General features: G+C 39.8%; 77 protein-coding genes, 3 tRNA genes, 5 pseudogenes and 1 riboswitch. Of the genes and pseudogenes, 36 read left to right on the top strand and 49 right to left on the bottom strand.

Annotated elements, in window-relative coordinates:
* Together B3R63_RS05055 and B3R63_RS05060 are read left to right on the top strand one after the other, a co-directional pair.
* Positions 1 to 3521: beta strand repeat-containing protein (locus B3R63_RS05055; protein ID WP_286728928.1), on the top strand; the 3521-nt coding region annotated here is incomplete at its 5' end.
* 89 nt (positions 3522 to 3610) lie between these two features.
* On the top strand, positions 3611 to 3976 hold the full coding sequence (locus B3R63_RS05060; protein WP_286729004.1) for an MGMT family protein: 366 nt from the start codon (positions 3611 to 3613) through the stop codon (positions 3974 to 3976).
* Between the two features lie 87 nt (positions 3977 to 4063).
* Here B3R63_RS05060 and B3R63_RS05065 read toward each other — a convergent pair whose 3' ends face one another.
* The 4 genes from B3R63_RS05065 to carA all read right to left on the bottom strand — a co-directional run bounded on the left by B3R63_RS05065 (position 4064) and on the right by carA (position 9763).
* Positions 4064 to 4684, bottom strand: coding sequence for a CatB-related O-acetyltransferase (locus tag B3R63_RS05065; RefSeq protein ID WP_111280622.1), 621 nt, complete (start codon positions 4682 to 4684; stop codon positions 4064 to 4066).
* Between the two features lie 125 nt (positions 4685 to 4809).
* On the bottom strand, positions 4810 to 5286 hold the full coding sequence (gene greA, locus B3R63_RS05070; protein WP_005015697.1) for a transcription elongation factor GreA: 477 nt from the start codon (positions 5284 to 5286) through the stop codon (positions 4810 to 4812).
* A 91-nt stretch (positions 5287 to 5377) separates the two neighbouring features.
* Entirely contained in the window at positions 5378 to 8608 is a 3231-nt protein-coding gene (gene carB / locus B3R63_RS05075) for a carbamoyl-phosphate synthase large subunit (RefSeq protein ID WP_005015696.1), read from the bottom strand.
* Positions 8609 to 8623: 15 nt separating this feature from the next.
* Positions 8624 to 9763 carry a glutamine-hydrolyzing carbamoyl-phosphate synthase small subunit gene (carA, locus tag B3R63_RS05080; RefSeq protein ID WP_005015695.1) on the bottom strand — a complete coding sequence of 380 codons (1140 nt, stop codon included), beginning with the start codon at positions 9761 to 9763 and terminating at the stop codon, positions 8624 to 8626.
* Between the two features lie 330 nt (positions 9764 to 10093).
* Here carA and B3R63_RS05085 point away from each other — a divergent pair, with 330 nt between their 5' ends.
* Positions 10094 to 10486 carry a hypothetical protein gene (locus B3R63_RS05085; RefSeq protein WP_106438640.1) on the top strand — a complete coding sequence of 131 codons (393 nt, stop codon included), beginning with the start codon at positions 10094 to 10096 and terminating at the stop codon, positions 10484 to 10486.
* 60 nt (positions 10487 to 10546) lie between these two features.
* Here B3R63_RS05085 and B3R63_RS05090 read toward each other — a convergent pair whose 3' ends face one another.
* Entirely contained in the window at positions 10547 to 11083 is a 537-nt protein-coding gene (locus B3R63_RS05090; protein WP_005025044.1) for a DOMON-like domain-containing protein, read from the bottom strand.
* Positions 11084 to 11095: 12 nt separating this feature from the next.
* Entirely contained in the window at positions 11096 to 11419 is a 324-nt protein-coding gene (gene yhbY, locus B3R63_RS05095; protein ID WP_005015688.1) for a ribosome assembly RNA-binding protein YhbY, read from the bottom strand.
* A gap of 194 nt (positions 11420 to 11613) precedes the next feature.
* On the opposite strand from yhbY, the gene rlmE reads away from it, so the two are divergent.
* The 4 genes from rlmE (at position 11614) to B3R63_RS05115 (ending at position 15660) form a co-directional block, all read left to right on the top strand.
* Positions 11614 to 12264 carry a 23S rRNA (uridine(2552)-2'-O)-methyltransferase RlmE gene (gene rlmE, locus B3R63_RS05100; RefSeq protein ID WP_005015686.1) on the top strand — a complete coding sequence of 217 codons (651 nt, stop codon included), beginning with the start codon at positions 11614 to 11616 and terminating at the stop codon, positions 12262 to 12264.
* A 135-nt stretch (positions 12265 to 12399) separates the two neighbouring features.
* Entirely contained in the window at positions 12400 to 14295 is a 1896-nt protein-coding gene (ftsH, locus tag B3R63_RS05105) for an ATP-dependent zinc metalloprotease FtsH (protein ID WP_005015684.1), read from the top strand.
* 134 nt (positions 14296 to 14429) lie between these two features.
* A complete protein-coding gene (gene folP, locus B3R63_RS05110; protein ID WP_286728936.1) occupies positions 14430 to 15281 on the top strand; it encodes a dihydropteroate synthase in 852 nt (283 codons plus the stop codon).
* A gap of 64 nt (positions 15282 to 15345) precedes the next feature.
* Positions 15346 to 15660, top strand: a complete 315-nt coding sequence (locus tag B3R63_RS05115; protein ID WP_286728938.1) for a DUF5713 family protein — start codon at positions 15346 to 15348, stop codon at positions 15658 to 15660.
* 466 nt (positions 15661 to 16126) lie between these two features.
* Here B3R63_RS05115 and B3R63_RS05120 read toward each other — a convergent pair.
* Together B3R63_RS05120 and B3R63_RS05125 are read right to left on the bottom strand one after the other, a co-directional pair.
* Positions 16127 to 16212 (bottom strand) — tRNA-Leu (locus tag B3R63_RS05120).
* Between the two features lie 12 nt (positions 16213 to 16224).
* Positions 16225 to 16298 (bottom strand) — tRNA-Cys (locus B3R63_RS05125).
* Between the two features lie 152 nt (positions 16299 to 16450).
* On the opposite strand from B3R63_RS05125, the gene folD reads away from it, so the two are divergent.
* Positions 16451 to 17299 (top strand): bifunctional methylenetetrahydrofolate dehydrogenase/methenyltetrahydrofolate cyclohydrolase FolD, encoded by an 849-nt coding sequence (folD, locus tag B3R63_RS05130; RefSeq protein ID WP_286728940.1) that lies wholly within the window; start codon positions 16451 to 16453, stop codon positions 17297 to 17299.
* 315 nt (positions 17300 to 17614) lie between these two features.
* The gene (locus B3R63_RS05135) at positions 17615 to 18283 is read left to right on the top strand and encodes a class I SAM-dependent methyltransferase (RefSeq protein ID WP_005015675.1); all 669 of its coding nucleotides are present in this window, start codon (positions 17615 to 17617) and stop codon (positions 18281 to 18283) included.
* A 36-nt stretch (positions 18284 to 18319) separates the two neighbouring features.
* Here B3R63_RS05135 and B3R63_RS05140 read toward each other — a convergent pair whose 3' ends face one another.
* Together B3R63_RS05140 and B3R63_RS05145 are read right to left on the bottom strand one after the other, a co-directional pair.
* A complete protein-coding gene (locus B3R63_RS05140) occupies positions 18320 to 18748 on the bottom strand; it encodes a hypothetical protein (protein ID WP_005015673.1) in 429 nt (142 codons plus the stop codon).
* A 234-nt stretch (positions 18749 to 18982) separates the two neighbouring features.
* On the bottom strand, positions 18983 to 20812 hold the full coding sequence (locus B3R63_RS05145; RefSeq protein WP_286728942.1) for a phosphoenolpyruvate carboxykinase (GTP): 1830 nt from the start codon (positions 20810 to 20812) through the stop codon (positions 18983 to 18985).
* 397 nt (positions 20813 to 21209) lie between these two features.
* Between B3R63_RS05145 and B3R63_RS05150 the strand changes: the two genes are divergently transcribed.
* The 8 genes from B3R63_RS05150 to B3R63_RS05185 all read left to right on the top strand — a co-directional run bounded on the left by B3R63_RS05150 (position 21210) and on the right by B3R63_RS05185 (position 32741).
* Positions 21210 to 22148, top strand: coding sequence for a diacylglycerol/lipid kinase family protein (locus B3R63_RS05150; RefSeq protein ID WP_286728943.1), 939 nt, complete (start codon positions 21210 to 21212; stop codon positions 22146 to 22148).
* Positions 22129 to 22902: a metallophosphoesterase family protein gene (locus tag B3R63_RS05155; protein WP_286728945.1), complete on the top strand. Its 774-nt coding sequence runs from the start codon at positions 22129 to 22131 to the stop codon at positions 22900 to 22902. The genes B3R63_RS05150 and B3R63_RS05155 overlap by 20 nt, the downstream gene beginning before the upstream one ends.
* A 184-nt stretch (positions 22903 to 23086) precedes the next feature.
* A complete protein-coding gene (locus tag B3R63_RS05160) occupies positions 23087 to 23377 on the top strand; it encodes a co-chaperone GroES (RefSeq protein WP_005015665.1) in 291 nt (96 codons plus the stop codon).
* A 58-nt stretch (positions 23378 to 23435) separates the two neighbouring features.
* Positions 23436 to 25070, top strand: a complete 1635-nt coding sequence (gene groL, locus B3R63_RS05165) for a chaperonin GroEL (RefSeq protein WP_005015664.1) — start codon at positions 23436 to 23438, stop codon at positions 25068 to 25070.
* Between the two features lie 1026 nt (positions 25071 to 26096).
* Positions 26097 to 27074 carry an MBL fold metallo-hydrolase gene (locus B3R63_RS05170; protein ID WP_248131243.1) on the top strand — a complete coding sequence of 326 codons (978 nt, stop codon included), beginning with the start codon at positions 26097 to 26099 and terminating at the stop codon, positions 27072 to 27074.
* A gap of 375 nt (positions 27075 to 27449) precedes the next feature.
* A complete protein-coding gene (locus B3R63_RS05175) occupies positions 27450 to 30548 on the top strand; it encodes a multidrug efflux RND transporter permease subunit (RefSeq protein WP_286728947.1) in 3099 nt (1032 codons plus the stop codon).
* 206 nt (positions 30549 to 30754) lie between these two features.
* The gene (mgtE, locus tag B3R63_RS05180) at positions 30755 to 32095 is read left to right on the top strand and encodes a magnesium transporter (RefSeq protein WP_286728949.1); all 1341 of its coding nucleotides are present in this window, start codon (positions 30755 to 30757) and stop codon (positions 32093 to 32095) included.
* 70 nt (positions 32096 to 32165) lie between these two features.
* Complete coding sequence (locus B3R63_RS05185) at positions 32166 to 32741, top strand: DUF4112 domain-containing protein (protein ID WP_286728951.1); 576 nt, start codon at positions 32166 to 32168, stop codon at positions 32739 to 32741.
* Positions 32742 to 32830: 89 nt separating this feature from the next.
* Here B3R63_RS05185 and htpX read toward each other — a convergent pair whose 3' ends face one another.
* Together htpX and B3R63_RS05195 are read right to left on the bottom strand one after the other, a co-directional pair.
* Positions 32831 to 33736 carry a protease HtpX gene (gene htpX / locus B3R63_RS05190; RefSeq protein ID WP_286728953.1) on the bottom strand — a complete coding sequence of 302 codons (906 nt, stop codon included), beginning with the start codon at positions 33734 to 33736 and terminating at the stop codon, positions 32831 to 32833.
* Between the two features lie 337 nt (positions 33737 to 34073).
* Positions 34074 to 34719 (bottom strand): annotated as a pseudogene (locus B3R63_RS05195) (lytic transglycosylase domain-containing protein); the annotation flags it as partial.
* 496 nt (positions 34720 to 35215) lie between these two features.
* Here B3R63_RS05195 and ttcA point away from each other — a divergent pair.
* Both ttcA and B3R63_RS05205 read left to right on the top strand, forming a co-directional pair.
* The gene (ttcA, locus tag B3R63_RS05200; protein ID WP_005015602.1) at positions 35216 to 36118 is read left to right on the top strand and encodes a tRNA 2-thiocytidine(32) synthetase TtcA; all 903 of its coding nucleotides are present in this window, start codon (positions 35216 to 35218) and stop codon (positions 36116 to 36118) included.
* Between the two features lie 204 nt (positions 36119 to 36322).
* Positions 36323 to 36709 carry an SCP2 sterol-binding domain-containing protein gene (locus B3R63_RS05205; protein WP_005015601.1) on the top strand — a complete coding sequence of 129 codons (387 nt, stop codon included), beginning with the start codon at positions 36323 to 36325 and terminating at the stop codon, positions 36707 to 36709.
* Between the two features lie 102 nt (positions 36710 to 36811).
* Here B3R63_RS05205 and B3R63_RS05210 read toward each other — a convergent pair whose 3' ends face one another.
* The gene (locus B3R63_RS05210) at positions 36812 to 37921 is read right to left on the bottom strand and encodes a transglycosylase SLT domain-containing protein (protein WP_286728957.1); all 1110 of its coding nucleotides are present in this window, start codon (positions 37919 to 37921) and stop codon (positions 36812 to 36814) included.
* 359 nt (positions 37922 to 38280) lie between these two features.
* Here B3R63_RS05210 and greB point away from each other — a divergent pair, with 359 nt between their 5' ends.
* Together greB and B3R63_RS05220 are read left to right on the top strand one after the other, a co-directional pair.
* Entirely contained in the window at positions 38281 to 38760 is a 480-nt protein-coding gene (gene greB / locus B3R63_RS05215; RefSeq protein ID WP_005015597.1) for a transcription elongation factor GreB, read from the top strand.
* Between the two features lie 96 nt (positions 38761 to 38856).
* Positions 38857 to 38946 (top strand) — tRNA-Ser (locus B3R63_RS05220).
* 235 nt (positions 38947 to 39181) lie between these two features.
* Here the strand turns inward: B3R63_RS05220 and B3R63_RS05225 are convergent.
* From B3R63_RS05225 to B3R63_RS05235, 3 genes are all read right to left on the bottom strand, one after another.
* The gene (locus tag B3R63_RS05225) at positions 39182 to 40171 is read right to left on the bottom strand and encodes a hypothetical protein (RefSeq protein WP_005015592.1); all 990 of its coding nucleotides are present in this window, start codon (positions 40169 to 40171) and stop codon (positions 39182 to 39184) included.
* The gene (locus B3R63_RS05230) at positions 40171 to 41361 is read right to left on the bottom strand and encodes a YagK/YfjJ domain-containing protein (RefSeq protein ID WP_286728959.1); all 1191 of its coding nucleotides are present in this window, start codon (positions 41359 to 41361) and stop codon (positions 40171 to 40173) included. The genes B3R63_RS05225 and B3R63_RS05230 overlap by 1 nt, the downstream gene beginning before the upstream one ends.
* A 446-nt stretch (positions 41362 to 41807) precedes the next feature.
* Entirely contained in the window at positions 41808 to 41993 is a 186-nt protein-coding gene (locus B3R63_RS05235; protein ID WP_005404905.1) for an AlpA family phage regulatory protein, read from the bottom strand.
* Positions 41994 to 42107: 114 nt separating this feature from the next.
* Here B3R63_RS05235 and B3R63_RS05240 point away from each other — a divergent pair, with 114 nt between their 5' ends.
* On the top strand, positions 42108 to 43415 hold the full coding sequence (locus tag B3R63_RS05240) for a hypothetical protein (RefSeq protein ID WP_005015587.1): 1308 nt from the start codon (positions 42108 to 42110) through the stop codon (positions 43413 to 43415).
* Positions 43416 to 43557: 142 nt separating this feature from the next.
* On the opposite strand, the gene B3R63_RS05245 is transcribed toward B3R63_RS05240, so the two are convergent.
* From B3R63_RS05245 to B3R63_RS05270, 6 genes are all read right to left on the bottom strand, one after another.
* Positions 43558 to 43959, bottom strand: coding sequence for a hypothetical protein (locus tag B3R63_RS05245; RefSeq protein WP_005015586.1), 402 nt, complete (start codon positions 43957 to 43959; stop codon positions 43558 to 43560).
* A gap of 451 nt (positions 43960 to 44410) precedes the next feature.
* Entirely contained in the window at positions 44411 to 44983 is a 573-nt protein-coding gene (locus tag B3R63_RS05250) for a hypothetical protein (RefSeq protein ID WP_286728962.1), read from the bottom strand.
* Between the two features lie 49 nt (positions 44984 to 45032).
* Positions 45033 to 45449 (bottom strand): hypothetical protein, encoded by a 417-nt coding sequence (locus B3R63_RS05255; RefSeq protein WP_005015581.1) that lies wholly within the window; start codon positions 45447 to 45449, stop codon positions 45033 to 45035.
* 49 nt (positions 45450 to 45498) lie between these two features.
* Positions 45499 to 45648: a hypothetical protein gene (locus B3R63_RS05260; protein ID WP_005404281.1), complete on the bottom strand. Its 150-nt coding sequence runs from the start codon at positions 45646 to 45648 to the stop codon at positions 45499 to 45501.
* A 10-nt stretch (positions 45649 to 45658) separates the two neighbouring features.
* Complete coding sequence (locus B3R63_RS05265; protein ID WP_005015578.1) at positions 45659 to 45937, bottom strand: hypothetical protein; 279 nt, start codon at positions 45935 to 45937, stop codon at positions 45659 to 45661.
* A 68-nt stretch (positions 45938 to 46005) separates the two neighbouring features.
* Positions 46006 to 46146 (bottom strand): hypothetical protein, encoded by a 141-nt coding sequence (locus tag B3R63_RS05270; protein WP_286728964.1) that lies wholly within the window; start codon positions 46144 to 46146, stop codon positions 46006 to 46008.
* A 511-nt stretch (positions 46147 to 46657) separates the two neighbouring features.
* Here B3R63_RS05270 and B3R63_RS05275 point away from each other — a divergent pair.
* The 8 genes and pseudogenes from B3R63_RS05275 (at position 46658) to B3R63_RS05310 (ending at position 52862) form a co-directional block, all read left to right on the top strand.
* Positions 46658 to 46906 carry a hypothetical protein gene (locus B3R63_RS05275; protein ID WP_005015576.1) on the top strand — a complete coding sequence of 83 codons (249 nt, stop codon included), beginning with the start codon at positions 46658 to 46660 and terminating at the stop codon, positions 46904 to 46906.
* Positions 46907 to 46972: 66 nt separating this feature from the next.
* Positions 46973 to 48016: a DUF932 domain-containing protein gene (locus tag B3R63_RS05280; protein WP_005015575.1), complete on the top strand. Its 1044-nt coding sequence runs from the start codon at positions 46973 to 46975 to the stop codon at positions 48014 to 48016.
* A gap of 152 nt (positions 48017 to 48168) precedes the next feature.
* Positions 48169 to 49212 carry a YqaJ viral recombinase family protein gene (locus B3R63_RS05285; RefSeq protein WP_005015572.1) on the top strand — a complete coding sequence of 348 codons (1044 nt, stop codon included), beginning with the start codon at positions 48169 to 48171 and terminating at the stop codon, positions 49210 to 49212.
* A 122-nt stretch (positions 49213 to 49334) separates the two neighbouring features.
* Complete coding sequence (locus B3R63_RS05290) at positions 49335 to 50267, top strand: hydrolase or metal-binding protein (protein ID WP_286729006.1); 933 nt, start codon at positions 49335 to 49337, stop codon at positions 50265 to 50267.
* Between the two features lie 67 nt (positions 50268 to 50334).
* A complete protein-coding gene (locus tag B3R63_RS05295) occupies positions 50335 to 50565 on the top strand; it encodes a helix-turn-helix transcriptional regulator (protein WP_005015568.1) in 231 nt (76 codons plus the stop codon).
* 218 nt (positions 50566 to 50783) lie between these two features.
* Positions 50784 to 50999 (top strand): annotated as a pseudogene (locus B3R63_RS13880) (SAM-dependent methyltransferase); the annotation flags it as partial.
* Positions 51000 to 51123: 124 nt separating this feature from the next.
* Positions 51124 to 52491, top strand: coding sequence for a DUF4062 domain-containing protein (locus B3R63_RS05305; RefSeq protein ID WP_286728968.1), 1368 nt, complete (start codon positions 51124 to 51126; stop codon positions 52489 to 52491).
* 8 nt (positions 52492 to 52499) lie between these two features.
* A complete protein-coding gene (locus B3R63_RS05310) occupies positions 52500 to 52862 on the top strand; it encodes a hypothetical protein (protein WP_005015564.1) in 363 nt (120 codons plus the stop codon).
* Here B3R63_RS05310 and B3R63_RS05315 read toward each other — a convergent pair.
* The 13 genes and pseudogenes from B3R63_RS05315 to B3R63_RS05380 all read right to left on the bottom strand — a co-directional run bounded on the left by B3R63_RS05315 (position 52788) and on the right by B3R63_RS05380 (position 65971).
* Positions 52788 to 53882: a hypothetical protein gene (locus B3R63_RS05315; protein ID WP_286728970.1), complete on the bottom strand. Its 1095-nt coding sequence runs from the start codon at positions 53880 to 53882 to the stop codon at positions 52788 to 52790. The genes B3R63_RS05310 and B3R63_RS05315 overlap by 75 nt on opposite strands.
* 299 nt (positions 53883 to 54181) lie before the next feature.
* Entirely contained in the window at positions 54182 to 54493 is a 312-nt protein-coding gene (locus B3R63_RS05320) for a hypothetical protein (RefSeq protein WP_005015560.1), read from the bottom strand.
* A gap of 201 nt (positions 54494 to 54694) precedes the next feature.
* A complete protein-coding gene (locus B3R63_RS05325) occupies positions 54695 to 54874 on the bottom strand; it encodes a hypothetical protein (protein WP_005404902.1) in 180 nt (59 codons plus the stop codon).
* A gap of 1183 nt (positions 54875 to 56057) precedes the next feature.
* A pseudogene (locus tag B3R63_RS05330) lies at positions 56058 to 57250 on the bottom strand (OprD family outer membrane porin).
* A gap of 16 nt (positions 57251 to 57266) precedes the next feature.
* Positions 57267 to 58250 carry an SUMF1/EgtB/PvdO family nonheme iron enzyme gene (locus tag B3R63_RS05340; protein ID WP_005015359.1) on the bottom strand — a complete coding sequence of 328 codons (984 nt, stop codon included), beginning with the start codon at positions 58248 to 58250 and terminating at the stop codon, positions 57267 to 57269.
* Between the two features lie 126 nt (positions 58251 to 58376).
* On the bottom strand, positions 58377 to 60095 hold the full coding sequence (locus B3R63_RS05345) for an arylsulfatase (RefSeq protein ID WP_005015353.1): 1719 nt from the start codon (positions 60093 to 60095) through the stop codon (positions 58377 to 58379).
* Positions 60096 to 60164: 69 nt separating this feature from the next.
* The gene (gene catA, locus B3R63_RS05350) at positions 60165 to 61085 is read right to left on the bottom strand and encodes a catechol 1,2-dioxygenase (RefSeq protein WP_005404257.1); all 921 of its coding nucleotides are present in this window, start codon (positions 61083 to 61085) and stop codon (positions 60165 to 60167) included.
* A gap of 178 nt (positions 61086 to 61263) precedes the next feature.
* Positions 61264 to 62325, bottom strand: coding sequence for an NADH:ubiquinone reductase (Na(+)-transporting) subunit F (locus B3R63_RS05355; RefSeq protein WP_286728975.1), 1062 nt, complete (start codon positions 62323 to 62325; stop codon positions 61264 to 61266).
* Between the two features lie 12 nt (positions 62326 to 62337).
* A complete protein-coding gene (locus B3R63_RS05360) occupies positions 62338 to 62703 on the bottom strand; it encodes a phenol hydroxylase subunit P4 (RefSeq protein ID WP_286728976.1) in 366 nt (121 codons plus the stop codon).
* Between the two features lie 75 nt (positions 62704 to 62778).
* A complete protein-coding gene (locus B3R63_RS05365) occupies positions 62779 to 64317 on the bottom strand; it encodes an aromatic/alkene/methane monooxygenase hydroxylase/oxygenase subunit alpha (RefSeq protein ID WP_005015344.1) in 1539 nt (512 codons plus the stop codon).
* 58 nt (positions 64318 to 64375) lie between these two features.
* Positions 64376 to 64645 carry an MmoB/DmpM family protein gene (locus B3R63_RS05370; RefSeq protein WP_005015343.1) on the bottom strand — a complete coding sequence of 90 codons (270 nt, stop codon included), beginning with the start codon at positions 64643 to 64645 and terminating at the stop codon, positions 64376 to 64378.
* Between the two features lie 12 nt (positions 64646 to 64657).
* Positions 64658 to 65662 (bottom strand): aromatic/alkene monooxygenase hydroxylase subunit beta, encoded by a 1005-nt coding sequence (locus B3R63_RS05375; protein WP_005015341.1) that lies wholly within the window; start codon positions 65660 to 65662, stop codon positions 64658 to 64660.
* 18 nt (positions 65663 to 65680) lie between these two features.
* Entirely contained in the window at positions 65681 to 65971 is a 291-nt protein-coding gene (locus B3R63_RS05380; protein ID WP_005015339.1) for a phenol hydroxylase subunit, read from the bottom strand.
* Between the two features lie 412 nt (positions 65972 to 66383).
* Between B3R63_RS05380 and mobR the strand changes: the two genes are divergently transcribed.
* Positions 66384 to 68069, top strand: coding sequence for a phenol degradation transcriptional regulator MobR (mobR, locus tag B3R63_RS05385; protein ID WP_286728979.1), 1686 nt, complete (start codon positions 66384 to 66386; stop codon positions 68067 to 68069).
* A gap of 320 nt (positions 68070 to 68389) precedes the next feature.
* On the opposite strand, the gene B3R63_RS05390 is transcribed toward mobR, so the two are convergent.
* From B3R63_RS05390 to B3R63_RS05430, 9 genes and pseudogenes are all read right to left on the bottom strand, one after another.
* On the bottom strand, positions 68390 to 69064 hold the full coding sequence (locus B3R63_RS05390) for a nitroreductase family protein (RefSeq protein ID WP_005015336.1): 675 nt from the start codon (positions 69062 to 69064) through the stop codon (positions 68390 to 68392).
* The gene (locus B3R63_RS05395) at positions 69042 to 69647 is read right to left on the bottom strand and encodes a 7-cyano-7-deazaguanine synthase (protein WP_005015330.1); all 606 of its coding nucleotides are present in this window, start codon (positions 69645 to 69647) and stop codon (positions 69042 to 69044) included. Before B3R63_RS05395 ends, B3R63_RS05390 begins: the two co-directional genes overlap by 23 nt.
* Positions 69647 to 70852 carry a PfkB family carbohydrate kinase gene (locus tag B3R63_RS05400; RefSeq protein WP_005015328.1) on the bottom strand — a complete coding sequence of 402 codons (1206 nt, stop codon included), beginning with the start codon at positions 70850 to 70852 and terminating at the stop codon, positions 69647 to 69649. The genes B3R63_RS05395 and B3R63_RS05400 overlap by 1 nt, the downstream gene beginning before the upstream one ends.
* Positions 70853 to 70866: 14 nt before the next feature.
* On the bottom strand, positions 70867 to 71190 hold the full coding sequence (locus B3R63_RS05405; RefSeq protein ID WP_270958273.1) for a hypothetical protein: 324 nt from the start codon (positions 71188 to 71190) through the stop codon (positions 70867 to 70869).
* Positions 71191 to 71376: 186 nt separating this feature from the next.
* Positions 71377 to 71949, bottom strand: coding sequence for a hypothetical protein (locus B3R63_RS05410; protein WP_005015325.1), 573 nt, complete (start codon positions 71947 to 71949; stop codon positions 71377 to 71379).
* Positions 71946 to 73382, bottom strand: coding sequence for a dGTP triphosphohydrolase (gene dgt, locus B3R63_RS05415; protein ID WP_005015322.1), 1437 nt, complete (start codon positions 73380 to 73382; stop codon positions 71946 to 71948). Before dgt ends, B3R63_RS05410 begins: the two co-directional genes overlap by 4 nt.
* Before the next feature lie 192 nt (positions 73383 to 73574).
* Positions 73575 to 73778 (bottom strand): annotated as a pseudogene (locus tag B3R63_RS05420) (tyrosine-type recombinase/integrase); the annotation flags it as partial.
* A 35-nt stretch (positions 73779 to 73813) separates the two neighbouring features.
* A pseudogene (locus tag B3R63_RS05425) lies at positions 73814 to 73948 on the bottom strand (IS3 family transposase); the annotation flags it as partial.
* A gap of 189 nt (positions 73949 to 74137) precedes the next feature.
* Positions 74138 to 75418 (bottom strand): tyrosine-type recombinase/integrase, encoded by a 1281-nt coding sequence (locus tag B3R63_RS05430; protein WP_005015309.1) that lies wholly within the window; start codon positions 75416 to 75418, stop codon positions 74138 to 74140.
* A gap of 486 nt (positions 75419 to 75904) precedes the next feature.
* On the opposite strand from B3R63_RS05430, the gene B3R63_RS05435 reads away from it, so the two are divergent.
* Entirely contained in the window at positions 75905 to 77083 is a 1179-nt protein-coding gene (locus tag B3R63_RS05435) for a hypothetical protein (RefSeq protein WP_349677290.1), read from the top strand.
* Positions 77084 to 77085: 2 nt separating this feature from the next.
* Positions 77086 to 78234 (top strand): non-hydrolyzing UDP-N-acetylglucosamine 2-epimerase, encoded by a 1149-nt coding sequence (gene wecB / locus B3R63_RS05440; protein ID WP_286728987.1) that lies wholly within the window; start codon positions 77086 to 77088, stop codon positions 78232 to 78234.
* On the opposite strand, the gene B3R63_RS05445 is transcribed toward wecB, so the two are convergent.
* Genes B3R63_RS05445 through B3R63_RS05465 form a run of 5 tightly spaced genes read right to left on the bottom strand, consistent with a single transcriptional unit; the run spans position 78231 to position 83827 of the window.
* A complete protein-coding gene (locus B3R63_RS05445; protein WP_286728989.1) occupies positions 78231 to 79106 on the bottom strand; it encodes a hypothetical protein in 876 nt (291 codons plus the stop codon). The genes wecB and B3R63_RS05445 overlap by 4 nt on opposite strands.
* On the bottom strand, positions 79103 to 80929 hold the full coding sequence (locus B3R63_RS05450; RefSeq protein ID WP_286728990.1) for a hypothetical protein: 1827 nt from the start codon (positions 80927 to 80929) through the stop codon (positions 79103 to 79105). Before B3R63_RS05450 ends, B3R63_RS05445 begins: the two co-directional genes overlap by 4 nt.
* The gene (locus B3R63_RS05455) at positions 80926 to 82179 is read right to left on the bottom strand and encodes a glycosyltransferase family 2 protein (RefSeq protein WP_286728992.1); all 1254 of its coding nucleotides are present in this window, start codon (positions 82177 to 82179) and stop codon (positions 80926 to 80928) included. The genes B3R63_RS05450 and B3R63_RS05455 overlap by 4 nt, the downstream gene beginning before the upstream one ends.
* A complete protein-coding gene (locus tag B3R63_RS05460) occupies positions 82176 to 83072 on the bottom strand; it encodes a hypothetical protein (RefSeq protein WP_286728995.1) in 897 nt (298 codons plus the stop codon). The genes B3R63_RS05455 and B3R63_RS05460 overlap by 4 nt, the downstream gene beginning before the upstream one ends.
* On the bottom strand, positions 83069 to 83827 hold the full coding sequence (locus B3R63_RS05465) for a hypothetical protein (RefSeq protein WP_286728997.1): 759 nt from the start codon (positions 83825 to 83827) through the stop codon (positions 83069 to 83071). The genes B3R63_RS05460 and B3R63_RS05465 overlap by 4 nt, the downstream gene beginning before the upstream one ends.
* 1029 nt (positions 83828 to 84856) lie before the next feature.
* A riboswitch (guanidine-I (ykkC/yxkD leader) is annotated at positions 84857 to 84970 on the top strand.
* A 30-nt stretch (positions 84971 to 85000) separates the two neighbouring features.
* Between B3R63_RS05465 and B3R63_RS05470 the strand changes: the two genes are divergently transcribed.
* From B3R63_RS05470 to uca, 3 genes are all read left to right on the top strand, one after another.
* The gene (locus B3R63_RS05470; RefSeq protein WP_286728999.1) at positions 85001 to 85738 is read left to right on the top strand and encodes an urea amidolyase associated protein UAAP1; all 738 of its coding nucleotides are present in this window, start codon (positions 85001 to 85003) and stop codon (positions 85736 to 85738) included.
* Between the two features lie 15 nt (positions 85739 to 85753).
* Positions 85754 to 86404, top strand: a complete 651-nt coding sequence (locus tag B3R63_RS05475; protein ID WP_286729001.1) for an urea amidolyase associated protein UAAP2 — start codon at positions 85754 to 85756, stop codon at positions 86402 to 86404.
* 3 nt (positions 86405 to 86407) lie between these two features.
* Positions 86408 to 89181 (top strand): urea carboxylase (gene uca / locus B3R63_RS05480; RefSeq protein WP_286729003.1); only part of this gene is annotated, 2774 nt, incomplete at its 3' end.

Here is an 89181-nt window from a genome sequence, read left to right on the forward strand (position 1 = left end):
TCAGCGGTACCACCGAACCGGGCGCCAGTGTAACCGTACAGGGCCCGAACGGAGCAGCAGTGCCGGTCACAGTGGCGCCAGATGGCAGCATCAGTGGCAGCATTGCCGCGCCAGCTCTCGCCGGTAACTACACCGCCACCGCAACCGATATTAATGGCAACACTGCCACCGATACCGCGACTGCAACAGATAATATTGCACCAATCCCTGGAAGCCTGAGTCTGGCAGATTTCTCCGATACGGGCATCAGCCTCTCTGATGGAATCAGTAATGACAATTCATTTAATTTGACATTAACGGGTCAGGAAACAGGTTCTACCGTGGTCTACCAGATTTCTGCGGATGGCGGAAATACCTGGGTGGCAACAACAGCCGCACAGACTGGAGTCGCAGATAACACCTATCAATATAGAGCTGTCGTGACTGATGTTAATGGCAACAGCAGTATAACCAATGCGGTAGGCGTTACTATAGATACTATCACTACGGTTACTGCGCGCTTTGCTTTAGATTCAGATAATGGCAATCCAGATCCGACGACTGTCATTGTGAGTGGCACAGCAGAGGTAGGATCTACTGTTACTTTAACCACAACTACAGGTGTAGCAATTTTAGATAATCTGGGCAATCCTGTTAGTACGATAGTAGGTTCAACAGGCACCTATACATTTAATGTTCCGACAGCTTCCGTAGCGGATAACCAGCTGCTTAGCGTGAATTCTACAGATATTGCCGGAAACGTTGCTACAGACCCAGTAAGAATAGATTTGACACCACCAAATGCCGTAGATGATGTCGTAAACCTGGACATTGTAAGTCAGATCACTACAGTCTATCCCGAAGTGACCGATACAGATGTTCAGGTATTGGGTTTATTAGAGTCGGATAATGGCACTGACAATGGTGTGACTGTAATTGTAGGACCTGATCAATTTGGTGTACTCAATATTGAAATAAGCCAAACTGCACTCGCCGCAGTTGCAGATGCCTTCCGGTTAGATGTTGTTGATGCAAATGGTAATGTTGTCTATTCTGCAGTAACACAAAACTCGCTATTAGGTGATGTTCTTGGTTTAAATATCTTAGGTGTAACAGGAGATAATACTTTAACTGCTACAGTCAGAGGCTTGCAACCAGGTACATATCGTGTTGTGGTTCGTAATGACGAGAGTACATTAACTGACTTGCTAGATTCAGATAATAGTGGTGGAGTATCTTTACAAGAGCTTGGAAATTCAGGCGTCATTTTAGGGCCTGAAAATCAGACGCTGGTACTCAATACAGTTTCTAATGCATTAGGTCCAGTTTTAGGGCCAACAGTTACTACGCTGTTATCTCCTGTTTTAACTACATTGAATGGTTTGCCAGTTGATGAGATTATTAATCCATTAGTCACTATTTTGAATAATGTTGGTGCTACCGGATTACTCAATACAGTCTTGAGTTCACTAGCAGATGCTCTTTTAAGTAATACACTTACACTATTGCAAGCTACTGATATTACGACCCAGCTTACCGAAACCGATTTTGCTAATGAAGCCTTAACAGGTGGTAATGTGATTACAGGTGCGGGTAGCAGTAACGGCGGTACAGATGATGCACAGGGAGGTGTAATTACTCAGGTACAAATTGCTGATGGACCTATCGTAGTCATTCCATCAAATGGAAGCAATATTACAGTCGAAGGACTATATGGTGTACTTACCATTAATTCGTCAGGAGCCTATACTTATACAGCTTATGGAGATCCAGCGTCTATAGGCGGTTCTGAAGTATTTACTTATACATTATCTGATGGAAATACAGTAGATACAGCAAAACTTACTATTAACATTGCAGATACTTCTACAACAGCCCCTAGAGTTACTTTAGTTAATGATACGGGTAACAGTAATACTGACCTGATCACCCAAGATGGTCGCATCGCGGTGATCGCAGATCCTGATGTGAACACAGTAGTGGTAAGGTATACATCTGCTTCCGGTACTGGAGTGAACGTCAATGCCGTGTATGACACCGCAACTGGCAGGTGGATTGCTACGCCTCCAGCTGGTTTTGCAGATGGTGCCTACAACGTGACGGCTACCGTAACAGACACTACCAATCATACGAATACCTCTTCTTTAGGTAATATTACTCTAGATACTACACCGCCAGTAGTTACAATCGTAGGTGCAGGCGATAATGCAGGTAATATTCAAGGCAATATTTATTCTGGTGCGATTACTGATGATAATACGCCAACAATCTTTGGCAGGGCAGCGCCGAACAGTACCATTACGCTTATTCAGGACGGTGTAACAATAACTACGCCAATTACTGTAGATGCTAGTGGTAACTGGAGTTATACGCCTGCCACAGCACTGTCTTCATCTGCGACCGGTGTAAATCATACTTGGCAGGCTAGAGTAACAGATACGGCAGGTAATATTACAACTGCTAACTTTAACTTGAATATTATTGGCCAGGTTGCACCTGTTGCAGCTGTTAACAGTAATGCTCTACTGGGCGTTGTAGGCGCAGATGTAGCAGGTCTGATTGATTTAAATCAGCAACTATTTGCAGCGGCAGATGCAAATGGCGATTTAAGAAGAGTAGAAATTACATTAAATTCTGCAGTATCACTGGGTGGAGAGAATTTTAGCTTCTCAACAGGGTTAGCTAATTTATTTGGTTATAATGTTACTACGCAAAGCAGTCAATTAGCTTTACCATTAATTCCTGGCCGTCCGGCGCGTATTACGATTGAAGCTGCACAAGGGCAGGTACTTGATAATCAGGAAATTAATGAATTCTTGGCATCAGTCAAATTATCGGGTGGTTTGCTGGGAGGCATCTTAAATCTGAATTTACTGAATAATTTGAATGTGGTTGCTACAGATAGCCAAGGCTCATCTACCTCATATAGCCGAGGTGAGATTGCAAGTGTAGATCTGTTAGGTGGTCTACTTTCAGGAAGCGCTTCACCGATTGTTGAGGGTAATGCTAATGCTAATATCTTGGGTAATAGCAATAGTACTGTATCTCAGCGCCTCTATGGTTATGATGGAAATGATACGTTAAATGGCGGTTCAGGAAATGATATCCTGCGAGGTGGTAATGGTGATGATACTTTAAATGCAGGGGCAGGTAATGATTATATTAATGGTGGTGCAGGCAATGACACTATTACTGGTGGCCCAGGCGCTGATACTGTAGTGTTTGATTTACTGGTTGCGGCTAATGCAAGAGGCGGTAATGGTACTGATACCTGGACAGACTTCCATGTAGGTAATATTCGTACCGATAACCAGGCTGACCGGATTGATGTGTCAGATCTGCTAGGAGGCGAGGTTAATGCTAATAATCTGGGACAATATATCCAGCTAAACTATAATTCAACGTCATCAACTGTAACCTTGTCCATCGACCGGGATGGAACCGGAACTACTTTTATTGCCACTCCATTATTACAGCTGACCAATCAGCCAAGTGCCATTACATTGGATGAACTGTTACAGAATGGCCAAATTATTTTCTAAATATATAAGGTAACAAAAAAGGACCTTCGGGTCCTTTTTTGTCTTTAGTTAAAATTTTTTTAAACTTAAGTGATAATCTATTTAGAATTTTGAGTTTTCTTATACTTTATAAAGCTATAGATTTTAAGGAGGATGTTATTTCTTCTGCACATGAATTATATGGACAGATTTTAGAAGTTATTAGTCTGATTCCTTGTGGTAAAGTTGCAACTTATGGACAGGTTGCGCGTCTTGCCGGGTTGCCAAAACATGCACGATTAGTCGGCTATATACTCAAAAATCTGCCTATAGAAACTGATATTCCATGGCATCGCGTAATTAATAGTCAAGGTAGAATTAGCCTAAGTAAATTAAATACACAAGGTCAAAATATACAGTCTGTTTTATTAATTGAAGAGGGCCTAACAGTCATAAATGGAAAGATAAACTTAAAAAAATTTCAGTGGCTACCCTGAATTTCTAAATCAACTTAAGATCATCAATTCTCTCTGTCTGGAAATTAGCAAGATAAAAATTAATATACAGTCTCTATCAGATGCGGATTAAAATTCATTTAAAAATGCTACTAGAGATGAAACGTTATCTGTCTGTAGTTGCCCGCGTATTTTTAATAACTGCTTTTCGTCCATATCATAAAGCTTAAGGGAAAGCAGCTTCTGGATGTCTTCTTGAGAAAAACGATATTTAATAATTCGTGCAGGTACACCACCGACAACTGCATAAGGTGGAACATCTTTAGTTACTACAGCACCTGTTGCTATTACTGCGCCTTCTCCCAGTTTTACACCTTGCATAATCATGGCACGGCTACCAATCCAGCAACCGTCACTAATAATTGTATCTCCTGCTGGCACAAAACTACGGGTATCAAAGGGAAATACTGAAATCCATTCTGTACGGTGTAGCTGATTACCCCCCATCATAATGACACTTTCAGCACCAAAGCAGACAAAATTACCAATATAAAGCTGATCAATCGGTTTATCTGGGGTAGCAGGTTTATCATGAAGATAACGCACTACACAACGTTCAAACCCTTGATCCCAATAGGCTGAGTAATAACTATAATTGCCTTTAATATGAATATTCGGATTCTTTACTGTCTTCGAGATGAATTCGAACTCACACCAGTGTTTAACCGGAGAGTTGATCAGCTGATCCATAAGAAAAATTAAATACTGAAGAGCAGTAGATTATATCTGAAAAATTTTAAAATTTGAGATGAGCGAAAATAATATTGTCAATCAAAAGCCCCTGATGAAAGGGGCTTTATGTGTATCGTGTTTGACTAAATATATTCAACACTCACAATTTCATATTCTACTTCACCTTGAGGCGTAACGATTTTTGCCTCATCACCTTCGCTTTTGCCTAAAAGTCCGCGTGCAATAGGTGAGTTCACAGAAATTTTATTAATTTTAAAGTCAGCTTCATCATCACCAACGATTTTATAAGTTTTCTGTTCTTCAGTATCAAGATTTTCAATAGTTACTGTTACACCGAAAACTACACGGCCATTCTGCTCAAGATCTTTAATATCGATAACCTGAGCTGCACCCAGTTTACCTTCGATGTCCTGAATACGACCTTCACAGAAACCTTGCTGTTCACGTGCAGCGTGGTATTCTGCATTTTCTTTCAAGTCGCCATGTTCACGTGCTTCTGCAATCGCTGCTGTAATACGTGGACGTTCTACAGTTTTAAGCTGGTGTAATTCTTTCTCTAAGGCAGTTTTGCCTTCAGGGGTCATAGGATAACGTTGCATGTTGTCCCTCAAAAGTCAGTGGAAGGATGTAAAATATATAAATAAAAAAAAGCCCGCCACCAAGAAGGTAGCGGGACTTCTTGGAAGCGAATTAACCTTTAGTTAGGTCTTGCAAACGATATACATCCATTGGCAATTTAATTGCTAGAGCTTGGCATACAGCGTCCGCACCATTCAATGTAGTTGTATTATACACTTTACCTTGAAGTGCTGAACGACGGATCGAGAATGAGTCTTCTTGTGCCTTTTTGCCTTCAGTCGTATTAATGACAAGGTGGATTTCACCGTTTTTGATACGGTCCACAATGTTAGGACGACCTTCAGTCACTTTATTCACGCGTTCACATTCAAGACCAGCTTCGCTAATCACTTTAAATGTACCATCAGTCGCAAGAATCTTGAAGCCTAGGTCAATTAATTGTTTCGCAATACCGACAGCACGCGGTTTATCTGAGTCTCGTACAGAGATGAATGCATGTTTCACTTCGCCTTCAGTTGGAAGACCAGGTAAACGTTCATTTGCACCTAGCACTGCTTTATAGAATGCTTCACCAAATGTTTTACCCACACCCATCACTTCACCTGTAGACTTCATCTCAGGGCCAAGGATCGGGTCAACACCAGGGAATTTGTTGAATGGAAACACTGCTTCTTTTACAGAGAAGTGCTCAGGGATAATCTCAGCCGTGAAGCCTTGTGACTCAAGAGATTGACCTGCCATACAACGTGCAGCGACTTTCGCTAAAGATTCGCCGATACACTTAGAAACGAAAGGCACTGTACGTGATGCACGTGGGTTCACTTCCAGGATGTAAACATCGTCGCCTTTCACCGCAAACTGTACGTTCATTAAACCGATTACGCCAAGCTCTTTCGCCATCGCGATGGTTTGACGGCGCATTTCGTCCTGAACTTCTTTAGATAAAGAGTACGGAGGAATAGAACATGCTGAGTCACCTGAGTGAATTCCCGCTTGTTCAATATGCTGCATGATCCCGCCGATCACAACGTCTTTACCGTCAGACACGCAGTCAACGTCAACTTCAATTGCGTCATCCAGGAAGCGGTCAAGCAGAACTGGCGCTTCGTTAGATGCCTGAACCGCATCACGTAAGTAGCGTTTGAGTTCTTCGTCGTTGTATACGATTTCCATCGCACGGCCACCAAGAACGTAAGAAGGACGTACCACAAGCGGGTAGCCGACTTTCGCTGCTTCAGCCATACCTTCTTCAGCAGATTTTACGATACTGTTGTTTGGTTGACGTAGTTGCAGACGTTGAATCATTTGCTGGAAACGTTCACGGTCTTCTGCACGGTCAATCGCGTCAGGTGATGTGCCGATAATTGGCGCACCCGCTTCTTCTAAAGCACGAGCCAATTTAAGCGGCGTTTGACCACCGTATTGTACGATGATGCCTTTAGGCTTCTCTGTACGAACGATTTCAAGTACATCTTCCAAGGTAATCGGTTCGAAGTACAAACGGTCTGATGTGTCATAATCCGTAGAAACAGTCTCAGGGTTACAGTTCACCATGATGGTTTCATAGCCATCTTCACGCATTGCAAGCGCCGCGTGTACACAGCAGTAATCGAACTCGATCCCTTGACCAATACGGTTAGGTCCACCGCCGATCACCATAATCTTGTCACGGTTCGATGGGTTAGACTCACACTCTTCATCGTAAGTTGAGTACATGTATGCTGTATCTGATTCGAATTCTGCAGCACATGTATCGACACGTTTATACACTGGAGTTACGCCCAGGTTCCAACGGTGTTTACGGAATTGTTTTTGTGAAATACCCATCAAGTTCGCAATGCGCAGGTCCGATAAACCTTTACGTTTGAATGAACGGATGTTGTCCGCGTTCAAGTCACCGAAACCTAAAGTTTTGATCTGGTTTTCAGTGTTGATGATATCTTCGATCTGGACCAGGAACCAGCGGTCGATATTGGTAGCTGCAAATACTTCGTCTAAAGTGAAACCATGACGGAATGCATCCGCTACATACCAGATACGCTCTGGACCTGGAACTTTAAGTTCCTGAAGAATCTTCTCGCGTGCACCTTCAGTACCCACTTCGATTTTTTCATCAAAACCGGAAGCGCCCACTTCTAATCCACGAAGTGCTTTATTCACAGATTCCTGGAAGTTACGGCCAATGGCCATGACTTCACCGACAGATTTCATCTGAGTTGTTAAAGTCGCGTCAGCTTGCGGGAATTTTTCGAAGTTGAAACGTGGAACTTTGGTGACGACATAGTCAATCGCAGGTTCGAAAGATGCCGGAGTTGTACCACCAGTAATATCATTTTTCAGTTCATCAAGGGTATAGCCAACAGCCAGTTTCGCTGCAATTTTTGCAATCGGGAAACCTGTTGCTTTTGATGCAAGCGCAGATGACCGTGATACACGCGGGTTCATCTCGATGATCACCATACGACCATCTTTTGGATTGATACCAAACTGAACGTTAGAACCACCTGTTTCAACACCAATTTCACGAAGAACTGCTAAAGATGCATTACGCATCAATTGGTATTCTTTATCAGTCAATGTTTGTGCAGGTGCAACAGTGATTGAGTCACCGGTGTGTACACCCATTGGATCAAAGTTTTCGATCGCACATACGATGATACAGTTGTCATTTTTGTCACGAACAACTTCCATCTCGTACTCTTTCCAGCCAATTAAAGACTCATCGATCAATAACTGTTTAGTCGGAGAAAGATCAAAACCGCGTTCACAGATTTCAAGGAATTCTTCGCGGTTATAAGCGATACCGCCACCAGAACCACCCATGGTGAATGATGGGCGGATAATCACTGGGAAGCCGAAACGAGCTTGAATTTCAAGTGCTTCTTCCATTGACTCTGCAATCGCAGCTTTTGGACACTCAAGACCAATCTTACGCATTGCTTGGTCGAACAGTTTACGGTCTTCTGCTTTTTCGATCGCTTCTTTGGTCGCCCCAATCAATTCAACATTATATTTCTCTAATACACCATTTGCGTCAAGTGCAAGCGCACAGTTCAACGCAGTTTGACCACCCATGGTTGGAAGGACCGCATCCGGACGCTCTTTCTCAATGATCGCGGCAACAGTCTGCCAAGTGATTGGCTCGATGTAAGTAGCATCTGCCATTGCAGGGTCGGTCATAATGGTTGCCGGGTTAGAGTTCACCAAAATAACACGGTAGCCTTCTTCACGCAGCGCTTTACATGCTTGTGCACCTGAATAGTCAAACTCGCATGCCTGACCAATTACAATAGGGCCAGCACCAATAATTAAGATGCTTTTAATATCCGTACGTTTAGGCATTATTTCGCTCCTTAATTACTTCTTAGATGCTTCGATAAGTTCAATGAAATGATCAAACAGCGGTGCGCAATCATGCGGACCAGGACTCGCTTCAGGATGTCCTTGGAAACTGAAAGCCGGTTTATCAGTACGATGAATACCTTGGTTTGTACCATCAAACAGCGAACGGTGAGTTACACGTAACACTTCAGGTAAGGTACTTTCATCTACCGCAAAACCGTGGTTCTGCGAAGTGATCATCACTGTACCATCTTCAATATTCTGTACAGGATGGTTGGCGCCATGGTGACCATGACCCATCTTGAGGGTAGCTGCTCCACTTGCAAGAGCCAGAATTTGATGCCCTAAACAGATACCGAAGACCGGTAGTGTAGTTGTTTCGACAATAGTTTTTACAGCTTCAATTGCATAACCGCATGCAGCCGGGTCACCTGGTCCATTGGACAGGAAAACGCCATCAGGATTAAGTGCCAGTACTTTTTCAACAGGGGTCTGGGCAGGTACAACGGTCAATTTACAGCCGCGATCTGCAAGCATACGCAAGATGTTGGTTTTGACACCATAGTCATATGCTACTACATGATATTTTAATTCAGGCTGGGTAAAGCCTTGACCTAATGCCCATGAGCCTTCGGTCCATTCAAAACCTTCTGGATCACAGCACTCTTTTGCCAGGTCTAGACCTTCAAGACCGCCAAAAGCCCGCGCTTTTTCTAATGCTTCTTCAGCAGTAATATTTTCACCTGCAAGAATACAGCCATTCTGCGCGCCCTTATCCCGCAAGATACGGGTCAGTTTGCGGGTATCAATATCTGCAATCGCAACAACATTATTCTGCTCAAGATATTCACCAAGAGACATATCTGCACGGAAGTTGCTATGCAATAAAGGCAGGTCGCGAATAATCAGGCCATTGGCCCAGACTTTCTGAATACGGCCGGACTCGGCATCTTCAGTATTACAGCCAGTATTGCCAATATGGGGATAAGTTAATGTCACAAGCTGTTGTGCATAACTTGGGTCAGTCAAAATTTCTTGATAGCCAGTCATGGCGGTGTTAAAAACGACTTCACCAGTCGTACAACCCGATGCACCGATAGACTTACCTTTAAAGATAGTTCCGTCTGCAAGGGCTAAAATGGCGGGGATGCTCAAACCAAAGCTCCTGAATTTTAGGCTGTAAAAAAGCGAGTAGACATAAAAAAAGGGTGGCTGTCTAAAAAAAACACGCCCTCCTTTTGGTCTGCTCGCTTGTAACTTAACAGCGTATTGTACGCATGAAGAGTCTAAAAGTCCACGCTAATTATGATGTTTATATCAGATAGGGAGCTTGTAACTTCAAATAAACACAAGCGCAAGCCTTCCATGAGAAAAGAATGAGAGAGCAAGCAAGATTTTTAATAATTGTCAGACAATAAATAGATCATTTTTTATTCAATAAATTAAGATGATTTTATAATTTTCATCACAGCAGGAAATATTATTATGACTAATTCTTCTCAAAAAGCTAAGAAAGCAGCTCAGCCATTGGCTAAAGAACAAAAGAATGAAGTAATTGAGACTACACCAGTTGTCAACACAGCATCAGAAACGTTAACACAGCAGGAGCCTGCGCGTGAATCCAACCAGGCGTTATGGGCGCGTTTAGAGTCGTTGAAAAGTCAACTAACCTTTTCGGGTCAAGAAATTTCTGAATTAAAAAATCTGGTTAAAAGTGAGTTTACTCATCTGGTGGATGAGCTTGCCAAATTAAGCCAAGATTTGAAAGCAGACATCAGCCAGATTTCATTAAAACATAAAGAAAACCTGACAGAGACATTTAAACGCTCTAAAGCAAATGCTGTTGAAGTGTGGAATAAGGTTCAGCGTCATAATTAAGTCGAATAAATAATAAAAAAGTGAGTATAAACTCACTTTTTTAAATTATTACTGGAAGTTTCAAAACTGATGTAGCCAGTCACGCTTATTATGAAAATCTGGTTGCGGGCTACTATGCTGCATAGCGAAATAATGTACTTCTTGTGAAGTTTTAAGTACTGCCGACAAGCCAAGATATAAATCTGACCACTTCAATTCATGGTCTGCCATAAACCGTCCCAGATCCAGACTCACATTTAAACCATAATGTGTCCGCTTGAGCTGATTTAACTCAATATCATAAGCTGGTTTTGGAGGAATATCTTCCGGATAGCGATACTCTTCGAACTGGTAAGCTTGCCAAGCTTCAGAAGGGGAAAGGTTAATCTCTCGATAAAAATCTTGATCTTTTACACCAATGAAAATTTCATAACAGGTATTTTCCCATAGATAGTCACGGCGTGGATTTGATGCGACTTTATCTGGCCAAAGGATTAGCTGGTTTGGGTCACTAATCCAGAAACCGATATTTAAAGAAGCCTGATCTTGCTGTTCAACTGCCCCTACCAAGGAAATAGCAGAAAACCTTTTAAAAGGATTAAGTTCGTAACTAGCCATAAGAGAAAATGATCAGCTTGAAAGATGCGCGTGACGAACCAGATTCGACAAATGCTGATTCTGTTTGGCTGCCTTTTTATAAAGCAGAACAATTTTACCAATTTTCTGTACTGCCTGAGCACCAGTAGCTTCTATTAACGCATCAATAACCTGTCCACGTGCTTCACGATCTTCGCCAGCAATCTTCACTTTAATTAGTTCATGATCGTTTAGTGCGCGGTTGGTTTCTTCAATCACGCCTTCGGTCAGGCCTTGCCCCCCGATCATTACTACTGGATTAAGAGCATGTCCAATTTGACGTAAACGCTTGCGTTCTTGAATAGAGAGAGCCGCCATGAAATATAACCTAAATTTAAAAACGCCCCAGTATAGCAAAAACCGGATTCAAACACTCTAAAACTCTTAAATTATCGATGAAGCTTATTAAAAATATCCGTTGGGGAAGGCGCTTTAGATACAGATGTATACTGCAAGCTGCACATTTTTCACGTACAATAAAAAAATAGAAGTTATTTCAATATTTAGTAGTTATGGCAACACGCATTACCAACCAGAAGTTATCTAAAAGTAGTCGTGCGTGGATGAGAGAGCATCTGGACGACCCTTTTGTAAAAAAGGCGCAAAAGGAAGGCTATCGTGCACGCGCTGCCTATAAACTTCTTGAGATCCAGGAAAAATATAAGCTCATCAAACCGGGCATGACTGTAGTTGATCTGGGAGCGGCTCCAGGGAGCTGGTCGCAGATAGCAGGTAAACTGGTAGGGGATAAAGGACTAGTAATTGCGTCCGATATTCTTCCGATGGATGCTTTGGCAGATGTCACCTTCTTGCAGGGTGACTTCCGTGAAGAAGAAGTATTCGAAAAATTGTTAAATATTTTAAATGGGCGTCAGGTAGACGTTGTAATTTCGGATATGGCCCCCAATACATCTGGTAATAGGGCGGTTGATCAGCCCCGCCAGATATATTTGTGTGAACTTGCTTTAGATTTTGCACAAAAGGTACTCGGACCCAACGGACAGTTTGTGGTAAAAGTATTCCAAGGGGCTGGCTTTGATGAGTTTCGCAAGCAGGTGGTTGATAGTTTTGATGTGTTAAAAACTGTTAAACCCGCCGCATCACGAGCCCGTTCGAAAGAAGTGTTTTTAATTGGACAAGGCCGTAAAAAAGCGTTGCAATAAACTTTACTTGCCAACCCGTCAAAAATTGTGCATTTTGTACTTTTTTAGACATTGCATGCTGTTTTACAGTTTTTTGTTAGGGTCACCCCAGAAATTTTGGGCATGATCAAATTAGATTGATATGGGAATAAAGCTTTGAGCGATCTCTTCAAGAATGCCGTATTGTGGCTAATAATACTGGGTGTTCTGATCTTGATTTTCAGTAACATCAGTGACCGCAACAAGCCGACTGCGATGAATTATTCCGAATTCGTGGCAGCGGTTAATGCCGGTCAAATTAAGCAAGTCACAATTGATGGCGAGCGTATTAATGGCGAAAAAGTCAACGGTTCAGAGTTTGAAAGCATTCGTCCTGCGGTTCAAGACCCTGAGCTTATGCCTAGCCTTATCAAAAATAATGTTGTCGTTGAGGGTACAGCACCGCAACGTCAAGGTTTATTGATGCAATTACTCATTGCAAGCTTTCCTGTACTTCTAATCATCTTGTTATTCATGTTCTTTATGCGAAATATGGGTGGCGGTGCAGGTGGCAAGAACGGGCCAATGAGCTTTGGTAAATCCAAAGCAAAAATGTTGTCTGAAGACCAGATTAAAGTAACCTTTGCCGATGTGGCGGGTTGTGATGAGGCCAAACAGGAAGTGGTTGAAATTGTCGATTTCTTGAAAGATCCGGCAAAATTTAAGCGTCTAGGCGCGACCATTCCTAAAGGTGTTTTAATGGTAGGCCCGCCGGGTACAGGTAAAACCTTGCTCGCCAAAGCTATTGCCGGCGAAGCAAAAGTACCGTTTTTTAGCATCTCCGGTTCTGATTTTGTTGAAATGTTTGTTGGTGTTGGTGCCTCGCGTGTACGTGACATGTTTGAGCAGGCTAAACGTCATGCACCTTGTATCATTTTCATTGACGAGATTGATGCAGTGGGTCGTCATCGTGGTTCAGGTACAGGTGGCGGACATGATGAACGTGAGCAGACTCTTAACCAAATGCTGGTTGAAATGGATGGTTTTGAAGGAAATGAAGGTATTATCGTAATTGCAGCCACTAACCGTGCTGATGTACTCGATAAAGCCTTGCTTCGTCCAGGTCGTTTTGACCGTCAAGTAATGGTAGGTTTGCCAGACATCAAAGGTCGTGAACAGATTCTGAATGTTCATTTAAGAAAACTGCCTTCAACTACCGGTGTAGATGTTAAAGTGTTGGCGCGTGGTACACCTGGCTTTTCGGGTGCCCAACTGGCAAACCTGGTCAATGAGGCAGCTCTTTTTGCGGCACGTCGCAACAAGAACACAGTCGACATGCATGACTTCGAGGATGCAAAAGATAAACTGTATATGGGGCCAGAGCGTAAATCGATGGTTCTTCGTGAAGAAGAGCGCCGTGCTACTGCTTATCATGAAGCAGGACATGCAATCGTTGCTGAGATGCTGCCCGGTACTGATCCGGTCCATAAGGTAACAATTATGCCGCGTGGTTGGGCTTTAGGCGTAACCTGGCAGTTACCAGAGTTTGATCAGACCAGCCATTACAAGGACAAAATGCTGAACGAGATATCTATTTTGTTCGGTGGCCGGATTGCAGAAGAGATCTTTATTCATCAGCAGTCAACGGGTGCATCTAACGACTTTGAACGTGCAACAAAAATGGCACGCGCGATGGTCACCAAATACGGTATGTCTGACAAATTGGGTGTAATGGTCTATGAAGATGATTCACAGCAGTCATTTATGGGCAGTATGAATAGTCGCACTATTTCTGAAGCTACCCAGCAACAAGTCGATCAGGAAGTGCGCCGTATTCTGGATGAGCAATATAAAGTTGCTTGGGATATTCTTGAAGGTAATCAGGATATTGCACATAAAATGGTGAAAGCTCTGATGGAATGGGAAACTATTGACCGTGAGCAGATCCGTGACATTATGGAAGGTCGTGATCCTCAGCCCCCTAAAGTTTATGTTGCAGATAATCCGGTTGCAGACTTAGAGCCACCTAAAAATGGTCCGTCTACACCACCCCCATTGCCAGCAATGAACTAAATATAGTTATTTAGAAAAGAGCCACTTTAAGTGGCTCTTTTTTATTATTTAAAAATAAAAACATGAAAATAACTTAACACTCAGCCTGAAGTTAACTTGTTAAAATGTATCAATCATAAGATCAGGAGAGACCAATGCGGCTAATGCCATTACCTAAACAGACTTTACAATGCAAGGATGTAAGTCTGGATTTAGCTCGCCCGCATATTATGGGGATTTTAAATGTTACTCCTGACTCTTTTAGTGACGGCGGAAAATATAAGCATAAAGAACAAGCTCTCCAGTATGCTTTGCAGATGATAAGAGATGGGGCAACTATTATTGATATTGGAGGGGAATCTACTCGGCCAGGTGCTACTCCAGTATCGGTTAAAGAAGAGCTTCAACGTGTAATTCCTGTAGTGGAAGCTTTGGCGCAACATGATGTAATTATATCTGTTGATACCAGTGAGCCTGAAGTAATCCGCCAGGCAGTGAAGAAGGGAGCCCATATCTGGAATGATGTGCGGGCATTGAGTCGCCCAGATGCACTTGCAGTGGCGGCAGAGCTGGATATACCGGTAGTCATCATGCATATGCGTGGTGAGCCTACCACAATGAACCAGCTGGCCAATTATGAAGATGTAGTTGAAGAAGTGCTTCGTGAGTTGACTGTAAGAGTTGAGGCGGCTATCGCAGCAGGAGTGCGGGCAGATAATATCATTATTGATCCAGGCTTTGGCTTTGCCAAGAATGTTAGCCATAACCTGAAACTGTTGCAGGATTTCTGGCGGCTTAATGAATTAGGTTATCCGGTTCTATCTGCACTGTCACGTAAGCGCTTCATTGGTGAGGCCCTGGAGGGCGCAGAGGTAAAAGATCGTATAATTGGCAGTGTCACAGCGCATCTTTTGAGTATACAGCAGGGGGCATCTATCGTAAGGGTACACGACGTGAAGGCTACCAGTGATGCGATTAAAATCTGGTGTGCTACACTGTCTGCCTGATGGTTTCTATATTTGACTGAATCCGGGTTCTTTAGGCTCGGATTTTTATTTTTGAGAATAAGTAATGAATGATGAATTATTAACTCCTATGTTTGAGGATGAATACTATCCTGATGAGCTGGTATCACGTATTAAACAGTTGCTGCTACAGTTTTCTGAAAAAATTACAGCAAGTTCTTTGATTCACACAGATATATATTCTTCCGCTCAGGAGATCATAGTTCAAATCAATAAAATGAAACCCAAGTTTGAGCAGATGGATTCATCTCTAGATGATGCAGCAGCTGATTATATTGCTGAGGCTATGATGATGGTGGTACAGGAGGCGGGTTATCTGGATATTGATATGGAAGAACTGGTTGCCAATAGGGAGTGGTAAGATAACTTTATTGCAAAGTCTTATGGTTTGTTCAGGATATTCTATAGTTGGCAGTATTGTCCTGAATGTTTTCCTGCAATCCTGTCATCGTTAAATATAATATTTGATCCACTTAACGGCATACATCCTTAACTTTTGCCGGAATTATCACTCTTGTTTTCTCATGGTTATTTATTTCCTTAATTATTAAATTTTAAAGCACAGTAGCTGTGACTGAGAGTACAGCACTGTGATATGCGATGATTATCTATTTGATGAGCTATTTTTTAAATAATTGCAAAACTTGTATTTAGAAATGTCTGGATGCTTAAGCTACTAAACTGTTGATGTAGAAGAGGAGGAAATCGTAATTTGAATAAACTTGATCATTGTAAAATTTATATTTTTATATTCAAGAAATTACAGGCATAAAAAAACCAGCTTGAAGCTGGATTCTTTATTACACCATTTTATTTTAGCTTTAAAATGGTGCCCGGGGCCGGACTCGAACCGGCACGCTTTGTGGGCGGGGGATTTTAAATCCCCTGTGTCTACCTATTTCACCACCCGGGCGTTACACAAGATTGGAGGCGGAGGTCGGAATCGAACCGGCGTACACGGAGTTGCAGTCCGCTGCATGACCACTCTGCCACCCCGCCATCTCTTGGTGATGCACATATTAGCAATCTTTGAAAAAAAAACAATAGGATGTATGGTGAATATGCACATAAAAACAGCAACTAAAATAAAAACGGTTAAATAATCATGTATTATGTGCAAAATTGATTCATATCCACTTGGGAGATGTGCTGTGGCATTGGTTTTAGACGGTCGTACACTGGCGAAACAGATAGAAGCTGACTTGTTGCAACGTGTAGAGGCGTTAAAGAAAAAAACAGGTCGTACGCCAATTCTGGCAACTATCCTGGTAGGAGATGATGGTGCTTCAGCTACTTATGTACGCATGAAAGGGAATGCCTGTCGTCGTGTTGGTATGGATTCTCTTAAAGTGGAACTGCCAAAAGAAACAACTACTGAGCAGTTACTGGCAGAAATTGAAAAGCTAAATGAAAACCCTGACGTACATGGTATTCTACTTCAGCATCCTGTTCCGGAACAGATTGATGAACGTGCCTGTTTTGATGCCATATCGCTAGAAAAGGATGTAGATGGCGTGACTTGCTTGGGTTTTGGTCGTATGGCAATGGGAGAGGCTGCCTATGGCTCTGCAACACCTGCTGGAATCATAACGATCTTAAAAGAAAATAATATTGAAATTGCAGGTAGACATGCCGTTGTTGTAGGCCGCTCTGCTATTTTGGGAAAGCCAATGGCAATGATGTTGCTTCAGGCTAATGCTACAGTGACGATTTGCCATTCACGTACACAGAACCTCTCTGAATTTGTTAAGCAGGCTGACATCCTTGTAGGGGCTGTTGGAAAAGCCGAGTTTATACAAAAGGAATGGATCAAGCCGGGTGCTGTGGTAGTTGATGCTGGTTTTCATCCGCGTGATGGCGGTGGTGTGGGGGATATTCAACTAGCAGGTATTGAAGAGCTTGCTTCTGCTTATACTCCTGTTCCAGGTGGCGTAGGGCCAATGACAATCACGACTTTAATTCGCCAGACAGTTGAAGCTGCTGAGAAAGCATTGGCTTGATTTTAAGAGCATTATTAAAAGCTATGTAAATATCAAGTTTGCATGGCTTTTATGTTAATAAAGCTTTTAAAACTATTTTCATCGCCTGTTTATCCTGATCTTTATTTGAATTAATCGGCTGTTCACTTTATTTCTGTTTTGAAAAAGGCAGAAAAACTATCTGCGAAACTCTTTAAAAAGTATTAAAAAAATTATAGGGCGCAGAATTATTCTTTTATTATAAATTCTGCCTTTAAGCAGTGGGGTATGGACCAGAGTGCGTATCATATTAAGCTTTAATAACTTTGAATCGCTTTAATAAAGGTTAAATTTTTGATGAGTTGTACTTTTCAACTGGCTAAGGCTCCTGAGCATCTTCTTCAAGCTTTACATGAGGTTATACCACAGTGTGAACTACAGGCACAGCAATTACCTGAAACCCCTATTTTATTATGGTTAATACCGCCAGTTTTTCCTACTGGCCGCCTCGATGATGAGGTTATTCGACGTATCTGGAATGATACGCCTTACTGGATTTTCTGCTGGGCTTCAGGACTTGCTATGGCACAGTGGTTGCTTGCCGAGCCACAGCATGTCAAAGATAAAGTGGTATTGGATTTTGGTGCCGGTTCTGGAGTAGTAGCTATTGCCGCTAAAATGGCAGGTGCCAAACAGGTAATCTGTTGTGATATCGATCAGGTCAGTCTGGCGGCTTGTCGCGAGAATGCAAAGCTTAATGATGTCGAGCTTGAGTATTTGGATGACTTGTATAAGGCAGAGCAGGTTGATGTGTTATTAGCGGCTGATGTACTTTACGATCAGAGTAACCGCTTCTTTCTGGATGAATTTCTGAAATTCACTTCAACGGTCTGGGTGGCAGATAGTCGGGTAAAAAACTTTAGTCACTCTCGTTACTGCAAAACTGAAGAACGTAGTGCCACCACCTGGCCAGACCTGGATGAAGCTAAAGAATTTCGCAATGTCAGCTTTTATAAGACGTTATAAGTTTAAATAACGTCTGAGCTGATAAAACATAAAATATTACGAACAGGTATAGCGAATGACGCGTAGAGTTGCAGGCTTGGCTTCAAGCGCCTGTCGAGTTGCGTAATCTTCACTGTTATTTAAACTTGGGGTATCAGATAAACTGAATGAGGCCCGGCTCTGGCCGAGTTGTATACCATAATTGTCCTGCTGGGTAGCAGCAGGATTTGGAATCTCATTGGCGCTTAATACTGAAATTTTATAAGTTTTACCAGTACCTAATACTTGCTGACAAGCCATCTGCAATTTATTTTCATCTATAGACTGGTTGGCACGTAATGCCAAAGTATAGGCAATCGTCGCTGATTGGGCAGACTTGTTCTCGATCTGATAGCCTGTAATACCATTGTACTGGCGAGGGCTAGTCTGGCATGCCGTTATAATAAAACATAATGGTAAAGTAACCAATAAAGTTATTTTCTTCATAATTAGAAAGCCTTTTATCCTTATAGGTTCAAGTATGGCATAGAACTAGCGGAAATAAGCAATCTTAAGGACTGATATGCTTCAGTAAGCTGAAGAAATTTTAAGTAAATGTTAAAGACATCAATTTAATGGGTAAATGATAATAGCAATTTTTCTCTGGTGATTGATCAATAGAGCTTGGATGAAATTAAAATAAAAAAGGCCGCAATTGCGACCTTTTTTTATTTCACTGATTTAAACTGATTTTACAGCATCAAGCAGCTGATTCTGACAGTCTTTCAGTGCTTGTGGTAAACGGTCACCTAACTTGCTGAATAGCTCAGTATGGCTTTCCAGTTCTTTAATCCACTGGTCTTTATCTTGAGAAGTTACAGTATCAAACTGTTCTTTGCTAAAGTCTAGACCAGTCCAGTTGAGCTGTTCATAAGTTGGAACATAGCCAATTGGAGTTTTAACTGCACTTGCACGACCTTCACAACGGTCAATGATCCACTCTAGAACACGCATGTTTTGGCCAAAACCAGGCCATACAAAGTTGCCTTCAGCGTCACGACGGAACCAGTTTACATTGAAGATTTTCGGTAAATGGTTGCCATGTGCTTCAGCTTGCGCAGCAACTTTTTCGCCCATGCTTAGCCAGTGGCCAAAGTAGTCGGCCATGTTGTAACCAGCAAATGGAAGCATTGCAAACGGATCACGGCGTACGATGCCTTGTTGACCTACAGCTGCAGCAGTGGTTTCTGAACCCATGGTTGCTGCTTTGTATACGCCATCTACCCAGTCAAAAGCTTCTGAAACTAAAGGTACTGTATCGGCACGACGTCCACCAAAGATAAATGCAGAAATAGGTACGCCTGCCGGGTTTTCCCAGTCTGCATCAATAGAAGGGCACTGAGCTGCTGAAACAGTAAAGCGGGCATTCGGATGCGCAGCTTTTTCGCCTTCTGCATGAGGCTGTCCTTTCCATGTCGTAAGATTTGCTGGAATTTCTTTAGACAGACCTTCCCACCATACTTCGCCATTTTCAGTCACAGCAACGTTAGTATAGATGACGTCTTTATGCAGCGTTGCCATGCAGTTCGGGTTAGTTTTAGTATTGGTTCCAGGTGCTACACCAAAGAAACCAGCTTCTGGATTAATTGCATACAGGCGGCCGTCTTCACCTGGTTTGATCCAGGCAATATCATCGCCTACAGTTTCAATTTTCCAGCCTTCATAACCTGCAGGTGGAATCAGCATGGCAAAGTTCGTTTTACCACAGGCTGACGGGAATGCTGCAGCGATATAGTGTTTTTCGCCCTGAGGGTTAGTTACACCCAGAATAAGCATATGTTCAGCTAGCCAGCCTTGGTCACGACCCATGACGGAGGCAATACGAAGTGCCAGACACTTTTTACCAAGTAATGCATTACCACCATAACCAGAACCGTAAGACCAGATTTCACGGGTTTCTGGGTAATGAACAATGTATTTCTCTTTGTTGCATGGCCAAGAGACATCTTTTTGACCTTCTGCAAGCGGTGCACCTACTGTATGAACACATGGAATAAATTCGCCATCAGTACCTAACACATCATAAACGGCTTTACCCATACGAGCCATTTTAGTCATGCTCACTGCAACATAAGGAGAGTCGGTCAATTCAATACCGATATGTGCAATGTGGCTGCCCAGCGGGCCCATAGAGAAAGGTACGACATACATGGTACGTCCAGCCATAGCACCGTCAAACAAACCATTCAGTTTGGTACGCATCTCGGCTGGAGCTTCCCAGTTATTGGTCGCACCGGCATCTTCTTGCTTTTCAGAACAGATGTAAGTACGGTCTTCAACACGAGCAACGTCGGAAGGATCAGAATTTGCAAGATACGAACCAGGATGTTTTTCTTGGTTTAATGCTTTCATGGTGCCGTTAGCAATCATCAGGTCAATTAGACGTTGATATTCTTCGTCGCTACCGTCACACCATTCAATTTTTGCAGGTTTCGTTAATTTTGCAATTTCTTCAACCCATGCAATAAGCTTAGGATGACGAACGAATTCTGGTGCGTTCACTTGGGTCATGGTGAGGCCTATTAAAAATATGTACAAAGTACAAGTACAAATTCGTCTGTCTAAACAAGACAAACAAAATGAATAAAAAAAGTGGCAGTATTAAAGCATAAATTAATAAAAAAAATAAGACTAAAGGCTGAAAGTAATTACATAGATATCTTTATATAAATATCCTTAAAATCAATATATTAAATTAGATTAAGAAATTTATATCAAATTATTTTTAATAAAAATATATGGTATTTATTTAAAAAATTTTATTAAAAATAAAATGATTACGTTAAAAAAAATTGAATTTACTATTATTGGTAAAATAAATCATACTCATTTAAATTTTACATAATGCCTATTTTAATTGTCTATTAATTGGACGAAATTAGAGCAACTACTTTAATTTTTATTGTTTATGAATGAGCAATTGCGCCCTTTAACCATTATTTATAACAGAAATTCTGGTTTTCATGCAGCCCGTCGCGATGAGCTTTATGAAGAAATACTAACTCAACTCAGTACACATGGCTTCGAAATTCAGGTCTTGGAATTACATTCAAACTCAGATTTTGACCGGCTGATGCAGGATGTACTGGATCGTCATTTAAATGGGCCAGATGTAGGGGTTGTGGTCGCAGCTGGGGGGGATGGTACTCTAAATGCAGTAGGGGCAAAGTTATTGCATACTGACATACCGCTAGGCTTATTACCTTTAGGGACATTTAATTATGTCGCGCGGGCCCTGAATATTCCTTTAGATTTGCTTGAAGCTACAAAGGTAATTATTTCTGGTCGGCCTCAGGCGATTCATGTGGCAAAACTTAATAATCAGATTTATTTGAACAATGCAAGTCTAGGATTATATCCACTCTTTATTAAGCGAAGGGAGGCATATAACCAGCGGTTTGGCCGCTTTACATTTAATGCATATGCTTCAGCTCTGGATGTCATGATTCGAGACCGCAAAGCTTTAAAACTAACTTTAGAAGTGGATGGTAAAAGATATCCCTTAAATACGCCGCTGGTCTTTTTTGGTAATAATCAACTTCAGCTACAGGAAATGCGTCTGCGTGTTGCTGACTGTGCGACAGCTGGCCGGGTTGCCGGTGTGGCTGTAGCAAATACTGATAAAAGAACTTTGTTTACACTGCTATTTCAACTGATACAAGGCAAGCTTGAACAGGCTTCACAGGTCTATAGCTTCTGCGCAGATCAGGTTCAGGTACATGCAGCTAAAAAAAATATTAAAGTGGCGATTGATGGAGAAATTGTCGAGTTCCAGACACCTTTAAAAATTACAGTTGAAAAAAATGCGCTTAACATAATGGTGCCCTATGCTGCTCCATCTCTCTGATCTGCATTTTGGTACCGAGCGGCCAGAATGCATAAATGCCTTACGAGTATTCTGTAAAGAGCAACAACCCGAAGCTCTCGTGGTAAGTGGGGACCTGACCCAACGTGCCCGGTTTATCCAGTTTTATTATTGTAAGCAGTTTTTAGAGAGTCTCCAGATTCCTTATCTGGTTGTACCTGGCAATCATGATATACCACTTTATCATTTGTGGAATCGTGTCTTTAGCCCGTTTACCCGTTACCAGTATTTTTTCGGTAATTTGGAAAATGTACTAGAAACCGAACACTTTTATGTTATTGGAGTCAATAGTGTAAGACGGCGTTATCATACACGTGGTCATGTCTCACTAGAGCAAATTCATGAAACCCGTGAGAAACTAAAACAGGCCCCCTTACATAAACTTAAAATTATTACGTCACATCAGCCGTTTTATACTGAACCTGACGACCCCCATGGTTTAAAAGACTGTCCGGTACTCGGCCGTATGGCTCTAGAGGTTTGGGGACAATATAAATTGTTTGGTATTTTACATGGCCATTTACATAAAACCGCGATCTATGATCTGGCCCGACTGTATAATTTAAAAGTTGATCATCCTATTTATAATATTCATGCCGGTACTGCGACTTCCTGGCGCTTGCACAAGAACCTGCCGAACAGTTTTAACACTGTTTCAATATCTGGTGAAATTCTGCAATACTGGTTTAATGAAGAGAGTCAATCATTTGTTTTACGGACAGATGTGATTAAATAATTACCCAAGATTTGTTGAGCGGTTAAAAAAAATACAAAAATACAAATTTTTTTTATTTTCCCCCTTGAAGCGTTTTTTTCTATCCCCACAAAAGTGTCATCAAAACACTTTAGGTTATTACTTAGACTTATAAATAAAGTAATAACTGATTACTTAAAAAAGACTTAGTCTGATGGAGTTAATTATGAGCAATATTCGTCCATTACATGACCGTGTAGTAGTTCGTCGTGTAGAAGAAGAAACAAAAACTGCTGGTGGTATTTTATTGCCAGGTTCTGCGGCAGAAAAACCTTCTCAAGGTGAAATCATTGCAGTGGGTAATGGTCAAATTACTGATAATGGTGTACGTGCACTTGACGTAAAAGTTGGCGACAAGGTTCTGTTTGGAACTTATGCCGGTACAACTGTAAAAGTAAATGGGGAAGAGCTTCTTATTATGAAAGAGTCTGACATCCTTGCGGTGTTAGAAGGCTAATTTACGTTTAACTCATTTGTGATCAGATCAAGTATTTCTTAAAAAATTGGAGTTAAAAATGTCAGCTAAAGACGTAAAATTCGGTGATTCAGCCCGTACAAAAATGATTGCTGGTGTAAACACTCTGGCAGATGCTGTTAAAGTAACTTTAGGTCCTAAAGGCCGTAATGTAGTGATTGACCGTTCTTTTGGTGCACCGCATATTACTAAAGACGGTGTAACCGTTGCTAAAGAAATTTCTCTAAAAGATAAATTCGAAAATATGGGCGCACAGCTCGTACGTGAAGTATCTTCAAAAACCAATGATATCGCAGGTGACGGTACAACAACCGCAACTGTACTTGCGCAAGCAATCCTGAATGAAGGCATTAAATCAGTAACTGCGGGTATGAACCCAATGGATCTGAAACGTGGTATTGATCTTGCAGTGAAGACTGTAGTTGAAAATATCCGCGCTACAGCGAAGCCAGCAGATGATTTTAAAGCCATTGAACAAGTGGGCTCAATTTCAGCAAACTCTGATGAGACTGTAGGTAAGCTGATTGCTCAGGCAATGGAAAAAGTCGGTAAAGAAGGCGTAATTACCGTTGAAGAAGGTTCAGGCTTTGAAGACTCGCTTGATGTTGTAGAGGGTATGCAGTTTGACCGCGGTTATATCTCTCCATATTTTGCAAACAAGCAAGATACTCTGACGGCTGAGCTGGAAAATCCGTTCATTCTTCTGGTTGACAAAAAAATCAGTAATATCCGTGAACTGATTACTGTACTTGAAGCTGTTGCAAAAACAGGTAAGCCGTTACTGATCATCGCAGAAGACGTAGAAGGCGAAGCGCTGGCAACTCTGGTTGTAAATAACATGCGCGGTATTATCAAAGTGTGTGCAGTGAAAGCTCCTGGCTTTGGTGATCGCCGTAAAGCCATGCTGCAAGATATTGCTATCCTGACTGGCGCAACCGTAATTTCTGAAGAAGTGGGTATGTCTCTTGAGCAGGCTAACCTTGAAGATCTGGGTACTGCACATAAAGTTACTGTATCTAAAGAAAATACAGTGATTGTTGATGGTGCAGGTAATGCTGATGCAATTGCTGAGCGTGTACAGCAAATCCGTGCACAGATCGAAGAATCTACATCTGAATACGATAAAGAAAAACTTCAGGAACGTGTTGCTAAATTAGCTGGTGGTGTGGCAGTGATCAAAATTGGTGCTGCAACTGAAGTTGAAATGAAAGAGAAGAAAGACCGTGTAGATGATGCATTGCATGCAACGCGTGCTGCGGTTGAAGAAGGTGTAGTTGCTGGTGGTGGCGTAGCGCTGGTTCGTGCTGCAAAAGCACTTGATGGCCTAACTGGTAACAATGATGACCAGAATGTAGGTATCAATATTCTGCGTCGTGCTATTGAAGCACCACTTCGTCAAATTGTTTCTAATGCAGGTGATGAGCCTTCAGTAGTAATCAATGCAGTGAAGAGCGGCGAAGGTAACTATGGTTATAACGCAGCTTCAGGTGAATATGGCGACATGCTGGAGATGGGTATTCTTGACCCTGCAAAAGTAACGCGTTCTGCGCTTGAACATGCTGCTTCTGTTGCTGGCCTGATGCTGACCACTGAATGCATGATTACTGACATTCCAGAAGACAAACCAGCTGTGCCAGATATGGGCGGTATGGGTGGCATGGGCGGCATGATGTAATCTGTCCAAGCTTTATTTAAGCCATTGATATTTCATATATAGATATGGCTTGAATATATTTATCGCTTCACTACAAAAGTTTTCTTGATATAGTGGAGTGAATAAAAAAGGTCGCTTTGTGCGACCTTTTTTATTTCCTGAAATATTTACTCTATGAATCTTTAGTTAAAACAGAGAGGCTTACCTGAAAAATATTTAATTTAAGAGTTCAGTCCTATGGTTTATTCCTATTGCTAAAAAATTTTTAATATATAAAATTTTAGAAAAATAATTAAATTTGGAAAAAAATACCATAGAGATAATTTAAAAAATTATTGCGAAATTAAGCTCATTTTAGAGAAAGATTTTAAAAATAATTAAAACCCTTATAAATAGTAAGGGTATAAGCTAAATATAAAGAAATAGTCCAAGATACCTAGATTTAAGTTTTTTATAAAAGTGTAATGTGTTGCCAGTGTAACTATTTAATTGAATTATAAAATAATTAGCTGGATATAGATTTAAATTTTTCATTTTTTAAAATTAGTTTGTCTCAAAGCAAATATCCTGGTTATTTTAGAAAAAGCAGATTTTTTACTAGATTTTCTCTATGAGAATAGATTTTCAGGTTTGCGAAAGCGAGAAAGAGTGGTATGCATAATTTTAAATTAAAAGGTGCACCGGGCTCCAAATCAGGTGACCAGCTTTATCGAGAGTTCAAGCAATTTGAACAGGATATTCTAATTGAAGATAGACGAGCTGCTGAATTTCAAAAAAAGATGATTTTAATTATTTTAGGACTATGTATAGGGTTGTTCATTGCTACTTTAACAATATTTCTATAGAACCTATAAGATAAAAATCGGTTGATAAAAAAATATAATGTTCCTCCATATTATAAACTAAATCAGTATAGAACTTTTTGTAACGAGCTTATCGGTTATCAGAAGGGTATAAAAATTGGCGAGTGTCCCAGAACAGACTCGCTTAATGGGGTAAAATATATTAAAAACAGTTCATGCTCTTAATTAATATAGCAGGTAAGCAGTGAAAATATTTAAAACACTCATCAGTTTGGTTAGTTTTACAGTGCTTTCTTCAACTGGTATGGCTTCAACAGCTACACCAACTGAACAGGTGCCGGGTTATTATCATCAGCAGTGGGGTAAATATACAGTTACCGCTTTGCTGGATGGCACCAATTATATGTCACCTAGTCTATTTAAAACGCTAAATAATTCTCAGGTAAAACATATTCAGCAGATTTTAAAGAAATACCATAATGATCAGCAACAGGGTGTACAAACATCGGTAAATGCTTTCCTAATTAATACTGGAACAGCGCTAGTTTTAGTAGATAGTGGTGCTGCTAGCTGTTTTGGTTCGCATCTCGGTTCAGTGAGCAGTAATCTGGTCAAGGCAGGCTATCGGCTTGAGGACGTGAATGTAGTGTTACTGACGCATTTACATCCTGATCATGTCTGCGGTTTAACTAAAGAGGGTCAAAAAGTTTTTTCAAACGCCAAAGTCTATGCTCATGAACGTGAAGTAAATTACTGGTTAGGTCAGACACCAGTAAATTTGTCTAAAGAACAACTGGAAAATTATCAGTCAACCCGCAACAAAATTCAGGACGCGATAGCACCTTATCAACAAGATAAACAATTTATAACTTTTAAAGAGGGGCAATCGATTGCTGGCCTTCAGGTGATGGATACACGTGGCCATACACCCGGCCACCACAGTTTTGTGCTGGAGCAGAATAAAGATAAAATAGTTTTTATTGGAGATACAGTGCATTCGCACAGTGTGCAGTTTGAAGCGCCGCGTACTGCTATTGAGTATGATATCCAGCCAGATGAAGCTGTAAAAACCCGACTTAAACTGTTCAGTAAAATTGCGGATGAAGGTAGCTGGGTAGCTGCACCACATTTACCTTTTCCGGGCATTGGACATATTTCTAAGGTTGCCAATGAACAGTATCTCTGGATACCTGTCTATTTTAATAATGTCTTGCAAAAATAATTTCTAATACATGGCTTCATGTGAAGCCATTTTTAATTTTTATTACCTTGTAAACTGGCAAGATCATTATATCCAAAATTTCGCTAATTTTATTTTCATAATGATCTCTTAAATAACTATTCTGATGAGCAGTAGCTCAGAATAAGAAAATGGTTTATAAGCCTCAATAACTTCAATTACATTTATAGTAATAGTGTTTAAACCACTTTCCTTCATATTCTCTCCTCATTTAATAAGTTATATAAATTTATGTAAATGCGTGAGAATAATGAATTTTCGTCATACCTATTCAATGTTATAACTTTAATCTGCCAGACTGTGGTCCGCCATATTCTTTTTTTGTTCACTCTAGCCGAGCAGGTGGCCTGAACATTTATGTTGTCGAAATATTTCATTGAACGTCCCATTTTTGCAGGAGTACTCGCCATTATTGTAATGGCATTTGGTATTTTCTCTGTCATAAACCTGCCTGTAGAACGCTATCCGGATATTGCTCCACCGCAGATTACTGTAGCGGCTACATATAATGGCGCTTCTGCAGAAACCGTAGAAGAGAGTGTAACGCAGCTGCTTGAACAGCAAATCAAAGGTATTGATCATCTTTTATATTTTAGCTCCAGCAGTGATTCATCGGGACGTAGCCGGATCAGTATTAGTTTTGAGAATGGTACAGACCCAGATACGGCCCAAGTTCAGGTACAAAATAGTATTAATGGCGTGCTCAGCCGTCTGCCGGAGGATGTACAGCGGCAAGGTGTTAATGTATGGAAATCGCTAGGCGATACGCATATGGTCATAGGCCTTTATGACCAGACTGGCAAAAGTAATAATATCGAATTATCTGATTATATGATGACTCATCTGGAACAGGAGATTTCCAGGATTGAAGGAGTTGGTGAAGTCGATGTTTTTGGCTCGCAATATGCAATGCGGATCTGGCTGAATCCAGACCGTTTAAAACAATATAATTTAATGCCAAGTGATATTCGTGCAGCTGTAGAAGCACAAAATACTCAGGTGGCAGCAGGGGGTATTGGAGACTTGCCTACAGCTAGTGAACAGTATCTGAATGCTAAAGTCAGCTCGGGTTCACGTTTAAAAACGGTTGAAGAGTTTGAAAATATTATTATTAAATCTTCTGCTAATGCCGGTTTTGTATATTTAAAAGATGTTGCCCGAATTGAACTTGGGGCAGAGAACTACCAGTCATTTAATACCATTAATGGTTATCCATCAGCAGGTCTGGGCATTTCACTGTCTACGGGCGCAAATGCTTTGCAGACTTCCGCCTTAATTAAACAGACCATAGACCGTCTTACCGAGAAGCTACCAGCCGGTTATAAAATTGTCTATCCACGTGATAATACACCTTTTGTTCAAGAGTCAATTAAAGAGGTAGTTAAAACTCTGATTGAAGCAGTGATTCTTGTAATTTTGGTAATGTTCCTGTTTTTACAAAGCTGGCGTGCAACCTTAATTCCTACTATTACTGTACCTGTAGTAATTTTAGGGACCTTTGCCATACTGTACGTATTAGGTTTAAGTGTAAATACATTGACCCTATTTGCTCTGGTACTGGCGATTGGCCTGCTGGTGGATGATGCGATTGTTGTGGTTGAAAATGTCGAGCGGTTGATCGAAGAGAGGCAATTCAGCCCAAAACAGGCTGCCTTAGAGTCAATGCAGGAAATTAGTGGTGCGCTAGTGGGTATTACGCTGGTTCTCACGGCTGTCTTTATTCCGATGGCATTTTTTAGTGGCTCAACTGGTGTAATTTACCGGCAGTTTTCAATTACCTTGGTGGCAGCAATGGCATTGTCATTGCTAGTCGCCTTGATTTTGACTCCTGCTTTATGTGCATTGATTTTAAAACCCAAGCAGCAACATGCTCGCTGGGCCAACGGGTTCAATGAAAAACTGGAGCGACTCAGACAGTATTATCTCAAAGTGATCCAGAGTTCCATGCAGCACAAGATAATTTATTCAGTCGTATTTATAGCCTTGATTGCTGTATTTGCGCTGTTTTATCGTGCCCTACCTAGCAGTTTTATTCCAAGTGAAGATCAGGGCACGCTTAATATCCAGTTTAGCTTGCAAAATGGCGCTCCAATGGCTAAGAGCCAGCAAGTAGGAGAAGAGATTCAGCGTTATTTCCTGAGTGAAGAACAAGAGAATGTTGAACTGGTACTTATCCGCTATGGCCGTAACTTTTCTGGTACAGGTCAAAATCTTGGACAGGGTTTCATTGCGCTCAAGCACTGGGATGATCGTCCGGGGCAGGAAAATTCTGCGCAGGCAATTCGTGAACGTGCCACAAAGTATTTCAGTAATAATCCTGATGCCAGAATTATGATCAATATGCCGGGAGCTGTTCGTGGTCTCGGACAGACAGATGGATTGGAATTCTGGATTCGCGATATTAACGGCCAAGGCCGGGCTTATCTAGAACAGCAGTTTAAGTCATTACAGACCAAAACCGGTCAATATGACAGTTTTCAAAATCTGGACAAAAAAGCTAATCCGGACAAGGCTGAGTTGAAGGTCAATATTAACCAAAAACAGGCAATGGCAGCAGGCTTAAGTCAGCCTGCGATTAACAGTACTCTGGCGGCTGCTTGGGGTGGTAGTTATATTAATGATTTTATTGACCGGGGACGGATTAAGCGGGTCATTATGCAAGGCGATGCAGCTTATCGGGCACAACCTGAAGATTTATATTTCTGGTCTGTCCGTAATGATCTTGGTCAAATGGTTCCATTTTCTACATTTGCCAGTTTTGAATGGACTGGCGGGCCAGAAGTAGTTAACCGTTTCATGGGCTACACTGCATTACAAATGGAAGCAGATGCAGGAGCTGGTTTTAGTACCGGTGAAGCGATGCAAGATGTCCAGACCCTGATTAATCAATTTCCTGACATTGACTTAGCCTGGAGCGGTTTATCTTTTCAGGAACAGCAGTCCAGTAATCAGGCAATCTGGTTATATCTGGTATCGATTGGCTTTATTTTTCTGTGCCTCGCTGCCCTTTATGAAAGCTGGAGCATACCGACAGTGGTTATGGCAGCAATACCACTTGGTATTGGTGGGAATATCCTGTTCAGTTATCTAGCTGGCTTTCCTAATGATATTTACTTTCAGATCGCATTGCTGACAACAATTGGTCTGTCATGCAAAAATGCCATTCTTATTGTTGAATTCGCTGCACTGGCCCAGCAACGTGGCAAAGATGCAGTAGCAGCAGCTCTGGAAGGCGCCAGCTTGCGCTTGAGGCCGATCTTGATGACTTCTCTGGCTTTTGGTGCTGGTGTAGTACCACTAGTGTTTGCCTCTGGTGCAGGAGCTGCCAGCCGTCAGGAAATTGGTACCAGTGTTCTAGGTGGAGTCATGTTTGGAACGGTCTTGGTAGTGATATTCATTCCATTCATGTATGTTTTGGTCCGGAATCTGATGACAAGAAAACAGCACCTTGGCTAGTTGATTTATCTTGATTTGTCTTTCAAAAAATCTGACGAGATCAGGTTTTTTACTTTAAAGACCGCCCTCAGTTTATGACTTTATTCGATAAATGTAGGCGTATTGCAAAATTATAGTGAAAACTCTCCAGACCATGATAGAAGTAGTTTAATCCCCCTGATCAAAAATAAATTTTTATTTAATCAATAAATTATCATGAGACAGGCATGCCGCAGATTGCAGAGAAAATACAATATGTTCGCCAACAGCTCCGTTCTGAAAAGTTCAATACGGCTATTGGCCTTTTAAATGAATTAAATATTGCTGATCAAGCTAGTGTATTAAAAGGATTGCCCCCTGCAGAACAGGTCAATATCCTGCAGAAACTGGATGAGCCAAGTGAGGTGTTTGCATATTTGCCGCTCAGCCAGCAAGCTGTTTTGGCTGAATTTATACCTGTTCCTGATCTCATCCCTATTCTTGATAATATGTATTCTGATGACTTTGTCGATATTTATAAAAAACTGTCACCAGAATTACAACAACAGCTTATGACACTGCTATCTGAGGAGTCTCAAAATACCTTAAGAAAACTGGCGCTTTATCCTGAAGGTACAGCTGGTGCGATGATGAGTTCCAGCTTTGTTACCTTACACCAAGACTTATGCATGGATGAAGCCATCCAGGCGCTGCGTATAATCGCCGCAACACGGGAAACCCTTTATCTGGTTTATATTGTAAATGAGCAGAATCAGCTGATAGGTGTCATCTCTCTACGCCAGATTATTCAGGCCAGGCCCGAAGCTACAATTGCAGAGGTAATGGAAAGGGATGTGATTTATGTCTATACCTATGATGATCAGGAAGTCGTTGCTAAAACTCTGGCTTACTATGATTTAATCGCTCTACCTGTAGTGGATGAGCAGGAAAGAATGCTGGGCATTATCACTTATGATGATGTGATGGATATTGTAGAGGCAGAAACTACCGAAGATATTTTAAAATCCGGTGCAGTCAGTCCGTTAGCTGAGCTCAGCCTGAAAACTGCTCCCATCATAACCTTATACCAAAAAAGGGTATTTTGGCTGGTTATTCTGGTCTTTGGCAGTTTACTGTCGGGAATTGGAATTGCACATTTTGAAGAGATTATTTCAACTCACATTGTATTGGTATTCTTTCTCCCTTTACTGGTGGGCAGTGGGGGAAATGCCGGATCGCAGTCTGCTACTCTCATGGTGCGTGCCTTGGCGACCGGAGATGTACAGTTTAAAGACTGGTTCAGCTTGCTCGGCCGTGAAACTGTGGTGGCACTTTGTTTAGGCGTAACGATGGCTTGTGCCGTATCCATGCTAGGTTATATTCGCGGTGATTTCATGGTCGCGATTGTACTGGCAATTAGCATGGTAGGGATTGTACTCATGGGTTGTCTGACGGGTATGAGCTTGCCTTTTATTTTAAATAAGTTGAAACTGGACCCTGCCAGTGCTTCAGCACCTTTAGTTACCTCAATCTGTGATGCTACAGGCGTGATTATCTACTTATTTGTAGCATCCAAATTATTGTTTTAGTACACAGATTAATACATCTCGTGTTTTAATCTGTTTTATGCTGATGACTCTCTAATGACTGGAATTGGTAATGCCCGGGCTTGAAAAACAAAAAAAACTTACTCAGCAAGAAGTGATCCGTCTGGAGCGTGATCTGGCCAAGTTTGCCAATATCATGGACTCTTTAGTTCGTATTCCTTTTACCAAGCAGGGAATCGGTGCGGATGCAGCCTTGAGCACGATACCAATTGCAGGAGATCTGGCAGGCTTTGCCCTGACTTGTTATGCAGTTTACAAAGGGCGCCAGATTGGCGTGCCTTCCCATAAATTGCGGCCAGTTATTAAAATGGCTGCCCTGGATGCAGTAGTCGGTTTTGTGCCTGTAATCGGTACGGTATTTGATATATTTATCCGGCCGAGCCGCAAGGCACTTGATATTGTGCATGAACATATCCGCACAGAATATCAGATGACTACAGATATTCATTTAAGGCATCCCTATCTGCATGAGAAGTTAGAACGTAAACAGCAACATTCTACTTTCTGGCGCCAGCCAGTGGTGGCCTGGTTATGGCTACATATACCTGACTTGGTCGGAGTTCTGTTCCTGATTCTATTTGCAGCCGGTTTGTGGTTTGCTATCAGGCTGGCACAGCAGTATTTTTAAAATATACACTGCATTAGCTTAAAAGGTTAAATGTAAAAAAGCCTCCACGCAGGAGGCTTTTTTGAATCTGGATGAATCAACAGAAAAACTTATGGACAGTTGAGACGCTGTAAAGCAGCTACCCGGTCTTCAATAGTCGGGTGTGTCATAAACAGAGCAGCCAGACTAAAACCACTTTCTTTACCAGAAGAGATTGCAAAGGCTTTCATTTCTTTAGGCATCTGATCTGGCATGTCAGACTCTGCCTGTAGACGTAACAGGGCAGAAATCATAGCCTGTTTTCCGGCAAGCTGTGCACCCGCTTCATCGGCCCGATATTCACGATAACGTGAGAACCACATGACAATTGCAGAGGCAAGAATACCAAATACAATATCCAGTACAATAGTAATTGCAAAGTAAGCCAGCCCAGGTGCTTCACCATCTTCACGGCCAAATACGTTACGGTCAATGAAGTCGCCTACTACACGGGCAAAGAACATGACAAAAGCATTCACTACCCCTTGAATCAGGGCAAGTGTAACCATATCGCCATTAGCGACGTGGCCGATTTCATGCGCCAGTACTGCACGCAGTTCATCCTTATTCATACGTTCAAGCAAACCGGTAGAGACCGAGACCAGTGCATCATTTTTGTTCCAGCCTGTTGCGAATGCATTAGACTGATAAGACGGAAAAATGCCCACTTCTGGCATTTGAATGCCAGAACGCTGTGATAATTCAGCAACGGTCTGCAATAACCAGGCTTCTGCCTGATTTTGAGGAGCATTAGGGTCAATAATTTGTGTACCGGTCGCCTTTTTAGCCATCCATTTGGACATAAAGAGGGAGATGAGAGAACCCACCATACCAAATACAAAACAGATGACTAAAAGGTTGCCCAGATTAAGGCCACCCGCACCATGATAACTTCCGACTCCGAAGAGCGACAAAATAATGCCAGCTACTACCAGTACCGCGAGGTTGGTTAGCAAGAACAAACCAATCCGCATCATTGAGATAATCCTCTTTTAATAGAAAAAATAAATCGATTTTGAAATATAAATCGTAAAACTAATATGCGGTGATGCTCGTTAAAATTCAAGAAAAACTTGAAAAATATATATAGAAAAAATGAATCAAAAGATCAGTTAGAAATATGAATACGTGCTGAGGCTGTAGCGTTAGAGCTGACATAAGTGCCTGGTGCATCTGTATAGGAGCCATCTGCCAGCGTAATAATTTGCCGGGGCGCATAGCTCCGGCCTGCAGCTTGAGTATTTGCAGCAGAATTCACTGTTTCCTGAACCAGCAATCCATTTTCCGGATTATTACTGGCAGTAAGGTTTAGAGCTCCGCCCGAGTAAAGGTTGCTATAACGACTGGTGACCCGACGAACATAATCTTGGGTTTCACGGAATGGGGGAATACCACCGTATTTAGCAACATTACCTTCTCCTGCATTATAGGCTGCAAGAGCAAGATGCGTGTTGCCTTTAAAACGTTTCAGGAGCCAGCTTAAATATTTGGCTCCTCCTAGAATATTCTGATAAGGATCATATGCATTTGAGACATTAAAGCGCCGTGCTGTTGCAGGCATCAATTGCATCAAGCCCTGTGCACCTACAGGAGAGCGGGCATTTACATTAAAGCCTGATTCAGTGTGCATAACTGCTTTAATCAGACCTTCACTGACACCATGCTGCTGAGCCGCCTGTTTGATTATATGATCAAAAGCATCACGATTTTTGTTATAGCTTGGCAACACCGCCGCTTCTGACTTTCCCCAGTTACTATAACTGTGAATATTACTCTCAGGATAATAAGTAACTTTAACTTTCTTTAATGAACTGTCATTCATTTTACGGTTAGTCAGGAGGGTGCTGCCACTTTGGTCTTTATAGACATACATTTGACCTGCACTACTATAGCTTGAAGCCAGTACAAGTACGGCACATCCCCAGATACCCAAGCGTGAAATATCAAAGTAAGTTTTCATAGTAATCTGTAAGCAACTTGGAGCTCAAAATTCAGTCCGAGTTTAACAAAAAACTCTACAATGGAAACCAAAAACTTGAGTTTCTTTAACAAAAAAAATTGAAAAAAAAGCAAGACCATTTGTTTTGAAAATAACCAAATAAATAAAAAAAAAATTTTAAAAAGTATAGCTTGACATATATAAGCATTTGTAATTATTAATAAATATTAATTGATCAAAAAATGATCAATTTAAATAAAACCCTTAATAGGCCGATTACACCCCCTGTCAAGCCTAGAGAAATCCACAATTTTATCCACAGGTTTTGTGGAAAACTGTGGAAAAGTCCAAAATATAAGCATTTTGATACAATTTTGAACGCGAGCGTCTATTTTTTATACAAAGGCTTATTTTTTTCTGACCAGTGGTGTTCCACATTAATTGTAATTCGGTGATGCGAATCGGAGGGAGATCGGCTAAAATCGCGCGGTATTTCTTTTATGGGTAATTCTGTTCTATGTACTCGCCAGTTGAGTCCAACCAGGGATTTAATTTCAAGCCAGAACTGCCAACCAGTTCAGCCTATTATCGTCTGCTTAAAAAGCTGCGTCGCCAAGTTGGCCATGCTATTCGTGACTTCAAGATGATTGAAGATGGCGACAAGGTAATGGTGTGCGTATCGGGTGGTAAAGACAGTTATACCTTGCTGGACATTTTGCTACAGTTCAAGCGTATTGCACCAATTAACTTTGATGTAGTTGCTGTCAACCTAGACCAGAAGCAGCCTGGCTTTCCAGAGGATGTCTTGCCGCGTTATATGGAAGAAAACAATATTCCATATTACATTCTGGAAAAAGACACCTATACCATTACCAAACGCTTGACACCGGAAGGTAAAACATACTGTGCTGTGTGCTCGCGTTTACGCCGTGGATCCCTATACGGTTTTGCCCAGGAAATCGGCGCAACTAAAGTTGCTCTTGGACATCACCGTGATGACATTCTGGCAACTTTCTTTTTGAACCTGTTTCATGGTGGCAGTCTAAAAGCCATGCCACCAAAACTGTTGTCATCTGACAAAAAGAATATTCTGATTCGTCCACTGGCTTATGTGGAAGAGAAAGACATTATAAAATATGCGGAGCTGCGCCAGTTCCCAATTATTCCATGTAATCTCTGTGGGTCTCAGGAAAATCTGCAGCGCGCAATCATTAATGATATGTTGCGTGATTGGGATAAAGCCCATCCGAAACGTCTGCACAGTATTTTCGGCGCTTTGCAGAATGTATCACCATCTCAGCTGGCTGACCGTGAACTGTTCGATTTTGAGATACTTGATTCGCAACGTGAGTATGACTTCAAAGAACCGGAAAAAACTAATCGTCTGGATGTAGTTAATTTGAGTTTTGCTGCTGAATAAAATCAAATATTAGGCATCTTGCCCAGTTAAGGTGCCTATTTAAATCAGTAATACATAAAAACATCAAAAACTGAATGATCAGTACAAAAAAATTGTTCTAATTGCCTCATTACATGCTATAACAAAATAAAAGCTCACAGCTTCATGAATATGCTGTCTGGAAAGGCAGCTCTATAAATTGAAAAATATACTTGAGGAAAAATTATGCCTGCGTTACTCACTGATGATTGGTTTGCAACTGTTGATAAATTAACTGCTGAAGCAGGTGATTTGAACCTGCCACCAGCCTTGGCTAATCTGGCAATTAATCTTGTAGTTGTAAATGCAGACAATAATACGACTGAACTTTCATTAGATGGTGGAAAAATCCAGAAAGGTCTGTCTTCAAATGCTAAAACTACTTTGAATATGGATGGCGAAACCCTGCGTAAAGTCTTCCTTGAATTCGATATGGCAGCTGCGATGCAAGCATTTATGACAGGCAAAATCAAGGTACAAGGCGATATGTCACAATTGATGGCATTACAGACTGTAAAGCCAAGCCAAGAGCAGAAAGACCTGTTTAAGAACATTCTTGCGCAAACTTCTTGAAAAAAAGAAGCTTAAGAGCAAAAAAAGCTTACCGTGAAGGTAAGCTTTTTTTATAAATTAAATTGTTTGTATTATATACTATATCACATATAACACTTTTGTCTAAATTGTGACCAGTTCAGACTTCTTGATATGTTCAAGATAGGCTCGAATACGGGTAACATATTGCACAGCCTGACGATAACGACCATTACTGGTCTGATGGCGTTCCAGATAATCATAAAGATTTACCCAGTTATTTGGATTACGACCTTGGGTTTGAATACGTTTTTGAATCTGGCCAACAGCGCCAGGACCCATATTATAAGCTACCAAGGCGTACCAGTTACGGTCCGGATAAGGAACGTCAGAAAACTTGTCGAGCATTAAATCATAGTACTTGGCCCCGCCTTGAATACTCTGATGGGGATCTGTACGGTTCTGTACTCCCATGGCTTTAGCTGTACTACTGGTGAGCATCATCAGGCCACGTACGCCTGTAGGTGAAACTGAATTGGGCTTTAGATAAGATTCCTGATAGCCAATTGCAGCCAGCAGGTGCCAGTCTAGGTCATAACGTTCAGCACTTTGCTGAAAACTCGCTTTATAAATCGGCATACGTTTTGACAAATCACGCTGAATGGTTTTCCAGGCATCAGGCTGTACTACATTACGGTTGTAAAAAGAAGCCAACTGACGAATGGCCCCATTTTGTTTACCTTGGCAGATATAGCCACTTGCAGTAGCAGCTAGCGGTTCTTCGGCCTGCTTGAATACCCAGTTCAATGCTGGGTTTAAACCATTTTTAACCAGACTGGTTGTATCTCCACAGCTTGCAGAGAAAGACGTCAGCTGGTGCTTTTCAATAGTATTAAAGTCAGCCGTAGTCATTGCCATATTGGCTTTGCCTTGAGCGACCCATTTTAAAGCTGTTGCGTTGTCTGCAACTGTCTTTAGTTCGAGCCTGACATTCAGGTTTTGAGCATAATTACGGACAAGATCATAGCCGAAGCCATACATAATCTTGCCATCTTTAAATAAGGTCGTCGGGCTTTCCACCGTGACCACAGTTAACGTATTGGTATTCACAACGGAATTATATTGTGAAGCTTTACTTGCATTAATATTGTGCCAAGGTACAAGAGCTGTGCTTAATACAAGTAATCGAACAGGGAGAGTAGAAAATAAAGAGTTAAGGCTAAGCCTTGACCCAGAAGTTGAACTACTGTGCATGGTGTCTCCGCTAAAGTAACTTATGCCCTAAAAGGCAGACAAAAACGGGTCTGCAACTTTTATAAGTTGATAAATTCAATAAGAGGATGGGCAGTCATGAAGTCATTTAAAATGACAGGGATGAAATAAAACTGTGTAGTTTAACTACATAGATAAAAAGAACATAAATACTAAAAAGTGAACGGATAATAAAGTGCAAATTTTATTATGTCAAATTTTGATCAAAAATAGATGAGTGATATTTATATAAGTCATTGATATTAATATATTTTAAATTAATATTATGACAAGATGTTGAAAATGTATGGCATAATAGATAATTATATAAATTGAATACGTATTTAAACTGAATATTCATAATGAAATCTAACTTAATTACTCGAGCCGGCCATGACCGGTTGGTGGCTGAATTACAACAGCTCTGGCACGAAGAACGTCCAGAAATAACCAAGAAAGTTAACTGGGCTGCCAGTCTGGGCGATCGTAGTGAAAATGCCGATTATCAATATAATAAGCAGCTCTTACGCAAGATTGATCGTCGGGTAAGATATTTAGGAAAACGGCTGGAAGAGCTGAGAATTGTTGACCATTCACCTGAACAGGACGGGCGCGTTTACTTTGGTGCCTGGGTAGATATTGAGAATGAATATGGTGAACAGAAAACTTTACGAATTGTCGGGGTAGATGAGATTTATGATCATCATCCTCAACATATTTCAATTGATTCACCTATGGCTAGGGCATTACTTTCAAAACAGGTGAATGATGAGATTGAAGTGATGACCCCTTCAGGGAAGAAGCAGTGGTATATCAATGCAATTCGTTATGAAAAACCATAAAATTTATAATATCTGATTCTATTTTGAACACTTGTCCAATTAAATCTACAAAATGATTTGCCAATTTTACGAATAGTTTATATGATAGCGCTCGTTGGAAGCGTGGCAGAGTGGTTTAATGCACCGGTCTTGAAAACCGACGAGGGTTCACGCCCTCCGTGAGTTCGAATCTCACCGCTTCCGCCAAATATTTTTATAAGCCCTTGTATCTACAAGGGCTTATTTTTTTACCTGTAGCTTACCCCTCAAACTACCCCACATAAAATTTTGGATGTGTTTAACTCAAATAGGTATATTTAGGATGTAATAGGAAAATGAAGCGTTTCAGTTTTAATTTATTGCAGTCTTATAAAACTACTTTTTCAATAAAAAAAGCCCAATAAATAATTATTGGGCTTTTAAAGAATTGATTAAAATGCCATCAGTAAATGATGTATTCAAACTTGGGTGATATGATTTTGGAATGATAATAATAATACTTCAAAGGATAGAGCATCACTTTAAAAATTACTTTCCATTGCGCCAGATTTATTCCCTGAAAATTATCTCTTTCAATTCGAGCATAATGTATAAGAGTATTGCTTAAATCCAGTTGAACAGTCGGTTGTGTACTGTCATCAGATCCATGTATAAAGTGGTCTTCATGACTAGGTAAATTTAAATGATGTTGATCACGATAATAAACCAGCATATTTAAATAGTACTGACCGAACAGGGTTTGCTGGATACGCCACTGAATACATAATATCCCTCCTTGATTGAGTTGTAGAAGCTCTTTAATTAACTTGCCTTTTAGCTTTGTCATCACCTTCTCATCTCTGTTCATGTCTAGTAGCTGTGTATGACCAGTCATATTAAATAAACAAGAAACTCTCGCTACCTGAATATTAGTATGAGCAGTAAGTAGTCGGCTAACGACTCTAGAATTTTTGGTAGCTTGATCGGTTATTAGCTTGTTACGGGTTTTAAGATTACTTTGAGCCTCAGTACTTGCAGCATATCCCCGGATTTCATTCCATAATTGCTGTAAAAATAGATGTATCTGGGCTTTTGCGGGATGCTGGTTAATTGCTAAAAGATCTATCCATTGCCTCTGTTTAACAATTTCATAAACTTTAAAAAATAACAGGCTACTCATTTTGTCTAATACAAATGGATGAGCTTGCAGGGAGAGGGAAGGCGTACAACCTGACTGAACCATTTGCAACATGGTTTTTACTGCTGTGTCTAGTTGAATTAATGCTGCTGAAGGTATGAGTACCTCTCCTTTGGTCTGGAACGGTTTTGAGTTCTTCAAGCTCATTTGATGAGCAGTTTCACTTAAATGCTTCAGGTAAGACAAGAGCTGCAGATTATTTGAGCCACCTATTAAGTCTGTTGCATTGATTTGTTCAAGTTTTTCGAAGCTCATTATATATTTCCTTTTAATACTTTAAATTTAGCCGGTGTATGGATACCTGTTACAAGCTCTTTTGGTGTAGCTTGAACAGGTGACAGCTCATGGTATTTAAATTGGCGGGGACGCCCCACAGACCCGGTTTTACGAGGAAGCTTGCTTGTCTGGAATACACGTAATTTTTGGGTTAGAAGACGTTGATCAATGAGGAACTGATCCTGCTTGCAGATGTACAATAGAACCTGATCAAGGTTGTCAAAGAAGGTCTGATCATCATGATGAGCCATGCCAATAGCCAGGTTGCGATACTTGATCTTGTCGCGGTGACAGTTAAAGTAGTAGCCCTTGTTCCCGGTCAGTTGTGACCAGTACTGACCAATGACCTCTGCATAGTGAGTATCACGCTGGAACTTATTACCATCCATAAAGAACAGGCAGTGATAGTGGTAGCCTTTATGCTGACCGAATTCGAGCTTCCAGATATAACCAGCAATGTTGGGAAGGTTTTTGTCATAATGAAAGCGCTTTAACAGTTGAGCGAAATAGGCTCTCATTTCGTCAAACGTGAGATTATCCTGTATCAGGTGTTTCCAGCATAAATCAATACGGATTACTAACAATTTGCTAAAAAGCTCTCTCAGGCATTGTATTAACTTGACTGCCCGCTTGTACTGATGTTTGGCTTTTTCAGCACGTGCATTCTGGGCCGCTTTAAAGATAGGTGAATCTATCCGGATAAAAATCTCACGAATCAACTCATTTTTTAGTTGAGCAGTTGTATGGGAGCTTTTGGGATTTCCTGTCTCCTCATCTAATACTACGAATCTATAATTTGGTAGTGCATTCCAAAATAAAGTTTCATCGTTAGGATGAATGTGAGGTGCAACCACTGCATCATAGGCTTGTTTAAAAATGACGCTATGTTCACAGTGATAGTTACTTTGACTGACTTGTTCAATTGAATAGATTCCTTTTAAGAATAAATCAAGTGAAGTGTCATAGGTCTTTAAGCTTAAGCCTTCATTGTTGAGCTTAAATAAGTACTCTAGTGATTCACGTTCAATTTGATTAATGGCAAAAATCATACTGAACATACTTGAAACAACGGGATTCTCTTTAAGAGTAAATTTACCATTGCATTGTTCACTAGTGAGCTCTAATACATTAGACGGATAATTTTGTTCAATATTAATTTGTGGTTCCATATGGGATTACTCATAAGATTCTAATCTAAGTAAGTTTTAACTATTAAAATGATGGTACTGTTGGGTGGATAACTGAGTACGGTGAATACTGAATCGGTTACCCAGACAGTTGTATCCATCTGTTTAATCAATCTATTTTTTATATTTAAGTGATTAATTTACTTGAATAAGGTATTAATTGATCTGTGCTAATAATCGGTATCTAAGTACCTAGTTATTATTAAGAATAATGAGATATCAGTACTGAGTGTATAAGAGCTACTTAATCTGTATTAGATACCTAACTATTTATTTCATATAGATAATTAATGCTTATTAATTAAATTAAAAAACCTAAATTCACTTTCATAAGTCATAGCTGTCCCGTAAGGGCAAATGATGAAATTGCCCTTTGGTCATTACGGGAATTTGAGAACTAAGAAATTATGAAAGTTATGCCAATAGAATTAGTGGTAAGGCAGGTTTTTCAGCCATTGCTCAACTTCATTTTCAACCCAGGCAACGCTGTTCATTCCCAGCTTGCGTGGCTTAGGAAAGTCAGGGTCATAACGCTTGGATTTTTGATCCAGCTTGTCATAAATGGTGGATCGGCTAATTTGGCACTTGTTGATGACATCTTTCAATTTAAGCATACACATAGTGCTTGTAGGGTGTTGATTGTTTTGCATAAAATTCTAATTTCGACTGATGTGAACACAAAGGAATTATGGTAAGAATATACGTAAATAAAAGTTGAGAATGATTACGTGATTAGAGATTATCAAACAGAAGAGTTGTTTAAAGCAGTATTAGCGAATCTTTTTAGATTAGTTGTTATTTATTCGTGTGAGATGATTAAAGCAAAAAAAAGATTTCCAGATATGTATAGATGGTTTGAGGAAAATAACGAAGTCGTAGCTTTTGAAATTAGAAATTTTCTAAGAGAAAAAAAGGGTAATAATTTTTCAATCAAAGTTGATAGTTTTGATGATATGATTCAATTTGACCTTTTTGAGGATGATATTGTTTATGAGTTAAATCAATACTTTTGGGATTTTAAACAATTTCATGATATATCGTACAATAAGGCTCTAATATCAGAGTTAAACATTGACCAAGATATTATAGAGATTTTTTTTTATAATTTAATAGATAATTTAAGCTCTCCTAAAGAATATACAAATCAGTTCTTAGATTATTATAACTTTTTCAATAACTATGCATTATCCTCCTTTCTTTCTAAAGATAGAGTAAATCGATCAATTTTTAGATACTTTCAATTATATGCAGAAATAGTGAGCCCGAATACTCAATTGGAAAATAAGGCAATTCAGAGAAAATTTATGGATTTGCTAAGAGAAATTCCATACTACTCAATATTTGCACGTACATCTATCACAGGTTTTTCTACATTTAATACGTCTCAAGGTAAAAAATATTATTCAACTTTGAAGACACCATTAAATTTCAAACCAGGTACTTTAGTTGATAATTTATTGCATTTTTTGTTTCAACATCTGATTGAGCTTTTTTATTTCGATTTTTTAAAAGATGATCCCAAAAATTTTAAATTAAAGCTTGCTGTTGGTAAATCAAATTTTTTGAATGGGCAGCGTTTGTCTAAATATAATAAGCTTTATGAATGTAATAATATAATGAAATTATTATTGCAAACTTGGCCCAAAGAACAACATTTAGTGTATAGAAGTGTAGAAAAAGAGGGTTCAATCATTCCTGTGTTACGCAGTATTATGTATGAAAATTTTTTAGACGAATATGATAAATCTATTTTTTCTCACAATGATTCTAGAGAAAAGACAAGTCCAAATAAAATAAAACGAGATAAAGATGCTAGAGCAAGAATATTGGCATTTTTTAAATATTTAGAGTTTGGTTTTTTAGATATGGGTTTTAAGGTCAAAATGAGTGTTGATGCTGATAAAACCGATAATTGGAAAATAGAATTTATATCAAATAGTCGTAACAGCATGGGTAATTTTACGTGGACTTGGAATCAAATAAAGTCAGCTTACAGTGATCATAAAAAAAAGACAAATTTGTTTAATTATGAATAACTCATGATAACTTTCGCAGCGTATTAAGGGGGGCCTTTTTTACTCGTAATTTTTACATAATAATTTGGCGAAAAAGCCAATAAGAAATTATGTGTTTAAGCGGAAAGTTAAGCAAGTTTTCCGCTTATTTTTTATTTTGGAATCACCCAATCCGATAAGCATAAGTCCCATAAGCTGTACTGATACTGACTTCACGAATAGACTCAACCTTGCAGCGCGGATAAGCTAAAGCCGCTGAGCCGTAATACATGTTTTTATAATCATATATGCGGGTTATTTCACAGTTGCCGCGGTTGACCTGAACGCCCGTAATGGTGGTGGGCTGATCGTTGAGTGAAATAATATCGATTTTATCAATATAACCTGTCAATGAACCTTGCGATTCAGCACGGTAGACGCGTATGTCAAATTCTTCAGCTATAGCCTTAGCTTCTGTTTGCTCATCAGCAATCGATGCCGTATCTAAATTTTGATTGTTCAGATCTGTTTCAGATGAAGCCGGCATTTCATCATCGGCCAGTGTTTCGCTTAAATCCGTTTGCATGAATTTCTGGGTTTTCGGATCAAGCTCTGCCTGTGGCTGATCAGTTTGCTAGCCCTATCTTGTGAGGGGGTGCAAGCACTCAGCAAAGCGATCAATAAGCAGGCAGCGGACAGTAATTTTATATGAGTCATGTCATTCTTCTTGGTATGCTCTCTGTCTCAGTTCTTCTAGGGATTGAAACTTTTTGTGCTGATTCAATGCATAAGCAGAATTAGCCAAGACAGAGGAAAACGGTGTATGGACCTGGGCTAAAGCGAGCTGATTTTGCGGGGGGTATAGCCCTTAAAGCACTCGCCAGAGCGCATTTTAATCATCTAGCCATCATCTGCATTCAGCAGGAGCTAGATCTTCATTACATTGGCTGTGATAGCCATAAAGTCAGGCATTAGCTCAGTCTGTACCAACAGCTAAAGCGCAAGCCGGTAAAAAATAGGCTGGATTATATTTGAAGCTATTCTTCAACAATGGCACGGTGGGTGAGTTTGCCACGTGTCGTATACAAATAGACTTCCTTGATTTCGTCTGCAGTACAGCCCTTTAGCAGCAGGTTAAAGTTATCACCGTAGTAGGTTTGCTTAGGAAATTTAACCGTATATGGTTCTATACCAATAACTTTGCAGTTGGAGTTGTCTATTTCCACTTTATCCAGTACATCGTTAACTTCTGAGACTACTCTTAAGCGGGTGCTATCTAAGACAGTGGATGTGATGACTGTAAACCCAACATAAGTTTCGGCAGGCCTAAACTTCACTTCAAGTGCTTCACCGGGCAATAGCTTTCTTTTCATCTGTGGCGGTGGAATATCAATATTTTCAGCCCCTTCATAAATACTGTCCGGGTCATAGCGGTCATGCGCGATGGCGGCCGCTTCAGCCTCACGCTCTTTTGTCTCATCTTTTATAGCGCTGTCATCAGATGAAACGGATTCATGTTCGCTATTAGCAGCAGAAGCTGGACTTTCAGGTGTTTTGCTGCAGGCGGTGAGCAGGGTAAAAAGTGCAGCCGTGATGATCAGTTTTTTCATGGCGGTATGTCCTTTAAAACGGGAATGCGGGTAAATCCAAAGGGCCTGATTATGGCTTTGTGAACTGGGTGCGCTGCACATACTTCAGTACGCATAAGCCTTTGACATACAGCCAGCGGTCATTAGAATTCTCGGCGTGATAATCAAAAACCTGATAGGCAAAGTCATCCAGGTCTAATAACTTGTGCTGATGCAAATCCTTGCCTTCCCGGATGAGCCCATTCAGATCACCGCTATAGATGAAATAGCGCAACGGATCATCTTTGGGGATGACCTGCCACTGCTTGCTGAGTGCCACAAACGCATTGCAATTGGTATTGCCCTCACAGCGTTTCACTGCAGGTGCGGCAGAAGGATCATTGACCAGCGCCATCACCTGCGTCATGTCTGCATGACTTAAGCCCGGTAATGCCAGACTGGCTACAATCACCCCTGACTGCAAAAAATTCTTGATCTGTTTATTCATTAAAATCGTTCCAAATTATTGTTGTTGAATAAGTTTTAAGTAAATGGAATTAATTAAACATGGACACCGGCCAAACCATGGCTTTGCCCAGGTTATAGGCATAACTGCGGTCTGCGGTCGCGCTGCAACCTTTTAAATATGCTGAAAACAGCAGGGCAATTACGATATATACCCCGATCAGATAATGCTTGATTTGCATATTCGCACCCCTAGCGAGACTGGCAGGCTTGAGCTGCACGTAGCATCTGCTCGGTAAAATCCTGAGGCAGATCAAGTTGACTGACATTCTGTTGGCCCAGCTTTTCCATAAATGCAGGAGAGTAATGAGCTTCCAGCCGGTCATAGACACAGGAACAGGTGGAACGGTCTGTGCCACCCGACTGGCAGCCGGCATTAAAATCACGTTTGGATTTGCTTTCGCAGCCAGCTAACACGGCAGCCGCCAGCAGCACAATGCCCAGTAAGGGCAGACGATTAGAAAAAGACATTATAATTCTCATCATAAACAGAGGATGATCGGCGTCTGATTTAAGAAGGTATAAGAGATCAGGATGTTTTACCGGTGCGGCGTTTTATTCCAGCCGGCCAGTTCAACCAAGAGCCAGAACAGCAGCATCATCAGCAAAAAGCCAATAACAGCCGGGCCCAGCCAGATCAGTATCCCCATCATTAACATCAGGCGTGCAAGGATCTTCATTACCAAAGCAGGGCAGAAGAACCGGATTGTTTAGATAGAGAAGAAGGGATGGGAATAGAGCAAACAGCAAATAAGAAAACAGTCATGATGACTCCTTTGGGTATAAAGAAGTTTCACCGCATCACTGCTAAATAATGGTGGCGAAACGAAAAGGGGTTAGCAGACTGATACCCAAAAAGATCAGCACACCCGAAGGTGTCCCCCTCCCGTTCCGCCGCAAAGGGGGACACACAGGGTCGCCCACCAAAAAGATAGACTTTTTAGTGTGCATTGGGTAAACGGTCTGCTAAAACCGGCTGGCAATGTAGGCCAGCATGCTTATGATAATGCCAAGCTGCAAGCCGGTCAATTTCATTTCTATATCGCCGAATAATAGTAAGACTAAATAATATAAGAACAAGATTCTAAAAAATTTCAGATACATAACACCTGAATGAAGCAGCAGCTGAACATTTCTCCAGATCAGGACAAATGAGCTGCTGACCCATAAATATATTTTCAGGAGTTTCTTATGCCGTATCGAGATTTTGACCAGATGGAAGATTCAAACTTTTCACAATATGAACCGTTAAAACCGGCGCTACAGGAATGGGGTCTTCGCAATTCACCCACCACTCTGGCGGTGCTGGGCATGTCGCTGGCGAAGTCACTGGGCTATTCACCTTTTATTGGTGGGATTGCAGGAGCCATGCTGGGTGGGGTAATTCTGGTCATTGCTGACCAGACACAGGCATCTTACCGTTCGCCATTGCATAAATAGTAGACCGTTTATATTCGTACTCTTAACAGTTTAAATTTATTCATTATTTATCATCAGGATTAGATTATGGCACATCAACTTGAACAAATGGCCTATGTCGGTCAAACCCCCTGGCATGGTCTGGGCAACCAGCTCACGCAAAACCAGCCGATTGAAGTCTGGGCACAGCAGGCTGGCATGAACTGGCGCATTGAATCATCCCATGTCAGCTATATGGCTCAGAATGATCGTGGGCAAAGCATCATCATGCCCTTTGAAGAACAGCGGGTACTGTACCGCTCAGATACGCATGCCCCATTATCGGTAGTCAGTCAGCGCTATCAGGAAGTGCAACCCAAACAGATCTTGGAGTTCTACCGTGATTTAACCGAGCAGTCCGGATTTGAACTGGAAACTGCAGGGGTTCTGAAAGGCGGCAAGAAGTTCTGGGCATTGGCACGGACAGGACAAAGTGCAGCCTTAAAAGGCAAAGATGTCAGCAATGCTTATATCCTCTTGGCTACGGCGTGTGACGGTACATTGGCAACCACGGCGCAATTTACCTCAATCCGTGTGGTCTGCAATAACACCTTGGCGATTGCACTTAAAGGACAAAGCAGTGCTGGAGTGGTTAAAGTCCCGCACAGCACCCGATTTGATGCAGGCAAAATCAAACAGCAGTTGGGTATCTCGGTACGGCAATGGGATGAGCATATGTACGAGATGAAACAGCTCAGTCAGCGTAAAGTCACACAGACTGAAGCGGCAGCATATTTTGATGCGGTATTCAACAATACCGGCCTCAGTCCAATAGAGCAGGACGAAGGCATTATTCAGTTCTATCGTAATGTCGCTAGCCAGGCCAACCCGGTCCCTAAAGCTGATAACAGGACTGAACCGAATGGGCGCGCGATGTCAAAAGTCATGACCATGTTTAACGGGCATGGCCGCGGGGCGGAACTCAGTTCAGCCAAAGACACCGCCTATGGCTTGCTATGCGCTATTACCGAGTTCACAGACCATGAACGTCGTGCCATGAGTCAGGATCATCGTCTCGATTCAGCCTGGTTTGGTGCAGGCGCCGGACTCAAGCAGCGCGGGCTGGAACAGGCGCTGCGTATGCTTGCCTAAACTGAATAGACCTTAGTTTCATGAATTAGTCTAAGTATTACTGAACGAAGCCAAACATTTCTCTTCACCTGTGAAGCAAATCTTAGCCTTTAAAGCCGCGTCTTCGGACGCGGCTTTTTTATGCCCCAAATTTAATATTAAAGGAAATTTCTATGAACTCAGCTTTAATTAATCCAAACAATGCAATACTGAATATACATACCAACTGTCCGAAACTGTTTACCGCTAAACGCTTTGTGGAGACCAAAAATATGAGCCAAGCGGAATGGCTTGAAGTAAGACGCAAGGGCATTGGCAGTAGTGACTGTGCTGCTGCCTGTGGCCTTAATCCCTATATGTCGATGCTGGAATTGTGGATGATCAAAACAGGACGGATTCAACAAAGCATTGAAGAGGATAGTGAAGGCTATGCACCTTTATATTGGGGTAAGCGACTTGAACCGCTTGTTGCCGAGTATTACAGCATGCATACCAAATATAAAGTCCGTCGGGTCAATGCCGTATTACAGCATCCTGATCCCGACAAGTATTTCATGCTGGCTAATCTGGATTATTCCGTAGTGGGTGATGCAGATGTACAGATTCTGGAGTGCAAAACCGCAGGGGAATATGGGGCTAAACTCTGGCGAGATGGTGTGCCTTTATATGTACTTTGCCAAGTGCAACATCAATTGGCAGTGACAGGCAAAAAAGCAGCGCATATTTGTGTGCTGCTCTGTGGACATGAAACACGCATTTTTAAAGTCACGCGTTCTGAATCGGTGATACAACACATCATTAATGCGGAACGTTACTTCTGGGATTGTGTGGAAAAGGATATCCCACCTGAAGCAGATGCCAGTGAATCGGCAGCCAAAGCTTTACAGCTACTCTATCCTGAACATGTACCACTCAGTACTACCGATCTATCTGAAGACGAGCAAGCCAATCAACAATTTGAGCAAATGATCCGAGTACGCAATCAAGTTGAAAAGTATCAGGAGCAATTTGACTTCCTTAAACATCAGTTGCAAGCCAAGATGCAACAGGCTGAGCGCGCCACCTTTAAAACAGGTTCAGTGACGTGGAAGAAATCTAAAGACTCGATTGCTTTGGATACAAAGGCTTTACTCAAATCACACCCTGAATATCTCAATCAATTTCAGCAGAACAAGCAAGGCACACGGCGTTTTCAGATTTATGTTAATGGTGGATAAGTCAGATTTTTATCCATACAAGCATCAAGCCAGTAATTCAATCACACAAGCTTATATCAGAGTCCATGCCTACAGCATGGGCTTTTTTATGCCTATTCAATTTACAAAAAGAGGAAATCAATATGATCAAAGGTTTAGCGATTACACCGCCAATACTAGGACGGATCAGTATCGGTAAGATGGTTGAGAAAAATGGTAAACGCATCCCTGAAAAGGATGACCAATTTACCATTACCAGCCAAATCCAAAATAAGGACAGTGGTTGGGTCAAACATCCACTCGATGAACAACTTCGAGTTAAAGCACCCAATCAAAAAATCAGAACCATTCCAGTGCGGATGATCTTTAATGATCCTGAACTCAATCTTCGTGCAGAGTACAGCCTATTTGACCGTCAAACGGGTAGACCTGTTTGTGTGGGTAATGGAGAAACTTGCCAGCGACTGACCCATCAAGGGGTTGAGCATCATCCTTGTCCATCTCCAGATTTATGTGCATTGGCCCAAGGAGGGCTGTGTAAACCGTATGGCCGACTCTATGTGAATTTAGATGAATCCGATGAGTTGGGTACATTCATCTTTAGAACCACAAGTTTTAATAGTATTCGTACTTTGGCAGCAAGACTCAACTATTACCATGCGGCATCGGGTGGCTTACTGTCATGTCTACCGCTACAACTGACACTTCGGGGAAAGTCCACTACGCAAAGCTATCGTCAGCCGGTGTATTATGTGGATTTAACCTTACGAGATGGCACAAACCTTCAACAAGCGATTCAAACTGCCAAGGAGATTGACCAACAAAGTAAAACCGTAGGCTTCAATCAAAATGCCTTGGACGCAATAGCACGACTAGGCTTGAGTAATGCACAGTTTGAGGTGAATGCGGAGGAAGGATTGGATTTGGTTGAGGAGTTTTACTCGGATGAGGTTGTTGAGTCTGAACAAACTCAGACTGACTCAAAAACTAAGGCAAAGCCTAAATTCAATCAAGATGATGGATTTGTACAGGATATGCATAAAGAGTTACAGGGGAGTGTGAGGGCAGTGAATTAGTTAATTTTTACAGATCTCCTGATTATTTGAGCAGTAACGCTCGCATTATTGATTTGGAGTAAATTTCATGAATGCGTTTGTTGGACAAACTTTTCAAATGAATCAACTGATTAGTATTAAAGAAGTTATTAAATTTGTTGGTGTAGGTAGATCAACAATCTATGAAATGATGGATGAATACTCACCTTACTATGATCCGACTTTTCCCAAAAAAGTAAAAATTACACAGAATCGTATCGGTTGGTCTGCTTATGAAATTCATCAGTGGATTGAAAATAAGTTGGCGAGCCGTGAATAGAAAGGGAGTTTTTGCTCCCTTATTTTTTTGTTTTTTAGTAGACTAATTGTGATTTTTAGCCTAAGTATTCGTAATTAAAACAATAGACTACTACAATAAGAATGCAGAAGAATTTACAGCTTCAACGTTTGAAGTTGATATGAATAGCCACCGATTTTGTAGACAACTTTTAGTTAGATAAAATGGCTAATTAACGAGGTGCTTATGAGCATGAGGCTTATAATGGGGTCTGGGCATGTGCCTCTTTATTGCATTGTGAGCGTGAATGCTTAGCTGAAGTCATAGGAAAGTTGATAATTGCCTTGAAACCAAATGGTGTGCTTTATATGTCATTTAACTATGGCGACAGTGATCGAGAAAAGAACGGTCGTCAATTTACTGATTTAAATGATGCTCAAGCGGAGGTTCTATTTAGGCAGGAATTGTATTCATAACATAAAACCATGCTGTGCTGTTTTAGTTTAAAAGCAAGAAATTATCTAATACATATGTATTTATCTAACTTTGTTGAGATGCTATAAATGTTAATTAATTCAATGTTTATTTTATAAAGAAAAAATGAGTCAAGATACGAAGTACCAAGTATTTATTAGTTCAACATATACAGATTTAATAGAAGCGCGAAGTGCCGCAATTAATACTGTTTTAGAATCTTATAACTTTCCAGTAGGTATGGAATTATTTGGTGCTGATAATGATGAGCAATGGACAATTATTAAAGATTTAATTGATTCAAGTGATTTTTATATTTTAATATTGGGTCATCGATACGGTTCGATCTCGAAACAAGATGGGATTAGCTTTACAGAAAAAGAGTTCGATTACGCTATCAGTAAAGGGTTAAAGATACTTTGTTTTGTTCGTAATGATAATGTTCCTACACGCCCGCATGAACGAGATGCTAACAATGAAAATATTGATAAACTACAGCGTTTTCGAGAAAAGGTTCTGACTGATCGTTTGTGCGAATTTTGGGATACGGTAGATGATTTAAAACATAAGATTTCAAATTCACTTTATAAAAACATGAGAAAGCATCGGGGGGGCGGTTGGATCAGAGGAAACCAAATTTCAGGTCAACTTGCTGAAGAACTAGCTAAGCTCAGTGAGGAAAATAGAAAACTCCGCGAAGAAAATGAACGTATTAAAGAGTCGATTAAAGTAAAACAACCTTTACTTAAAGTAAGCATTAATGACATAGCGAATACTTCAATAGAAGAGTTTGATCAAATAGAGCTATTTTGGTTCAAATTAAGGGAGGATGACTACTATGAAAAACCTGAAAGAATTTCCACTCGCATGGAAATGCGACGTGCAGGAGATTTATTGACAACTCATTCAATTTTGGGAATGCATGATATAAAAAAATATATTCAAGAATATAATGATGAAGTTGATGCTATTTCAGAAGTAGATATAAATAATCATAATCACGCTTTAAGAGCACTTCATCAGTTAGAAGTAAGATCAAGTCAGTTAAATATTGCTGTTGAAAATATTGGTAATAATTTGGCTAACATGATTAGTGTAGAAATCGAATTTCCAAATTTTATTACAATTATTGATGATAAATCTGATGAAGATATTAAATGGTATCAAAAGAACATACAGAAAAGTTTGATTCCAAATATTAAGTCACCCGAGGCAAGACAGCAGGACTATATGTCAGGAGTGTTAAAAAACTTAGCGACTATAGATTACGGAAGTTTAATGCCAAAAGTAAATATGGGCTTAAGTGATAGCTACTCCGATGAAAATACTATTTACATTACAACTAATTCACTTTTACATACAAGAAAAATAAAATTTGATAATTATTATCTAGTTCCTAACGCTATTGATGAAGGTGTAATAAAAATAAATATTATGTGTGCGGAATATACAGATCCTATTTCTTTTGAAATACCAGTAGTTGTTACTGCTTAGAGGGGCTAATGGAAATTACTCATATCGTTGGACTGCTTGGTGCCTTAGTTGGAATTATTGGTATATTTTTTAAACGACAAGAAATCACAGCTTTGGCGCATAAAGATTATACGGCTAAACTTGATTCAACAAATAGATTTTTCGAAAACTTTTTTGAGAAATATGGAGTTAGGAGATTAGTTCTTGATAGGGCAGCACAAGAACTAGCTAGGTTGGATTATGTTGACTATGATTTTATTTGTTATCTAGTAAAGTTACATGAGGCTCGGTTAATTAATTTAGATCAAATTATTAGACTATATAAATCTGGACGTAAATTTATAGAATATACTCCCCAGCAAAATGTAAGTGCTAGTAATTTTACTAAATAATTCATTTTTTTTCGCTTTTTTTATCTCTTCTTTTATTTGATCCTTCACCGATATTATTTTTTCTCTATCTTCAATTTCCAAGATTCTCTGTTTTTTTAATAAAATGGATTTTATTTTACTATCATCATTTAATACTGTTTTTTCAAGCTCTTCTAATTTTAAAATGTGAGTATTAAGCCTTGTAAATGATTCTAAATTTATATCATCAAAGTCAAAGGAGGGTATATCTTTTAATATACTTTTTGCCCGTTCATTTAATTGGTCAATTAAATTATATAAAAGGAGACTAAACGCTTCATCTTTGCTTTTAATATCATTGAGTATGGCCTCATAGGGAGTTTTAGAGAAATTTAATTTCTTAATTTTTTTTAGTACAGTATTCCAATTATCTAATGCAATTGCAGCTTCTTTTTGTAATTCATTCTGCAGATATTCATCAAATGTTAAAAGTCTTGCAGCTGTTGCATGATCCACTACTTGTAAGCAAGTCGGACAATGATCCCCTTCTAAAACTGGAAAATTGTTATTTAAACATTCTATAAAATTTTTAACGGATTTCCACATTGTAATCCATTCTTCAGATCCGATTTCAGATATGGGTAATACAGAAAAAGTTGATTTACTTGACAAGTCTGCTGCATTTTTTGTCTGAACTTTTTTTTCATGTAATTCTTTAATTTGTTGAAATTTTTCAGATCCTAATTCATTTATAAGTGATGTCAGGAATACTTGAAGTGGGACAATTCTTAATCTTCTATTTTTATATTCTTCTCGAAGTTTTTCAGGTGTATTGTTTTCTAATTCCAATACTTCAACCCGTAGGTCAGATAGTTCTTTTAACTCTTCCTGCGTTGCACACAGCAGATCTACTTGATTTGGATCTAAAGATGCGCTTATAACTAATTTGCTAGGTGTTGTATTTGAATTCATCTTTGGCAGAACAGTGGCCGCAGCATAAAAAGTTTCTTCTGTTTTTGCTTTATTCTTTATGAATTCACTTGTTTTTAGTAATTCATCCAATAATTTTAAAGCAGTAGGTTTGAAATCTAATGGACCAGTCTTAGATAAATAGTGAATTGATGAGCTTGTATCAAAGACTCTAATTGATTTTAGGCGAGGATGTGGTTCTAGCTTATTGTTCCATTCTATTATTTCAGAAATACCATTTGATTCTATATGAAACTCAGCAGTTGGTATTCCAGCATTTACTTGAAAGATATTACTTCTTAGTTCTGGTGGCTCACCTCTGGTTAGACATGCATTCTTAAGTATTTTTGCATAACTTGATTTTCCAGCTCCATTATGCCCATAAATAACTGTTAATCCAGTAGTTGAAAATTCAATTTTTTTTGTGATACAAGATTTGAGATATTAGTTGTATTTCCAATAGAAACTAATCTTGTCTCTTCTACTTCTTCATGATAACCCGTAAGTTCTACTGGCTTAGTTAATGAAGGGTAGTTTGCACACTTTTCTTCTAGTCCAAATTCCATTTTAGCAATTAAATATGCTTCCTCAAGTTCTACAGATGATAACTCACCACATTCAATGGCTCGATTTATGGTGAATCGCCACCAGTTTGGTTTACTTTTATTATTTAGAAGCTCACATATTTTAGATGCTACAGGCATTATTTTCCCCTGAATTTATTATATGGAATTAGTGATTTTTATAATATATCAGTAACAATGAATAATTTATGTCATCATAACTTTAGTCTAGGTTAAGTGTATATATTAAAGACCTTATTTTAAAGATGTCCCAAATTCGAGCTGTGTAGCTAAACCACTTATAGAGTAATTATGCGTAGCTTTTTCAACGATCCACTTCAGCTAGTCTACCTCAGCTTTAAAGCCCTGAAGCTTAATGGGGGACCCTGTACTGATCTGTGGTACACCATACGCTAAATTGATACTGAATTTCGCCATTTGGCGCTTAATCTCAGCCATCTTCGCAGCACTCACACGTTCAGCTTCGACTTTGTTGGTAAATGTCCCTTTTAAGTGTTTCACCTTGCCTTTCTCACCAGTGATAACCTTTTCACGTTTGGCTTTACCAGTGACATGGTAGCTTGTAGATACACCCGTATAGTCTGAGTCACGGTCTTGCTTTGAATAACGGAATTGGTCGCCATTTTTACGGGTAATGGTGATTAATGGTAAATCTTTACCAGAAGCAGTTTTTGCGGTACCAGTTTTAAAAATTAGTAAACGATCTTTTTAATCACCATTTCAGCGTCATTTTGCTTTGAGATCCGAACAAGTAGATTGAGATCTGATTCATTAGTCTGGTCGATATGCTGAAGGTCGATCTTCTTTAGGTCATCGGCCATGACTAAAGTTAAGTATTGACGTTTCTTGCGTCCTGTAGCCATAGTATTGTTTGCGTATTGCCTTGGTTATTAAAAGTTTATAAAGGAAGGGTAAAATTGAGTATAAATCCAGATTGAATTTTAAGCTAATGCTAAGTTTTTAATGGATATTTATTCCAAGTTAAACTGACACCATCTCAATTGGTGGAACGCCATTTTGGCGAATTAACATTTGCAATGCTGAAACAATATCTACAAAAAAATCATTCAACTTAATGGGGGAGTAACTCAATAAACCCATATCTTAAACTCTTCGCTACGACGGTATTGTTATTTCTTTAACGATCATTACAAAATTAAAAATTATTATTTCTTTTTTACTGGTGATGTAGTTATAAGTTGACTAAAAGGCTATTCACTACATCTTCTAGGAGAGTTTTATTTGAAATGTTTTTGTTTAGGGTGCGTAAATCGTAGTAACCAGCTAAAAAACTTTGAGCCATTTCAAGGGCTGAAGCTTTGATATTGAATTCCCTATGTACTTGTCCCTCGATGAATAGTGCGATGAAAGATTTCTCTAAACGTTGTCGATATTATTTATTCAGACTTGCGATGACCGGCTATTTATCTCCCATTTCTAAATCGCAGAATAAGACTATTGCTTCGTGCTTTTCTGATTGTGAAAGATCCTCGACAATCTCCCAAAGCAAGAGGTGTCATAATCGAGCGATACTGAGAAATAGTTTTTTAATTTAATAGTTTTAATTCGATAGCAAATTTTTCTCTTACGAAATAATCGGGCTAAAAGCCCGATTTATATATTTCTCAAAGAAAGTATATTGGAACTTGAAATAATAATTTTTCGTAGCTTAAAATTTAAAAGACTATGTCGTAAAAAATCTATTCTCTGTGTAATCACCTTGAATATCATTTTTATAATTCAAATTCAGCCACTGAAAACCTAACCCTTTTAATTTACCCTCAGTAATTCTATAGTTCGCAATAAAATCAAACTCACTTTCGTCATATCCTTTTTGGCCATTAATTGCATAGTTTTGTCCATCAACATAGCGTGCCAATAGGTTTAAACCTGGAACTAACCAACTGGCATCATGATTAAAAGTGAAATGATAGGAAAGTTCATTTGCTTTATTAAAAGTTCCCTGAGTCCAATTGACATAACTTAAAACTGGAACAGCACCATCTAACATCGGGAAATTACTCTTCCCTTGAATTTTTTGGAGACCTAAACCAATAGTATTTGGCCCATAACCAAATTCTTGCATCAAGCCAAAGTACTGGTTATCAATATAACCAAGTAGTTCATCACCTGTTTCTTCTGTATAATAATACCTAAATTTAGTATTCAACCGAAATTGGTCAATACTATTTTTATAGTCTAGACCGATAGAATATTGATTATATAAATCTTCTAATTCACTCACAAAGATTTGAGTCTGTAATTTACGATCAAAAGCTTTATGCTTTAAATCAATATAAGTTAAGCCATCAGATTCTTTTTTATTGACAGAAAGTTTTCTAAACTCTTCTTCATTTCGTGGCGAGTATTTATCTAAATAGCCCACATCCAGTTTTACCTGCTCATTCAACTGGCCTGAATATAATAAACCTTGATAAATTGTAATCAATTGTCGACTGTAATCTGTTGTTGCGAGAGGCGTGTCTACCCATTGTTCCCCCAACTTAACTGATGCTGCTTATACTTCGCTCCAATCGAACCTGCAATTTTATTGTAATTTGAAGCCTGCTCCTTTGTAACAGGATCAAACGGTAAAATCATATCATTGAGATGCTTATCATCACTTAAACGTTGCGCGTATTGAACGGAACCTGTAAACGTTAAAGCAAAATCTTGTGTTAGTTCATGCTCCCCCTTGGCACGGGCGATAATGCCTTGACTCCAACTCCCGACTGAGGGTTTGGTAGCGTCATCAAAATCCCGATCTGCGTATAAGTTTTTTAACGTGACATCAATGCTCATCTCTTTTGCATAGGCGCAGTTCACCACTGCTGCCATTGCTATAAGCAATGGCACAGCCATTATGTTTCTCTTCATGTTTTAATCCATTAAATTATTGAATATTTTTAATTGTCCTAAAACCGACATGGCTAATGCCTAAATCGATTTCTTGTGAGTGTCTAGCAGCGGCTCGGTAACGCATACAGTAATTTGATGCGCACAGGAAAGAGCCACCTTTGATGGTATAAAAGTTAAAAGCGGGATTATCTTGATGATGCTCAAGTTGATTCATTCCCATGTGATCATCATGCGTTCCAGTAAATGGACTTTTGGTGTATTCCCAGACATTGCCAATCATATCGTAGAGACCAAAGCCGTTTGCTGCAAAACATCCCACAGGTGCAACATCTCGGTAACCATCTTTATTCTCATTGTGGTAAGGAAATTCCCCTTGCCAAACATTGGCATCCACATGTTTTAAATCTGCGCTTACATCTCGCTCATGGCTAAAGCCTTTTGCGGCATATTCCCATTGTTCTTCTGTCGCAAGATCTCGATCTAGCCAGTCTGCATATGCCATTGCATCTTTTAAAGTGATCATTCGTACAGGTTGATTGGGCTCAATTTTACGATGGCTATTCGGCCCCCAAGGTTGTTTCCAATTCGCTCCTTTCATCAATGACCACCAAGCTAACTCCTTGACTGGTTTTTGGGGTTCAGTAAATACTGCTGCTTCTCCCTGTTTTTCTGCTTCAGTTACATAGGCAGTGGCATCAACAAAGCTTTGAAATTGAGCATTAGTCACTTCAGTTGCATCTATCCAAAAATCTGTAACTGTTCTTTCACTTTTGTAAAGTGCTTTCTCTTCTCGGTAGCTTTGATTGTTCCCAATATTGAAGGTTCCACCCTGAATTTTGACCATGCCCGCTTCAGGTTTCTTTTGCCAGTTTTGTGGTAAACCTGAATACTGTTTACATTTATTCCTATCCCCTAAGTTCAGTTCAGTTTTTTGCTGCTTAATTTCTGGCGTGGAGGGGAGACCACATGCACTTAAACCGATTAAACCGAATAAGATAGTAGCGTGAATAAACTTCATATTTTAATTCCTACTTCCTTGAGAGAAGTATTTCCACATTATTTGCTTTGGTTTATCTAAAAGACTATCTTTTTAATAAGCAAAATTTTTCCTAACATGTTAATACTTCTAAGAATTAAACTATTATTACTTGCCTAGATTTTTCAAAAAAACTGGCTGAATACATTGATCATAAAAACAATTCATTTGACCGTATTTGTAGCGAACTGGAGCCTCCACAACCCCTACACGTTGAGCATACTCAGCCCAATCTTGAGCAAGTTCTTGGGTCTTACTTGGATTTTTAGATGCTAAATTAATGCGATAAGACGGATCTAATTTTCGATTGTAGAGTTCCCATTCTCCAGTACCATAAGGAGGGACTTGAAATTGAACAGCCCAATCACCTTTGTATAAGGCGCGACGGGTATTAAATTCCCAACCTAAAGTACGTTCTGGTAAAGCTTTACCTTTAAATAGGGGAAGAAAAGAACGTCCTTCCATTTTTAATAAAGGTTGTCCATTGCGTGTATCTGGTCGTGTAGCACCTGTAAGTTCTAAAATAGTGGGAACAAAGTCGATGACGTGAATGGTTTCGGAATTAATTTGACCTGCCTTTATTTGAGTTGGATAACGAATAATTGCAGGCACGTGAATTCCGCCATTTGACAAAATACTTTTGAAATAAGGCAATGGCGTAGAGGCAACTTGTGCCCATTGTGGACCTAAAGTCACATATGACCCTTTTTTCCCCATGTTCTGAGGACTATTGTCAAATGTCGCATCGACCCATTCACGAATACCATTTTTATCTTCAGTTGTGCCTAATGATTCTGGTGTAGCAGACTCCGCACCATTGTCAGACATAAATAAAATTAGCGTATTATCTAGTTCACCAGTCTGTTTTAAATAGTTAACCACACGACCGATATTGTGATCCATGTTGTCAATCATGGCTGCATAGATTTGCATGGTTTTGGTTTGATCTTTTTTCTGCGCCTCGGTTAACTTATCCCAAGCAGGGAAGACATCCATGAGCGGATTATTAACTTTTGTTCCCTTTGGCATAATGCCTAATTTGATCATACGCTCTAAGCGGGCTTGACGAACTTTTTCATAACCTTCTTTATAATATCCGTCATATTTCTTTAAGTATTGATCTGGAGCTTGCAAAGGCCAGTGTGGCGCGGTGAACGCCAAATATCCAAAGAATGGCTGATCTTTTTTACGGTCATTTTCTAAGTAAGCAAGCATTTTACTGGTAAAGAAATCACTCGAATAAAAGTCTTTAGGCAAGGTTACATCTTTACCATCTTCTAAATATCGAGCTTTATAATTTCCTGGGAACATTTGGCTTGCATCCATATGTGCAGCGCCACCAGGCATGAGCGTAAATGAGCGATCAAAACCACGTGCTTTTGCGTTGCTCTCTTCTGTTGCACCCAAATGCCACTTACCTGTGACAAAAGAAGCATAGCCTTGAGGCTTTAATATCTCAGCTAAGGTTATCACTCGATTATTTAAACGGCCTTCATACCCCGGTTTGCCTTTCTGTTCGGGCTGTAAAAACTCAGCCATGCTGCCCAGACCAGCTTGATGGCTATCATTTCCTGTCAATAACATAGAGCGTGTGACTGAGCAGGTTGGACCTGCATGAAAGTTACTGAGTACAGCACCTTCTTTGGCTAATTTTTTTAGATTTGGTGTAGAAATTTCGCCACCAAATGGTTGTATGTCCGAAAATCCCAAGTCATCAGCCACAATGACCAAGACATTTGGCTGTTTAGCAGGAGCAGCCCGAGTGGATAAATTGCAGAGTAGCGTGGGTAAAAATAACGCTACTAGAGCGAGCTTTTGAGTAACCATAACGAATCCTTGATAGTGGTTAGTGTTATTATTCAGTGATCTAGCTGATTATGCTGAGGTGGACCTTGATTAGACGCTTGCGCGACGACGATCGATCTCTGTCGGTGGTGCTTGATTGAGTTCTTTGACCAATTCAAAATTAAATATGATGTGTTTAAAGGGTTTATCTATATTGAATTTTGACATTTCTGCTGGATCAACAACATCGGTTGCCGTTGCAACTAATCCATCACGTGTTGCAAACGCAAAGTCATCCCAAAGGTATTGATCACCCTCAATGTTAAATTGGGTAGTGAGTTTGCGATAACCTGGAGCCGAGACAAAATAATGAACGTGAGAAGGGCGATTACCATGACGGCCCAAGAGGTTGAGAACAGCTTGCGTGGTGCCTGCAGGCGGACAGCCATAGCCTACGGGCATGGTGGTTAAAGCCGTATATTTACCATCTGCATCGGTAAAAATGGTACGGCGCAGGTTGAACTCGGATTGTGATTTATCAAAGAATGAATAATTGCCTAAACCATTAGCATGCCAAATTTCAACTTTCGCATTGGGAATAATATTGCCATTCGTATCCGTGACGAGACCTTCTATCACTAAGCTATCGACTTGGTCTGACTCAGAACCATCATCCATGCGGGTAAAGCCGACTGATTCAGGCGCTCCTGCAACATAAAGCGGTCCTTCGATGGTACGGGGTGTTCCACCAGTAATACCTGCTTTAGCATCAGCTTCGTCAGCACGAAGATCAAGATAATGCTCAAGACCTAAGCCAGCAGCCAAAAGACCAAGTTCGTTAGCTTGACCTGCGTCAGTGAAGTATTCTAAGCCTTTCCACAATTCAGTTTGAGAAATGTCTAAGTCTTCAATGGCTTGGAAAAGGTCACCTACTAAACGCACAACAATTTGCTGGATACGTGTATCGACAGGGTTAGTCGCTGTATCAACATTCATTTTTTTCACAAGCGTATCAATTTGTTGTCGGTTCATCATGATCATCCTTTGATTGATGAGAAATAGATTCGAATGATCTGGAACGGACATGTAACAAATCATTCGAAAAGTGAAGAACTCATAAAAGATGAGTTCGCATTTGTTGACTTAACATCAGATTGAAAAATTTAGCTATTTAAAACTGCGTAATGTTTATGCAGTTTTTAAGCCCTGCTTAAATATGTCTAAATAAAGCAGAACGTGCTTGATTAGAGGCACCATCCGCTGCACTTAAGAAACGCTCAGTATGAATATCTTTTTCAAAGAGACGGCTTTGCATCAGCGTTGAAATAGCAGCATCAATCATCGGTGGTGGACCACATAAATAGGCTTTATGGCCACTGCATTTATTTTCAAAATAATTTGCGACTGCTTCATGTACAAAACCTGTGAATCCTGTCCATTGATCTTCTGTTTTGGGCGCATTCAGTGCAGGAATATAGCGGAAGTTTGGATAGTCTTTGACTAAGGTCTCAAACACTTCACGGTTATAGAGTTCAGAAACATCACGCGCGCCTTGGAAAAGATAGATAGTACGTGTATCACCTTGTTCTAAAAGGTCCAAAATCATGGATTGGGGACTGGATAGACCAGAACCACCGGCAATAAAGATGGCATCTTTTTCATCGGATTTACGCACAAAGAACTGTCCATAAGGCCCAGAAACTTGGAGTTCATCACCCGCTTGCAAAGTTTCGTGTACATACGTGGTGGCTGTACCGCCTAGTACTTGGCGAATATGCAATTCAATAATGCCTTCTTCACTCGGCGGATTCGCAATTGAAAATGCACGTGTCCCTTCAATATTTGGCAATTGAAGATTGATGTATTGCCCAGCCTGAAATTCCATTGGACGGTCAATCTGCAAACGTACGCCTTTAATGGTGGGTGAAAGCTGTTTGATCTCTAAAACTTTGGCTTGATAGTCTTGGACTAAATAACCTAAGAAATCCTCGTCTTCATCAACATCGGCTTCAATCACCATGTCAGATTCTGGCTTACAGCAGCAAGCAAGGACTTTATTTTCTTCACGTTCTATATCCATCAACGCAAAAGGAGACGCTTCACCGACATCATAAAAACCGTCAGTGACCTGAACTTTACAGGTGCCACAGGTACCATGACCACAGGCAAAGGGTAGCCAAACCCCTTGACGTAAAGCGGCATCTAAAATGGTTTGATCTTCTTCCACCTCAATGGTCATGCCGACAGGTTCAATCGTGACTTGATAACTCATGATCGTTCTCCCTTAGACATGTGTGCCATTGTAGCCATCTAAACTGGGTGTCACAAAACGCAGTAGCGATTTATGATCAAAGTTTAAATCAGCCAAACTTTTAGAAAAATCGATATCTGTTAAGCATTCACGATTCAGGGTGAACTGTACTTTTGACCAATCGATATGTTCAAAGTCTGGGTGTTGATTGAAACCTGCTTGAATTTGCTGATCAATCAGGTCTTGTAAACTTTGCTGTGGTGAAACGACAAAAACATGTGCGGCACAAAACAGCGTGTGATGATCCCATCCCACATAAAGCAACATGTTGTCGCCATAATTTTTTTGTGCATCACGTGCATCAAATTCATAGTTTTTTTGAATCGCTTGTACTGGCATGAGAAAACTCCTAAATTCCTTGTGTGAAGCCATCTTGAAATTTTGATCCATGAGATGACTTCTAATCCTTTTTACTTATGCAACGTGACCTTTCCATTTTCTCCAGCGTTCTTGGTCTGGAGAGCCTTCAATATCCATATTGTCTGCGCCGACATTGAAGTTGTAATAGTCACGTAAAATGCTTTCTAAATCAGGACCACCACAGTTGCCTTGTAAAATTTGGTTCACTGGCAACCACGCTTGAATATATTTTTCAGGTTCACGTTCAAAAATGTCATGACAGCCGTCTGAGCAGGTATGGTAACGCTCGCCTTTATAAATACTGTCACGGTAACTGAACATGGTTGCGTCGCCATCCATTTCAGTAAAGGTCATTGGAATTTGACAGATTTGGCACAGTTGCGGTAAGCCATTGCTATAGAAGCGTTTACCTTCAGCTTCTAACTTACGCGCCAATTCCCATTTCGGACGGTAATATTTATCGAAGGTGTCAGGATATTTCTCAGATAACCAATCCATTTCTTCATCGGTTGGAATCCATGTATGGAAACCAGCAGCATGACCGAAGTTATAGAAAATCCACCATGCTTGATGTGAAATATGCTCTTTTTCTTTCACAATCACGTCGGAATATTTCGGCATACGAATACCGTAACGGCTGAGGTCTTTAAACAATGCGCCGCCCGCTTCTTCGAAATAGGTTTCCCATGCTTCTTTCCAAGACATCACTTTGTTTGGCAGCATGTAATCCATCATCATGCCGACAATAGACAGCAGACGAGTACCACGCCAGAACCATTTATCAATCCATTCCTGAACAATCGGCACGTTATCTTCATGTTGTTCCAATAGGAATTTGACAATTTCCAAACCTAAGGTCATGTGACGTGCTTCATCCGACTGCGCACTAAAACCGAAGGTCACGGTCGCCATATCGCCGTTATATGCTGCACCTGACATGAATGGCACAAACAATAAATTGGTCAGAACATATTCAAAAGAGAAGCTAATCGCCAATAAGAATTCGAATGGGCCTGCTGAACGCGCATCTTCAAAGAATGATTTTGGTACGGAGAGATACCAAACACGGTCATGCATGTGCGCCCAGTCCTGGAAGCCATCAAAGAACTTGTTGTAATGGCTCATGGCATGAATTTGCGTTTGGACATGACGCAGTTCATCAATCGATTGCATTTGCGATGCGATACGTGCACCGATCCCGCCAAATTGGCGACCCACATGTGCATAACCTTGATACGCCTGATATTCCAGTGGTGTAACGGCGGTTAAAAACAGTTTAATGGCATTGAGGTAGCGTTCATTACTGACATTCATCTGACCATTGTTTTGAGAAAATGCATCAAAAATGGCATACAGTTTTTTCTCTTTTTCTGACTGATATTTCCAGTATGAATCCATGGTTAAGCGGAATGGGTCTTCCCATTTTGACCAATCGGTAATTTTAATTCCTTCAAACTCTTCGTAAGGAAAAGCCTCTTTACGATCTGCATAGGAAAAATCCCAATCCAGATCACGGGTCAGCATACGGTAACGGTCTTTCGCATTGAGTTTTTTAGTTGCTGTTTTTGTCGCATTTTGTGCTTGGCTATTCATCTTGATCATCCTTTTCAATCTGTTAAAGCGATCGGCTTCTTATGTTTTCCGTGTAGGCTTAATTCCATTGCAACGTGAAGATGTCATCATCTTCATCCACATTGCCACCTAAGGTGATCATGTTGAGTTGCAGTTCTTGAATATCCCAATCTTGTCCTAGTTTTTCAGAGACAGTTTCAGCGCGAACCACTAATTTTCCGAGGTTTTCCACACGAATCATGGCAGGAAGGTATTGAATGGTAGCTTCTGGGTTATCTTGCTCAATCGCTTCAATGATATAGCGTGAGGTGTCGTTATCTTGTAATGCCAAATAAACTTTTGAGCTCATGCCTGCGTATCCTTATGCAACCGATTCTAATTCAAGGGTTAAACTTGCTTTTTTACTGCGTTCTGCAATGACCGCTAAGCCATTGGCTATAGATGGATGTCCAAGAGCAGTATTTGACCATGCACTAAAGGCTTCAGTCACTTGAGGTAAAAGTGTGTCTATCCAACCTTGAATTAAGGCTTTATTTTCTTCAGATTCAGCAATAGCTGTTTTTAAAACAGGGTCTGACCATTTGCCTAAATCGGTTAAACAGTCCTTCATAAATTCAGTCAGCATCGCCACATCACGTGCGCCGTGCTCAACTAACCATTGATCCAGTTCACCGTAAACCAGAGCTTGCATTAAGCTGTCGATGATTAGGTTTTGCAGGATATATAGCTTGAACCAATCTTGTTCCGTTAAGCTTTGTTCACATAGTTTGCGCAGTGGTTGCCAAGAGGCATCATTCATCCAGCTATCTTTGGCTTGTTGTAATGATTCACCGGTATTGCCATCAATGAGTAAGCCAATACGAGAGAGATATTGCGCCATGCCCAAACGATCCATTGCCGCAAAAATACAAGCTTGAGTAATGACAGTGCCATAGCCATAGGCACTGCCTGACATCATGTGTAGATTGGCGGTTTGTTCGATATAACGAAACGGTAATAAGCAAGTGATGATTTTCTGTTTCACTTCATCACTGAGATTTTCAATTAAATGGCGTTTTTCAAAGAATGAGTAATTGCTTTCAGCGGTCTCTTGTAAACGTGCACGATGCTGTACATAAGCACCATAATAAAATTGGCGCGGATCTTTAAATACATACCAATCTTGCATTTGTAACGCTGTATGGGTGTGATCATTTAACGTTTTGTCTGGTTTCCACAATGGGCGATAATGAAAATTGGTTGCACCTTGTACGTCAAAACTGACTTCTTGATAACGCGTCGCTGGCTTTTTACCAAAGCGACGTTCGATATAGGCATAGGTTTGACGAATAGGTTCGAGGTTGGATGTTTTAATTTCTAAAGTCATCACGATTTCCTTATGGGCTTAAGATTGATCTTCTTGATCTAAATATTCGTGGGCTTGGCTTAAAATGGTGGGTTCAACGCCATAACGCCATTTATCTTCTTGTGCGTCATTCCAAGCTTGCTGGGCTCCGGTCATTTCTACAACATGATTAATTTCGCAAAAATGTTGAAAGGCTTGCTGAGGGAGAATGAGTTCGACAAAAAGTGTTGGATCGTGGATTGCGAAGTCAAATTCAACAAACTTGGCATGACGGTCGCCTGTTACACGAATGTATTTGGTGAGCTGATCATGTTGTAGTGTTTGAGTCATTTGGAAAATCCTTTATCTCTACGCTGAAATCATTTCAGCTGTGACACAATATGTTGTTCCTTGTTAGACTTATATCAAAATGCGTGCCAACTTTAATTAATTTTTATTAATCAATTGTTTATTGTTTTTATCTCCTTTGTTTATATCATTTGAATGATAAATATTCATCGAATAATGAATATGAAAATTTCTGATTTCATCAAATCATGAAAACTGGAGATAAACTTGAAAATAGATTGATCCAGATAAGCCGGTTCTATAAATTAAAATTATTCGTATCTATATGATTTTATGAATTTAATTAAAAAATACCTTAGAGGTATAAATTTATGATAATAAGATAGTAAAGGTTTTTAGTTGGAATTGAGTAAGATAAGGGGGAAGACCTATAGCCAAGGATGGATATTCAGTCATGCCTCAAGCCAAAGATGCGAATTTTTATACTCAGATTTTGGAGAAAAACAAAGATATTCAGGATTTACTAGATAAAATTCAGTTTGATAGCCAGCATGGAAAAATTTGGTTCGAAGAAAACCGTATGCTGCTCATGCATACCAGCATCATGGGCTTTCTAAGAAAAGATTTGTATAACATGTTGGGTTGGGAACGGACTAAGCGTTTTTTTATTCGTTTAGGTTATCAAGCCGGTGTGAGGGATGCAGAAGTCACTTCTAAATTGCGTCCGAATTTAAATGAAGCTGAAGCCTTTATGGCTGGACCGCAAATGCATGGTATTCGTGGCATGGTTCAAGTTGAAGTCAATGAACTTCAATTAAGTCATGATGAGCATCAATTTTATGCAGATTTTAATTGGCGCAATTCTTTTGAAGCGGAAGTTCATTTAAGTGAATTCGGGGCTTCGGAAGAATCAGTTTGTTGGATGCTATTGGGCTATGCTTGCGGTTATACCAGTTTTGTTATGGGACAAACCATTATTTATCAGGAAACCCATTGTGTAGCAAAAGGTGATGATTGCTGTCGTATTATCGGCAAGCCTTTAAAAGAATGGGAAAATGCCGATGAACTTATTCAATTTATGTCACCTGATCCTGTTTCAGATGAATTAATTGCCTTGCAAGCAGAGCTGAATGAGTTAAAGAAAAATATATATACAGATGTAGAAGCCGATTACACCATGTTTAATTCTATTGGTGAATCGGTGGCTTATCGTAAAGTCTGTGATCTGTTGAAAAAGGCGGCTGGCAGTAAGGTTGCTGTATTACTGCAAGGTGAAACAGGAGTGGGCAAGGAAGCTTTTGCTAGAGGGATTCATGAAGGTAGTTCTCGTAAAGGGCAACCCTTTATTGCTGTAAACTGTGCCTGTATTCCACCAGACCTAATTGAAGCTGAACTTTTTGGTGTTGAAAAAGGGGCATTTACAGGGGCAACACAAACTCGAAGTGGAAAGTTTGAACGTGCCGATCAAGGAACTATTTTCTTAGATGAAGTGATTGAGCTTTCTTCACGTGCGCAAGCTGCCTTGCTGCGAATGTTACAAGAAGGAGAATATGAAAGAGTTGGAGATCATCAAACTAGAAAAGCGGATGTACGTTTGGTTGCAGCTACCAATGAGGATCTGGAACAAGCTGTGAAAGAGGGAAGATTTCGTGCTGATTTATATTATCGCCTGAATATTTTCCCTGTCATTATTCCGCCACTACGTGAGCGCCGTGATGATATCCCTTTATTGATTAAACACTTCTTGTCGCGTTTTGAGAATATGTATGGAAAGACGTTAAAAGGTTTAAGTGACAAAGCTAAAAATTTTGTCATGACCTATGAATGGCCCGGTAATATTAGGGAACTTGAAAACTTATTAGAACGGGCGACCTTACTGACGGATCATCAGGAGGAAATTAAACTCCATCATTTGTTTCCGCAAATTAAGCAAGATATTGAACCCAGGTCTGAAAAAGTGGATTTGGAAGCAGTCATACAAGAGGGCTTTTGTTTGGAAGATCATGAGAAAAAACTAATTTTTATCGCGATGCAAAAAACAAATAATAATATTTCTGAAGCAGCCCGTGTATTGGGGATCAGCCGACCTGCTTTAGACTACCGTTTAAAAAAGCAAGCTATTAATATAGGTAAAAAGTAGATTTCAATTAAACACAAATTGATTGTGATGATTGGTTTTTTAAAAGACAAACTTTTAAAACAGCTTGATACGGCTTATTTAAAGACAGTATTTTATTTTCCGAATCTAGGTAGCAAGTGTCGCCATGGTAATCCCCCTAAAAATAAAAGGATCTAAAAGTAGAATTTTTTCTTAGGATACAAGCAGGAGATTCTGCATGAAAACAGACGTGGCACGCAATATATCCTCAACAGTTACAAGACTAAATATTTTCTAATTTATTGAAAAATCATCAATATTCGAAAGTAACCTATTACTCAACTAGAGATGAGAATCTAATTTCAGTCAATTTTAATTGCATCTAAGACTGCCATTCCTACAGTAACTAATTGTTTTTTTTCATCAATTTCTGTTGGTAAGAGAGCTCCAATTGGGCAAAAATTGATATTTAAATAACTAGCTACTAATGCTAAATTTCCTAATAGAACTCCAGCATCACGCCAAACTAAACTGGCTCCATCGGTATATTTTGATGAAGTTTTTTGTGGTTCCGCAATCAAGAGTATTAAACTGGCTGAATTACAATTTAATATTTTTTCACAGTCTCTTCTAACGTTTATAAAATATTTATTTTCCTTATTAATGGGCCAAAGGCTATGACAAAAAGGGTCATATCTCCACCAAATATCAGTATATGGTGAGTTTATAAGAATATGAATAGGGTGTATTGCACCAGCCGAAGGAACTGGCCTTAAAGTTATAGGAAAGCCCATAGTTGAATCAATACAATCTTTAACTCGATTAGTAAGCCATAGAAGATGTGATAAATGATCAATTGAAACGAGTTTAAAAGATCTTTGTGACTTCCTTTCAAACATAACTTGTGTAAATGGAATTGGCGTAAAAATCTCAGGCTCATCTAACCTGATGGATTTATTACTAAGATCCCACTTATAAGGAATATACTTATCAACTTTCTGTTTAGGAACAGGATTACCCAAGTTTACCCAAGTCATAGCCTACTTGCTCGAATATCTCAAAATATTTATTACAGCCACGGCAATTACCACAGGTCACCTCAGATTTATGACAACTATGAGACCATGCTAACAATTCAGCAGGAATATTAGATAATTGAATCAGTTCTTTAGTCGATAGGTTGATAGCAGGAGCTTCTACAGTTATATGGCCCTCTTGCAGGAACATTAGCTGATTCATTGCATCAATAAATTCATGAGAGCCATCTGTATGGCCGTTATCAGTTTTAACTGTTCCGATTAAAATCTTAGAGATATTAAAAGGGAGCATCTTCATGCCAGCTAGAGTAATTAAGAGTTGATTTCTATAAGGCCACCAATCGGAAGCGGGTGCATGTTTACTCTCAATAGTACCAGCCATATCTCCTGAACCAATATTTCTACAATCAACAGTCAATATCTCGTGCGGAATATTCAAATATCTACATATGGATTGTGAAGCAGCTATCTCAGCTTTTGCTGCAAGCTGCCCGTAGTCTATTGTTAATGCATAATCTGGTCTTTTCCACCATGCTATTGCTGTAGAATCCATGCCACCAGAGAGTAATAATACAGATTTCATTAAGTGATTGCCGTCCAAAGAGTATGATAAATAGCGGTAACGTAATCTTTAAGAATTTTGCAATCTGATCCTTCCATCATTTTAAGGTTTTCTTCACTTTCATTTTCTGCATAGACTACAACTGGTTTGTTAATTGCTCTAGCGTATCCAATCTCATAAATTGTGCCTGAGTCCATACCGTCAGCTATGGCGAATAAAAGATCACAATTATGTATGCCTTCAAGATCTTTATCTACCACATCTTCAGCATTACCTTTACCTACATCATGATAGGGAGAAAAAACCTCTAATCCAAGATCTTGTAAGTTTTTTCTCGCTTCCTCAATTAACCATAGTTGTGCAAGAGTAAAAAAGGGGCCAGCAAGATAAACCTTGGGTTTACAACCTTTTTTAAATTGTTCAGAAAGAATGATAGGAGAGGGTGAATATTTTTTTAAACGTTCTGGTGTAATAAATCCTTCCGTTTCACAATAATATGCAGTTGCTTTAGAAGCTTGTAGAGCTGCTTCATAAGCACTCTTTTTTTGTTCCATCCAAGCATATCCAAAATGGGCAACAAAATTATCTCCAGAACCTATTTTTGATACCTTGTTCGTACTAAAGGCTGGCACATGCTTAATCTCATCAAGTTTATGGTCGTAAACCAGACATCCATCAGGTCCTTTTTTTAATATAACTACCTCAGCTTGTTGAGATACAGCAATTTTCCTAAGTAACTCATTAGTATCATCAATCTGTAATAATGATTTTGCTTCATACTGATTAAGTAAAATCGCTAGGTGTTTAGCTTTAGATCCATTTGCATGGAAAAGTTCTACTGAGGCTACATTTTGAGGATCGTAAACAGCATATTCACTGTCTATGATAGCCGTACCTTCCAAGAATCCAAATCTAATAACGTTTTTTTCTTTAATTTCCAGTGGCGGATTATTAGTGGTTCTATTGTAAATTAAGGGCTTAGCAAGAGCATGAGTATAATGAAATTTAGTATTTACTGGAATATTAATAATACTTAATTCGAAGCCCTCCAGTTCAGCACGGGCCTGAATAACTTCTTGTATGTTTTTAGAGCAATACGTGGTTAACTTAACTTCTCCCTTCATTGCTGCAATTGCAGAAGCAGCTCTTCCTCCTGAACCAAAAATATTATATCTATAAGGATGCATACAATATTCTTCATATATTCCGCCTGTAATAGTTATCATAAGTGGCTCCTTTTTTAGTGTTTAATTGCTGTTATTTTAACTCGAACTTGTCCTTGATTGACTTCTAATACTCTTCCTTGATATTTCGTGCCACTACGTAAGCATTCACGTAATTTTCCTATAACTGGGGCAGCAATACCGCCAGCAATATCGTCCTCATAGAAAGCATATACAGTGGTGATATTATTTGATTCAAAGCCAATTCTTAAAATATCACCTTCTGTTAATTTTGAAACGATAGCTTCTTTGGGTGAGCTGAGTTGAACATTAATTGTTAAATCTTCACAAGATTGGAAATCTGGAATTGGTGTTCCGCCCCCACCACCTGAACCTGACATATTACGTTACCCTTTGATTTATTGTATAAAAATTATTTAAATTTTAGTTTAATTATTTATTTCTTGTAAAGCAAGGTGTTAAATTTTCATAGTTTATAAAACGATGATTATAGACTCTATTTTTTTTAAAAAATTTTGAGTATAACCAACTGGCCATAGTTTGGGATGGTTGTTAATTGTTTTGAATTAAAGTAAGTTAAAAGTGGTTTTCTTTGGAAGGGTTTTATATATTCCAGAATTGTTTGACCATCTTAATGAGGAGAATCCGCTCATTATACGATGCCCAATCCATCTATTATCAATAATTTTTAAGGATGAGTTTGATGGGTTGACCAATAATAATGATCCCATAAATTTAAGCCATTCTTTATGGGTTAAAAGTTTAGACGAATAAGCATGAAATGAGTTACCTGTGCTATAGAATGTCATATCTGAAAGTATCTTGTAATCTATAAAATTTTTTAACCGATAATAAACCTCTCTATCTAACCTTGAGGTAGAAAAATCTATCATTGGAATATGGTATATTTTCCTACTTTTGGTTTTAACTAGAGAATGGAATGCAAGTTCTTGATCTTCTTTTAAACTTTTCAATATGGAGTTAACATAATCTATTGAAAAATCTTCACCTGATATAGTGTTAATAATTCTATCATCAGATAAAGAATCGGGTAGATAAGTATATTTAGATAGTGAATATGCCGATTCACTATCTAAAAGACTGTTAATGAAAAAATAAGGGTGATCTGTATTAATCATTGAATTCTAATGCCTTCTAATAACTGATACATTTCTAAGGCAAAATCATCGGTCATTCCTGAAATGTAATCGACGATTAAATGTGCTCTATAAATGATTTCATTTGATGGGTCTGCTTCCACTGATAGAATATATTTCTTAATATGATTCTTTGGCAAGCGTCTTAATAGACGCAATTCAAAGTCGAGCCCTAACTTTTTAGGGGAGAGCATGCTTTTTTCAGGGTATTTAAGTAAACAATTGAATTTATCTTCAGATAAGCACATCAAAATTTCGCAGTGATTTAAAAGGCCTTGTATAATATTTCGCCCTGCGAGTTCAATTTTTTCAGCTGACTCATGGCAGTAGATATTTTTCTTAGCATAATCGAATACTTCATCTAGAATTTTATGGATGTCTGTATTTTCTTCTATAAGCTCTATATTATCTGTCCCATCTAATAATAAGCTTAAATTTGCACAGAAGTTTGTGGCAGCTTCTTTTGCGGCAGTATTTATAATGCACGTTTTAAACTTTAAGAAATTAAGTTGTTCATGACTTAATTTGTCTACGTTAAATATTGTGCTGGCATCAATTTCTTTATTTCTGTTAAAGAACTCAACGAAATAACTAATAATTTGTTTCTCTGTGACAATCTGTTTCTCAATAGCATCTTCTAGATCACTCATCGAATATGCAATAAAATCAGCTGTATCCATAATATTTTTAAGTGGGAAGTGTTTTCCTTCCGGCCAATTGATTTTTTTACAGGCTTCTTGATAGCTTGGATAGCAAAGCTTAAAAATTCCAATTTTTTCATTATTTTGTATTTTATCAATGGTATATGGGTACTTAACTGTTGATAAAAGTAAAGAGCACGTTAAGTTTAAACCGAATTCATCATTTCCACTTAATAATCTTATTAATCGAAAACCTTGAGGATTACCATCAAATTTATGAAGATCTAGGTTATTAATATTGCTAGATAACTCTTTAAACATACATTCGCCTAGGTTATTTTTATAATTATCAATTTGTTTTTTAAACCATTGCCTAATTGCAGCTTCACCTAAATGTCCAAATGGAGGGTTGCCAATATCATGTAACAAGCAAGCTGTTTCAACTGTATTTACAAAAGATGTCATCTTTTCAAAGTCTAAGCCTTCTACTTTATATTCCTTCTGGATTTTATAAAGAATTTCTTGGGCAATATAGCAACCGATATGAGCAACTTCTATAGAATGTGTTAGCCTACTCCTGACAGATGCATTTGCTTCTAAAGGGAATACTTGAGCTTTTTGTTGTAGTCGGCGAAAAGCTGGTGAATTGATGACGCGTCCTTTATCACTTTCTGTTGCTTCTAAAAGAGTTTCAGAGACTTTAGATGTTTTTCTTAGACGTACTGGCTGAATAAAAGATAATAATTTATTTATATTTTCAGATATGTTTTCCATCAAATTTTACTTTAGTAACGAATATTATTTACGCACTTTAGCAGAGAATCAGCTTCTTAACAAAAAGAAACATGAGGCTTATTAGAGACGTAATAGAAAAGCATTTTATCAAATCTTTATTCGCAATAAGTTTCTAACACATTAATTAAAATATTATTTTTGAGTTCTACGGGTATTTGAATTGTAATAAAGTCATATTTTCCCCCTTAAATTATCAATAAAATTAGCCCATTCCTGCATCATCTTTGTTCGATAGTCTAAATGCTGCGCATGGTTATACGCTTATGATACGGCATTACCAACAGTATGTGCTAACTGAATTTCAATAGCATCATGCATATAGCCTTGCTCATGTGATGTTGTAGATGCCAGTCCATGAAAACCATGCCCCGTCATTGGACTGCTCCCAGTATCTTAGACATGAAACAGCTTCAAAATGAAGCTGTTTCAAAGGTTTTTATATTCATCCCATTGAGATAGGAATGACGCCTGATCCGATTGTAAAACATCTCGATATAATCAAACACATCTGCACAGGTTATTTCTCGAGTTTTATAGGTTCTTTTTAATCCATCTGCCTTTAGTAATATTTAAAGGACAGATTGCATAATAGATTACCGTGATAATCGCAGTCCATGACTCAGCAAGAATTGGTATATGCACTTTATAGAGAAGTTAGTCTTTCAATGAGTGGAGAACAGCGGTAATAAGGTTCTATTAAGGCTTATTTTAGAATTAATATCATGTTGTTGAGTTTATAAAACGATGTTTGCAGAACAAAACTCAGCCCAATCTGCCATTAAACCTTTACGTTTTTCCAGATAAGCCCCTCGTAAATATGCTGCTTCGACTTCATCAGGAAGTTTATGGGCAAGAACATGTTCACATACCTCACGAGGGTAATCCGTTTTATCAGCAGACCAATCACGGAAAGTTGACCTAAAACCATGAGTAGTAATTACCCGATTTTGTTTCGGATCAATATAGCCTAAACCATTTTCTTTAAGCTTCTGCTCATGCATACGCTTGATCAATATTGTTAGAGACATATCAGAAAGCATTGCACCATTCCGTGGTGCTGGAAAAATAAAATCTTGTGGCTGAGTATATTCTTGGATGGATTTAAGCAAGTTAACCGCTTCTTGAGATAGAGGCACACGGTGTTCTTTGTTTGCTTTCATGCGCTCTTTAGGAATGATCCAAACTTTATTCTTAAAATCAATTTCCTGCCATTTAGCTCCGAAAATTTCACCAGATCGACAAGCAGTTAAAATTGCAAACTCCAGAGCTTTAGGTGAAATCCCTTTTTTCTGTCTCAGATGTTGGATAAACCCAGCAACCTGTTCATAAGGTAACGATGGATGAGGGCGTGATTCCTGTTTTATGTTACCGAATATAGGTTCAAGATTACCTTTCCATTCAGCAGGGTTGTCACCTTCAAAATATCCCATAGCCTTGGCATAATCAAAAATAGTTTCTATACGGCCACGAATACGTTTGGCTGTTTCATTTTTTTTAATCCAGATAGGCCTAAGAACTTCGGCAATATCAACTTTAGTAATGGTGCCAATACTAATATCACCTAAAGTTGGGTAGATATAGGTTTCTAATGTAGATGTCCATTGTCCGATATGTTTTTCATTTTTCAGTTCACGGGTTTTATTGGCAATAACAACTTTTGCACATTCCATGAATGTTTTGTCACGAAGTTTCTGAACATACAGCTTTTCTAGTTGTTCTTGTTTATGAGCAATTGGGTCTATACCACTTCGTATTTGTAATCTTAATTCGGTGGCTTTGGCACGAGCTTCAGCTAGAGAAACCTCAGGGTAGGGACCGATTCCAATATCACGGCGATGTGGTTTTAACTTCCCATCTTTATCTAGCCTTTTGCCAACAACTGCACGCAAAATCCAGACACGGGAGTTACCTTCAACATTCAGGCAAAGGCCATCAACGCCCCCTACAGAATGTCGCCCAGTATTCTTAATTTTTGCTACACTGAGTGCAGATAGCTCTTTAGATTTCTTTGGCATGTCTTGATTTACCCCACAACCTACCCCTCATAAAATACTGGAAATGGTAGGATTAGGCAAGATGGCTTAGAACAGTAAAAATATTAAATAATTGAAAAATATATGTTTATAATATTATCTGGGATTGCTTAGGACTACTGTTAGACGGACACCGCTTCCGCCAGAATTCTAAATAAGCCGCTTATCTAGCGGCTTATTTTTTTATCATTGTCTCTTTAATAATAGCCATTTATTAATAAGAGTAGTGTAGACAATGAAAAATATAAAAATTAATGTAGTAAAATAATTTCTATTTAATCCTTATTATTGAATGTTAGAATTTGTTAAAAAGATTAATCTTCTTATTATTTAACTCCCTGTTTTAAATAAAATTAATATGTAATCAATAAATAATTTTCTCACAGTACTATCGGTTTTATCTGTATTTTTATTTTAGAGAATATAAGATAATCATTATCTCGGTGACTTTATAGTATTTATAAAACAATGAAAAAAATCTACTTAACGATTTTTGGGTTTGTGATAAGTTTAGGAGTACAGGCTCAAAATGAACCAATGGATACCGCTGACGTTTATCCATTGTGGGAGCAGTATTACCAGGTTGAAAGTCAGGATACTAATAAAGCAGATAGTTTACTTAACCAGATTGCCCTAAAGACACCAAATGATCCTAAAGTCTGGAAAACTTGGGCATACTTGGCCTTGCGTCAAAATGATAATAATAAAGCCTTAGAATATATTAATCGTTCGCTTGCCTTAGACTCATCTGATGATCAGCTTCTCATGCAGAAAGCTTATTTGTTAAATGTGGCGAATAGAAATGATGAAGCACTCGTTATATTCAAGCAATTACAAAGCTCTTCCAATCCAGAAATTGCATCCCAATCTAAACAGGCGGTACAGAACCTGTCAGGAACAGGTAATACGCCAGCCAAGAAAACCTTTGCTGATGTTTATTTCTCGCCTTCTTATGAAGGACGTTATGACACTACAATTTTACCGTTAAAGATTCGTTATGGCCGTTATTTCGATGAAAACAATCAAGGCCAGATCTATGGATTTGCCAGTGTCAATCGTGATACCCGTTCCACAGGCGGCGCCCGTCCAGAAATTATTGACCAGAATGCCGCCATAGTAGGTTTGGGGGTAAATTACCGTCCGTGGAAATGGCCTGTTTACCTATATCTGGAAGCAGGTGGTAGCTATGATCTGATTGATCTGAACCGGAAAAAATTTAGGGAAAGCATTAATGGTGGTTTAACAGGCTATCAGGAGTGGTACTGGGGGATGGATCAGACCAGCCATATGCCAGCTCAGCAAAGTAATCAGTATTTTTCTGAACTTTATGGTAATGCCGCTGCTTATTCACGTGAGGATTATAATCTGATCGGTGATTTGCGATTACGGACAGGCTGGAATTTTAACTATAATGATTGGGGGAATATACAGGCTTATGTGAAACTGCATACCATTAATGATAGTGAACAGGAATATTATAATAACATAGCAGAAATAGGGCCCGGCATCGCATGGCAACCAGCAGGGCTGCCGTTAAAACTACGTATTGAACAAATGTACGGGAAATATGTTAATGGAACCCCGGCATCTGTAGATAGTAGCTTTGATAATACCCGGGTTGAATTAACGTTTTACCGGAGTTTCTAATAATGCCAATACATATTTCTTTTATTTTCGGAACTCGCCCTGAACTGATTAAGCTGGCTCCAGTAATTTTACAAGCACGACAAGATTTCCGTTTCGAAGTAAGTGTAGTATTTACCGGGCAGCATCTAGAATTGGTACGTGATGCTATAGATTTTTTCCAGATTGAAATTGACCATCATCTACAGGTCATGCAGCCGGGCAAAAGCTTGAATATTTTATTGAGCACGGCTCTAACCGAACTGGACCGTGTCTATACCCAAATGTCAAAATGTGATGCTATTGTGGTGCAGGGCGACACGACAACAGTACTGGCTGGTGCTTTAGTCGCATTTAATTTAAATATTGGACTGGCTCATGTAGAAGCTGGTTTGCGCTCTTTCGATTTGCTGCATCCTTTTCCAGAAGAAGGAAATCGTCAGTTAGTATCTCGTCTGGCACGCTGGCATTTTGCCCCGACTGCACTTTCGGCCAGTAACTTGTTACAGGAGAATGTGCCTGAAGAACATATTTTTGTCACAGGTAATACGGTAGTAGATGCCATATACAGTGCGCGTGAGATTATGCAGGCTTCTTCACAGCAATCTCAACAGCGTTTAAAAAGACTTGGCTTAAATCTGCAGGAAAAAAATAAACTGGTTCTAATTACTGCCCATCGACGTGAAAATTTTGGGCAGGGTATACAGAATATATGTCAGGCCATACATGAGCTATGTCAACGTTATCCAGAGTTGCATTTTGCCTGGCCAGTTCATCTTAATCCGCATGTGCATACAGTTGCTCATCAGGAGTTCGCTCAACATCCGCAGGTACATTTACTTAGTCCATTAGATTATCCTGACCTGCTTGCTATTTTGCAGGCCTCATATCTGATTATGACAGATTCTGGAGGGATTCAGGAGGAAAGTCCAACCTATCAAAAACCAGTTCTTATTTTACGGGATGTCACTGAACGTCCAGAAGTAGTGGAGGCTGGTTGTGGTGTTCTGGTTGGCACAGATGTGACTAAAATCGTTCAGGAATTTTCACGACTGATGGATGATCATTCATATTACCTTCAGCATGCTGAAGTTGAAAACCCATTTGGTGATGGCCGGGCATCGGGTCGCATTCTTGAGCAGATTATCAAAGATTTAAACCCTGTTTCCTCTTAAAAATTGATTTTCATCCATAAATAGAGCCATAAAACACTGGCTCTATTTAAATAGTGGGGACCATCAAAAATGAAGATTCGCTGTCCGGAATAGGCTTTAAGCTGTTTACTGATTTCCCAAGGATAGGCAGCTCTGAATGTTCCATCTTTTTTTAGTCGAAATGCCTCTAAAATAATTACCACCCGGTCTTCACCAAATTGCTCTTTTAAAGTTCCATAAATTTGTGCAGCTTCTTCAGGACTGCGCGTTCCTACACCGACGCCATCCTGGAAAAAAACTTTTGCATTGGGGGGCAGCCAGCTTTCTAACCAATATTCTAGAAATGGGGCTTCAAGTTCTGCACTATAAATACTTACCCAGACAGGTAATTTAAACTGAGCAATATATTGTCCTAGAGTATGGACGCCATTCCATGTAGGGTCAGCTTCTACAGGAAAATAGTAGCTTGTGACTGGTACAGGTAATTTGGCTTGAATAATCTGCCTAGACTGCTGATAAAGCTGATCAATATTTTCACGCGCTACAGGTTCCTGAAATCTGCCGGCCAGCCCTAAAATTACATGTTTTGCCCAAGGCTGTTTGCCAATATGTTGCCAATCGGGTTGCACATCCCATGGCTGCACCGGAATTTCATTAAAAAAAGACCGTCCGTCTACAATACTCCATTGGTTAACCAGCGTATCTACACCCAAAAGCTGCCAGTTACCAGAAGGCTGGCTCATCTGGTCGACTTGCCAAAAAATACCCTCAATTTTAGGTGCTGCTGTATTGGCATCTGCCTGCTCCATTAATAAAGCAGAAACTATAAACACGGCCACAGGAAAACATATAAATATCAGTAAACCTATAAATGCATACTGCCTTATACTCATTCACCTGTTCCTTTGACTTTACGACGGCTTCTGCGCCATAGAATTAAAGCGATAATAATCAGTGTAATTATGGTGAGAACAATAACAAGAGTACGGGTAGAGACTTGCTCGACAACGGGCGCCTTAGCTTTATTCACCGAATTTTTACTCAAAACCGTAATCTGGCCTTGTGCTGAAACAAATAGTACTGCTGTATTGTTGGGAATACTTTGCTGGATTACGGGCCAAAAACGGGTAAAAGTCTGTGCTCCGGCTGCACTGTCCGTATTAATCCAGAATCTGCCATCTTTCACAGAAACAATAAATCCGCCTGCCGTAGCAGGTAAGTAAAGTAGCTGGCTGTATCGCTGTAATTCATCATTAAAACGGGCTGTATTAACTAATATATTGATTTTTTTAGGCCTATTAGCATTCAGCTCAGTAATGTTTACAGGGACAGGCTGGTCGCTTAACAGCATTGTTTTCGTAACATTTGCTACAGTAATGGCCATACTGGTGGCAGCCGGATTGTTGATGGCGATCTCTGGAGTACTGGCGAAAATGGTAGAGAGATTGATTACGCCCTGTTTCATCTGATGGGGGAGGTTAACAAGTGATTTATTTGCATCAATCCATAGTGCAGTGCCCGCATTTGGCAAACAGGCTTCATTGTTTAATTGAGAGTTTATTAAAGTCATATTGTAATTGTTGACATAAGGATAATCCGCACCAACAAAATCAAAAAGACGCTCAACCGGATTTGAATCCAGTTTAGCCAGACTTAAGCTGCCCGCTAAATATTCGTTTAACCAGACCTGTAAAGTTGAGCCTTGTAATAAGCCACTTTGTGCCCGAAAGGCTAATTTTCCCTTTAACACATCAGTTGCTTCCCATACAGGCGGGAAAACTAGAGAAATATTTTTAGATGAACTGTCGAGAGCAAAATCAGAAATACCCAAGTCAGCCAGCGTCTCGAATTTGCGTATTACTGCCCATGCAGGCTCGGCAACCGGTTCGCTTAATGTAGCAGTAGCTGTATTAAGCTGCTGCAGATAATTCTGGTTTATTAAAGCATTAACTGCCATAAGCAGCTGGGATTCTGATGAGTATTCAATATTTAGCCGAGGAATCTCATTATTCCGGCTTAAACTGATTCTTGCACCTGCTAGAGGCTGTTCTACCTGTTGTATGCTAATTACAAAATCAGGTGCTTCTTGCGGGGTAGACTCAGCAACTTGCCACTGAACTGGGGTGTTAAACTTCCATGCTGTAGCCAGGCGGGCAATCATGGATGCTTCTAAACGGTTCTGGCTATTAAATTGCAGTAAAGCCTTAATTGGCGCTGTACGGCTCAGCTGTGTATTAAACAGGGCATCAGGCAGTTGATTGAGCTGTAATATGCCATGCTGAGCCTGATAGTTTAATGTCAGTTTAGTCAGGGCTGTATAAAGATTAGTGGACTCTACACAGTAATTATTGCTGATGGGCCCATTAACTGACGGCTTTTGTAAAAGCATGACATCGAGGCGATGAAAACCGGCAGTACTTGCAGGTAAGGTAAAGCTCAACTCACCTTTACCATTCAAATTCTGTCTATGAATCATCTGATTATCATAACGGACTACCAGCGTGCTTTCGCCCTGACTGTCAAACTGGCTATTGAACTGTATGTTTTGCCAGGTTTCACCCTTGCCCACATAAAAGAAATAAGGAGACTGGTACTGGGCAGTACGTGATATCAGGTCATCTAGCTGCCAGGTATCAGCATAGACCTGAGAGCCATATAAGGAAAGAAGGACAGAAGATAACACCGTAAAACGGGATTTTTTAAAGTGACTGATCATTTTTTTTCCTTTTTTCGCTCTGTTTTATACCAGGTTATACCTTCACCTTTAATTTTACTTTTAAGCATATCCCAAGCAGCTTTAAACACGATTAAAAGAAACACCTGTGAGTAAGTAAAGTAAGCGATGAACGCGTAAAAATAAAAACGTTTTGGAACTTCTTTTTCCAGACTTAGAGTAAACCAGATTTGTGTAAGGTAAAGAATGAATGCAAGAATAAAGAGTAAAGTAAAAGGCCCAGGTATAGTTGTGCCATCAATACCGAGCAGTCCTACGACCAGTGTCATATGGCTTAAAAATAAAGCGGGCACAAACATGATATAACACATGATATTGTTGCCAATTTCCATGCCAATCGGGAAAGGATGACGTATTGCCGTACTTAGATACTTGCGTGTGACATAAAAATTTCCTTGTGTCCAGCGGGAGCGTTGTTTAATAAAAATATTTAGATCACCCGGGTCTTGCTGCCATCCAATTGCATAAGGTACCCATTTAATGCGTTTATGGCCCAGAAAAATGCGATAACTCATTTCGGTATCATCAACCAGGGATTTTTCATCAAATCCCCCTAGAATATCCAGCGCATCACGCCAGATTACATAATTGGTTCCCATGAGGGTAGAAAGACGGAAGCGTAACCAGCGACCACCTTGAAAAATCCACTGGAAATAAATAAATTCTATGGCAATAAATGTACTTAGCGGACTGTCTTTCCAGTTGCGGGTCCGGACTTTACCGTTAACTGCAACCAGATTTGAGTCAGCCAGAAGGGTCTGAGCAATAAGTCGTACACAATCTGGTTCAGGGGTACTGTCTGCATCATAAACTGCAATCAGCTCACCATGGGCATGCTTTAATCCATTGTTCAGTGTACGGGATTTACCTTTACCGCCTTGGCCTTTAGGAATATTAATGACACGAATTACCGGATACTCGGCTGCCATCCGGTCAGCAATTTCCTGTGTCCTGTCTTTGGAAGCGTCATTAATCAGCAGTACTTCATAGCTTTCTGGCGGATAGTCCTGTGCTGCTAAAGCCCGCAATGTATCTTCAATAACTACTTCTTCATTGTAAGCCGGTATCAGTACACTCAGCATTGGCCAACGTTCGGGTACAGGTAAATTCGAAAGTTCCTGATTGGCCCGAATCGAATAACGCCAAGCCGAAAAACTCAGCCAAGCCCAAAAAGCTTGGGGAATCCAGATACCAATAAAGCCAACAATAAAACAGATATCAATTGTATTCATGATTTCTTGAATATCCTCCATAGCATGGTACTTACAAGGATAATCATTAATACAATAATCATGAATACAGATAACCAGGATGTGGATGTACCCCAGAAACCCAGTAATTCAGGATAATGAAGAGACAAGATCAGATGGAGCGGTAGAATCATTAGACCAGCAGCTAGCAGCATACGCCCAGCAATACTGGTATGGATCCGGTCGGGCTGACTGTAAAAGGAGACATTCAGGAATTTCCAACCAATTCCTAACACCGGATAATTAATATCTTCATTTGAAAGATTGCCTTCCGGATTTAATAAAATCCCCGTCCCATTAAAACCATATGAATTGGGATAAGCGGTATAAAATAAATGCTGTCCGCTCTGAATTGGTAAAGCAGGTAGGGGAATCTGGCCTTCGTTGGCCTGAATAATATATAACCCTTTTGGAAGAGTTTTTAATAAAGGATTCCAGCCATCATGAACATAAGCACCCATAGGCCGCAGGCCGGCACTGGTCGCTAGAGTAGCCAGGCTGTTAAAACGTGATGGTTCCACGCTACTAAAGTCGAGTAAAGGTATGGCACCTCTATTTATCTGTCTTTTTAACTGGAAATAAATGAGAGGATTCATAAAATTTTCTGGAATCAATAACCCCGGTTTAATGCCCTGATCCATGATCTGTTTAAAGTTTTTTGAATGCACCTGATCAACAGTAAATACAGGCCATAATTTTCTTTCAGTAGGAAAGTGTTCTGGTATCTGATAAATACTGGAAACATTTTTGGATTCTAAAGTATTCGCAGGCCGCAACGGACAATCATAATAGGTCTGATAGTAAGATGAGAGAGTAGCATCCGGTAAGGTACTGACCGAAAGCAATAGGCCGCAAACATAGATTAATGTGCTCATTGGAGAACCTCCGAGGAGGATTCTTCTACCGTATGCGTGTTTATTGTGATTTGCATCTTAAGCAGGTCAAGTACTCTGAGCTGTTCAGCCAGTTCTTTAACCTTGCTAAAATCTCCATCTGTAATAATAATAATCCGAATAATGGAAAGTCGGGTATCTGTGAAATAAAAGTGAGGTAAAGTACGCTGGGTTTCCAGTACATCAAAAATCTTTTGCTGTACTGCTTTAAACTCTTCAACTTGCAGCATGTCACGCAATAATTCGTGATTGGTAATATCCACCCTAATTTCAGCATAATTTTGAATCATGTTAAGTGAAAGCATACGCTGAAATTGTAGATGGTTATATTGGTAGCTACCAATTGGTAAAATGCTATAGGTCAAATTTTTTCTATAAGCATCCAGTAAATTATCTGTCTCCTGATTAGTCGACATAATTTCATAATAGATACTTAGAAATAACGGGGCGATAGGTAAAATAAAAAGTTGTAGAATTTTAGTACTGGTATCAAAGTTGGTATTTTGAATATCAAATAAAAGATAAATAAAGAACAGTAGAAATATCAGTACACTAAGAATAACAGCTTGAACCAGATTAAGAAAACGTCCTAATAATAACAAGGCAATAAAAAGCGCCCAGCTACCTACTAACTCGGCACGCAACCATTCATAGCCAATTAAACCTATAAATATAACAATGATCATAGGTAAAAAGGTAATAGACTGATTTGTTCTTATAAGCCAGTTCTTCGCCATATAGTATTCATTTTTCTAAATATGTATTCATACATAGAAGTATAAATAAATAGGAATGAAATTTTAACTTTTGATAAGATAATTTAGATGTAATTAGTCACTATTTATGTAATCAATTGGTCTTAAAGAATATAAAGATCCTAATTATTTCGTTTTATTAAGCCATAATGATAAAAAATAATAATTGCTATGATTTATATATAAAAACAGTCATTAAACTTCTCGAAAAGCTAATTTTATTATTTAAAATATTGGATATAAATTAATTTATTTCAAAAATTATGTTTTATCAGGTTTTTTAAAGAGAAGTGATTAAGCCTGTAATTTCTGATCATGAGTCTGTTCTATCTGCCTGGTAACAGGCTTGATTCTTAATTTGAGAATTCTAGAGCCTGACCTATAGGAGAAAGTTGAGAGAGAAAGGTTTCTATATTAAACAGGTTTAAATTTAAATTTTGATCAAGTCATAAAGAAGCGCAAGAATCAGAGCCCAGAAAGCTATCCAGAACTCACTAAAAATATAGTTTAAAATAGGCTATCTTTCATATATTTATCGCGAGAATTTAGCGGAAAATCTGTATTTAATAAAAATTTCACTAAACCCTGTCAAGCAAATAAAGCATTTCTACATCATCTTCAGAATGCCCCGCGAAGATCTCTATTTTTATTCAAGATATATTTTACCAATTTATAAATAGAAATTATTTCTCTATCTCTACAAGCTTTAGTAATTAAACCCATTTTACCGTTGAGTATTTCTAATTCAGGGCTGCTTTAAATTAATCCAGTTGATGACTCTGAGTTTTAAATACGAGTCTAAGAATTGACCCTATTAAAATGTTTGAAAAAGTGCACATACACTTATCAACATTACAGCCTTTATCAAGCATCAACTCAAGAGTTGTTTGTATATAGTGCTCAGTAACAGTGCATCATGATCGAAACGCACTACAAGTGTTATAGAAAAGTATTACGAAATACCAAATCCGTATGATTAAGTTGGCATACCCTTTGCATTTACCTCTACAGCATAAAGTGATCTAGGGTTCCGGCAGCATATTTAAAAGCTGTGTCTGAGACCGAGAGTTCACGGCTAGGTTTGTTAAAACCAAAGCTACACGGAGGGATAAAAGCCCGGGAGGTAAACCGTACAAGTTAGATGCAGAGGCTGTTATGAGCACAACTACTTATTATGAAGATTCCGCACTGTGGACTGAACTTTTACCGGGTGGCCATCACTGGTCTGGGCGCATTCAACGTGGCGCTGTTTTACAACTCAAATCATTAGGCGCAAATGCCAATGTTTCGCTGTTCTGTGTCAATGCAGAAGACAAGCTGGAAGCCTATAACATGCCAGACAGCTTAAAAGGGCAACATACTGCATTTTTAAGTAAAGGTCACATTTTGGCGTCTGATCTTGGACGTGCGATGGTTTCAATTGTCAAAGATGATCACGGCTGGAATGATGCCTTTTGTGCGCCTAGTACCGCCCAGCAAATTGAACAACAATTTGGGACTCAAACTTTTCAAGATGCCCGTAACGATATGTACCGTAATGGCAAAGACAGTTTATTGCTCGAAATGACTAAATTCGGTTTATCGGTAACTGACCTGAGCAGTACTTTAAATCTATTTTCTAAAGTTCAACCTGATGACAACGGTAACTTGTCTTATGTGGCATCTGACAATACTGATCAGGTGATTGAACTACGTTTTGAAATGGACTGCTTGGTGTTCTTATCAGCTGCTCCACACGGTTTAGATAACAGCATGGAATATGCACCTGCTGATATTCAACTTTCTTTGTTTAAGGCACTGCCTTTAGGTGAGACCGATGTCTGCCGTGATTCATGCCCGCAAAATCAGCGTGCGTTCCAAAACAACAACCGCTACTACGCTTTAAGCGCTTAATTGGGGGAATACAACATGACAGCTTTAGTCCATTTAGAAAAATCTGTGTTAAGTGAAGTATGTCCTGCTGGTGAAGCGTGGATGTGCGAAGTTAAAAAAGGCCAGTATTTCCGTATTGTTGATCTCGAAGGCAATCAAGCGGTGGATACCTTATTTATTTCCGCACATAACCCTGAAGAGCGCTATAGCGCAACCGATACTTTGGCGATGAACCGTCAAATTTATCTAGAAAAAGGTACAACTTTATATACCAATTTTGGCAATAAAATCGCCACCATCCATGATGACAACTGTGGTCGCCACGACACTTTAGGTGGTGCCTGCTCATGTGAAAGTAATACGGTGCGTTATGCCCATGATACATATCCAATGCACAGTTGCCGTAACAATTTCATGATCGCATTGTCACAACATCCGATTGCGAAAAAGCATGGCTTAAACGTGCGTCATATCGGTCCAAACATTAACTTCTTTATGAATGTGCCGGTGACATCTGATGGTCACCTGAAATTTGATGATGGTATTTCTGCACCCGGTAAATATGTCGAAATCAAAGCAGAGATGGATTTGATTGTACTGATCTCGAATTGTCCACAACTGAATAACCCATGTAATGCCTATAACCCAACCAAAATTCAACTGATTGTCCGCGAAGGCGAGGAATAAGCCATGTTTAATAAAGTTCTCATCGCCAACCGTGGTGCTATTGCCTGCCGTGTGATTCGTACCTTAAAAAAACTCGGTATTCAATCGGTTGCAGTGTATTCAGAAGCAGACCGTGATTCATTGCATGTGACCTTAGCCGATGAAGCGGTGTATATCGGTGAAGCACCTGCCAACCAAAGCTATTTAAATGTCGATAAAATCCTAGAAGTTGCCAAGCAAACGGGCGCACAAGCGATTCATCCGGGCTATGGCTTTCTCTCTGAAAATGCCGAATTCTGTAATTTGTGTGAAGTCCAAGGCATTGTCTTTTTAGGGCCAAATGCCGACCAGATGAAAGCCTTTGGTCTTAAACATACGGCACGTGAACTCGCGATTCAAGCCAATGTACCGTTACTTCCGGGTAGTCAATTGTTGGCTGATGAAGAGGAAGCACTGCTGGAGGCTGAACGTATTGGTTATCCTGTGATGCTTAAGAGTACCGCAGGCGGTGGTGGTATCGGCATGCGCTTGGTGTGGAATGCTGAAGAGCTGAAAGATGCTTATGTAACGGTGTCGTATTTAGCGCAAGCCAACTTTAAAGATGCAGGTTTGTACCTGGAGAAATTCGTACAAAATGCCCGTCATATTGAAGTGCAAATTTTTGGTGATGGCAATGGTTTAGTTCTAGCACTCGGCGAACGTGATTGTTCGGTGCAACGTCGTAACCAGAAAGTGATTGAAGAAACACCTGCGCCACATCTGAATGATACGCAACGTGCTTATATCCAAAATGTTGCGATTCAATTGATGCAATCGGTAAATTACCGCTCGGCAGGTACGGTTGAATTTGTGATGGATACTGACACGCAAGAGTTCTATTTCTTGGAAGTGAATACCCGTCTACAAGTGGAACATGGTGTAACCGAGCAAGTCTTTAGTGCCGATCTAGTTGAATGGATGGTGACTTTAGGCAGTGGTGATTGGAAAGCACCAACCTCAAAACTTGAATCCAAAGGTCATTCGATTCAAGTGCGTCTCTATGCCGAAGACCCAATCAAAAACTTCCAACCAAGTGCAGGGCTGTTGACGCATGTCGAGTTTGATACCAATGCCCGTAATGAAACGTGGATAGAAACGGGTTCAAACGTTTCATCTTTCTATGACCCGATGATTGCCAAAATCATTGTGACTGCGGATGATCGTAGCTCAGCCATCCAAGCCATGACCGACACACTCGCTAAAACCCAAGTGGCAGGCATTGAAACCAACCTTGAATATCTACAAAACATCATCGACTGTGATGTGTTTAAAGCCGGTACGCAAACCACACGCTTTTTAAATACCTTTGAGTGGAAAACTCAAAAAATTGAAGTGCTCCAAGCCGGCATTCAAACCGCCGTGCAGGATGTTACAGGGCGTTTGGGCTATTGGGATGTCGGTGTGCCACCATCGGGTGCAATCGATCCGCTGTCTTTAAATGTCGCCAACCAACTTTTGGGTAATGCACCGAATACCGCAGGTCTAGAATGTACCTTGCAAGGACCAAGCTTAAAATTCCATTGTGACAGTCAAATCGTGCTTGCAGGTGGCGATATGCCATCGACTTTGGATGGCGTAACTGTACCAATGTGGCAAACCGTGAATGTGCGTAAAGGTCAGGTGCTGAAGTGTGGCAAGATCGCCACAGGTTGTCGTACCTACATTGGTATTAACGGCGGTCTCAATGTCCCTGAATATTTAGGCTCACAAGCAACCTTTACCCTAGGTCAGTTTGGTGGGCATGCAGGGCGTAATTTACTCATTGGCGATATGCTTCCAATCACGGCATTTACATCAAGTGATGGCAAAGCATTAAGCCAAGATCAAATCCCGACATTCTCAAATTCTTGGGAAATTGCGGTGATGTATGGTCCACATGGTGCGCCTGATTTCTTTACCAAAAATGACATTGATACCTTCTTTGCCAATGAGTTTGAAATTCACTTTAACTCAAGCCGTACCGGTATCCGTTTGATTGGACCAAAACCTGAATGGGCTCGTCAGGACGGTGGTGAAGCAGGTCTGCATCCATCCAATATTCATGATAATGCCTATGCCATTGGTGCGATTGATTTCACTGGTGATATGCCGATTATCTTGGGTCCAGATGGTCCAAGCCTTGGTGGCTTCGTGTGTCCTGCGGTGGTGATCAATTCTGAACTGTGGAAATTGGGTCAGCTCAAAGCAGGCGATAAAGTGAAATTTGTGCCTGTGAGCTATACCCAAGCCAAAGTACTCAATGAAAAATATCATGCACAATTGGTATCAACAGATACGCAAATAGTCACTTTTGATGAATCGTTCTATCCTGAAATCAGTACGCTGAAAACCGCCATTTTGGACACTTTGAAAGGTCAAAATGGTACGCCTGATGTGGTGTATCGTCCTGCGAGCAACAACTATATGCTGGTGGAATATGGCGATCTGGTTTTAGATTTAAACCTGCGTTTCCGTATTCATGCGCTGATGCAATGGGTCAAAGAGCAAAATATCCAAGGCATTATTGACCTGACACCGGGTATTCGTTCACTGCAAATCCATTTTGATTCGACCAAGCTCGATCAAATTGATTTATTGCATATGCTTCAAGTCGCAGAAGAACAATTGCCTGATGTGACGGAAATGCAAGTGCCATCACGTACTGTGTATTTACCACTGGCTTGGGAAGATTCACAAACACAGCTTGCAACTGAGCGTTATATGCAAACCGTACGTCCAGATGCACCGTGGTGTCCGGACAATATCGAATTTATCCGCCG

This window comes from Acinetobacter sp. UBA1297, from assembly GCF_002307755.1.
In the GTDB taxonomy this organism is placed as follows: domain Bacteria; phylum Pseudomonadota; class Gammaproteobacteria; order Pseudomonadales; family Moraxellaceae; genus Acinetobacter; species Acinetobacter radioresistens.

What these genes read in the sequence shown, in the direction of transcription:
- B3R63_RS05065 (WP_111280622.1), bottom strand. Translation starts at nt 4,684, where the DNA reads ATGGATCAGCTGATCAACTCTCCGGTTAAACACTGGTGTGAGTTCGAA.
- greA (WP_005015697.1), bottom strand. Translation starts at nt 5,286, where the DNA reads ATGCAACGTTATCCTATGACCCCTGAAGGCAAAACTGCCTTAGAGAAA.
- carB (WP_005015696.1), bottom strand. Translation starts at nt 8,608, where the DNA reads ATGCCTAAACGTACGGATATTAAAAGCATCTTAATTATTGGTGCTGGC.
- B3R63_RS05085 (WP_106438640.1), top strand. Translation starts at nt 10,094, where the DNA reads ATGACTAATTCTTCTCAAAAAGCTAAGAAAGCAGCTCAGCCATTGGCT.
- B3R63_RS05090 (WP_005025044.1), bottom strand. Translation starts at nt 11,083, where the DNA reads ATGGCTAGTTACGAACTTAATCCTTTTAAAAGGTTTTCTGCTATTTCC.
- yhbY (WP_005015688.1), bottom strand. Translation starts at nt 11,419, where the DNA reads ATGGCGGCTCTCTCTATTCAAGAACGCAAGCGTTTACGTCAAATTGGA.
- rlmE (WP_005015686.1), top strand. Translation starts at nt 11,614, where the DNA reads ATGGCAACACGCATTACCAACCAGAAGTTATCTAAAAGTAGTCGTGCG.
- folP (WP_286728936.1), top strand. Translation starts at nt 14,430, where the DNA reads ATGCGGCTAATGCCATTACCTAAACAGACTTTACAATGCAAGGATGTA.
- B3R63_RS05115 (WP_286728938.1), top strand. Translation starts at nt 15,346, where the DNA reads ATGAATGATGAATTATTAACTCCTATGTTTGAGGATGAATACTATCCT.
- B3R63_RS05135 (WP_005015675.1), top strand. Translation starts at nt 17,615, where the DNA reads ATGAGTTGTACTTTTCAACTGGCTAAGGCTCCTGAGCATCTTCTTCAA.
- B3R63_RS05140 (WP_005015673.1), bottom strand. Translation starts at nt 18,748, where the DNA reads ATGAAGAAAATAACTTTATTGGTTACTTTACCATTATGTTTTATTATA.
- B3R63_RS05145 (WP_286728942.1), bottom strand. Translation starts at nt 20,812, where the DNA reads ATGACCCAAGTGAACGCACCAGAATTCGTTCGTCATCCTAAGCTTATT.
- B3R63_RS05150 (WP_286728943.1), top strand. Translation starts at nt 21,210, where the DNA reads ATGAATGAGCAATTGCGCCCTTTAACCATTATTTATAACAGAAATTCT.
- B3R63_RS05155 (WP_286728945.1), top strand. Translation starts at nt 22,129, where the DNA reads ATGCTGCTCCATCTCTCTGATCTGCATTTTGGTACCGAGCGGCCAGAA.
- B3R63_RS05160 (WP_005015665.1), top strand. Translation starts at nt 23,087, where the DNA reads ATGAGCAATATTCGTCCATTACATGACCGTGTAGTAGTTCGTCGTGTA.
- groL (WP_005015664.1), top strand. Translation starts at nt 23,436, where the DNA reads ATGTCAGCTAAAGACGTAAAATTCGGTGATTCAGCCCGTACAAAAATG.
- B3R63_RS05175 (WP_286728947.1), top strand. Translation starts at nt 27,450, where the DNA reads ATGTTGTCGAAATATTTCATTGAACGTCCCATTTTTGCAGGAGTACTC.
- mgtE (WP_286728949.1), top strand. Translation starts at nt 30,755, where the DNA reads ATGCCGCAGATTGCAGAGAAAATACAATATGTTCGCCAACAGCTCCGT.
- B3R63_RS05185 (WP_286728951.1), top strand. Translation starts at nt 32,166, where the DNA reads ATGCCCGGGCTTGAAAAACAAAAAAAACTTACTCAGCAAGAAGTGATC.
- htpX (WP_286728953.1), bottom strand. Translation starts at nt 33,736, where the DNA reads ATGATGCGGATTGGTTTGTTCTTGCTAACCAACCTCGCGGTACTGGTA.
- ttcA (WP_005015602.1), top strand. Translation starts at nt 35,216, where the DNA reads ATGTACTCGCCAGTTGAGTCCAACCAGGGATTTAATTTCAAGCCAGAA.
- B3R63_RS05205 (WP_005015601.1), top strand. Translation starts at nt 36,323, where the DNA reads ATGCCTGCGTTACTCACTGATGATTGGTTTGCAACTGTTGATAAATTA.
- B3R63_RS05210 (WP_286728957.1), bottom strand. Translation starts at nt 37,921, where the DNA reads ATGCACAGTAGTTCAACTTCTGGGTCAAGGCTTAGCCTTAACTCTTTA.
- greB (WP_005015597.1), top strand. Translation starts at nt 38,281, where the DNA reads ATGAAATCTAACTTAATTACTCGAGCCGGCCATGACCGGTTGGTGGCT.
- B3R63_RS05225 (WP_005015592.1), bottom strand. Translation starts at nt 40,171, where the DNA reads ATGAGCTTCGAAAAACTTGAACAAATCAATGCAACAGACTTAATAGGT.
- B3R63_RS05230 (WP_286728959.1), bottom strand. Translation starts at nt 41,361, where the DNA reads ATGGAACCACAAATTAATATTGAACAAAATTATCCGTCTAATGTATTA.
- B3R63_RS05235 (WP_005404905.1), bottom strand. Translation starts at nt 41,993, where the DNA reads ATGCTTAAATTGAAAGATGTCATCAACAAGTGCCAAATTAGCCGATCC.
- B3R63_RS05245 (WP_005015586.1), bottom strand. Translation starts at nt 43,959, where the DNA reads ATGCAAACGGATTTAAGCGAAACACTGGCCGATGATGAAATGCCGGCT.
- B3R63_RS05250 (WP_286728962.1), bottom strand. Translation starts at nt 44,983, where the DNA reads ATGAAAAAACTGATCATCACGGCTGCACTTTTTACCCTGCTCACCGCC.
- B3R63_RS05255 (WP_005015581.1), bottom strand. Translation starts at nt 45,449, where the DNA reads ATGAATAAACAGATCAAGAATTTTTTGCAGTCAGGGGTGATTGTAGCC.
- B3R63_RS05260 (WP_005404281.1), bottom strand. Translation starts at nt 45,648, where the DNA reads ATGCAAATCAAGCATTATCTGATCGGGGTATATATCGTAATTGCCCTG.
- B3R63_RS05265 (WP_005015578.1), bottom strand. Translation starts at nt 45,937, where the DNA reads ATGTCTTTTTCTAATCGTCTGCCCTTACTGGGCATTGTGCTGCTGGCG.
- B3R63_RS05270 (WP_286728964.1), bottom strand. Translation starts at nt 46,146, where the DNA reads ATGAAGATCCTTGCACGCCTGATGTTAATGATGGGGATACTGATCTGG.
- B3R63_RS05275 (WP_005015576.1), top strand. Translation starts at nt 46,658, where the DNA reads ATGCCGTATCGAGATTTTGACCAGATGGAAGATTCAAACTTTTCACAA.
- B3R63_RS05280 (WP_005015575.1), top strand. Translation starts at nt 46,973, where the DNA reads ATGGCACATCAACTTGAACAAATGGCCTATGTCGGTCAAACCCCCTGG.
- B3R63_RS05285 (WP_005015572.1), top strand. Translation starts at nt 48,169, where the DNA reads ATGAACTCAGCTTTAATTAATCCAAACAATGCAATACTGAATATACAT.
- B3R63_RS05290 (WP_286729006.1), top strand. Translation starts at nt 49,335, where the DNA reads ATGATCAAAGGTTTAGCGATTACACCGCCAATACTAGGACGGATCAGT.
- B3R63_RS05295 (WP_005015568.1), top strand. Translation starts at nt 50,335, where the DNA reads ATGAATGCGTTTGTTGGACAAACTTTTCAAATGAATCAACTGATTAGT.
- B3R63_RS05305 (WP_286728968.1), top strand. Translation starts at nt 51,124, where the DNA reads ATGAGTCAAGATACGAAGTACCAAGTATTTATTAGTTCAACATATACA.
- B3R63_RS05310 (WP_005015564.1), top strand. Translation starts at nt 52,500, where the DNA reads ATGGAAATTACTCATATCGTTGGACTGCTTGGTGCCTTAGTTGGAATT.
- B3R63_RS05320 (WP_005015560.1), bottom strand. Translation starts at nt 54,493, where the DNA reads ATGCCTGTAGCATCTAAAATATGTGAGCTTCTAAATAATAAAAGTAAA.
- B3R63_RS05340 (WP_005015359.1), bottom strand. Translation starts at nt 58,250, where the DNA reads ATGAAGTTTATTCACGCTACTATCTTATTCGGTTTAATCGGTTTAAGT.
- B3R63_RS05345 (WP_005015353.1), bottom strand. Translation starts at nt 60,095, where the DNA reads ATGGTTACTCAAAAGCTCGCTCTAGTAGCGTTATTTTTACCCACGCTA.
- catA (WP_005404257.1), bottom strand. Translation starts at nt 61,085, where the DNA reads ATGAACCGACAACAAATTGATACGCTTGTGAAAAAAATGAATGTTGAT.
- B3R63_RS05355 (WP_286728975.1), bottom strand. Translation starts at nt 62,325, where the DNA reads ATGAGTTATCAAGTCACGATTGAACCTGTCGGCATGACCATTGAGGTG.
- B3R63_RS05360 (WP_286728976.1), bottom strand. Translation starts at nt 62,703, where the DNA reads ATGCCAGTACAAGCGATTCAAAAAAACTATGAATTTGATGCACGTGAT.
- B3R63_RS05365 (WP_005015344.1), bottom strand. Translation starts at nt 64,317, where the DNA reads ATGAATAGCCAAGCACAAAATGCGACAAAAACAGCAACTAAAAAACTC.
- B3R63_RS05370 (WP_005015343.1), bottom strand. Translation starts at nt 64,645, where the DNA reads ATGAGCTCAAAAGTTTATTTGGCATTACAAGATAACGACACCTCACGC.
- B3R63_RS05375 (WP_005015341.1), bottom strand. Translation starts at nt 65,662, where the DNA reads ATGACTTTAGAAATTAAAACATCCAACCTCGAACCTATTCGTCAAACC.
- B3R63_RS05380 (WP_005015339.1), bottom strand. Translation starts at nt 65,971, where the DNA reads ATGACTCAAACACTACAACATGATCAGCTCACCAAATACATTCGTGTA.
- mobR (WP_286728979.1), top strand. Translation starts at nt 66,384, where the DNA reads ATGCCTCAAGCCAAAGATGCGAATTTTTATACTCAGATTTTGGAGAAA.
- B3R63_RS05390 (WP_005015336.1), bottom strand. Translation starts at nt 69,064, where the DNA reads ATGACTTGGGTAAACTTGGGTAATCCTGTTCCTAAACAGAAAGTTGAT.
- B3R63_RS05395 (WP_005015330.1), bottom strand. Translation starts at nt 69,647, where the DNA reads ATGAAATCTGTATTATTACTCTCTGGTGGCATGGATTCTACAGCAATA.
- B3R63_RS05400 (WP_005015328.1), bottom strand. Translation starts at nt 70,852, where the DNA reads ATGATAACTATTACAGGCGGAATATATGAAGAATATTGTATGCATCCT.
- B3R63_RS05405 (WP_270958273.1), bottom strand. Translation starts at nt 71,190, where the DNA reads ATGTCAGGTTCAGGTGGTGGGGGCGGAACACCAATTCCAGATTTCCAA.
- B3R63_RS05410 (WP_005015325.1), bottom strand. Translation starts at nt 71,949, where the DNA reads ATGATTAATACAGATCACCCTTATTTTTTCATTAACAGTCTTTTAGAT.
- dgt (WP_005015322.1), bottom strand. Translation starts at nt 73,382, where the DNA reads ATGGAAAACATATCTGAAAATATAAATAAATTATTATCTTTTATTCAG.
- B3R63_RS05430 (WP_005015309.1), bottom strand. Translation starts at nt 75,418, where the DNA reads ATGCCAAAGAAATCTAAAGAGCTATCTGCACTCAGTGTAGCAAAAATT.
- B3R63_RS05435 (WP_349677290.1), top strand. Translation starts at nt 75,905, where the DNA reads ATGAAAAAAATCTACTTAACGATTTTTGGGTTTGTGATAAGTTTAGGA.
- wecB (WP_286728987.1), top strand. Translation starts at nt 77,086, where the DNA reads ATGCCAATACATATTTCTTTTATTTTCGGAACTCGCCCTGAACTGATT.
- B3R63_RS05445 (WP_286728989.1), bottom strand. Translation starts at nt 79,106, where the DNA reads ATGAGTATAAGGCAGTATGCATTTATAGGTTTACTGATATTTATATGT.
- B3R63_RS05450 (WP_286728990.1), bottom strand. Translation starts at nt 80,929, where the DNA reads ATGATCAGTCACTTTAAAAAATCCCGTTTTACGGTGTTATCTTCTGTC.
- B3R63_RS05455 (WP_286728992.1), bottom strand. Translation starts at nt 82,179, where the DNA reads ATGAATACAATTGATATCTGTTTTATTGTTGGCTTTATTGGTATCTGG.
- B3R63_RS05460 (WP_286728995.1), bottom strand. Translation starts at nt 83,072, where the DNA reads ATGAGCACATTAATCTATGTTTGCGGCCTATTGCTTTCGGTCAGTACC.
- B3R63_RS05465 (WP_286728997.1), bottom strand. Translation starts at nt 83,827, where the DNA reads ATGGCGAAGAACTGGCTTATAAGAACAAATCAGTCTATTACCTTTTTA.
- B3R63_RS05470 (WP_286728999.1), top strand. Translation starts at nt 85,001, where the DNA reads ATGAGCACAACTACTTATTATGAAGATTCCGCACTGTGGACTGAACTT.
- B3R63_RS05475 (WP_286729001.1), top strand. Translation starts at nt 85,754, where the DNA reads ATGACAGCTTTAGTCCATTTAGAAAAATCTGTGTTAAGTGAAGTATGT.